This is a genomic window from Dietzia sp. IN118 (genome assembly GCF_032905965.1).
GTDB lineage: Bacteria > Actinomycetota > Actinomycetes > Mycobacteriales > Mycobacteriaceae > Dietzia > Dietzia kunjamensis.
This window is the reverse complement of the sequence record NZ_JAUMSR010000002.1, coordinates 1-114,296: the sequence shown is the minus strand read 5'-3', so window position 1 is coordinate 114,296 and position 114,296 is coordinate 1. Positions and strand designations below refer to the sequence as shown.

Below are 114,296 nucleotides of genomic sequence, written 5' to 3'. Positions count from 1 at the left end.
GTGAGAGCTCGGCCCAGTCGCGGCCGGCGTGCTCGCCCGGCAGGGGGCGGGCACCGGAGACGAACTGCTCGACCAGCTCCGCGATGGGCCGGGCGCGGCCGGTGCGGGTGGGGTGCTCGCCGCCGTCGATCGCGCGGGCGGGGGCCTCGGGGTCGTACCAGGAGCCGTGGATCTGCAGGAAGATCCACTGGGTCCAGCGGTAGAAGTCGGTGTCGGTGGTGGCGAACACGCGGCGGCGGTCGTGGCCCAGGCCGAGGCGGCCGAGCTGGCGCTCCATGTTGGCGATGTTGGCCTCGGTGGTCACGCGCGGGTGCTGACCGGTCTGGACTGCGTACTGCTCGGCGGGCAGGCCGAACGCGTCGTAGCCCAGGGTGTGCAGGACGTTGGTGCCGAGCATGCGGTTGTAGCGGGCGAAGACGTCCGTGGCGATGTAGCCGAGCGGGTGGCCGACGTGCAGGCCGGCGCCCGACGGGTAGGGGAACATGTCCTGGACGAAGAGCTTGTCCTCGGGCGGGGCGGCGCCGTCCGGGTCGGCGAGGGGGCCGACGGGGTTCGGGGCCTCGAACGTGCCGCGCTCGGCCCATTCGGTCTGCCAGCGCGACTCGATCTCCCCGGCCAACCCGGCTCCGTAGCGGTGGGCCGGTCCGGTGTCGGACTGCGGTCCGGTCTCGGACTGCACGCCGGTGACGGTCTGGTCGCTGCTGCTCACGGTTGTCTGCTCTCCCTGGTATCGCCGGTGCCCACACGCAGGCGGTGTCCAGCCTAAACCCTGGGGCGGGTCGGGCCGCGTCAGCGTGTGGGCACCGCCCCGTCGGCCGAGGGCGGGGCTGATCAGCCCCTGGCGGCGCGACGCCCGGCGATGAGGGCGTCGAGGCTGTAGCGTCCGGTGCCGACCAGACCGAACACGGCGACGGTCAGGCCGATCACGGCGACGAGCTCCCAGCCACCGTCGGCGGCGTAGATGCCGGCGGCCTTGTGGACGTAGGCGTAGGCACCGACCATGACGACGACGACGAGGACGGCCACCGCCTGGGTGAGTGGTGGCGGTCGTGGTCGGCATGCGACTCCCTCAGTAGATGATGTGACACACATTCCTTGCGGGGCCCTATGTGTTGTGTCAACCAACCGGGTACGCTGGGTGCATGGCTGAACAGGTTCCGGGTCAGGACGTGCGATGGTTGGACGACGAGGAGAAGGCGCTGTGGCGTGACTACCTCGCCATCCAGGGGCGCCTGCACCTGGAGATCCAGCGCGACCTCAAGACCTCGTCGAGCCTCACGGAGCCCGAGTTCGAGGTGTTGGTCTACCTCAGCGAGGCCGACGGCCCGCTGCGGATGACCGCGCTCGCCGACGCGTTGCAGTGGGAACGCAGCCGCCTGTCCCACCAGGTCACCCGGATGGTCAAGCGCGGACTCGTGGAGCGCACCAGCTGCCCCGACGACGGTCGCGGGGCGTTCGTGTCCACCACCGACGAGGGCATGGCCGAGATCGAGAAGGCCGCGCCCGATCACGTCGCCACGGTGCGGCGGGAGTTCCTCGACCGCCTCAGCGCAGAGGACAAGCGCGAACTCGCCCGGCTGCTCGCCCTGGTCCGGGGTCCCGGCGGGGCTGAGTCGAATCGGAGATCCGACGTCGCGGGCGTACCCTCGGTGGCGTGAACGCAGTGCTCGTGGTGGTCATGGTGCTCCTAGTGGGGCTCGGCCTCGTGCTCGCGGGCACGGGTGTCGCGGCGCTCGTCGGCAGACTGCCCGGCAACGGCGTCCTGGGCGTACGCACCCCGGAGACCCGCCGCTCCCCCGAGGCCTGGGAGCTCGCCAACCGCGCCGCCGCACCCTCGTTCCTCGGCTCCGGTCTCGTCCTGCTGCTCGGTGCGCTCGCCCTGGGACTGATCGGCGGATGGGTCGGCGGCCTCGTCGTCGTCGTCTCCCTCGTCGCCTCCCTCGCCCTGCTCAGCGTCGCCGGCCTCGCCGGAGCACGCGCGGCGGCCAGATGGGACGCCACATCCGGCGACCAGGGCGGCTGTGGCTGCGGCCCCGACGGCTGCGGCGGCCACTCCGCCGGCGCACCCGACCCCGCCGCCTCCGATGCCTCCACCTGCGGTGACGCGGGCTCCTCCACCGACGGCGCCGCCTCCTGCTCCCCCGCCGGCTCCACTCCCGGCGACCCCGCCGCGGACTGCGGCGTGACCGGCGGCTGCGGCACCTGCGTCCTGCAGGGCATGTGCGAGACGGAGAGCACGCGCCCCTGAACCGGCCACCGAGCAGGTCCCCGGCTCCTCCGGTGGCCGTCGGTCCGGTGGCCGTCGCGCACGGCCGCCTCTACGGTCGAGAGGTCCATCCGTCTCACACCGCGAAGGAGAGCCTCATGGCCGACACCGCAGCCGCCGGGGACGTCGTCGACATCCTCACCGCCGACCACCGCGAGATGGTCGGCCTGCTCGAGATGATCGAGAACACCGCCGACGCCGAGGAACGCCGCTCGCTGGCCGACTCCGCCATCGCCGAGGTCGTGCGCCACTCCGTGGCCGAGGAACTGTTCGTCTACCCCGTCTACGAGCGCGAGGTCCCGGGCGGCACCGACGAGGTCGAGCACGACAAGGAAGAGCACCAGGAACTCGAAGAGGTGATGAAGGAGCTCGAGGGCCTGGACGCCGGGAGCGCCGAGTTCATCGCCACCGTGAAGCGGTTCAAGGAACTCCTCGACCACCACGCCGACGACGAGGAGGCGGACCAGTTCCCCAAGATGCGGAAGCACATCTCCGCCGAGGACCTGGTCGACCTGGGCCGCAAGGTCGAGGCCGCCAAGAAGATCGCCCCCACCCGGCCGCACCCCGGCTCACCGCACTCCGAGCTGTTCCACATGACCCTGGGACCCGGCGTCGGCATGGTCGACCGCCTCCGCGACGCCCTCAGCGGGCGGGCCAAGAACACCTGACACCTCCGCTCCCGGCCCCGGCGACCACCCGCGCGGGGCCGGGCCGCGCGCTCTCAGCTGCTAGGTCGACAGGCTGACCAGCACGGCGACCAGGCCGCAGGTGGCCATCACGACGACCAACACCACCAGACCGACGTTGTGGGCCGCCCGGGTCTGCGGCACCTCGGCCCCGCGGACGAACCGCCCGACCCGCCGCTCGTGGTGGCGCTGCACCCGGAGCAGCGCCAGCAGCGGGACCACGGTGAGCAACGAGAACACCGACGCCCAGAACACCGACGTCTCCGCCACCAGCTTGGCGATGAGGATGATGTTCACGCCCACCACGGCCCACGTCCGGGCCCACGACAGGCTGGTGCGCTCGGCGGCCAATCCCGCGTCGGGCGGAACCGCCCGCGGTTCCACCCCGATCCGCCGCTGCCGGGGCGTGCTCATGCGAAGGTGCCGCCCAGGATCGCCACGATGAGCAGGACCGCGCCGATCGAGATCCCCAGCACCAGCAGGATGGATGCCTGCGGCATGGGCAGCGGCCGCTGGTGACGCATCGAGGCCTCGATCCGGATCCACCGCCGGAACGCCACGATCGCGAGGACCGCCGCCAGCACCAGCAGGATGCAGGCCAGCGGCGTGCGGACGATCTCGGGGATCTCGTCCCCCGCGAAGGCCTCCATCGCCACCGCGCCCGCCGTCAACCCGAGGCTGGTGCGGATCCAGGCCAGGAAGGTGCGCTCGTTGGCGAGCGTGAACCGGGGGTCCGGTTCCTCGCCGTCCCGCAACGCCCTGGGCCGCCACCCCTCCGGGGCCTGCCCGGTCTGTCCGGCCTGTCCGGTCATTGCCCGCGCTCCGTCATGGTGCCGAGCCTATCGGTCGCCCCCCGCCGCCCTGGTGGTGGAATAGGCGGATGGGCATCTTGCGCCGTCTCCGGATCGAGCCGTTCATCCTGGCGATCCTGGCCGCGGTGGTGGTCGCCGCGTTCCTGCCCGCCACCGGTGGCGCGGCCGACGCGCTCGACTGGGTGACGACGATCGGCATCGCCGTGCTGTTCTTCCTCTACGGCTCGCGCCTCGAGCCCCGGGAACTGGTGGTCGGCCTCACGCACTGGCGGCTCCACTCGGTCGTGCTCGCCTCGACGTATCTCCTGTTCCCGCTCCTCGGCCTGCTCGGCCAGTGGCTCCTCACGCCCGTGCTCGGCGCCTCCCTGGCCGCCGGGTTCCTGTTCCTCACGCTGGTCCCGTCGACCGTCCAGTCGTCCATCACCTTCGTGGCGATCGCCCGCGGGCACGTCAGCGCGGCGGTGGTGTCGGCGTCGGTGTCCAACCTGCTGGGTGTGGTGATCACTCCCCTGCTGGTCTTCGCCCTGATGACCACCGACGGGTCCGTGGTCATCACGTGGGGCTCGGTCGGCACGATCGCCCTGCAGCTGCTCCTGCCGTTCGTGGTGGGCCAGCTCCTGCGGACCTGGGTCCTGCCGGTCATCCGCAGGATCAAGCGGATCGCCCTGTTCGACAAGACCGTCATCGTGCTGGTGGTCTACGCGGCGTTCTCCGACGGGGTCGCCGACGGGATCTGGTCGACGATCGGCGTCGGCGAGTTGGCCTGGCTGATCGTCGCGTGCTGCGTGCTGCTCGCGGTGGTGCTGGGTCTGACCGAACTCGCCTCCCGGGCCCTGGGTTTCGAGGACCGGGACAAGCGCGTCGTGCAGTTCTGCGGGTCCAAGAAGTCGCTGGCCACGGGGTTGCCGATGGCGGCCGTGCTGTTCGTCGGCCAGCCGATCGGGCTCCTGGTCCTGCCGCTGATGCTGTTCCACCAGATCCAGTTGATCGTGTGCGCGTGGCTGGCCGGCCGGTACGGGCGGGCCGCAGACACTGGCACCGACGCCGACACCGACCGCGGCGCGGGAGCGTAGGAGGCTCCGGGGGCGTGACGAGCCCGCCGCGGGTCACCGCGCCGGCGGCCTGTCCGTCCCCAGCTCCACCACTGCGGCGGGGTCGCCCAGGCGCGGACCGAGGACGACAAGGACGGCGAACACCGCAGCGGTGGTGAGCGCGAGACCGATCCACAGTGGGTGGAGGCGCGGGCCGCAGGCGCGCGCTATGAGGGCGCCGACCAGCGCCCCGGCTGTGTTGAACAGCAGGTCCGTGACGTCGGAGTGTCCCAGGGCGAGGACGTACTGGAGGACCTCGACCGTCGCGCTGATCGCCGCTCCGGTGACGACGACGACGAGGACCGCCCTGGCCCGGCCCTCCAGCAGGATGTACAGAAGCACCCCGAGCGGCACGAAGAAGGCCAGGTTGCCGAGTGCGTCGAACAGTGGGCCGAACCAGGTCTGGGCGCCCCTGAACTGAGCGAACGGTACCCATTCGACCGAGCGACCGCGCTGGGATTCCGGTCGCCACAGCAGACCGATCACGAAGTAGGCCTTGAGCATGGTCAGCGCCACCACCACGGCGCCGTAGGTGACCACGGCGAGCGCGGCCCAGCCTCGGACCTTCGACTCTGTCGGTTGCGTCACGGGCACAATCCTCACACGGGCCCCGGCAACGGAGGCGGTCCCGGGTCCGGCCGGGACCTCGGACCCGGAGCGCCGTGGGCCCCGTCAGCCGCGGTGGGCGTCGAGGAATGCCCGGAGTGCCGCGGCGACCTCGGCCGGGCGTTCCTCCGGGGCGAAGTGGCCACAGTTCTCGATGAGATGCAGTTCGCTGCCGGGGATCGCGGCGTGGAGGCGGTGCGCCCAGTCGGTGACCTGCCAGGTGTCGTCGGCGCCCCAGACCAGCTGCACCGGGATCCGACCGAGCCTGTCCAGCTGGTCGGAGATCTCCAGCGTGTGGCGCGGGTCGTAGTGCGCGACCTGGTGCCGGAAGAAGCTCGGTTGGCCGATCGGCCCGCTGATGAGGTCGACATACACGTCGAGCGCGGCGGGGTCGAAGTTCGCCGGGTCGCTGTGCGTCGACAGCAGCCAGTCCCGGAAGTGGGCCCGGTGCTCGGCGTCCGGCGTGCGGGCCAGCTCGTCAAGCCCGTCGGCCATCTGTTCCCGGGTCCGCTCGGAGGGGTAGCTGTCGAAACTCACCACGTCGATGAGGGTCAGGGACCGCAGGCGCCCGGTCGACTGCACGCCGAAGCGTTGCGCGATCCCGCCGCCGATGTCGTGGGCCACCAGGTGGAACGTGTCGAGTCCCCACTCCCCCAACAGCCCCTCGAGGACGGCGACCTGACCGGTGATCGACGTGTCGACGTCGGGGTTCCGCGGCCGCTCCGACAGCCCGTATCCGAGGAGGTCGAAGACGTGGACGCGGTACCCGGCCTCGGTGAGGACGGGCACCACGTCGCGCCAGATGTATGACGACGAGGGCGTTCCGTGGAGAAGGACGACGGGTTCGCCCTCGCCGTGCACGCCGAACGAGATCCGGTGGCCGTCGACGACGGCGTGCCGGTCGACGATGTGGCTCACCGGCACGGAGTCAGCCGAGGTCGGAGACGATCCGCTTGGCGAGCTCCTCCGAGGACTGGGGGTTCTGACCCGTGTACAGGTTGCGGTCCACCACCACGTGCGAGGCCCACGGCTCGGCGGCCGAGGAGTAGTCGGCGCCCAGCTCGACGAGCTTGTCCTCGAGCAGCCAGGGCGCCCCCTCGGCCAACCCGACCTGCTCCTCCTCGACGTTGGAGAACCCGGTCATCTTGTACCCGGCGAACGGCGAGGACGACGCGTCCTCCGAGGCCGCGAGCACGGCCGCGGGGGCGTGGCACAGCATGGCCAGCGGCTTCTCCGCGGTCACCCGCTCGGCGAGAATCGCACCGGAGGTCTTGTCCACGGCGAGGTCCTGCAGGGGACCGTGACCGCCCGGGTAGAACACGACGTCGAACTCGTTGTGATCGACGGAGGCCAGGTCGGCCGGGGAGTTCAGGACGGGCGCGAGCCGGTCGAGCGAGGCCTTCACCTTGTCCAGGGTCTCGGGGTCGCCGGCGCCTTCGCCGAGGCTGGCCTGGTCGACGGTGGGAGCACGCCCACCCGGGGTCGCGACGGTGACGGACCAGCCGGCGTCGGTGAACACCTCGTACGGGGCCACGAACTCCTCGGCCCAGAAACCGGTGGGATGCTCCGACCCGTCCTTGAGGGTCCAGTGGTCGGCTGCGGACATGATCATCAGTACGTTAGCCATGCCGCGACAGTACGGATCTCGGGGCGACTCGCAACTGGTCACGCGATATCCGTGCGGGTTACCTTCCGCTGTTATCTCGATCACTTATCAGAGTCTTCTCACACAATCGTGATGTCACCGCGATTCACTTACCGATCGCTGTTACCTGCGGGTTCACCTGAGGCCCCGAGTTAGGCGACATATCAGCAGACCACAGGATTATTCGCCAGTCGATCTCGTTAGTGAGGAAAACGTTGAGGCACCGCCGACACAGTCTTAATGTTCACGCCGCATGAGCTGAGGGGTTCAGCATCCGCCCGGACGACTGGCGCACGGGCACAAACTCGAGGAGGGGTGCCCATGCCTTCAACGCGCCCGCCATTCGCCCGATCCATGTCGCTCATGGTTCTCGCCGGACTGGCCCTGCTCGGGTTTTCGGCGGGAGCGGGAGCAGCTTGGCTCTCCGGGGGAACGGCGACAGCCACAGCGGCTGGGCCGGTGGCGTCCTCGGTGCAGCAGTCCGGTCTCACATCAGCCGCACCCTCCCCTACCTCGACGCAACCTTCGTCCTCCACCTCCGCGACCTCGACCGCGCCGGTGAGCAGCGAGCGCCTGCCTTCGTCGAGACGCGAGCCGTCGCCGGCCCGCCCGGCCGCCGCGCACGCGCCGGTCGTGCCAGCTCCGCCGCCGGTCGTCCGGGCGCCGGTGTTCCCCGCGCAGCCGGCCGCTCCGGCCCCGTACCGGCCCGCACCGGCGCCCGCTCCGGCTCCCGCGCCAGCGCCTGCACCAGCGCCACCGGCCCCCGAAACCATCACCATCGACCTCGGCGGACGCGGGGAGATCATCCCCCAGGCGCCAATCGCCCCCAGACAGCTCAACATCCCCTGACGCCGAACACGTCAGGTCCACCCACCAAGAGAAAGAAGATTACTCATGCTCGCAGCAGCCACCGCCATCTCCGGAATGATCATCTCCGCCCTGATGGCTCTCGGCCCCATCGCAGCACCTGTCGTCGGCGCCGCGATGGCGGCCGGCCCAGTCGCCACCGCTGGCACCGCGATCGCTGGCATGGTCGGCACTGGCGCTGCAGCGGGCGGTTCAGCCGCCCTGGGTGCAGGTGCAGGTGCCATCGGAGCCAATCCCCACGCCGCAGTCGGAGTGCAGAACGGAATCACCGATGCGCTCAACCAGGCGAAGGACGCCGCTGCCGGGTCCGTCAACAACCTGAACATCCCGGGTGTTCCGCACATCTCGTTCAACTGAATCGGTACGACAAGCGGTCAGCCGAACAGCGCAGGTTCCGCCCCTCGCGTGGCTGATCTCCTCGCCGCCCTCCCCCCGCGAATGTTGGGTCTGGGAGGGCGGCGGTGCTTCAATAACCCGATGACCAGCGTGACCTACTTCCAGCAGACCGACGCCGACCACCTGCGTCCCGCTGGCCGTGCGGAGCTGACCATCTCCCGCGTCTTCCCCGCCGAGCCGTCGTTCAACTCGCGGATGTACCGCGAGATCGGCGGCGACTGGAACTGGATCGATCGGTTGGAGTGGGCAGAGGGCGACTGGGCTTCGTACTGCTCCGACCCGTGCGTCAGCACGTTGCGAGCGACCCGGGGCGGCGAGGTCGTCGGGTTCGCCGAACTCCGCATGAACCCCTGCGACGAGACCACCGGCCCAGCCTTCAACAACTCCGGCGGCGTCGGGGACGACGGCGTCGACGTGGAGATCGTCTACTTCGGCCTGCTCCCCCAATTCGCCAGCCGCGGCCTGGGCGGATGGTTCCTCTCCGAGGTCTGCCGCATCGCCTGGAACGTGCCCGGGTGCCGCCGGGTGTGGCTGCACACCTGCGACGACGACTCCCCCGCCGCCGTCCCCAACTACCTCTCCCGCGGGTTCGTCGAATACGCCCGCGCGGACACCGGCTGCGCTACCTGCTCGGCCTGATTCAACGACCGATCTGATTCAACGGCCGGCGTGACCCAACGGCCGAGCTCGACTCACTGCTCGGGAAGGCGGCTCAGCGCCCGCCCGCTCATCCGGGAGACCAGCTTCTCGGACACCGCGCCGAACGCCTGCAGCTCGTCGTCGTCGAATCCTTCGAACAACCACTCGGCGAGTCCGACGCGCGCGGTCACCACCTCATCCACGATCCTGCGTGACTTCTCCGTCAGGTTGACCAGCCGCACCCGCCGGTCGTCCGGTGGCATCGTGCGCTCCACGTGCCCGCTGGCCACGAGGCCGTCCACCAGCGCGGTCACCTGGCGCGGCGAGCAGTCGAGATACGTGGCGAGTTCCACCTGCTTGCACTCGCCCTGCAGACCCAGGACGAACAACAGCTCGAGCCGCGGCACCGTCAGGTCGTAGTTCGCCGCCGCGCGCGCGATCGATCCCGACATCTGCTCCGCCAACATCAGAGCGCGGTCGAGAATCTCACTCGAGGATAATGCCACGTGTATATAGTTACCACTATTCACGGTTTCATCCCCGCCGGACCCGGCGGGCGACCAGCCCCAGGAGACACCATGGACGTCACCATCCCGGCAGGCTTCGACTTCACCGACCCCGACCTGTTCTCCAAGCGGCTCCCCCACGACGAGTGGCGCAAGCTCCGGCAAACCGAACCGATCCACCGCGTCGAGAAGCGCGCGGGCTCCGACGGGTTCGACGACGACCACTACTGGCTGGTCACCAAGCATGCCGACGTCAAGGAGATCTCGCGCCTGACCGGGGAGGTGTTCTCCGCCGGCGAGAACACGATGATCCCGCGGTTCGCCGAGGGAACCGACCGATCGATCATCGAGGCCCAGCGGTCGATGCTCGTCAACGAGGACGGCGAGATCCACAAGAAGCACCGGCGCATCATCTCCCGCGGGTTCACCCCCCGGGGCGTGGCCGGCATGCGCGACGAGCTCGCCGACCGGGCACGCAAGATCGTCACCGCCGCCGCCGAGTCGAACGCCGACGACTTCGTCACCGCCATCGCCTCCGAGCTGCCGCTCCAGGCGATCGCCGACCTACTGGGCGTGCCGCAAGAGGACCGCCACAAGATCTTCGAGTGGTCCAACATCATGACCAGCTACGACGCCGGCGGCGACCCTGACGCTCCCGCCATCGCGTCCATGGAGCTCATCGGGTACGCGAACGCCATGGCCGAGGACCGCGCCGCCAACCCGCGCGACGACATCGTGACCAAGCTCGTCCAGGCCGACGTCGACGGCGAACATCTCTCCGCCGAGGAGTTCGGTTGGTTCGTCACCCTCCTGGCCGTGGCCGGCAACGAGACCACCCGCAACGCCACCACCCACGGCATGGTCGCCATGCTCGAGCACCCCGAGCAGTGGGAACTGTTCAAGCGCGAGCGGCCCGAGACCGCCTACGACGAGATCCTGCGGTGGGCCTCGCCGATCACCCAGTTCCAGCGCACCGCCATGGAGGACACCGAGATCGGAGGCGTGTCGATCGCGAAGAGCGACCGCGTCCTGATCTGCTACGGCTCCGCGAACTTCGACGAGGAGGTCTTCGACGACCCCTTCAGCTTCAACATCCTGCGCGATCCGAACCCCCACGTCACCTTCGGCGGCCAGGGCCCGCACTACTGCCTCGGCGCCAACCTCGCGAAGATGCAGCTCGAGCTGATCTTCAACGCCGTCGCCGACTACTTCCCGGATCTGACCGCGCTCGGCGACCCCACGCGGCTCCGGTCGGGGTGGCTCAACGGCCTGACCGAGTGGAAGGTCGACCTGGGCACGTGCCCGGTGGTCCACTGAGCGGCAGGCGGGGCCGGCAGGCTCACACCAGCAGGGTCTGCAGCAGCATGTAGGTCGCGGTCCCCAGCACGATGCTCGCCGCGGCCCGTCGAAACGCCAGGTGCACAGCCAGAGTGAGCCCCAACGCGACGGCCGCCGGCACCCACGAGCCGAGCTCGGTGGTCGTGTCCCGCAGGGTGTAGACCACCAGCACGACCATCACGCCGGCGGGCATCGTGCGGCCCAGATAGCGGACGACGCCGGAATCGCGCAGCCGGGTCAGCGCCAGGAACGGGGCGGCCCGCAGCGCGAGCGTCACGAGGAACATCACGCCCAGCCCGGCGAGCAGGTAGGCGGTCCCGGGCACCGCGGCGGTCACGTCGCGGCCCGCTCGGTGCGCGCGGCCCAGACGTAGCGCAGCAACAGCACTACGACGAACGCGCACAGGCCCACGATGAGCATCTGACCGGGCGCGACCACCGCCGCGACCAGGCCGCAGACCAGGCCGATCACCGGCGCCGGCAGGTCTCCCGAGGACCGCCACGCGTCCACCGCAAGCACGGCGAACAGGGCGGTCAGCGCGAACTGCAGCCCGTCCAGTCCTTCCGGCAGCGCGGATCCCACGAGCGCACCGACGATGCCCGGCACCACCCACAGCGACTGGCAGGTGATCGCGATGGTCAGCGTCCGGGCGCCGGTCATCTCCACGCGCCGCTTGGTGGCGGTGATCGCGTACACCTCGTCGGTGAGGGCGTAGACGGCATAGAGTCGGCCGAGCCGGGAGCGGATGGATTCGATCGGGAAGCTCAGCCCGTAGAAGACGTGCCGGAAGTTCACCAGGAACGCCGCGGCGGCCAGCGAGTACAGGGGAGTGACCGCGGTGAGCAGGCCGATCGCGAGGAACTCCATGGAGCCGGCGTAGATGACGATGGAGAACACCGGTGCCCACCACCAGTCGAACCCGGCCTGCGTCATCAGCACCCCGAACGCCAGACCGAGCGGGACGAGTCCCAGCCCGACGGTCGAGCAGTCGGCAAGACCCTTGCGGATCTCTGCGCTGGTGGAGGGGGCGTGCGGCACGCCGGGCAGTCTAGCCAGCCACGATTTGGCATCACCCCCGTCGGAGCCCTTCCGCGCTCGCGCCGGTCGGCGCAGACTCGGGGCATGAGCGCACACCAGCCCGGGACCCAGCCCGCTCCCACCGTGTGGCACTGCTTCCGGTGCTCGGACGCCCGCGCCGTCATCGACTGGTTGGTCGAGGCCCTGGGTTTCGTCGAGACCGTCTCCCATGCCGAGGACGGCCGCATCGTGCACGCCGAACTGCTGTGGCCCGAGGGTGGCGGCGTCATGCTCGGTGACCAACGGCCGGGGCCGGATGATCCCCATGCGATGCCGCCGGGAACCGGGTTGGCCTACGTGGTCACCGCCGACGCGGATGTCGTCTACGAGCGCGCCCGGGCGGCGGGCGCCGAGATCGTCATGGAGCTCCACGACACCGACTACGGGGATCACACCTTCTCCGCCCGCGACCCGGAGGGCAACGTGTGGTCGGTGGGGCAGTACCGAGGCGAACCCCTGCCGGCCGGGACGTCCTGACTCAGCGGCCGTCGGGGCAGGCCCGGCCCGCGGCCAGCCCCTCGTCAGACCCGCACGACGTCTGCGCGCGGCACCAGCGGGATCGCCACCGCGGCGACCACCGCCGCGCCCGCGAACACCGGCCAGTAGCCGACCGCCTCGATCACGGCAGCGACCAGGGGAGTGGACGCCGCGATCGCCACGAACTGCGCGGTGTTCTGCACGCCCAGCGCGCGCCCGCTCCACCGCGGGCCGGCGTATTCGGCGACGGCGGTGAACGCCAGGCCGTTGTCGGATACCGAGAGCACGGTCGCGACCACGCCGAGCGTCACGGCCACCACCCCGGGGGCTCCCAGCGCCTCGGCCACAGCGAGGGCTGCCAGGCCGCCGGTGACCGAGATCGCCACAGCGCGAAGGGGTCTCATCCGCGATCCGACGCGGTCCGACACCGCGCCGGCCACGATCCTGGCGACCGCCCCGAGCACCTGACTCGCCGTCACCACGATTCCCGCGGAGACCGCCGACCAGCCGTGCCCCAGCACGAGCCACGCCAGCAGGAACGCCTGCAGCATGCCCTGCGGCAGGACGAGGAGCACCGACGCGCCGTGCACCCGGGCCAGGTAGTCCGAGCCGCGGTACGGCGACCCGTCCGCCGGGGGACGGGTCGCTGACGCCGTGCCGGTCACCGTGGGAACCGCGGCGCTCGGCGCCGACGGGGGAGCAGCCAGGTGGCCAGGCGGGTCGGTGACGACGACGAGGGCCGCGACCGCCGAGACCACGGCCATGACCAGGGGTACCGCGAAGGCCGCGGCCAATCCGTACGACTGCGCGAGGAGCGGCAAGGTCATGGCCGCGACCGCGGATCCGGCAGGCTGCGACATCTGCCGGACTCCCATGGCGAGCCCGCGGCGGTGGGCCGGGAACCAGCTGACGACCAGCCGCCCGCTCGCGGAGTTCCCCGAGGCGGTGAAGGCGCCGGTGACCAGCAACAGGATCGCCAGCAGCGTGAACGACTCGACGAACAGTGCGGCTGCCAGGGCCAGCGCGGCACCGACCGAGCCGGAGACCAGGACCAGCTTCTCGCTCGTCCGGTCGACGAGCCAACCCCACGCGATCAGCGCCGTGGCCATCCCCACCAGCGGCATCGCGACCAGCACCCCGGCCCGCGAGAGTGACAGCCCTTCGACGGTCGTGAGGTGGGGGAGCAGGAAGCCCACGCCGACGACGAACGCCGAGCCCGACGCCGCGACGAACGTGGCGACCGCCAGCACCAGCCAGTGCCGCGGGGTCACCGCGGTCGACTCATGCTTCATCGTCTCCACCTGCACGAGCCTAGACTCGATCCCACAAACTAGAAACTGTATCCCATATAATGAGACTCATCCGGGGCGCCGGCCGTCAGTTGACGTCCCCGTCCTGCAGGAAGGTGGCGTACAGCGGCAGCGGCATCTCCTGACGCCGCAGTACCGCACCCCACACGTCGACGCGGGCGGGGGCGAGCAGGTCGCTGGGCAGGCTGGGGGCGACGTACCAGTCGCCGCGGTCGAGTTCGTCCTGCAGCTGTCCGGGGGCCCAGCCGGTGTATCCGACGAACACCCGCATCCCTTCGACGTGGTCGCGCAGGAGATCGGGGTCGCTGTCCAGGTCCACCACGTGCACCCGACCCTCGATCTGCTGGAGCCCGACGAACCGGTCGCCGTCCACGCCGGAACCGAGCACCACCAGCGCGATCCCGGTGTCGGGTTTGACCGGACCCCCGATGTGGAAGACGGACGGGGGAGCGCAGATCTCGGCCCAGGCGGGCAGGATCGACTCCACCTCGGTCTCGCTCGGGCGGGTGATGACGACGCCCAGGGAGCCCGAGTGGTCGTGCTCGATCATGTAGATGATCGCGCGCTGGAAGTTGGGATCGGGCATGTCGGGCGCCGCGATGAGCAGCGAACCGGCGACGGGGTCACGCTTGTCCATCGCGGAGTAGAGGCGGTCGCCGAACAGGCCGCCACCGCCCAGATCGTCCGGTCCCGTGTCCATGTCCCCATGATGCCCCCGTCGCCGACGACCCACACGCGCGTCCCCTCGATCGGGTCCCGCCGCGGTGGCCGCCGCTCGTGCGGCGAGCGCTACGGTGATTCGCGTGACCTCACTGTCCGCCGATCCGGTCGGCCCCCCGCGCGGACGACTGGCGGCCGCACTGCGGGAGTCGGACGGCCTCGGCCGGTTGTCCACGGCGCGCCTGGCCGCCCTGCTCAGTGAGGGGATCCATCAGGCCGCGCTGGGCGGAATCGTGCTGTTCAGCCCCGAGTCCGCGACGACGCCCGCCGCCATCGTCGGCGGGTTCGCCGTTATGCTGCTGCCGTACTCGGTCGTCGGACCCTTCGTCGCCGCCGCGCTCGACCGGTGGGATCGTCGGGTCGTCGTCGCGGTCGCGGCGCTGGTCAGGACGGTGGCCATCGTCGCGACCATCGCGCTGGTCGCCGCCGGCGCCGTGCACACGGGGGCGGGCCTGGCGATGTTGTTCGCGCTCTCGCTCGTGGCCATCGGTCTCGGCCGCCTCATCAACACCGGAATGACCGCGGCCATGCCCAAGGTGGTGCCCGACCGGATCCTCGCCGGCGCCAACTCGGTTCTGGTCACCGTGGGGTCGATCATCACGGCCGTCGGCGCGGTCGCGGCGTTCGCCGTCCTGGCCGTCCTCGGCGCCGGGGACGCCGCGGTGTCGTGGACCCTCGTGCCGTCCGTGGTCGCCGCGCTGGTGGGGGTGTGGGCGATCCTGGCGCTGCCGCGCCGGCACCTGGGACCCGACGACGACGAGCTCAGCGCTGATCCCGGCCGGGGCGTGGCACTAGATGCGCTGTCCCTGTTCGCCGGTGGATTGGCCGAGGGCGTCCGGGCCGCCCGGTCCACGGCCCTCGTGTGGGTGTCGCTGACCGGCGTGACGCTCGGCCGGGCGGCGTTCGGGATCACCACGATGCTGGCGATCCTGCTACTGCGCGACGCCGAGTCCGGCGGCGTGGGCGGCCCGGTGGTCGCCGGGATGGGCGGATTCGGACTGATGTCGGCGGCGGTGGCCGCAGGAATGGGCCTGGCCGCCGTCGTCACCCCCTGGGCCATCGCCCGTCGGCGGCGGATCGTCGTCGTGGCATCGGGCGCGGTGCTCTCGGGGGTCGCCCAGCTCGCGGTCGGCCCGACCCTCGATCCGACGGCGCTGGTCGTGGGCGCGGTGTTGATCGGTCTGGGTGCCCAGGTGGTCAAGCTCGTCGCGGACAACGCCATGCAGACCGACGTCCCCGACGCCCGCCGCGGCGGGGTCTTCGCGCTGCAGGACGCCCTGTTCAACTCGGCGTTCGTGGTGGGGATGGTCGCGGTCCTGCCGCTGGTGCCCGCCGACGGACGGTCGGTGTCGTTGATGCTGGTCCCGGCCGCGCTGTACGCCGTCGCCGCGGTGATCGCGGCATTCGTGGCCACGCGCACGAGGTCAGGAGCCGAGCCCGAGCGAACCCGCGGCGATCGAACCGCCACCGATCGAGCCACCACCGACTGAGCCCCCGCCCACAGAGCCCGCGGCGACCGAACCGCCACCCACCGAGCCTGCGCCCACCGAGCCGCCACCCACGGAACCGCCACCGACCGAACCTGCGCCGACGCTCCCTGCGCCGACCGAACCCGCGCCCATCGACCCGGCGGCAGCGGAACCCGTCGCAGCCGAGCCCGCCGCGGCGGAACCGACAGCTCCGGCGTCCCCACCGGCCGAGCCACCACCAACCGAGTCGTCGCCAATCGAGCCACCGCCGAGCGCGCCGGCGTCGATGACCCCCACGTCGAGCGATCCGGCAACCGAACCCGCGTCGATGTGCGGGAGCTCGAGATGAGGCGGTTCGAACGGCAACGCGGCGTCGAGCCGCCCGTCGCCGTTCATGTCCGCCACGGACAGCATCCCGCTGCCCGTGTCGACGGTGATGGAGCCGTCATCCTCGACGACCGGTTCCGCGGGTTCGGGAACGGTCCCGCCCTGCACCGGCGCGGGTTCCGGGGCCGGGGTGTGCACGACCGGCGGGGGCGGCGGCACCGGATCGGGTTCCGTGACCGGGGGAGTGGACCACCTGGCCGAATCCGCTGCAGCGGCCGACCCGTGGTGGATCGCGCCGATGGCATCCGACAGCAGGGCGCCCCAGTCCGGCAGCCCGCCCATCGCCTCCGAGCCGGCGGCCAGCCCGTCCGCCCCCGCGGCCAGCGAACCGCCCATCAGCGCGCCCGCACCCTCGGCTCCTGCCAGCACCGATCCGGCCGCCAGGGAGCCGGCCCCGACGGACCCCATGCCGAGCGAGCCGCCCCCCACCGACCCCGCCCCGACGGACCCCGCGCCGACAGACCCACCGCCCACCGAGCCGGCGGCAACTGATCCACCGCCCACCGAGCCGCCCCCGACAGACCCGCCGCCCACGGACCCCGCGGCGAGCGCGCCGGCTCCCCCGGCGTAGACGTTCCACACGCCGCGTCCGCCGTCATCGGCGTAGGCGGCCTGGGCGCCGGTGCCCACGTCGGTCACCACGCGGTCGGCGGCGCCGTCGAGGTCCGAGTCCCACAGGGCGTCGTCGGCGTATCCGTCGCCGTCGAAGTCCAGCCACAGCGCGTCCGCGGCACCGGTTCCGAGGGTGAGGTCGGGCTCGCCCTGCCACTGCGTCGGGTCCCCGACGCCGTCTCCGAAGAAGTAGTCCATGGCCAGAATCGTGTCCCGGGAGCCCCTGATCGGACCAGCCCCGATCCGCGATCTGTGGAGCGATGAACCGCATTCCACAGATCCCCATTCCGCCTTGACGGCGGGCGCTCAGCTGCTCGCGGTGGCCCTGACGAGCAGCGCGGGCTGTTCGGGATCGCCGCCCAGGTCGGGGCGGCCGAGGCGGGAAGCCCGGAGTCCGACGACGACGAGGAAGACCGCCGCCCAGATCAGGTAGGCGTTGCCGACGAGGTGCTCCAGCGGGCCCCAGCCGAGCTCGCGGCCCTCGCTGTGCGGCACCCACCACTGCGGCGTGCCCAGGAAGATCACCACGCCGCTGCCGGCCAGGGCGAGCCAGCCGCGCTCGTCGTCGTCGCCGTCTCGTCCCGCGCGGTCGGCCCACACCAGGGTGAGCACGACCGCGGGCACCGCCCACACCCAGTGGTGTCCCCATGACACGGGCGAGCAGAACAGGGCCACGTGACCCACGGCGACCGCGGCGGCCACCTCGTGGCCGGACCGCAGCAACCGCCACGCCACCCACGCGATCCCCAGGCCGATCGCCGCGGACACCACGAACCACGCGACCGACGCGGCGGTGTCCTCGAAGCCGAGTCGGTGCACGAACCCGTTCACCGACTGGTTGGACGTGAACGCCAGACCGCCGATCCGGGCCGGGTCGCGGATGGCGAAGGTCCAGTAGCGGGCGGAGTCGTCCGGGGTGAGCAGGTGCCCGATCCCGGTGAACGCCAGCGCCGAGACGACCGCCGTGGCCAGCCCACGCCAGTCGCGCCGCAGCACGAAGTACAGCAGGAACACCGCCGGGGTGAGCTTGATGGCCATCGCCAACCCGGTGAGGGTGCCGCCCCACCAGCGGCCGCGGCCGCGGATCACGTCGACCAGCACCAGCGCCATGAGGAAGACGTTGACCTGCCCGAACCCGATCGTCTCGCGCACCGGGCCGAACCACAGTGCCACCGCCACGATGGCTGCCGTGAGCCACCACAACTCCCGCTGCGGGCGTTCGCACGTGCGCGTGAGCACCAGGTGCACGACATAGGCCAGCACCGCGATGGTCGCCAGCGTGATCAGCGCGGACGCGACCGCCAACGGCACCAGCGTGAGCAGTGAGAAGAGCTGCGCCGACAGCGGGGGATAGGTGAACGGCAGGTGGGCGCCCTGGGCGAGCTGCGGCAGCTCGCCGTAGAGGTCGCCACCGTCGCGGAACACCTGCCCGCCGACGCGGTAGACGTCGAGGTCGATGCGGTACGGCGGGGTCTGCTGCAGCCCCGGGATTCCGACGGTGTGCAGCAGCGTGCCGACGACGGCGAGGACGGCGACGACGACCCGCGCAGCGGCCGAACCGAGGTAGCGGTCGACCGCTCCGCCAATCATGCCGGGTCGCCGTTCTGCTCGGCGGAGCCCCCGGACCCGCCGTTCTGCTGCGGTTCGTTCTGTCCCGCCCACCAGCTCAGGAGCGCGGCCTCGGCCTCATCCCGGTCGAGCGGGCCGCGGTCGAGGCGCAACTCCTTGAGATACGCCCACGCGCGACCGACATCGGGCCCCGGCTTGAGGTCGAGCAGCGTCATGATCTCGTTGCCGTCGAGGTCGGGGCGGACCCGCGCGAGGTCCTCCTTCTCCTCGATCTCGGCGATCCGCCGTTCCAGCGAGTCGTAGTTGGCCTGCAGCTTGGCCGCCCGCCGCTTGTTGCGGGTCGTGCAGTCCGCCCGGACCAGCCGGTGCAGGCGCGGGAGCAGGTGTCCGGCGTCGGAGACGTAGCGGCGCACCGCGGAGTCCGTCCACTGACCCTCGCCGTACCCGTGGAAGCGCAGGTGGAGGAACACCAGGCCGGAGACGTCCTCGATCATCTGTTTGGAGTACTTGAGCGCACGCATGCGCTTGCGCACCATCTTCGCGCCGACCACCTCGTGGTGGTGGAAGGTCACGCCGCCGCCGGGCTTGGGCGCCCGTGTGGCGGGCTTGCCCACGTCGTGCAGCAACGCCGCCCAGCGGAGCACCAGGTCGGGCCCCTCGGGTTCGAGGTCGATGGCCTGCTTGAGCACCGTGAGCGAGTGCCAGTACACGTCCTTGTGCTGCATGTGCTCGTCGCGCTCGAGCTTCATGCCGGGCACCTCGGGCAACACCCGGTCGGCCAACCCGGCCTCGCACAGCATGTTGATGCCGTCGATCGGGTAGTCGCCGAGGATGGTCTTGTCGAGTTCGGTCCGCACCCGTTCGACGGTGATGCGGTCGATCTCCCCGGTCATCTCCGCCATCGCACGGAACACCCGCGGCGCGAGGGTGAACCCCAGCTGGGAGACGAACCGGCAGGCCCTCAGCATGCGCAGCGGGTCGTCGGAGAACGACTGCTCCGGTGCGGCCGGGGTGTCCAGGACGCCGGCGAGCAGGGCGTCCATCCCGTTCAGGGGGTCGACGAACTCCTGGCGCCCGTCCGGGTGCAGACGCACCGCCATGGCGTTGACCGTGAAGTCGCGCCGGATCAGGTCACCGTCGAGGGTGTCACCGAAGACGACCTCGGGGTTCCGGGTCACCCCGTCATAGGAGTCGGCACGGAACGTGGTGATCTCGATCTGCTGCTCGATCCCGCCACCGTCCCGCTTGACGGCCGACAGCGTGCCGAACTCGATCCCGGTGTCCCACACCGCGTCCGCGTAGTCGTCGAGGATGGCCCGCACCGTCTCGGGCCGGGCGTCCGTGGTGAAGTCCAGGTCGGTGCCCAGTCGGCCGAGCACGGCGTCGCGGACACTGCCACCCACCAAGTAGAGCTCGTGCCCGGCGCCACCGAACGCCGTCGCGAGTGGGGCCAGCACGTCGGCCAGGTCGTTCATCGTGGTCTGGGCGCCCGCGAGCAACCGGACCCGGCGCGCCTCGACCTCCGCCGGGTCGGGCCGGGAACCCGGTCCGTCCTGCAACGCCGAGAACACCGCGGCGTCGTGTCGATCGGAGGCGGATCGTTCGGCGGCGGCGCTGCTGTCGGCGGCACTGCGGTCGGGGGTCGGTCTGCGGGCTGTCACGGGCCCGACTTTACCGAGTGGGCCCGACAATCCCTGACCCGCGCGCTCGGGGCCGGGCGGGATCAGCCCCGTGGGCCGGATGGGCCCGGTGTGAGCCGGGTCCACGAGTGGGCAGGGCCGCGCCGGCGGCCGGGCGGGGGCACCGCCGGCACACGCAGTCCCGGGTACACCGCCTCGCCGACCTCTGCTGCCGGAATGTACGCCGATCACCGGGTCATGCTGCGGGAATGGACCATTCGGGGCGCGCAAGTCGACAAGGCAGCGCATCCGGGCCGGATGCGCTGCCGGAATGCCCGGCGCGCCGCCTCACCCACCCGCCGCGACGACCTTCGACCACAGCGGGTCCACGGCCTCCACCTCGGGCGGGCCGCTCAGCAGCGGGCTCGACTCCTCCAGGTATCGCAGGTAGGCGGGGTTACCGAGGAACTCCTGGGCGGCCGCGGCGTCCCGGTAGTGCTGGAACACCACCATCACGTCCGGATCCACGTGGGACGCGCACAGCACATAGGCCCGGTGCCCGTCGTTGGCCTGGACGGCCTCGGGCATGTGCCGGCGCCACACCTCGATCAACTGGTCGCGACGGCCCGGCTTGGCCCGGTGTCGCAGGACCAGGGCGTGGGTGGACGGGCCAGAGCTCATACCGCGGACTCTAGCCGCGCCCGCCGCCGCGGGACCGTCCCCGGCCGCCACGAGACCGACATTCTGTCCCGTGATACAGAAGCGATCTAGAGTGACGGGTGTGTCTCGTCGTCGTCGTATATACCCACGCCCGTCACCCACCCGTCGGCGCATCGCACCGACGGCCGTCGCGCTCACGGCCGCGGTGGCGCTGACCGGCGCGGTCCACCCGCTCGCAGGCGCGCAGTCCGCCGGCGGCGTCGACACCTCCACGGCCCTCGGATTCACCACCTCGCCCCGCCCCACCGCGCCGCCCCCGGCCGACACCTCGCGGCCACAGATCCTGCGCGTCCAACCGGTCGAGGGCCGCAAGGTGCTCGCCGACGTGTGGTCCCCGTCCATGGCCAAGGCCGTCCCCACGTTCCTCCTCCTCCCCGCGAGCCCGTCGCCGGCACCGCTGTTGCTCCTGCTCAACGGCGTGGGCGGGGGAGAAGACCACGTCGGCTGGGCCTATCACACCGACTACGAGGACTTCTTCGCCGACAAACACGTCCTGGTCGCCAGCCCGGAGGGCGGCCGGTTCAGCCTCTACACCGACTGGCAGCGCGAGGACCCCGTCCTCGGCGTCAACCGCTGGCACACCTTCCTCGACTCCGAACTACCCGCCGCGCTCGCCGGCGCCCACGCCCTGAACGGCACCCGCGGCGTGATCGGCGTGTCCATGTCCGGCGGCCCGGCGCTGACCCTCGCCGCGCGGAGCCGACACCACTACGCCGCCGCCGCGTCCCTGTCCGGATTCCCCGAGGTCTCCACTCCGTTCGGTCGCGCCGCCATGACCGCCATGGTCGCGCGCGGCGGCGGCAACGTCCACAACGCGTTCGGCCCGCCGGACGACCCGGCCTGGCTCGCACACGACCCCTCCCACCATGTCGAGCGCCTCCGCGGCACCGCCCTTTACCTCGCGTCCGCCCCCGGCAACCCCGGCCCGCACGACTCGCCGGAGATCGGGTCGGCGACCTTCGCCATCGGGGCGCCGACGGAGCTCGCCGCCGACCTGGGCACCCGCCACATGGCCCGCGCGCTGCGGGACGGCGGCGTGCCCTTCACCTATGACCGCTACCCGAGCGGCGCCCACACCTTCGCCCTGTTCACCCGCGAGTTGCGGGATTCCTGGCGGGTCGTCGGTCCGGCGCTCGGGGCCTGACCCGCACGCGGCCGGGCCGCGGCGCGCCGTGGATTCCGGTCCACTCACCCCCGGCCGGTAGCATCGATGGGTGTCCGAAGCCGATCGTCCCGCCGAACCGCGCGCCAACGCGCCGCGGCGTCGTCGTGCGCGTCGGCCCGCCGGACCCGGCGCCGCGGGACGCGACGCCGCAGGTCAGAAGCGGGACAGCGCTGCCGCGAAGGGGTCCGACGGCCAGCGCAGCGCGCAGGGCGACAAGCAGAAACCGGCGCCCCGGGACGCCGGGGGCGGCGGTCAGAAGCCGGGTCAGAAGTCCGGCCAGGGGGGCCAGTCCGGGCCCACCGGCTCCACCGGCCCCTCCGGCGACGGTCAGTCCCGGCAGGGACGGCGTCGCCGCCGCGGCGGACGCGGTCGGCGCGGCGGTCGGGGACAGGGCCGCGCACCCGAGAACCAGAATCAGCCGTCGAGCCCCGACGCCACCCACACGGTGAAGACCGGCGACGGCACCGCCGGCGCCACCTCCCGCCAGGCCCCCCGTCACCCGCGTCAGCCCGGCCGGTCCAAGTCGGGCGGCGGTGGCCAGGCGAGCTCCACCAACACCACCCGCACGTCCGGGCCCGCGAAGGCCGGCGGCGGCACCGGGTCCAAGACCGGCTCCAAGGCCGGTGGCAAGGGCGGGTCCAAGGCCGCGGCCAAGACCACCAAGCCCGGCACCCACCAGGGCGGCAAGGCCGGCGCCAAGAACGCCCGCGGCGGTCGCGGGGGCGCGCGGCATCCCCGCGGTGGCCAGCGACTCAAGACGGTGCTGGAGACCTCGGCCGGCGGCCTGGTGGTCCGGAACCTCGCGGAGGCGGGGAAGGGACCTGAGCCCGACCTGTCCCGGCTGGAGGTCGCCCTCATCGGTCGGCTGGACCGCCGAGGCCGCATGCTGTGGTCCATGCCGAAGGGGCACATCGAGCCGGGGGAGACCGTCGCGGAGACGGCCCGGCGCGAGGTACTCGAGGAGACCGGTGTCGACGGCACCGTCCTGGCCCCGCTGGGCACCATCGACTACTGGTTCGTCGCCGAGGGCCGGCGCATCCACAAGACCGTCCACCACCACCTCGTCCGCTACGACCACGGCGAGTTGTGCGACGAGGACCCGGAGATCACCGAGGTCGCCTGGTTCGCGTTCGACGACCTGCCCCGGCGCCTCGCGTACCCGGACGAGCGGCGACTGGTCGAGTCCGCCCGCACCCTGCTCCCGGACTTCGCGCGCGCCGAACTGGCCGGCGACAATCCCCCGCCCGCCGACGCGCAGATGGTGGACCCGTCCCGCCGGGCGGACGGCCCCGAGCCGGTCCGCCGCACCGGGGCGCACGGCGTCACCCCTCGCGACCACGCGCCGGAGGAGTCCGGGCCGTGACCGGGCGGCCGGTTGGGCGCGCAGTCCGGGCGGTCGTCCCGACGGCACTGTGTGCGGCGCTGGCGTTCGTCCCGCTGTGGGGTGTCCAGCCGGCCGGCGCGATCACCCCCGCGGAGGCCGCGGCGGCCGGGTACATCCCCAACCCGGCGCCGACACTGGCCCGGATCACCATCGACGAGATCTCCCCGACCGTCCTCGACGGGGCGGGGGGCCCGGGCGGGGCGGGTGGCGGGGGCCGGGTCGCGGTCGGCACCGAGTCCGGGGTCCCCGTTGTCACGGTGTCCGGCACCATCACCAACGTCGGCGACATCCCCCTCGAGTCGGTCGACGTCCGGCTCCAGCGCGGGCCCCGCGCCGCCGACGCGGAGGCGGTGCGCGAACCGCTGGTGTGGTCCGAGCCGTCGTTCGCGGTCCGCGGCGAGTTCCTGCGGGTGGCCGAGACCGTGGCGCCGGGGCAGTCCGTGCCGTACCGCGTGTCCATGCCGGCCCGGGAGATCCCCGGCGACCCGGCCCCTGACCTGCAGCTGACCGAACCCGGCATCTATCCGCTCCTCGTCAACGTCAACGGCACCCCGGAGGGCGGGTCGCCCGCGCGACTCGACGACGCCCGCACCCAGTTGCCCGTGCTCGAGGCGCCGCAGCCGGCGGCCCTACCGGGGATCGACGACGACGACGAGGTGGTCGCACCCGGGCCGGCGGACGGGCGGGGCCCGACTCCGGTCCCGCTGACCATGATGTGGCCGCTGGCGGCGGCACCCACGCGGATCGCGACGGTGCCCGGAGCGGAAGGCCCGGACCCGGTGGTCGCGTTGACCGACGACTCGCTCCTGCGCGAGCTGTCCGAGGGCGGTCGGCTCACCGGGCTGGTCCGGGCGGCCGACGACGCGTTCGACGGGCCCGGCGGGCAGGACCTGCGACAGGCGGTGTGCCTGGGCGTGGACCCGGAGCTGCTGGGGACCGTGTCCGAGATCGCCGACGGCCGCGCCGTGCTCATCGGGAACGGCACCGGCGGCGACGACGGGGGTTCCTCCGGGCGGAACCGCGGCGGCCGGGAGGACCCGGAGCGGTCCGCCCCCGCCGATCCCGGGGCGGTGGAAGCCGACGCCGAACGCTGGCTGGACGAGCTGCGGGCGCTGGCCGAGGGCACCTGCGTGGTGACGCTGCCGGCCGCCCAGGCCGGCCTCGAGGCGGTCGGCGCGGTGGGGTCCACCGAGCTCACCCGGGCCGCGCTGGACAGCGACGATTCCGTGGAGCGGATCCTCGGGGTGTCCCCGATCCCCGACGTGTTGGTCCCCGCGTCCGGGACCCTGCTGCCCGGCACCGCCGAGGCACTGGGGGAGCCCGGCGCCACCGCCGTGGTGGCGACCCCGTCGACGCGGACCGACACCGGTATCGTCCCGCCCCCCGGGATGGTGGGGTTGGCCGGGACCGACGGCGGACGCGCGCTGACATACTCGGCGCCGATCGGGGCGGCCCTCGCCGCGACCGGGTCCGCGCCGGAGAACCCGCGCTATTCCGACCCCGACACCCGGTACTGGCTGACCGCCGACTCCGCGGCGGCCCGACTCCAGAACGCGAGGGCCGCGCTCCTCGCGCCGGTCGTGGACGCCATCGACGCCGGGCCCGCCCCCATCGCCCCGCTCGAGGCCGCCGGCGCGGCCGGCGCCGGGCCTTCCGCGGGCACCGGTCCCGCTGCCGACACCGACCCCTCGGGCCCGTCCGACGGTCAGGGGGTCCTGGCCGTGCCGCCGCAGGTGTGGAGCGTCGACGGCGAGGCCGCCGGCTCGCTGCTGGAGACCCTCGGCGCCCAACTGGCGGCGGGGAGGATGCGCGCGGTGCCGCTCACCGAGCGCCTGGCCGGACCGGTCACCGTCCCGGACGGATCCCTGGCGGACGACCCCACGGGCGCCGTCGACCCGGGGGCCGTGGACCTGGCCGGGGTGGACCGTCGCGTCTCCGACGCCCTGCGGGGGATCGGCACGCTGCGGTCACTGGTCGACGCCGCCGATCCCACCTCGGCGGACGCCGAGGGCCACCTCGACCCGATGATGACCGAAGCCCTCCGGGCCCTGTCGGAGACCGGCCGGCGGGCGGGGGGAGACGGCACGTCACCCGGGTCCGGTTCCGGGGCGGACGCCCGCGCCGCCACCGCCGAGCGCCTCGACCGCCTCGAGCAGACGGTCTCCCGCTCGCTCGGCAGGGTGGACCTGCTGCCGCCCGGCAGCGTGTTCACCATGGCCAGCCCCAACAGCCCACTGCTGCTGGTGACCCGGAACGCGTTGCCGTTCCCGGTGCGCGTCGGCGTCACCGTCACCGCGCCGGACGACATCACGGTGGAGCCGGTGGGGGTCGTCCAGATCCCGGCCTCGGGGTCGCGGACCCTGCAGGTGCCCACCCAGTCCGATGCCGAGGGCGGCGTACGCCACACCGTGGCGTTCGTCCTCGAGGGTCCCGACGGGCGCCCGCTGTCGGAGCCGGTGGAGCTGTCCGTCCAGACCGGTGGCTACCCGGTCGCCCAGGCGTTCGCGTTGGCCGCGGCCGCCCTCGCCCTCGTCCTCGGGGGCCGGCGGTACCTGCGCTACCGTCGGGGCATCCTCGACCCCGCGGACGAAGGGCACCGACCGTGAACGACGAGCAGGGGTCCCCCGGACCCGAACTGCGCAGACCGGATCCCGGCCTCCGCGGCCGACGCCGTGAGGCGGGCAGTTGCGTGCTGCCGGGCCCGGCCTCCCCGCCGCCGGTCGCCGACTCGTTCATCCCGGACGCCGCGCCCGCGCCGTCGATCGAGCGGCCGATCGCGCGGCCGATCGCCCCGACCCCGGAGCGGTCCGCAGCGGGCCCGGCGACGCCCGGCGGGGGGACCGGGGCACGGAACCGCGACTCCTCCGACGCGTCGGTGATGCGCTCGACGGGATCGATGGCCGTGGCCAACCTCGCGAGCCGCATCACCGGGTTCGTCCGGATGATCCTCATCCTCACCGTGCTCGGCCCCGCCGTGGCGTCGGCCTTCAACACCGCCAACACGCTGCCCAACATGATCACCGAGCTCGTCCTGGGTTCGGTGCTCACCGCGATGTTCATGCCGCTGCTGGCCAAGGCCGCGCAGGAGGACGAGGACGGGGGCGTGTCCTTCATCCGTCGCCTGCTCACCGTGACCTCGGTCCTGGCACTGGGGGCGACCGTCGTGGCGGTGGCGTGCGCGCCGCTGCTCACCGAGCTCAACCTGGGCGACGGCGAGGTCAACACGAACCTGGCCACCGCGTTCGCGTTCCTGCTGCTGCCGCAGATCTTCTTCTACGGCGTGTTCTCGGTGATGCTCGCGATCCTCAACTACAACGGTGTCTTCCGTCCCGGGGCGTGGGCGCCGGTGTGGAACAACCTGGTGGCCATCGCGACACTGGTGCTGTTCGCGGTGGTCGGCAGCGGCATCGACCCGGCCGCGCCGGTCAACCTGCTCAGCGCGCCCATCCTGCTGTTGGGCCTGGGCACCACCCTGGGCGTGGTGCTGCAGGCGGCGGTATTGGTGCCGGCCCTGCGTCGCGCGGGCGTGGACCTGCGCCCCCAGTGGGGTCTGGACCCCCGCATCAAGCAGTTCGGCGGGCACGCCGTCGCCGGTGTGACCTATGTCCTCATCTCGCAGGTCGGTCTGGTCATGACCAACCGCATCGGGTCGGCTGCGGACGAGGCCGCCATCGCCATCTACCAGACCTACTGGCTGCTGTTGCAGGTCCCGTACGGGATCATCGGCGTCACCCTGCTCACCGCCATCAACCCCCGCCTGGCGGACAACGGGGTGGCCGGCCGCAACGACGCGGTGGTGCGGGACATCTCGCTGGGGACGCGGCTGTCCCTGTTCGGGCTGCTGCCGATCATCGCGTTCATGACCGCGTTCGGCCCGACGATCGCCACCGGCCTGTTCCGCTACGGGAACTTCGACGCCGAGAGCGCCCAGGTGCTCGGCCTGACCCTGACCTTCGGCGCGTTCACGCTGGTGCCCTACGCCGTGGTCCTGCTGCAGCAGCGGGTGTTCTACGCCCGCGAGGACTACTGGACGCCGACGGCGATGATCCTCGCGATCACGGTCGTCCGCGTGGTCCTGTCGCTCCTCGTCCCCGTGGTCGCCGACCAGCGGTCCCACGTGGTGATCGGCCTGGCCCTGGCCAACGGCATCGGCTGGGTCGTCGGCGCCGTCGCCGGGTTCGTCCTGCTGCGGTCGAAACTGGGGTCCCTGCGTGGTCGCGAGACCCTCCGGTCGGCCTCGTGGACCCTCGGCGCGTCGATCGTCGGCGCCCTGGTCGCACTCGCGGTGGACACGATCCTGCCGATGGACGCCCTCACCGACGCCGTCGGAAGCATCGGGTTCGTCCTGCGTGCCGGTGTCGCCGCCGTCATCACCCTCGCGGTGACCGGTCTGATCCTGTCGCGGTCCCGGTTGCCGGAACTCGACTCGATCACCCCCGTTCTCCGCGGACTCGTGGGGCGTCTGAGGAGATAGTCGAATCCACGCGGGGCCGGTACGTACACTCAGGGATCACGAGCGGCGCCTCCTGACGGGCTGCCGCACCAGGCGAGGAGGGTCAACGGGTGGGTGAACAGACTGGAGCCCCGGCACCGGACACCGCCTCGTCGCCACCGCGTCTGACCGTCGGAGGCCTGGTCTCCGGCGGCAGGTACGAGCTCCTCGAACCGTGCGGTGGTGTCGCCGGCCAGTCCTTCTGGAAGGCCCGCGACCGGCGCCTGGGGAGGTTCGTCGCCCTGACCTTCGTCGACCCGCTCCCCGGCGAGCAGCCCCCGGGTTCGGCGACGGGGGTGCTCGACCGTACCGTCGCGCTCACCACGGTCTACGCGGACGGGTCGGCGCGCGTGCTCGACGTCATCCGCGGCCGCGCGGGCGGCATCGTGGTCTCGGAGTGGATCCCCGGACGCAGTCTCGCCGCGGCCGTGGCCGAGCCGGACCCCGACTCCGCCGTGGGTGCGGTGTGGGGTCTGGCGGACGCCGCGACCCGTGCCGAGGAGGTGGGCCTGACCCTGGGCCTCGACTCGCCGGACCGAATCCGTCTCACCGAGGACGGGCGCGCCGTCCTGGCCTTCCCCGGGGTCCGCGAGGGGGACGACGCCCGGTCCGACGTGCGGGGCCTGGGCGCTACCCTCTATGCGCTGCTCACCGGTGCGTGGCCGCTCCCGCTGCCCGAGGGTTCCGATCTGTACGAACCGACCGACGGTCGGCCCGGTCCCGCCCGGAGGGACGACGACGACGAGGTCCTCGACCCCACGGTGGCCGGTACCGGGGTGGCGCCGGAATCCGCGGTGCTGGCCATGCGGTCTCTCGACGGGTCGTCGGTCAGCTCGGCGGCCACCGTGAGGGCGATGGTGACCGATCGCGTCGGCGGGCCGCGGCGCGCCGCCCCCGGGGCCTCCTCCCGGGTCGCCTACCCGGCGGGCGCCGCGACGACGGGATGGACGTCGGGGGAGTGGTCGTCGGGGGAGTGGTCCTCGGCGGAGTGGTCCTCGGCGGAGGCGGGTTTCGAACCCGCGCCGTACAGCGAGCCGGACCCGGAGGTCCAGAAGCGCCGCTGGCAGATCATGGCCGGGACCGGCGCAGCCGCGGTCGTGGTGATCGCCTTGCTGTTCACGTGGATGCTCGGGGGGTTCGGCGGCACCCGCAACGACACCCCGCTCTCACAGCAGCTCGACGCGATCGAACGGGCCGCCCAGGCCAGTCGCGCCGCCCAGACCGCCGAGCCCGCGGCCGATGACTCCGCCGCAGGTGACACCGGGGACGAGGCGGACGAGGCGGAGGAGGCCACCCCGACCACCCCGGTCTCCGTGTCGACCGTCACCACCTGGCAGCCCTCGTCCTCGAACGGCGTCGCGGAGAACTCGGCGGATGCCCCCAACGTGGTCGACGGTGACCGGTCCACCTCGTGGTCCAGCGACGCCTACCGATCCCAGATCGGCGACGGCCCGTCGGCCTACAAGCCGGGTATCGGGTTGATGCTCACACTGGACGGTGAGCAGGAGGTCCGACGGGTGGTGCTCCGATCGGGGGATGACGGCGTGCGCTTCGAGGTGCGGTCCGCGCCCGGTGCCTCTCCGGAGTCACTCGACGAGACCACCCGTCTCGGAGCGGGCACCGTCCGCGACGGGTCGGCGACCGTGACGATCGATGACCCGCGGGAGTCCGGGTACGTCCTGGTGTGGATCACCCGCCTGGGTACCTCCGGTGCCCAGTCCTACGAGGCCACGATCAGCGAGGTCGAACTGACCCGCTGACCGGCCGGGAGACGTCCCCACGGGGGGCCCGGCCGGGTTACGGTGACGGCCGTGAACACCGGTACCGCCGTCCCGACAGCGGCGGGTTGCCCTGCCCCGCCCGCAGGCGCGGAATCCCCGCTCGGCGCCCCGTCCGCTCCCAAGGCAGAGTCCGTTCTCAGGGCAGAGTCCGCTCCCAGGGCCCAGTCCGTACTGACAGCCGAGTCACCGCTGTCCGACGCCGAACTGTTGGACGCGCACGTCGCCGGCGACCCCGACGCCTTCTCCGCCCTCGTCCGGCGGCACTACGACTACCTCTGGCGGTTGGCCATCCGCACGTCGTTCAACCGCGACGACGCCGCCGAGGCCCTGCAGGAGGCTCTCGTCTCGGCGTACCGGAAGGCGGATACCTTCCGCCACGCCTGCCCGGTCCAGGGGTGGCTCTACCGCATCGTGGTCAACGCCTGCCTGGACAAGATGCGGGCCCAGCGCCTGCGCACCCACACCCAGCTCACCCCGTCCCTGCACGAACAGGTCACCCTGCGTGACCACTTCCACCAGGACCCGGCGTACGCGATCATCGTGGCCGAGGCGTTGGCGGAACTGCCCGACGATCAGCGGGACGCCGTCGTCGTCGTCGACATGCTGCGGTGCACCGTCGCCGAGGCGAGCCACCTGCTCAACATCCCCCCGGGCACCGTGAAGAGCCGGTGCTCCCGTGGCCGCGCGAAACTCGCGGCCCTGCTCGAGGGGGTCACCCTCACCGTGTGAGGGTGTTCCTCCCGTCACCCGGTGGGCGGGCGCGGGAACAAGGCAGCCCCCCGGGGTGTTGTGGCCTCTAGAAGACCCGGCACCTGATGCCGGTTCCGACTCACGAGCCACCAACCGCCCGAGGAGCCCCGAGAACTCATGAGCGACACCGTCCACGACGTCATCATCGTCGGATCCGGTCCGGCCGGGTACACCGCCGCCATCTACTCCGCGCGGGCCGAGCTGAAGCCCGTCGTCTTCGAGGGCTCCCAGTTCGGTGGCGCGCTCATGACCACGACCGAGGTCGAGAACTTCCCCGGCTTCGCCGAGGGCATGATGGGCCCCGATCTCATGATGCAGATGCGCGAGCAGGCCGAGCGGTTCGGCGCCGACCTCCGGATGGAGGACGTGACGTCCATGGACCTCGCCGGGGACATCAAGACCGTCCGGGTCGGGGAAGAGGAACACCGCGCCCGCGCCGTGATCCTCGCGATGGGTGCCGCGGCACGCTACCTCGGGGTCCCGGGGGAGCAGGAGTTCCTCGGCCGGGGCGTGAGCTCGTGCGCCACGTGCGACGGATTCTTCTTCCGCGACAAGCCGATCGTCGTGGTCGGCGGCGGCGACTCCGCCATGGAGGAGGCCACCTTCCTCACCAAGTTCGGTTCCTCAGTGACGATCGTGCACCGCCGTGAGGAGTTCCGCGCCTCCAAGATCATGCTCGAGCGGGCACGGGAGAACGAGAAGATCTCGTTTGTCCTCAACACGGCCGTGGACGAGGTGCTGGCCGGCGCGACCGGTTCGGTCGAGAAGCTCCGTCTGCGCGACACCGTCACCGGTGAGACCAGTGAGCTCGAGACCGCCGCCATGTTCGTCGCGATCGGCCACGATCCCCGTTCCGAGCTGGCCCGCGACCAGGTCGAGGTCGACGAGGACGGCTACGTCCTCACCGGTCAGACCACCGCCACCTCCCTTCCCGGGGTGTTCGCCTGTGGCGACCTCGTCGACAAGCGCTACCGCCAGGCCATCACCGCCGCCGGTTCGGGGTGCGCCGCCTCGATCGACGCCGAGCGCTGGCTCGCAGAGCAGGCCTGAGCCCGCACCGGGCCCGGAACAACCGGGCCCCGTCCACCCACCCGAAAGGACCACCTCATGGCCGACACCCCCAACATCATCGACGTCACCGAGGCCGACTTCGCCGACGCCGTGCTCACCGCCAGCGGCTCCAAGCCCGTTCTCGTGGACTTCTGGGCCACATGGTGCCGCCCGTGCACCATGATGGCGCCGGTCCTCGACGAGCTGGCGGGCTCGGAGGCGGACAAGCTGACCGTGGCCAAGGTCGACGTCGAAGCCAACCAGGAACTCGCCGCCGAGTACCAGATCACCGCGATCCCCGCGATGCTGTTGTTCTCGGAGGGACAGCCGGTCAAGCGCATCACGGGCGCCAAGTCCAAGTCGGCGCTCCGAGCCGAGCTGGGCGACGTCCTCGGCGCCTGACGCACACGCCGGCGGCCCCGGGTCGCTACCCTGTGTCGCCACCCTGTGGCGCTCCCCCGTGGCGTTCCCCCACCGCCCGGCGCGGACGGGGCACGTCCGCGTGTGAGGCGGTAAGTTCATCCGGGTACCCAACACTAGGAGAGCGGGAGGAGACCCATGGCGTGGAGGCGTGGTGACCGTGGGCCCGAGGTGGCCACCATCCGGGCCACCCTCGCGGGCATGGGTCTGTTGCACAACATCGAGTCGGTCGGGGTCACCGAACCCGAGACCGGGTCTGTGCTCGCGCGTACCGACGCCGTCTTCGACGCCGACCTGGAGAAGGCTGTTCTCGCCTTCCAGCAGGCGCGTGCGCTGATCTCCGACGGGATCGTGGGTCCGGCCACCCAGGCCGCGCTCCACGACGCCAGCCACGTGCTGGGGACCCGGGACCTGAGCTATATCGTCTCCAGGCCGATGGCGGGGGACGATATCGCCCAACTGCAGCGCAGACTCGGCGAGCTCGGGTTCTACGCCGGCCTGGTGGACGGGACCTTCGGCCCCCTCACGCACGCGGCCGTCACCGATTTCCAGCGCGACTGCGCGCTCCCCGCAGACGGTGTGGTCGGTGCCGAGACCCTCGACACCCTGAGCCGGTTCTCGACCCTGTTCAAGGGCGGGGACGTCGCCTCTCTCGTCGAGAAGGAGCGGGCCCGCACCTCCGGTCCCATGCTCGCCGGTAAACGGATCGTCCTCGATCCCGGCCCCAGTGGGTCCGAGAACCCGATCCGGATCGACACCCCCTACGGGACCATCACCGACGCGGAACTGCTCTGGGACATCACCCGGCGGCTCTCCGAGCGGATGAACCAGGCCGGCGTGGAGGTCTTCCTCTCCCGGCCCGAGGCGATGATCCCGACCGATCCCGAGCGCGCCGAGATAGCCAACGCGTTCAACGCCGATCTCATCATCTCGCTCCGCCTGGACCGCCACCCGAATCCGGTGGGCAACGGGGTCGCGACGTTCTACTTCGGAAACTCGCTCGGCGCGGAGTCCATGCTCGGTGAGGCCCTCTCCGGCTTCATCCAGCGGGAGATCGTCAGCCGCACCACTCTTCGCGACTGCCGGACCCATGGCCGGAGCTGGCCGTTGCTGCGAATGACCCGCATGCCGTCCGTGCAGATCTACCTGGGCTACGCGTACAACCCGCAGGATCTCGAGATCCTCGGCGATCGTGCCGCCCAGGACACCATCATCGACTCGATCCTCGTGGGCGTGAAACGTCTGTACCTCCTCGACGAGGACGATCATCCCACCGGGTCGATGTCCGTCGACGCCCTCATCGACTACGAGCAGCGCCAGCGCGACTGATCGCGGCTCCGGCCACCCCGGGGGAGTCGGGGCCGGGGTGTCGTGAGTCCCGGGCGTCAGAGTCCCCGGGGTGTCAGAGTCCCCGGGCGACTGCGCTCGCCGACGCGCCCGACAGCACCCCGAGCCGCCGGGTGGCGAATCCGTGTTCGGCGAAGAGCTGATCGAGGGCGCGCTCCACGTCCGCCTTCCACAAGTGCTCGCTCTCGATATCGAGCCGGAGGCGGGGATGGGTCTCGTGGGGTGCCACCACCGTGAAACCGTGCTCGACGAGAAAGCTCATCCCCGGCACACACGAGTCCGCGCCGCACCCGTCACGTGACGTAACATGCCCGGGGTCCTCGGACGTGACCCCGAAGGCCTCGATGGCCTTGATTCCGCGGCTTCGGACATTGACGACGACGGCGTCGAGCAACGCGGTCAGTACCCCTGCCGGTGCGCCCTGCTCGACACTCATGCCGGCGAGCAGCACAGCGTCAGCGCCGACAGGCGAGGTCGGGAAGCACGTCGCCCGAGGCACCATCCCCGGGGGGGCGTAGAAGGCGGCAGCCGTCGATCGGTCCCCGTAGGTGGCGAGCTGGCCGCAGACACCCCATTCCAGGGATACGTGTGAGATCCACGCTTCCTTCTCGAACTCCGGATCTCCCGGGGACTGCTCACCGTCGGTTTGCCAATAGACGCAACGCCGGGCGCGAGGACCCAACTGGTCCACCGCCGACAGGTCCAGCGGGCGGAGGGAGATCATCGCGGCGCTGCGGTCGACCCGCCCTCGAGAAGTGCGAGTACCCGGGCCAGATCATCGGTGTCGCCGACGTCGATGGTGATACGTCCCTTGCGGCGCCCCATCGTCACCGACACCGACGTCTCGAAACGGTCGGACAGCCGACCCGCCACCGCCTCCAGCTCGGGGTTACGCTGGCGTCCGCGGGGCGCGGGCTTGGGCTTGTCCGTGGTGTCCCCGGGATCGCGGTTGGCGAGGGTGACGAGCTCTTCGGTCGCCCGCACCGACAGGCCCTCGGCGACGATCCGGGCGGCGAGTTCGTCCTGTGCCGGCGCCCCCGCCTCGAGGCCCAAAAGTGCGCGCGCATGTCCCGCTGACAACACACCTGCTGCGACCCGCCGCTGTACGGCTGTCGGCAGCTGGAGCAGGCGGATGCTGTTGGTGATCGCGGGGCGGGACCGGCCGATGCGCGTCGCGAGTTCTGACTGGGTCACGTCGAACTCTTCCAGCAGCTGCTGGTAGGCGGCGGCTTCTTCGAGCGGGTTGAGCTGTACCCGGTGGATGTTCTCGAGGAGAGCGTCCCGCAGCAGATCCTCGTCGTCGGTCTGCCGGACGATCGCCGGGATCGTCTCGAGCTTCGCGCGCTGACTCGCCCGCCAGCGTCGCTCACCCATGATGAGCTGATAGCGCCCACCGGACATCTCACGGACGACGATGGGCTGGAGGAGTCCGAATTCCTTGACGGAATGAGCGAGCTCAGCCAACGCCTCCTCGTCGAAATGGGTACGGGGCTGCTTCGGGTTGGGGTCGATCTCGGCCGGGGAGATCTCCCGGTAGACGGCGCCGGGGTCCACCAACTCGGTTGTTTCACGTGAAACCGGCGCGCCATCGTCGGCATGCGAGCCAGCGTCGGCCCCGCGAGCCGTCGATGACGCGGTACCGGTGAGCTCCATATCCGCCGTACCCCGATTCCCGGCCCCGGACGAGCGCGGACGTGGGGGAGTGGTGCGCGGACCGCCACCACGCGGCCCCAGGATCAGGTCGGCGGCGTCGTTACCGAGCCGAGGCCCTTCGTCGGGGCCGGTGGGGATGAGGGCCGCGAGACCCCGCCCGAGACCGCCCTTACGCTGCTGGCTCATCAGTTCTCCTCCGGGCGGTCGACGCCCTCAGCTTCACCCGCGGTGGGCGTGGATACGAGGTCTCCCGGACCAGACGGCCCGCCCCGTGCGTTGATCTCGCGGGCGGCGTCCAGGTAGGCCAGCGCGCCGCGTGACCCGGCGTCGTACTGGAGGATGGTCATCCCGTACCCGGGCGCCTCGGACACCTTGACGCTTCGCGGGATCACCGTCCGCAACACTGTGTCGCCGAAGTGCTTCCGGACCTCACCGGCGACCTGCTCGGCGAGCTTGGTGCGTCCGTCGTACATCGTCAGCATGATGGTCGAGATCTCCAGATCCGTATTCAGATGCTGTTGGATGAGTTCGACGTTGCGGAGAAGCTGACCCACTCCCTCGAGGGCGTAGTACTCACACTGGATCGGGATGAGGACCTCGCGAGCAGCGACCATCGCATTGACGGTGAGCAGACCGAGCGAAGGCGGACAGTCGAGAAAGACGTAGTCGATACCGAGCGACTGCAGGTCCTCCGGCAGGAGGACTTCGGCGAGACGTCGTTCCCGCTGGGGGAGCCCGACCAACTCGATCTCCGATCCTGCGAGATCGATGGTCGCCGGTACGCAGAACAAGCGCTCGGCATGAGGACTCTTCTGCATCAACTCATCGACGGACGCCTCCCACATCAGAAGGTCATAGCTCGACGGTGTGCCCTCGCGGTGATCGACACCGAGCGCCGTACTCGCATTCCCCTGCGGATCCATATCGATCACGAGCACCCCGAGCCCACCCAGAGCGAGAGCGGCGGCGAGATTGACGGTGGACGTGGTCTTGCCCACCCCGCCCTTCTGGTTGGCGATCGTCACGATCCGCGGCGACTCGGGACGGGGGAGTGCCGGCGCATCCCCGTGGAGGACCTCGTTCGCCTGGCGCGCGGCCGCGAAGATCGGGGTCTCGTCGTAGGACATCCGTCACCTTTCGAGTTGCATCGTGAGCGCGGCGAGCCTGCCGCCGTGTCGGTGCCATTGTTTCACGTGAAACCGACACTGGACACGTCCCCGTCAGCCCTCAATGAGACCGACGCCCGCGTCCGCGAGATCGGGAGCCACGGCCCCCCATCCTAGTCACCAGGGTGCCGATCACCAGCCTCGTCGGTTCGGCATCCGGGGCAGCGACGGTCTCGACGCGAACGTCCTCGAACCCGAGTTTGCGGAGCGCCACACGATCACGCTCGACCTCGTCGACTGCCGACTCGCCCTTGAGGGCAACCATACGGCCACCCACCTTCAGCAGCGGAGCAGACCATCCGGCGAGCTTCGCCAGCGGTGCCACTGCCCGGGAGGTCACGACGTCCGCCTCGCCCGCCTCGATGATGATGGGTTTCTCCTCGGCGCGACCCCGAATGACACGGACATCGATGCCGAGCTCGCCTATGATCTCCTCGAGAAACGTGACCCGACGGAGAAGTGGCTCGACTAGAGTGATCGTCAGATCTGGGCGCGCGAGCGCCAAGGGGATACCAGGGAGGCCTGCGCCGCTCCCGATATCGACGACGGACTCGCCCTGCGCCAACTGCGATTCAGCAGCCGCACTGTTGAGGACGTGCCGATCCCACAGTCGAGGACGCTCACGCGGACCCATCAGCCCACGCTCGAGTCCGGCTGTCGCGAGGAAATCAACGTACCGCGTCGCAAGACCCAACCGGTCACCGAACACCTCAGCCGCAGCGGGCGGGGGCGAGGGCAGATCACCGGAGCCGGACCTCGAGCCGGAGTCGGGCGGCGCCTCACCCGCAGCCCTATCGTCCCCTTCCGTGTCACGTGACGCTTCGTGGCCCGTGTATCCGTTCATGGTCTCGCGCTCCTTTTTCGCGGCCGCAAAGCCACTGTTTCACGTGAAACACCGCCGGTGAATCACATCATTGTCATTAGACCCTCGGACACAGATCAGGGGTGCGAGCCGTCCGGCTCGCACCCCTGCCCCGAGCCTCCCGTCACCCGGGCAGGACGACCACCCGGCGATTGGGCTCGACGCCGGTCGAGTCCGACGTGACACCCTCAATCTCCGCGATCGCATCGTGGATGATCTTGCGTTCGAACGGCGTCATGGGCTCGAGCTCCTCCGACTCACCTGACTCGAGAACCCGCTGCGCTGCCACGCGTCCGGACTCGCTCAACGCCTCACGCTTCGCCTCACGCCAGCCGGCGATGTCGAGCATCAACCGGCTCCGATCGCCGAGTTCCTGTTGCACCGCGAGACGCGTCAACTCCTGGATAGCGTCCAGGACCGAGCCATCCGAGCCGACCAAGGTATCCAAGTCGTCGCCGCCCACGATGCTCACCACAGCCCGATCACCCTCGACGTCCAGATCGATGTCCCCGTCGAAATCGAGGATGTCGAGGAACTGCTCGAGATAGTCGCCAGCGACCTCGCCCTCCTCGACCAATCGTTCCTCGGACACCTCGATGTTCCTCTTGGACATGGACCTGCCTCCGTCGTGACCGCCGATCGCCGAACCCCGGGGGTGCGACGACTATCTACCCCAAGTATGGGACAAGGTCCCCGACGCCGGAGCATCGGGGACCTTGTCCACTCACGTTTCCCTAGCGGGTCAACGCTTCTTTTTCTTCTTCTTGTTCTTGGGACGCGAACCCGATCCCTTCTGGGCCGGCCTACTGCGCTGCCCGCCGGGAGCCTGAGGCCGTTGACCCGGGCGTGGAGCGGATGCCGGAGCGACCGCAGGCCCCGGGTCGGAGTCGATCACCTCGTCGTCGTCCGCCGTCGCGGTACCCACTTCCACGGCCGGATCCGACACCACGCCGGTTCCCGTCGCGGCGGCGCGGTTCTTCTTGGGCTTGGTGGGCTTCACACCCACCCGCGGAGCGAGCGCCTTCTGCTCCTCGCGCCGCAGGAGAGCCGCGGCGTCGTCCTCCTTGGCCATCTTCTCGTACAGGAAGTACTGCTGGCCGAGGGTCCAGAGGTTATTCGTGACCATGTACACGAGGATCGCCATCGGCCAGAACGCACCGGTCACCAGGATGCCGATGGGGAAGGCCCACAGCATGAGCTGGTTCATGATCTTGGCCTGCGGGTTGGCCGCGGCCTCAGGCGACTGGCGGGACAGGGAGATCCGCGCGTTGAAGTGGGTCGTGACCGCCGAGACGATCATCAGCGGAAGGGCGACGAGAATGATGTTCCACCGGGCGAAGTCGAGCATCGCGCCCGGCTCCACGAAGGCCTGGAACTGTTCGACCGGCTGGGAGATGAAGGACGAGAGCGGAGCACCGAACAGGCGGGCGTCGAGGAAGCTCTGCACCTCGTCCGCGTTGAACACGTAGTTGCCCGTGTTGCGCGTCTCCTCGGCGCTCATCCCGAGCGCGCCGAACTGCGAGCCCATCCGGTTGAACGACCGCAGCACGTGGAACAGACCCAGGAAGACCGGGATCTGGATCAGCATCGGTAGGCAACCCAGGAGGGGGTTGAACCCCTCCTGCTTCTGCAGCTTCCGGGTCTCGACCGCCAACTTCTCGCGGTCGTTCTTGTACCGCTTCTGCAGCTCCTTCATCTTGGGCTGCATCTCCTGCATCTTGCGGGAGAAGCGGATCTGTTTTGCCGCCGGCCAGAACAGCATCGCGCGGAGGGTGAAGACGAGGAAGATCACCGAGAGGGCCCAGATGACCCCGTTGGAATCCGGCGCCTCCACCCAGGGGAGCAGACCGCCGAGGAACGCGAAGATCTTGTGCCAGAACCAGAGGATGCCGGAGATCGGGTAGTAGACCAACGGGTTGGTGATGAACGACATGGGTGGTGGAGTCCTAGCTACGTTCGAGAATTGTCGGTGTGCTCGTGGGGCTCGTGGCCCGGTGGATCAGGTGCACGGGGCCGGGGGACCGGATCCCACCCGCCCGGTGTCCACGGCCCACAGCGCAGGAGACGCCACACCGAGAGCCAGGTGCCGTACCAGGCTCCGTGGACGCGTACCGCCTCGACGGCGTAACTACTGCACGTGGGTTCGAATCGGCAGCTCGGTGGGGTCCAGGGGGAGATGCCCTTCTGGTAGAAGTCGAGCATCCACAACAGGATCCGCGCGATGGGACCCGGGCGCCCCGTGCTCACGACGAGCCCCTGGCGCGAGCGGCGGCAGCGGCGAGCCCCGCGCGCATATCCCGCACGAGGTCGTCGTGCGACGCACCCGCGGAGGCCGGGTTGGCCCGGATCACCACCAGGAGATCGTCGCCGGCCTCGTCCAGCAGGCCGCCCGCGATATGACGAAGCCGTCGGCTGACGCGGTGACGAGTCACCGAGTCCCCGACGGCTTTGCTGACAACCAGCCCGAAACGCGGACCGCCCACGCGGACATCCGAGGAGTCCACGTGGGCGTGTACGACCATGGTGCGGCGGCCCTTCCTGGCACCCTTGCGCACCACCGTCGCGAAGTCAGCGGAACGGTGGAGCCGGTGCGACCTGGGGAGCACCCGCCACCCCGGCCGGAATCAGGCCGTCAGCGACGCGCGGCCCTTACGCCGGCGGGCGCCGACGATGCCGCGACCGGCGCGGGTGCGCATGCGCAGACGGAAGCCGTGCACCTTGGCACGACGACGGTTGTTCGGCTGGAAGGTCCGCTTGCCCTTGGCCATGGTTGGCTCCTCACGTGAAGTCGGCGCCGTGTCCAGCGCCCGATCGAGTTCGAGACGTCGTCGAATCACCGAAGGACGGCGGCACCACGACGCGCCGGGCGCCCACGGGCGCACGACAGACTGCTCAAGATTACGCGCCCGAGGCGTCGGCCGCCAAACCGTGTAATCCCATTCGTCTCACTGATACCAGTTTCCTGGCCACAACGACACGCCCACGGCCGCGATGCTTGACATCCGCCCTCCAGTCTATCTTGAGGGTTGCCCCCCGGATCACCATGTTGTTACCGTCATTCCTCAGGCGAGCCCCACCAGGGCTGCAAGACGCGACGTGAATCCGAACAAGCACCTCCGACCCCTCCCCACCGATGACCTACCCGCGAACCGACGGGAGGGGTCTGTCTTCCCACAGCTGTGGACAACCATGTGGATACCTCGGTGGACCTGGGTCGGAGCCTGTGGATAGAGTGTGGTTCCCGGTCCCGCCGGCAACCCGGACCACCAGCAACGCCCGACACCCGACGAGAGGAGACCGCCCACCGTGTCTCCTGAACTCGAACACGTGTGGAGTGCCGTCCTCGACAAGCTGACCGATCCGGAACTGGCCAGTGACGACAATCCGGCCCTGTCGCGCCAGCAGCAGGCGTGGCTCCGGCTCGTCCAGCCGATCGCCGTGGTCAACGGTTTCGCGATGCTCGCCGCCCCGTCGGCCTTCGCCCGCGACAACATCGAGTCCATCCTCCGCGGTCCCATCACGCGCGCACTGAGCTCGCAGCTCGGGGAGCCGATCGATCTGGCCGTCAAGGTGGACACGTCACTCGCCGGGGCTCAACTACCGACGGACGACGCCGACCACCCGGCCATCGACGCGGAGGACATCCACGGCCCCGGTGCGGAGGACGAGCACCCGCCCGCCACGACCCGCCCCCGGCGGATGACCGAGGAGCAGATCGCCGCCGAGCGACTCCTCCACGGCAGCGACCGCGACGAGGCGTTGTCTGCCGCGACCGCGCCCGGGTTGAACGAGCGCTACACGTTCAGCGCCTTCGTCCAGGGCAATTCGAACCGTTTCGCCCGGGCCGCCGCACTGGCGGTCGCCGAGGCACCGGCCCGTGCGTACAACCCGCTGTTCATCTGGGGCGAGTCCGGTCTGGGCAAGACCCACCTGCTCCACGCGATCGGGCACTACTCCCTGCGGATGTACTCCGAGCAGAAGGTCAAGTACGTCTCGACCGAGGAGTTCACCAACGACTTCATCAACTCCGTCCGCGACGGCCGCCAGAACATGTTCAAGAAGCGGTACCGCGAGGCGGACATTCTCCTGGTGGACGACATCCAGTTCCTCATCGGCAAGGAACAGGTCCAGGAGGAGTTCTTCCACACCTTCAACACGATCCACAACGCGCAGAAGCAGATCGTGATCTCGTCCGACCGGCCGCCCAAGCAACTGCAGCCGCTGGAGGACCGCCTGCGCACCCGGTTCGAGTGGGGTCTGATCACCGATATCCAGCCACCCGAGCTGGAGACGCGTATCGCGATCATCGACAAGAAGGCCAAGTCCGAGAACTACGTGGTCCCGAGGGACGTCCTCGAGCTCATCGCGACGCGGGTCCAGCGCAACATCCGTGAGCTCGAAGGAGCTCTCATCCGGGTGGTGGCGTTCGCCTCCCTCAACGGCCACGAGATCGATGTGCCGCTCGCGGAGGTAGTGCTCCGTGATGTCGTCTCGGACGACGACTCCCTACAGATCTCGGCCGCGACCATCATGGCGGTGACCGCGGAGTTCTTCTCCACGAGCATCGACGAACTGTGCGGCACCTCCAAGACCCGGTCGTTGTCGCGGGCCCGCCAGATCGCCATGTACCTGTGTCGCGAGCTGACCGACCTGTCGCTTCCCAAGATCGGCGTCACCTTCGGTGGCAAGGACCACACGACGGTCATGTACGCCCAGCGCAAGATCCTCAAGGAGATCAAGGACGACCGGCGCACGTACGACCAGATCCAGGAGCTGACGGCCCGGATCAAGGAGCGTTCGCGGTCCCTCTGAGCTCCACACCGGAACTCACCCACGCTGTGCGCTCGCGCCGCCGCTTGTGCCCGCCGCCGCTTGTGCCCGGCCCCGCTTGTTCTCGCCCCCGCGTCTCCGGCCGGCCCTCTGCCGACACCGAACGCGACGCAGATGACGGTCGGCGACGGCGGCAGCAACAGATCGACGCCCGATGGCGTCCGCACGCCCGGGTGCGCGGACCCAGGACCGCTGCGAGAGGCTGTAACAGGCCCTGTGCGGCCCCCTGCCGAGTCCGGCGTTCCGCCCCGAACGGATACCCGCCCCGATTCGCGAGAAAGACCCCGCCCGACGGAAGACGAACCGTGTGACTCCCGGGTCTCGCTGTCGAGACGCGCACACTTCGTCCGATTCAAGGGCCTCATCACGGGTCATTCCACACGCACCAGAAGGCGTCGCGAGACGCATCCGGGACCCCCACACACCCTTTGTCACACCCTTCACAGCTGTGGACAACCCTGTGGAGTCTTGTGGACCGACGGTGGACAGACGGTGGACGGACTCTTGTGATTCCACCGGGGTCGGGAGGCAAATCACAAGATCGCACGACTGCGTCCACACCACGAAATCGGCACAGACCTGTGATTACAGGCCTCGGCTCACAATTTCACAGGACCTACTACTACCTCTTATCTCTCTAGATAGTTCTTGTTAGAAGTAGGGATGTGGAACGGCGAGCCTGCTTGACCGGGTTACGCCGAGTCCGTGTGTCCGCTGTCGGTCCGAGCGGTTACTCTCATGGAGACGCTCCGCCCCCGGCGGCGGAAACGTGCAATACGAGCTTGAACCGACCAATCGTCCAGATACCGGATCCCGGTATCCACCCCCGCCTGAAAGAGGTCATCGATGGAGATCACGGATCCGACGTTCCGCGTCACCCGCGAGGACTTCGCGGATTCCGTGGCCTGGGTGGCACGCACGCTGCCCTCGCGTCCCTCGGTCCCGATCCTCGGCGGGGTGCTGCTCGAGGCCGATTCGGGACTGACGATCTCCGGGTTCGACTACGAGACCTCGGCGCAGGTATCCGTGCCGGCCGAGGTGTCCGAGCCCGGCAGCACGCTGGTGTCCGGCCGACTCCTGGCGGACATCGCCCGTGCCCTGCCGGACCGTCCGGTCGAGGTCGTCGTCACCGCGCAGAAGATGTACATCTCCTGCGGTACCGCGAAGTTCACGCTCCCGACCATGCCGGTCGAGGATTACCCGCAGCTGCCGGCGATGCCGGAGGTCACCGGATCCGCCGAGGTCGACGCGTTCTCCGAGGCCGTGTCCCAGGTCGTCGTCGCGGCGGGCAAGGACGACACCCTGCCGATGCTCACCGGCATCCGGATGGAGATCGAGGGCACCCGCGTCACGCTCATCGCGACCGACCGGTTCCGTCTCGCCATCCGGGAGTTCGACTGGGAGCCGGCCCGCGAGGATGTCGCGGTCGAGGTGCTCATCCCGGCCAAGGCACTGTCCGAGGTCACCCGTTCCGCCGGCCACGGCGGTCGCGTGGATCTGAGCCTGGGAGCCGGCTCCGATGTGGGCGCTGAGGGCATCCTGGGTGTGCTGGTGTCCGGTCAGCGGACCACCACCCGCCTTCTCGACGCGGAATTCCCCAAGGTCCGCCAGCTGCTGCCGCCGCAGCACACCTCACTCGCGATCGTCGAGGTGGACTCGCTCGTCCAGGCGATCAAGCGGGTCGCGCTCGTCGCCGACCGCGGCGTGCAGGTGCGCATGGCGTTCTCGGATGGTGAGCTCGCACTGTCGGCCGGAGGCGATGACGCCGCCCAGGCCAACGAGACCCTTCCGGTGGACTTCGTCGGCGAGCCGCTGACCATCGCGTTCAACCCGGGTTACCTGCTCGACGGTCTCGGCAGTGTCCACGCAGGCCGCGTCGCCTTCGGGTTCACCCAGGCAAGCCGACCGGCCGTGCTGCGTCCGGCACCCGAGACCCTCCCGGAGCCCGGCGCGGACGGCGCGATCCAGCCGGTGGATTCCGACCACACCTACCTGCTCATGCCCGTGCGCCTGCCGGGCTGAGGCCCCGCCCCGGAACCGATCCGGTATGCACCTGCGTCATCTCAGGCTCCTCGATTTCCGCTCCTGGCCCCTGCTCGAACTCGAGCTCGAGCCCGGGGTCACCACCCTGGTCGGACGCAACGGGCACGGTAAGACCAACGTTCTCGAGGCGGTCGGGGTCCTCGCCAGCCTGCGGTCCCACCGCGTGGCGACCGACGCGCCGATGATCAGGACCGGTGCCGGAACCGCACTGGTGGGCGCACTCGCACACAACGCGGGACGTGAGTTGACCGTCGAACTGGCGCTCAATGCCGGAAAAGCCAACCGGGCGCGACTCAACACCTCCCCGTGCCGACGACTGTCCGACGTCCTCGGGGTGGTCCAGTCCGTGCTGTTCGCGCCGGAGGACCTGGCGCTCGTCCGTGGCGAGCCGGCCGAACGTCGCCGGCTTCTCGATGAACTCATGATCCAGCGGCGCCCCGCACTGGGTGGTGACCTCAGCGAGTACTCCTCGGTGCTCCGCCAACGGACCGCCCTGCTCAAATCGGCCTCCGGTGCACTGCGGCGTGGGGGCCCCGAGGACTCCGCGGCCGTGCTGGACACCCTCGACGTGTGGGACGGGCGGTTGGCCGAACTCGGAGCACGCGTGGTGGCCGGTCGGATCGCCCTCCTCCGTCAGTTGCGGCCCCTCGTCGTCGACGCCTATCGGGGTCTGGCCCCCGAGTCCCGTCCCGCCGATCTCGCCTATCGTTTCCGCGTGGCGGACGCGCCCGACGAGTCGGAGCTGACGGATCCGGAACTCGTCGAGGCCGTGTTGCTCGCCGAGCTCGGGCGGCGGCGTCGCGACGAGATCGACCGCGGGATGTCACTCGTCGGACCGCACCGCGACGACTTGATCCTGAGTCTCGGCGACGAGCCGGCGAAGGGGTTCGCGAGTCACGGCGAGACGTGGTCGTTCGCCCTGGCGCTGCGACTGGGATCGCTCGAGCTGTTCCGTGCCGACGGGGCGGAACCGGTCCTTCTCCTGGACGACGTCTTCGCCGAACTCGACCGGCACCGCCGGGCCGCGCTGGCCGACGTCGCGGCCGGTGTCGAACAGGTCCTCATCACGGCCGCAGTGGGCGAGGACGTGCCGGGCTCGCTGCGCGGGGTCCGTTATGACGTCGTGATGACGGGCGAGGGAGCGGATCGTCACTCGGCGATGACGGTGTCACGACGCCAGCATGACGGTGCGGACGCGCGCGAGCACGCCGGCGGGGAGGATGGGGTCAGCGACGCGGACAGTGGCGGGGACGACGACGACAACACCGATACCGGAAGCAGGGCAACACCGTGACGGACCGAACCGGCAAGGACTCCGTAACACCGTCTGACCCGCCACAACGCGGTTATGACGTCGCCAAGCAGGCCCTCGAGGAGGCCCGCGCCCGGGCCCGGGCGGAGGGCAAGCAGGTCGGCCGGGGTCGGACCGGCCCGGTGGGGGCGGGCAAGCGGCTGCGCAAGCGCGGGTGGACCGGATCCGGTGCCGACCCGTGGGACCCACAGCCCCTCGGCAAACTCGTGGGCCAGGTCGCCAAGAAACGGGGTTGGGACGACAAGGTCACCACCGGGCGTCTGTTCGCGGAGTGGGACCGGATCGTCGGGGAGGACGTCTCGGCGCACGCCACCCCGGAGCGCCTCGAGGAGGGAATCCTGTACGTCCGTGCGGCGAGTACCGCATGGGCCACGCAGCTGCGGCTCATGTCCGCCGACATCCTCCGCAAGATCGCGGCCGCCATGGGGCCGGGTCATGTCCGTCGTCTCAAGGTGGAGGGGCCGGAGAAACCGAGCTGGCGCAAGGGGCCCCTTCACGTGTCCGGTCGCGGCCCCCGTGACACATACGGGTGAGGGCCGGGCGTGCCCGTGGCCCCCGTGACGGTTATCGCAGGTAGACTGGGCCGGTCCCAGACCCCCGAGACGCGAGGAGTTCGCACGTGGCGGACGCCAAGAGCAAGGCCAACAACAGCGGGCCCAAGGAATACGGTGCATCATCGATCACCGTTCTCGAAGGGCTCGAGGCCGTCCGGATGCGGCCGGGTATGTACATCGGCTCCACCGGACCGCGGGGACTGCACCACCTGATCTGGGAGGTCGTCGACAACTCCATCGACGAGGCGATGGCGGGTCACGCGACCGGCGTCAAGGTCACGTTGCTGGAGGACGGCGGCGTCGAGGTCATCGACGACGGCCGGGGCATCCCCGTGGAGATGCACGAGCAGGGCATGCCCACCGTCCAGGTCGTCATGACCCAGCTGCACGCGGGCGGCAAGTTCGACTCGGACTCCTACGCGGTGTCCGGTGGTCTGCACGGTGTGGGCATCTCCGTGGTCAACGCCCTGTCCACCCGGGTCGAGGTCCAGATCAAGCGCGACGGGCGCCTGTGGAAGCAGGACTTCGACATGGCGGTCCCGGCCGAGCTGGTCGACGCCGGCCCCGCCGAGGGCACCGGGACCAGGGTCCGGTTCTGGGCGGATCCGACGATCTTCGAGAGCACGGAGTACGACTTCGACGTGGTGGCACGCCGCCTCCAGGAGATGGCGTTCCTCAACAAGGGACTCACCATCACGCTCACGGACCGGCGGCCGCGTGCCGAGAAGGCCGCCGAGCTGGACGCGATCGCGGACAGCGAGGGCAGTGGCGCGGAGGCGGCGCCCGGTTCCGACGAGGGGTCGGATCTCGCCCACGCGGTGGATGCCGAGCAGGCGTTCGCCGAGGGCGCGCAGGCTTCCGACGCCGTCGAGGTGACGCCCGTCGAGCCGGTCAAGGTCCGCGAGCGTAAGCGCACCTTCCACTACCCGGACGGTCTCAAGGACTACGTCACGGCGATCAACAAGTCCAAGACCTCGATCCACCCCACGATCCTCTACTTCGAGGGCAAGGGGCCCGGCCACGAGGTCGAGGTCGCGATGCAGTGGAACTCCGGTTACTCCGAGTCCGTCCACACCTTCGCCAACACCATCAACACCCATGAGGGCGGCACCCACGAGGAGGGCTTCCGCGCCGCGCTGACCTCCCTGGTCAACAAGTACGCGCGCGAGAAGAAGCTCATCAAGGAGAAGGACCCCAACCTCACGGGAGATGACATCCGCGAGGGCCTGGCCGCCGTGCTCTCCGCGAAGATCTCGGATCCGCAGTTCGAGGGTCAGACCAAGACCAAGCTCGGCAACACCGAGGTCAAGGGTTTCGTTCAGCGACAGGTGTCGGAGCACGTCGGACACTGGTTCGAGGCCAATCCCGCCGAGGCCAAGGTCATCATCAACAAGGCGATCGCCTCGAGCCAGGCCCGCGTCGCAGCACGCAAGGCCCGCGAGATGGTGCGGCGCAAGTCGGCCACCGACATCGGCGGCCTGCCCGGCAAGCTCGCCGATTGCCGCTCCAAGGATCCGGCGAAGTCCGAGCTGTACATCGTGGAGGGCGACTCCGCCGGTGGCTCGGCCAAGTCGGGTCGGGACTCGATGTTCCAGGCGATCCTGCCGCTGCGCGGGAAGATCATCAACGTCGAGAAGTCGCGGATCGACAAGGTTCTCAAGAACGCCGAGGTCCAGGCCATCATCACGGCGCTGGGAACCGGCATCCACGAGGAATTCGACATCGACAAGCTGCGGTATCACAAGATCGTGCTGATGGCGGATGCCGACGTCGATGGTCAGCACATCTCCACGCTGCTGCTGACACTCATCTTCCGGTTCATGAAGCCGCTGGTGGAGAACGGGTACGTCTACCTGGCGCAGCCGCCGCTCTACAAGCTCAAGTGGGGCAAGGGTGAGCCGGACTTCGCGTACACGGACCGCGAGCGGGACGAACTGCTCAAGATCGGCCTCGAGAACAAGCGCAAGATCAACGTCGACGACGGCATCCAGCGCTACAAGGGCCTCGGCGAGATGAACCCCAAGGAGCTGTGGGAGACCACGATGGATCCCGCGGTCCGCACGCTCCGCCAGGTCACCCTCGACGACGCCGCCGCGGCGGACGAGCTGTTCTCGATCCTCATGGGAGAGGACGTGGACGCGCGCCGCAACTTCATCACCCGCAATGCACGCGATGTGAGGTTCCTCGACGTCTGATGGCGTGCCGGGGAGGCACGAGAAACGAACGGGCACAGAGAAGCGGGAATGCTGGCCGTGACCACGGGGATCCGGCCGGATCCCGGGTGTCCCGGGCCCTCGGGGGTGGCATGATCATCTGGTGACACACGCCGCTCTCATCGTCCTCCGCCGTTCCGCGGTGATCCTCTCGTGCACGGCGGCGATGGTACTGACCGGCTGCGGCGACGACGTCTCGGGACAGGGGTCCCTGGACACCGAGCCGGACGCGACCGCGGGTATGCCGTACGTGGGGGCCGAGCCGGGTGGAGGGACACCGGTCGAGGGAGTCGCGCCGCCGCCGGCCGGCGCGGTCGTCGACTACCAGATCGGCGGCTCCTACCCGCCCGCGTCGGACGTCGACGTGGTGATCCGCGACCGTTCGGACCAGCCGGCCGAGGGCGTCTATTCGATCTGTTACGTCAACGCCTTCCAGGCCCAGCCCCACGAGGCGTCGGTCTGGGAGGAGCGCCATCCGGATCTGATCCTCAGATCCGGGGTCGGGGACGCTGTCGAGGACGAGGACTGGGGCGAACCCTTGCTGGACATCTCCACGGACGCGAAGAGGGCACGGCTGGTCGAGATCGTGGACGGGTGGCTGGCGGGCTGCGCCGAGCGCGGTTTCCGGGCCGTGGAGCCCGACAACCTCGACTCGTGGACGCGGTCCTCCGGGCTCCTGAAGAGGGATGATGCGGTCGAGTACGCGCGCCTCGTGGTGGAGCGGGCCCACGCCCGTGGTCTGGCCGTGGCGCAGAAGAACGCGGCCGAACTGACCGATGACGAGATCCGCCGGATCGGCTTCGACTTCGCGATCGCCGAGGACTGCCAGAGGTACTCCTGGGGACGATTGTGGGAATGCGACCGCTACCTGTCCGTCTACGGCGACCGCGTGATCGAGATCGAGTACACCGACGGCTCAGGGGAGTTCGACGCCGCGTGCCGGGCCCGGGGTGACAGGATCTCGATCCTCCTGCGCGACCGGGACGTCGTACCGCGGGGCGAGCCCGGGTACGTCAGCCGGCACTGCTGATCGTGGGCCGGTCGGCGTTGAGGTACTCGACCGACCCCCACGGGTGGGGCAACCCGTCCGCAGCGAGACCCACGAAGCCGGCGCCGAGTTCGGCAGACCTCTCCACGGCATCCCGGACCCGCTCCGGAGGGCAGTCATAGATGAGATGCCAGAGTCTCGCGGGATCGACGTCGGGCACCGGGGGCGCGGGTGCCGTCAGATGGGTCTCGAGGTCGGTCTCCCGCACGCAGGTCACATCGAGCAACCGGAGGACCCTCGGATGCGGGACCGTCCCCGGGTTGCCGGCGAGCATCGCCACACCGTCACGGCGCAGCGCGTTCGCCAGGTCGGTGACGAAGAGGAGCGCGTCGACGTCGACGCGCCCGTCGGGCCCGGTGCCGGAGATCACCTGGTCGAGGAAGACGGAGGTGACGCCGTAACGGTCACGCCACAGTCGCGCCTCCGCCCGGACGTCGTGCACGTCACGACGTCCGTAATCGGTGTCGACGTAGCCGAGGAGGGTAGCGGGTGCGCTGTGGTCCCGAGCGCCGAGGTCCCGGGCGCTGTGGTCCCGGGCGCTGTGGTCCCGGGCGTGGAGGGCCTCGGCGAAGACCGGATCGGGTGTGTGGCCCGGGCCGGAGTCGACGTTGACGACGACGAGGTCGGCGGCGCCTGGACGGAGCACCCGCTCCCAGAGTGCGGAATCCACCACGGGATGGACGTAGAGCGGGACCGCGGCCCGTGGAGCGCTCACCAGCTGTGGGGGTGGAGCGCGGCGGTGACGGCGTGGTACACGGCGAGCAGGCAGGCTCCGCAGAGCATGGCGACGCCGACGGGGACGGGGAACCCGAACCTGAGGGTGGCGAAACCCAGGCACGCTAGCCCCGAGATCCACACTGCCTCGGCGACGCGACCGGCCCTGAGGACGATCGCGGAGCCGAATGCGAACACAGCGAAGACCGGCGCCACCACCACCAGCACGACGACGTCGGGAACGAGCCCGGACGCGGGGTCGTCGGCGACCCCGAGGATCCGGTCGACGATCCAGGTCGCGGCTATCGTCGCTGCCGCGATGGCGGCGAGGTACATCAGTGTTCTGACGAGGACACCGTTGAGGACGGACCGCCAGCGGCCTGAGCGGTAGGACAGCGACTTCAGCCTGATGCCCAGGTCCTCGATCGCCGGATCGCACAGGGCGGCGGCGAGGATGACCGCGATGGACAGCGGGATGCGGTCATCGGAGTCCGCGAGGTTGAGGGCCATGAGGAGGGCACTCGACATGAGGATCGCCTGGCTGGCTCCGTCGAATGCCGCGCGGGCGTCCTCACGGGAGGGCAGTGTCGGTGGGTCGACGGTCGTGGCCCTGTAGGTGCGGGCGGCGAGCAGGGCCCCTCCGATGGAGAGGACGCCGAGTGCGATGACCGGCACCAGGGCGGCACCCAGGAGTGAGGCGGCGACCGCGACGGTGGCACACGCGCCGGCGAGTGCCGTGAGCAATCGGAGTCCGCCGAGCACGGACACGATGGTCAGGGACGCGGCGTACAGGGTCCAGGCGGAGCACAGCGCCGCCGTGGGGATCAGTGGTGCGTTCCCGAAATGGGCCGTCGCGAGGGTCACCCCGGCGACGAGAGGAGTAGCCACGAGCAGGGCGACCCCGACTGATACCCGTGCGGCCCCGGGAAGGTCACCCAGGCCCGATCTTCGCCACGTGACGAATCCGAGTAGCTGTCCGAGGATCCAGCCGGAGAGCCCGGTGGCGACGATCGCGAGCGACAGATCCGGTCCCGTTCCCACTGCCGCGGGAGCACAGAGTGCCATGACGACGGCGCCGGCGAGAAGGAGGATGGCGCGGATCCATCCCTGGCGGTGGGCCCGTGGTCGCAGGCTCACCGTCCCGGATGCCCCGGGAGCGAGGGTGGGCAGCGTGCGCGCGTACTCGTAGACGTCCCGCGCCCCGTGGCGGCGGGCGAGGGCATCGCCGAACCCCGATGCCTCGAGGTGGGCGGCGACGTCGAACCGGTCGACCGCGCGGCCGACCAGATCGTGGTGGGCGTCGAGGGGGACCGGGGCGACCACCAGTGGCCTCGAGGGCAGTGGCGACCGTGCGACGGTGCCGGGTGCGGCGAATGACTCGCTCATGACGCCATGCCGGCCACGTAGGCGACGTCATCGCTGGTCGCGGGGGCGACGCGCAGATTAACGGCGATCTCGTACCACTCCCGGAAGGCGTCGATACAGCTGTCCAGCGCGAACGACTGCAGGGCGTGCTCGCGGGCTCGTCTGCCGGTCTCCTCGCGCAGCTCGTCGTCCCGGAGGAAGCGCAGGCATTCCTGGGCGAACGCGTCCGGGTCCCGTGGTGGCACCAGGCCGCCGAGCCGGCCGTCGCTGCCGACGGCCTCGGAGACCCCGCCGACGTCGGTGTTCACGGTGACCCGGCCACACATCATGGCCTCGATCGTGGTGAACGGGAGACCCTCGGACACGGAGGACAGGGCGACGACGCTCCCCGCCTCGACTGCGGGCCGCGGGCCCGCGGTCGGCCCCTCCCAGGTCACCCCGTCGCCGATTCCCAGTTCGTCGATGGTCGCCTCGATCTCCTGCTTGTAGGCGGCGTTGCCGGCGGGGCAGGGACCGAAGATCCGCAGGCGGGTCTCCGGTAGGTCCGCCCTGACGACGGCGTACGCGCGCACGAGCGTCTCCAGGTCCTTGAGCGGGTCGATGCGTCCGACGAAGCTGATCGTGGGGATTTCGGGTTCGGGACCGACGGGGGTCATGGTCGAGGTGTCGACCCCGTTTCGGACGGTGTGGATCCGGGCGGGGTCCGCACCCAGGCGAACCGCCCATCTCGCGTTGAAGTCGCTGACCGGAAGGAGCAGATCCGCCTCGTCATAGACGAGCACACACAGGGCCCGCAGGGCTGTGCACACGGCATAGCGGGCCGACCATCCCAGCTGGGTTCCGGCGAGCGCAAGATAGCGTTCCCGCAGGTAAACCCCGTGTTCTGTGAGGACCAGGGGCACACCGTCCCGCCACTTCCGGGCGAGTCCGACCAGCGCGGCGCTGCCGTTCGAGGAGGCGTGGACGAGGTCCACCTCTCCGAACTTGACGTCGGTGGCGCACAACGCGCGGTCGACGAGTGTTGCGGCCTCCACCGCGTCCCCCACGCTGAGCCGGGCGGACCGGTCCAGCGCGGGGGAGTGGGCCCACCACGCGTCGAGCAGGGCCTCGGCCGAGCTCTCCGTTCCCAGGAGACGGAAGAGATCGCCCCGGCCGGCGTCGATGAGCTCGCGGAGAGCCGCCGACAGCCGGCCGGGATCGTGGTGGACGGTTCCGTCGGTGACGGCGATCGTCCCCGCGGGCGGCAGGATGGCCGCCCACATCTCCCGGAGGGCGGACCGCACCCGGGCCCGTCGCCGCCTGGCCAGCAGCTGGCCCTCCGGGAGACCCGCCCGGACCGGAGCCCACACGGGATACAGCGTCGTGGCTCGCACCTGGGCCGGGACCTCCCAGGTGATCGGGGTGCGGCTGCCTCCGGTGAGGGTGACGACCTCCCAGGTGTGGTCCGGCATCCCCTTGATCATCTGGTCGCACCAGGTGCTGACGCCCCCCGTGTTGACCGGGTAGGTGCCTTCGTTGAGCAGAGCGATTCGCATGTCCTCAGCCGATCGTGGACGGGCCCTCGCCCATGGCGCCGACCCTGGTGGCGTCGTTGACAGGCGGGATCACGACGGAGACGTCAGCGGGAGCGGAAGCGGCACCGACCCGTTGCGCCTGCGGGAGCATGCGCGCCGCGACGCCCGGTTCGGACTCCTCGCCGGTGGGGGTGCGGAACCCGGCATCGGTTCCGAGATCGATGGTCACCGATCCACCGGGAGCGACCGTGATCCAGCCGGACGTGGCTCCGGCGTAGGCCGTTCCCGCGAGGTTCGAGCCGTCAGGTGCCGTCACCGGGACGTCAACGGCGGCGCCGCCGCCGTTCGTGACGACCAGCGTGCTGCCGCTCACCGTGGCGGTGACCTGGTCGACGGCCGCTGCCCATGCAGCGCGTCGCTGCATCTCGAGCCCGAGCTCGGCGTGCGTGAGGTTTACCAGTGGCGCGGAGTCGGCGAACAGGTCGCGGTAGTCGTCGACGAGGGTGTTCAGCACCGGGTAGAGGATCCGGTCGCCGGTGATGTTGGACTGGTGCACGTAGTGCGGGCGCGGGTCGATGTCGAGGGCGTGGCCCAGGGCGTGGCGGGCCTCCTGCGGAACGATGTAGCTGTCGAACCCGGTCGCCGGGACCAGCGGCTCGATGCAGGTGGCGGCATCGTTGTCCTCGCAGATCCCGGACCCGCCGTCGGCGCGCGTGGTGTAGATCCAGTTGTACTCGTCGGCCGCGTTGTACTTGGTCGAGGTGTTGTAAAAGATGTTCATCGGGTGACGGGGGACCGTGAGTGCGGTCCCGACCCGGCGCTGGGCGGGCTGGACGGAGGCGTCGGCGCCGACCCAGGTCACGCCGGTGGTCTCCATCGCCGCCGCGAGCGCGGGGTTGTCGACTCTGGCCGGGCCGGATGCGAGCCCTGAGTGCTCGCCGGTGACCAGTTCGGACGGGTCCACCTGCACGTCGTTGTCCCGAGCCCAGTCGAGGTTCTTCTGGATCTGCTCGGTGATCTGGGCCTCGTTCAGGTTGTCGAGGTTGGTGTGGTCCCAGGTGTGGTTGATCCAGCGGAACTCGTCCCTGGCCGCGAGCAGCGCGTCCGTGAGCGCGTCGCCGTCCCGGGCGCCGAAGGCGTTGAACGTCATGTCGAGTTCGATACCGTTGGCGTCCTCCCAGGTCCGGGCGGTCTGCACGTCGTCCTCGGTCATGCGGGAGCTCGCCAGGTCGCCGGGTCCGGGCTCGACGTTGCAGCCCGCCCCGAACGTGCAGTCGCCCTCGGGGTTCCACTCGTCGTCGGCGAGGAAGACGTCGTCGATCTGGACGTTGAAGGTGTTGCGGTACATCGAGGTCGACACTCCGCGGGTCAGCCACGAGATCATCCCGTGCGAGAGCACCTTGAACTGCTCCTGGTACCTGTTCATCGCGACGGTGATGATGAGGCGCTCGCGGGGGCCCTGGGTGTGGACGCCCATGATGGTGCCCTCGGTACCGCCGCCGGCAATGGTGAGCAGGGGTCGGAAGGTCGATTCCGGGCCGTCTGCCGCCGGCGAGCTGGGCACGGCCCACGACTCGGGAATCTCCGCGTCGAGGTCGTCGAACTCGACCGGTCCGTCGAGGTAGGACCACTCATCGCCGAGGGCCGCGGAGGTCAGGGTGGGGCTCGTGCCGTCCAGCGCCAGGCCGTTCGTCGCCGAGATCATACCGACGGCTTCGTTCGGGGAGGTGAATGCCACCATCTCGCGGATCCCGTAGTCGGCGGTGAAGGCGTCGATCACGGCGTTCTCGTCGGGAGTGAGCCCGGGGCGATCGGCCGACACGGACACGATCCCCATGTAGTTCGCGGTCGTCGTCGCGTCGTCCGCCAGCATCTCCCTGCTGATCTGCGGACGCCCCGGCTGCGTCACCGGGAACCGTTCGACCTCGACGCCCTCCGCGGCGAGCCGCTCGGCCATCGCCTCCGCCGAATAGGAACCGTTGTCCAGCACGAGGACGCGGAGCTCGACTGTCGATTCCTGCGCGGTGGGCGGTGGCGTCGTCGTCGGAGCCGTGCTCGACGTCGGCGGAACGGAGCCGCCCGAGCCGGACGATCCGAGTGAGCCCGTCTGGGCGGCGGCGATACCGACCAGCGGAGCGGTGATCGCGCCGGTGAAGGCGAGGGCGGCGACGGTGCGGAAGCTCGCGCGCTGAAGGGGCGAGAGCCCCCGGCCCGAGCCACCGCCATGGGTGGTGATGGACATGTAATTCCCCGTTGTAAGTGCCGCCACTCCCGATCCCCCTCGGGAGTGGCGGCGTCCCCCGAAGATCGGGCTCATCACCCGATCTCCTCGCACGGTGATCCGTGCGACAAGGGAAGTGTGCGCGTGAGCAGGGGCTCATACAACACCTGAGATAGAAAAGTTTTCCTAGAAAATCCGTTCACTATAAGACAAATATTATTTGGCTGGCGGCGGTCGTCTGGGCGGGGACCACGTGGCAATGGTGGACGTGTCAATGGCCAATGATGGGCGGTCAACCAGTGTGAGCACGATGTTCACGGCGTTCCGGGCAACGCCCGGCGTCGTACGTTCTCATGAGCAAAAATGAGGAAATCGTTACGAAATGACATCCTGGACGCTCGACCATTAAGAACACGTCGCGGGCGGCCGACGGGCCGGGGGCGAACGCGCCGGGCATGGCTTCCCCCCGATCGGGTCACTCGTCCGGCAGCCGGCCGGCCGGGTGGAGCCGACGGAGTCGACCGCGGCGCCGGGTCCTCCGGGGCCCGCGAGGCGGGTGCGCGGGCCTCGGGAGGCCCCCGAGTCGCCGACCCCCCGCGCGCCCGTGCCGGTGTTTTCGCTGGACCTATAGACTGGCCGGGTCGGAGCGTGCCCTCGTGGTGCCGCTTCGAGCGCGAGACGAAGAGGAGCCCATGACGGACACGACGTTGCCGCCCGAAGCCGGGGGTCACGACCGGATCGAGCCGGTCGACATCCAGGCGGAGATGCAGAGAAGCTACATCGACTATTCGATGAGCGTCATCGTCGGACGAGCGCTACCTGACGTCCGGGACGGGCTCAAGCCCGTCCACCGCCGGATCCTCTACGCGATGTGGGACAACGGGTACCGGCCGGAGCGCAGCTACGTGAAGTCGGCCAAGCCCGTGGCCGACACCATGGGTAACTACCACCCCCACGGTGACTCGGCGATCTACGACACCCTGGTGCGCCTCGCCCAGCCGTGGGCGATGCGCTACCCGATGGTCGACGGCCAGGGGAACTTCGGCTCGCGCGGCAACGACGGCGCCGCCGCCATGCGCTACACCGAGTGCAAGATGACCCCGCTGGCCATGGAGATGGTCCGGGACATCGACAAGAACACGGTCGATTTCCAGCCCAACTACGACGGCAAGACGTCCGAACCGGTCGTCCTCCCGTCGCGCATCCCCAATCTGTTGGTCAACGGCTCCAGCGGCATCGCGGTCGGTATGGCCACCAAGATGCCGCCGCACAACCTGCGCGAGGTCGCCGAGGCGATCTACTGGTGTCTGGACAACCCTGACGCCGACGAGGAGGAGACCCTCGCGGCGTGCATGGATCGGATCAAGGGTCCCGACTTCCCCACCCACGGCTTCATCGTGGGCGAGCAGGGGATCAGGGACGCCTACACGACCGGCCGCGGTTCGATCCGCATGCGGGGCAAGACCTCCATCGAGGAGGAGGGCAACCGGACGGTCATCGTCATCACGGAGCTGCCCTACGAGGTCAACCCGGACAACATGATCCTGTCGATCGCCGAACAGCTGCGTGACGGCAAGATCGCCGGCATCTCGAAGATCGACGACGAGTCCTCGGACCGGGTCGGCCTGCGCATCGTGGTCACACTCAAGCGTGACGCAGTGGCCAAGGTCGTGCTCAACAACCTCTACAAGCACTCGCAGCTGCAGACGTCCTTCGGCGCGAACATGTTGTCGATCGTGGACGGTGTTCCCCGGACCCTGGCCATCAACCACCTCGTGCGGTTGTACGTCACGCACCAGATCGAGGTCATCGTCCGGCGGACCCAGTACCTGCTGGACGAGGCGGAGAAGCGCGCCCACATCCTGCGCGGCCTGGTCAAGGCGCTGGACGCCCTCGACGAGGTCATCGCCCTCATCCGCCGTTCGGAGACCGTCGAGGTCGCGCGCGAGGGTCTCAAGGACCTGCTCGACATCGACGACGACCAGGCGCAGGCCATCCTGGACATGCAGCTACGCCGCCTCGCGGCCCTCGAGCGGCAGAAGATCGTCGACCAGCTCGCTTCGATCGAGCTCGAGATCGCCGACTACAAGGACATCCTCGCCAAGCCCGATCGGCAGCGCGCGATCGTCGCCGACGAACTCCGCGAGATCGTCGAGAAGTACGGGGACGACCGCCGGACCAGGATCATCCCGGCGGACGGGGACGTCACGGACGAGGATCTGATCGCCCGCGAGGACGTCGTCGTCACCATCACCGAGACCGGTTACGCCAAGCGGACCCGCACCGACCTGTACCGCGCCCAGAAGCGCGGGGGCAAGGGTGTGCGCGGCGCGGAGCTCAAGCAGGACGACATCGTCCGGCACTTCTTCGTCTCCTCCACCCACGACTGGCTGCTGTTCTTCACCACCAAGGGCCGCGTCTACCGGATCAAGGCCTATGAGCTGCCCGAGGCGAACCGCACCGCCCGCGGTCAGCACGTGGCCAACCTCCTGGCGTTCCAGCCGGAGGAGCGCATCGCCGGCGTCATCCGGATCAAGGGCTACCAGGACGCGCCGTACCTGGTGCTGGCCACCCGCAACGGGCTGGTCAAGAAGTCCCGGCTCGAGGACTACGACTCGCCGCGCTCCGGCGGTCTGATCGCCGTGAACCTGCGCGACGGCGACGAGCTGGTCGGGGCGGCGCTGGCCGGACCCGACGACGACCTGCTGCTGGTCTCGGAGAAGGGCCAGTCGATCCGGTTCCACGCCAACGACGACACGCTCCGCCCGATGGGCCGAGCGACCTCCGGCGTGATGGGCATGCGGTTCAACGACGGCGACGCCCTGCTGAGCATGTCCGTCGTGCGAGCCGAGTCGTCCGACCAGGAGAAGTACTTCCTCCTGGTGGCCACCGAACGCGGCTACTCCAAGCGCACCGCCCTGAGCGAGTACACGGCCCAGGGCCGGGGCGGCAAGGGCGTGCTCACGCTCATGTTCGACCCCAAGCGCGGGAAGCTCGTCGGTGCGACGATCGTGGAGCTGCAGGACGAGCTCTACGCCATCACCTCCAGCGGCGGTGTCATCCGCACGTTCGCCAAGCAGGTCCGCAAGGCGGGCCGACAGACCAAGGGCGTGCGGCTGATGAACCTCGCCGAGGGCGACTCGCTACTGGCCATCGCCCGCAACGCCGACGAGCCCGACGACGAGGACCGGTCCGCGGCCGAGTCCGCCAAGGAGGAGTAGGCGATGACCGAGCCGACCGATCCAGCCGACCGGACCGACCCGACCGAGACGTCCGACGCGGTCACAGACGGCCCAGCGCACGGGGGGTCGTCCCCGGCGCCCGGTTACGGCGGGTCGGGGGCCGGCACCGGCGACGCCGGCACGTCGGCCACCACCGCCTTCCCGGTGGCCACCCAGCATCGCGCCGAGGGCGCGAACGGGGGCGTCTCCAAGGCGCACTCGGGGGGCGCGGCCGGGCGAGCCGCACCGATCGTCCCGCCCACCGAGCGCCGGGGCCCCATGGAGTCGGTCCTGGTGCTGCGCCGGATCGACCCGTGGTCGGCCTTCACCACCGTGCTGGGGCTGATGTTCGCCCTCTACCTGGTGTGGATGGTGGCCATCGGGGTCACGTACCTGCTGCTGTCCGGGATGGGCGTGTGGGACCGGCTCGGGGGCCTGTTGTCCGGCGTGGCGGGCGACGAGTCGGCAGCCGTGATCGGGCCGTCGACGATCTTCCTCTACAGCGGCGGAGTGGGACTGCTGAACGTGCTCCTGCTGTCGATCCTGGCCACGCTCGCGGTGTTCATCTACAACCTCGCGGCCGGCCTGACCAGCGGCGGCGTGCAGGTCACGCTCGCCGATCCCCGGTACTGACGGTGCCCCCGGCGCCCGGCCGAGGGTGCCGATTTGGGCGGTGGCGCGGACGTCGGGTAGATTGACCTCTCGGTACGAGGGCCTATAGCTCAGGTGGTTAGAGCGCCAAACTGATAATTTGGAGGTCGGAGGTTCAAGTCCTCCTAGGCCCACTCCGCCAGGCAGACGCCGGATCCGCTCGATGCGGTCCGGCGTTTATGCTTGGAGGTACGGGGCCTTAGCTCAGTTGGTAGAGCGCTGCCTTTGCAAGGCAGATGTCAGGGGTTCGAATCCCCTAGGCTCCACTCACCCGCCGCCCGGCGCGCCCGCCCGGCAGGCGCCCTCCCCGGCGGATAGGGAGACCGTGCACCCCACCCCTCGCGCGTCGTGGCCCCCGTTCGTGCTCATGGCCCTCGTAGTGACCGTGGCCCTCGCGTCCAGCGCCACCCCGTCACCGCTGTACGTCGACTACCAGCAGGACTGGGGCGTCGGTGGCACCGCCATCACCGTGGTCTACGCCGTGTACGCCCTCGCGGTCCTCGTCCCCCTGCTGTTCCTCGGGAGGGTCTCCGACGCGATCGGGCGTCGCCCGGTCATCCTGGCGGGCCTGACGCTGCTCGCGGTGAGCATGGGCATGCTCGCCGCCGCCGGATCCGTGGCCTGGCTGATCGCGGCCCGCGTCATCCAGGGTCTGGCGGTGGGTCTCATCACCGGGTCGGCGACCGCCGCACTGATCGAGCTCCATCCGACCCGGGATTCGCGGGTGGGCGCCCTGACCAGCAGCTCCACCACCAACTTCGGCATCGCGGCCGGAGTGCTCCTCGCCGGGGTGGTGGCCACCTCGTCGTCGTCACCCCTCGTCCACCCCTACCTCGTGATCGGGGCCGCCACGGTCGCGTTGCTCATCGGTGTGGCCACGATCGTTCCCGAGACCGCCGGTGGATCGGGGACCCTGCGCGACGCGCTGCGGGTGCGTCCGCCGTCGGTGCCGCCCCAGGTCCGGTCCGTCTTCGCGCTGGCCGCGGTGTGCGTGATCGTCTCGTGGTCCGTCGGCGGGGTGTTCCTCGGTCTCGGCGGCGCGATCGCCCGTGACCTCATGGGTGCGTCCGATTACCTCGTGACCGGCCTGGTGGTGGCGGCCCTGCAGGCGGCGGCCGGGGTCGCGCAGTTGGTGTGGAACCTGCGGTCCGGGCCGTCGCGGTGGCGGCGAGGGGTGGTCCTGGGCGTGCTCGCGCTCGTCGCGGGGCTCGTCTTCGCCTCGGTCTCCCTGGAGGCCCGCACGGTCGTCGGCTTCATCGCCGCCGCGGGGCTCACCGGCCTCGGGATGGGCCTGCTGTTCCTCATGGGCAACACCCTGGTCGCGCAGAGCGCGCCGCAGGCGGTGCGGGGACAGGTGTTCTCGGCCCTGTTCGTGGTGGCCTACATCTCGCTCGGCGTGCCGGCGGTGATCGCGGCGGTCATCGCCGAGGGCATCGGACTGATCCCGGCGTACCACGTGCTGGCGCTCGCGGTCGGCGTGATCGCGGTGGGTGCACTTGTCGCGGTGGCGCGGCCGGGAGCGGGCGGACGGGCCCGGCGGTCGGGGTCCCGCGACTAGTCGCGACTGCTCAGCGCCTGCGCGGCCGCCGCCAGCCCCAGTGCCGCCAGTCCCGTGCGGAGCCGGTCCGTGGCCATCAGCGCCCTGATGCGCGGCCCGGTGACCTGCTCCCGGGCGATCCCCACGTGCAGCGGGACCACTCCGGCGGTGATGGCCGGGACGGCGACGCCCGTGGCGCACGCGAGGAGGGTGGCCCCCAGACCGCTGCGCTCGGCCGAGCGGACCGACCCGTAGGCCGCCCAGGCCGCCGCCCCGAGGCCCGTCGCGTACAGCGTGAGGGCGACGGGGGCGATGCGGCGGGCGTGATCGGCCTGGCGCTCGGCGATGCCGTGGGTGGAACCGTCGAACAGCTGGGGATAGACCACCGAGGTGACCATCGACTGGAACCCCAGGTGGACCGCGGACGTGGTCAGCAGCGCGAGGCGGCCCGCGCGCAGGATCGGGTCCGGTGTGGGGCCCGCGGCCGCGGGGCGTCGGCGGTACATGGCTGCCACGCTACCTCTCGCGGGACCGTCCCAGGAGGGCCCGACCCTCGCCGTCGTCGGTCACGGCGCGCGCGGTGCGCAGCACGACCCGCCACCCGCGGTCCGGCGCGTCCACCCGACCGCGCCGCTCCAGCTCCCACCGACTCGCCGTCACCCTCATCACCGTGTAGCGCCCGGGGCGCGACGAGCGCACCACGAGCTGGGTGTAGCCGGTCGCCACCGCGCGGTCCCCGTCCAGCAGCACGACCGGCAGGCCGGGGACGTGCCCGCACCCGTGCGCGATGAGTCCCTGGTGCGCGTCCCCGTGCACCATCTCCCGCAGCCCCTCGTGCCCCTCGAGTACGCCGGTGTCCACGTCGTAGACGCCGTCGTCGGTCCACAGTTCGGCCACGCCGTCGGCGTCGCCGGAGTCGACGCGGGGGGAGTAGGAGGCCAGTAGGCGCAGTACGGCCAGCTCGTCGGCCGCGCGGGCCAGCTCGGCCCGCGCGGTGGCGAGACCGTTCTCGGTCGAGGTGAGCCTCGCCTCGAGGGCGTCCAGACGGGCGGTGTCGGAACCATCAATCATGAACCCGACATTAATGCACTAACTGAAACACGTTACAAGTAGTGTGCACACCATGACGGACAAGAGTGCAGACAACCGTCCCGCCGTGATGACGGCGGACGTCATCGTGGTGGGGATGGGAATCGCCGGCGCCTGCGCGGCGATCGAGGCCGCCGAGGCCGGGTCGACGGTCATCGCTCTGGAGGGCGCCTCCGGACCGGGCGGCTCCTCGGCGCAGTCGGGCGGCGAGGTCTACCTGGGGGGCGGCACGGCCACCCAGCAGGCCCTGGGCATCGCCGACACCGAGGAGGACATGCGCGCGTTCCTCCTGGCCGCGCTCGGGCCCAACGCCGACGAGGCGAAGATCGCCGACTACTGCGCGGGGGCCGTCGAGCACCACGACTGGCTGGTCTCGCACGGAGCGGTGTTCAACCGGAAGTTGTGGGACACCCCCACCTGGATGCCGGGCGACGACTCGGGCCTGATGTGGATGGGGGAGCGGGCGGAGCCCTACGCGTCCCTGGCCACCCCGGCAGCGCGCGGTCACCGGCCGCCCGCCCCGAACTTCGCCGGGAACGTGCTCATGGACTCCCTCGTGGCCACGGCGCAGAAGGCCGGCGTCGACCTGCAGTGCGACGTCAAGGCGCGTTCGCTCATCGTCGAGGACGGACGCGTGGTGGGCGTCCGGGCCACGCAGTTCTCCGAGGAACGCGAGTACCGCGCCACCGGCGGCGTCGTGCTGGCGACGGGCGGGTTCGTGGACAACGACCGGATGCTCGAACAGTGGGCGCCGCAGCAGCTGGGCAAGGACAAGGTCTCCGACGGCCGCGACGACGGCTCCGGCATCGAGATGGGCATCGAGGCCGGCGCGGCCGTGCGCCGCATGCACCAGACCGAGACCGCGATGCTCGTCATCCCCCGCCTGGTGGTGGGCGCGATGCTCGTCGACGGCGACGGGCAGCGCTTCATCAACGAGGAGGTCTACCCGGGCCTGTACTGCCACGCGGCCGTGTATCACCGCCGCCCGCCGGTGTGGGTGATCATCGACGAGAAGGGCATCGAGGACGTCCCGGAGTCCGAGCTGTGGGGTATGCAGCCCATGCACGCCGCCGAGACCATCGAGGAGCTCGCGGCCGACTGCGGGTTGCCCGCCGATGCGCTGGCCGACCAGTTGCGCCGCTACAACGCCGGCGCCGAGCGTGGCGAGGACCCGCAGTTCGGCAAGAACGCCCGGTGGGTGCGCCCGCTCGAGCCGCCGTTCGGTGCCTACCCGACGGGTGCCGGGGGGCCGGACACCTTCAACGGCCTGCCCCTCAAGGCGCAGGGGTTCACGCTCGGGGGACTCCACACGGACCTGCAGTCGCGCGTGCTGGACCGCGCGGGCGAGCCCATCGCGGGCCTGTTTGCGGCCGGGCGGTGCACGCACGGTCTGCACGGCGACGGCTACATCTCGGGGACCTCTCTGGGCGACGGCTCGTTCTTCGGCCGGCGCGCGGGCCGCGGTGCGGCCGGGGTCACCGACACGGTGGCGGCCGGCGATGTGACCGGGTCGGCGCCGGCATGAACGACCCGGTGACCGTCGAGCCGGGGACTGTCGAGCCGGTGACCGTCGTGCGGCGCGACCGGCCGACGGTGGATCTGGGGCCGTTGGACCCGGCGCGCGGTACTGGCCGTCCGGTCGACAGGGACGACGACGACGAGGCCGGCCTCTACGCCCTGGTGGAGCAGGTGCGCCGGATCCGCGCGCTCACCACCGGCGGCATGTTCGACACCGACCTGGGCCCGCTGACCGATCGGATCCGCAGGGTGGCCGACGAGCTGGAGGCCGCGTCGGCGAGCCCCGAGCAGCGGCAGGAGGTCAACTGGCGGGAGCGTCGGTACGCCTCCAACTGCCCGATCATCGGCCGGTCCAACGTCCTCGCCCCGCCGGCCGAGTTCGAGTTGCTGGACGACGGGACGCTCAGGGCCGAGATGACGCTCGGGCTGGAGTACCAGGGCCCCCCGGGGTGTGTTCACGGCGGTGTCGTGGCCCTGCTGTTCGACGCGGCGCTGGGCCGGGTCAACCACCACGCGGGGACCACCGGGATGACGATGTACCTGGACCTGGACTACCGCAGCCCCACGCCCATCCTCGAGCCGATCGTGGTGACCGCCCGTCAGGTCCGGGTGGACGGCCGGAAGGTGTGGTCGCAGGGCGCGGTCCACGCGGGAGATCGCCTCTGCGCCACCGCCGAGGGGCTGTTCGTCATGCCCGCGGAGTGGGTGGCGGCGTACCGGCAGCACCGGGATGAGGGCGCGGGCGAGGGCTGACGCCGGGGCGCAGAGTAGATTCTGTTGCCGTGACGACCGACTCCGGCCCTTCCGACCCCACCGCCCCGGGCGACCGCCCCCTCGGCACCGCGGACCCCGCCGGTGCGAGCGATGAGGGCACTCCCTTCCTGCGCCAGGACCCCGATGCGTCCGGCGCGACCGAGCTGGCCCGCGAGCTGCGCCGACTCCGCGGCCTGGTCGCCGGGTCCGTCTACGAGGACGTCCACGACGCCGTGGCCACCGTGCGCGGGTTGGTCGAGCACCTCGAGACCGTGGGCACCGTGGTGCGGCCGTCGGAGTACGCCACCTGGGGTGTGCCGGAGCACCTGGCGGCCAACCCGGCGACCGGCAGCCGGAACCCGGTGTCCCCGCCGCTGGAGCCGGTGGTGTTCCCCGATGCGACCGTGCGGGCCGACCTCACCCTGGGTATCGAGTACCAGGGGCCTCCCGGCTGCGTCCACGGCGGGATCGTCGCGCTGATCTTCGACGAGATGCTGGGGCTGGCGAACGCCGCGTCGGAGAGTGTCGGCATGACCGCGGACCTGCGCATCTCGTATAAGTCGCCGACGCCACTGTTCGCCCCGCTGCGGTTCGAGGCGCGGCAGGAACGGGTGGAGGGCCGCAAGATCTGGGCGACCGCGACCCTCCACACCGGCGAGACCCTCTGCGCGACGGCTGAGGCGTTGTTCATCGAGCCGAGGGGTATCCGGGACGCCGACCGCGGCCGGCCCATCGAGGGCTGACAGTGATGATGTGTGTAGTGGTTCTTCGGGCGGGTCTGACTCACGGGCTGACCGTCGCGGTGGCTGACTAGAAGCGGATTTGTCGGCCCGCTCGGGGGATCGCTACGCACGCGACCGGACGGGCGTTTGTGACCTCATAGGAGCTTGGTTCAGAAGCCCCGCCACTGTCTTGTCCGCCCGCCTGGCCGGCGCGTGCTGCCCCACCGGGATCAACGAGAAAGGCAGCAGTGACCATGATGTCCGATCAGCACGTGCATGTCATCGCCGGAGTGGATACGCATGGCCAGACCCATCACGCGGCGGTGATCGACTCCCTCGGGCGGCATCTGGCCGACCGAGAGTTCCCGGCCACGGGTTCCGGGTACCGGCAGCTACTTTCATGGCTCGGCGGCCACGGCACCGTGCAGGCCGTTGGGGTCGAGGGCACCGGAGCCTACGGCGCCGAGCTGTCTCGGGTGCTGGCCCGGGCCGGACTACCGGTGGTCGAAGTCGACCGACCCGACCGCAAGACCCGGCGGATGAAGGGCAAGTCCGACCCGATAGACGCCTATGCCGCTGCTACCGCGGTCGCCTCCGGGCGTGCCACTGGCGTGCCGAAGACCCGCGACGGGATCGTGGAGGCCGTCCGGGCCTTGCGTGTGCCTCGGCGCTCCGCGGTCAAGGCCCGCACCCAAGCGATCAACCAGGCCAGGCAGCTGGTGATCACCGCTCCGGAGGAATTGCGAGCCCAGTTGCGTGGCCTGCCCGCCCGCGAGCTGGCCGTAGTCTGCGCCCGGTTCCGTCCCAGCGACCTCGCTAGTCCCCTCGGCGCGACCAAGGCGGCACTACGCATTCTGAGCCGCCGGATCCTGGCACTGAGTGAGGAGATCGCCGACCTCGACGTCGAGCTAAAAGCCCTGACCGCGCAGACGGCTCCGACCCTGATGAACCGCATGGGCGTGGGACCTGACGTCGCCGGGCAGCTTCTGGCCACCGCGGGCGACAACCCAGACAGGCTGCGCTCCGAAGCGGCGTTCGCGCACCTGTGCGGCGTGGCCCCGATCCCTGCCTCTTCAGGACGACGAGACCGACACCGACTCAACCGCGGTGGCGACCGGGCCGCGAACCACGCCCTGCATACCATCGCACTGAGCCGCATGCGATGGGACGAACGCACCCGCTCATACGTTGACCGACGAACCGCGCAAGGCCTGTCCAAGAAAGACATCATGCGCTGCCTCAAACGCCACATCGCGCGCGAGATCTACCATGCCCTGATCAACGACCTACAGGCTCGCGACCCCGCCACCAAAGCACCGACCACCGCCGACCTCGCCAAAGCCGCTTGACATCCGTAGGAGCATCCGCGGCCGGGCACCGACGCGTGCGTCGCGTCGGACTTCAGTTCCCGCGCAGCGCCGTCATCCGCTTGTGGGATCCGGCCACGATCCGTCCCCGGTCGACGCCGGAGGAGAACTCGACGCCCTTGCGGTTGTTCTCGCCGCCGCAGACGTGGATCGGGCCGTTGCCGATGGACGCCAGGACCTCCTCGGCGACCTCGGTGGGCTCGCTGACGGTGAAGCCGGGCAGGTCCATGTCCAGGCCGGCGCGGATCATCGCGGGGGTGCGGACGACGCCGAGGATGACCTCGACGACGTCGACGCCGTGCTCCCGCATCTCGAGCCACAGGCCCTCGACGAAGACCCGGCTGAACGCCTTGGCCGCGGAGTACACGCTCATGTCGGCGTGGCCGAGGTAGCCGGCCATCGAGCCCATCACCACGATGCCGCCGCGGCCGCGGGCCTTGAGGGCGGGGCCGAACTGCCGGATGATCTGCATCGGCGAGGTGATGTTGAGGTCGATGACCTTCTGAACCTGGGTCATGTCGGACTCGACGAACTCGGAGCCGTACGTGTTGGCGCCGGCGTTGAGGACGAGCAGCCCCAGGTCGAGGCCCTCGCAGGCCGCGGCGATGCCCTCGGTGGCGCCGGGCTCGGTGAGGTCGACGGACACGACCCGGCACTCGACGCCCTTGGCGCGGACGGCCTCGGCGGTCTCCTCGAGGGGCCCGGCCTTGCGGGCGACGAGCACGGAGGACACGCCCTGATCGGCGAGGCGGAACGCGATCTCGGCGCCCACGCCCTCACTTCCGCCCACGACGAGGGCCCACGGGCCATAGGTAACGGGATCGAACGGCTTCGGATTGACAGGTGTCGACATACTCTAAGAGTATGACCAAACAGAGCGATCGTCCCGGATTCGGTGGAGTACCCCTCCCGGGGTTGGATCCGGACCAGTTCTCCCTCGACGCCGCGCGGAGCCGGTTCGGGGACTCCTTCGACCCGATCCCCGTCCCCGAGCTGCCGCCGGCGGACCCGGAGTTGGACCGCGCGGTGGCCGAACTGCGCAGGTTGCGGGAGGCGACGGCGGCGTTGGCGCACTCCGAGGTCGAGCTCGGGGACATCGCCGACCGCCTGGCCGAAGTCGCTGATCTGCTGGAGCCGCGAGTCCCATCGCCCTCACGTCGGCTGGAGAACATGTGGACGGGTGCCGGGACCCGTCGCTCGAACCCGGTCGGCGGGCAAGAGAACCCGATCGCCCCGCCGGTGCAGTTCCACGGCTGTGACGACGGGTCGGTGATGGCGGAGGTGACCCTCGGTCCCGTCTACCAGGGCCCGCCGGCGTGTGTCCACGGGGGGATCAGCGCGCTCGTCATCGACCACATGATGGGCTTCGCCAACCACTGGGGTGGCCGCTTCGGGATGACGGCGCACTACGAGATCGACTATCGCTCGCCCACGCCGCTGCTCCAGCCGCTGACGTTCCGGGCCTGGGTGCACGAGGTCGACGGCCGCAAGACGTGGACGCACGCCACCATCCACGCCGGCGACCGGCTGTGCGTGGAGGCGCGGGGACTGTTCCTCGAGGCGAGCGTCCCGGTGCCGGGACAGCCGGGTGCGCGGTCGACCATCGCCGACGGCGCGTAGAGCGCCCCGGCCCCGCGGGGCCGGGGGCTCACCCCTGGACGTCGACCTGAATGACCTTCTGGAGGTACGGGGCGATGACCTCGGTGAGGCCCGACGCCAGCTGGTCGGGGTCGTTGGGCGGCAGTGAGATGAAGCTGATGCCGATCCGGGCGATGATCGACGCCGCGAGCCGTGCCTGGGCTTCCTCGATGCGCATCCAGCTGTCGGACAGGGCGGGGGTGAGCACCTCGGTGGCCCGTTCGATGAGCGGCCCGGCCTCGGTCGTGATGAGGCGCAGGAGGTCCGGTTTGATGTCGCCGGTGAGCAGGGCGCGGACCAGCGGGTCGTTCCGGCTCGACAGGAGGAACCCGTTGATCCCCTCGTTCAGCGCGGTGTCGATCTGCCCCGGGTGGCGGATGATCGAGTCGCGGATCTCCCCGGCGAAGGTCTCCGACAGCTGGAGTGCGTACGCCTGGGCCAGTCCCTGACGGTTGCCGAAGGTGCTGTACAGGGTCTGCCGGCTGAGACCGGCGGCCTGGGCCACGTCGGACATGGTCACCGAGGACCAGTCGTGCGAGCCCAGCAGCTCGTGCATGGCCTCGAACACGGTGGAGCGCAGTGACCGACGCTCCCCGCGGGGGTCGCCGGGGGAGCGTCGGTCACTTGTGGGGCGGTGACGGGGCATGGTGTCCATTGTTCCTGATCCCGTGGGCCGGGCGGCGGAGGGCCGATCGGAGCCCCGCACGCGGGGGTCACTTCACGGGCAGGAAGTCCACCTTGTCGCGGACGCCGCAGTCCGAGCACCGCCAGCTGTCGGGGATGGCCGACCACGGGGTCCCGGCGGGGAAACCCTCGCGCGGCAGCCCGGCGGCCTCCGAGTAGTGGTTCCCGCAGTTGGGGCACACGTACTCACCGGTCGGTGAGGTCTGATCGGTCGCGATGTCGGTGTCCGCGACGATCTGCTCGGCGACCGCCGTCGACCCGGCGCCGTGCCGGGCGAGGATCCTCTCGCGCTTGGACGGCTGGATGTTGGCGCGGGTGATGTCGCCGTCGTAGTGGGCCAGGACGCGCTTGTCCATGACCTTGCGCCACAGCGGCGGCACGTAGGCCAGGACCATCATCGTGGCGTAGCCCGAGGGCAGCTGCGGGGCCTGCTCGAAGCTGCGCAGTACCTGGTAGCGACGCATGGGGTTGGCGTGGTGGTCGGAGTGACGCTGCAGGTGGTAGAGGAAGATGTTGGTCACCAGGTGGTCGGAGTTCCACGAGTGCTCCGGGCGGCAGCGCTGATAGCGGCCGGCGGAGGTCTTCTGGCGGAGCAGGCCGTAGTGCTCGAGGTAGTTGACGACCTCCAGCAGCGAGAAGCCGAAGACGGCCTGCACGATGAGCCACGGCGCGATCTCCCAGCCGAACACGGCGATGAGTCCGCCGAAGAGCACGACCGTCATGAGCCAGGCGTTGAGGTTGTCGTTGCGCAGGGTCCACGGGCTCTTGCCCAGCCGCCGGAGCCGCTCGGACTCCAGGTGCCAGGCCGACGTCAGCGACCCGAACACGCTGCGCGGGAGGAAGGCCCAGAACGACTCACCGAAGCGCGAGCTGGCCGGATCCTCCGGAGTGGCGACACGCGCGTGGTGTCCGCGGTTGTGCTCGATGAAGAAGTGTCCGTAGCCGGTGGTGGCCAGGGCGACCTTGGACAGCCACTTCTCGCTGCCGGCGATCTTGTGCCCGAGCTCGTGGGCGGTGTTGATCCCGATCCCGCCGGTGATCGCGACGGTCCAGGCGACGCCGATCGAGGCGGCGATCCCGAGTCCCCCGTCGTAGCCCAGCCACGACAGGTCGTCGGCGGACCAGAGGTAGGCGGCCGCGATGAGGGACGCGTACTGGAAGGGGATGTACAGGTACGTGCACCACCGGTAGAACGGGTCGGCCTCGAGCTTGTCCATGACCTCGTCGGGCGGGTTCTCACCGTCGGCGCCGACGGCGAGGTCCCCGAGGGGGATCGCGACGTAGACGAGGAAGGGGAGGAGGAACCAGGCGACGGTGGCCGCCACGCCCCAGCCGAGGGCGTTGAAGCCGGCGACGATCGGCATCGACACGAACAGACCCATCGCGGGGATGAGTCCGAGCAGCCACAGGTACCGCTTGGCGTCGGTCCACGCGTAGGGCTCGACGGCGGCGTCCGCCTCGTGGTGGGTGTGCGGTGCCCCGTCGGTGGGGCTGATGTACTCGGTGCTGGACATCGCAGACGACCTCCGGGTCAACAGGGTGTGGCGTATGCCACTGTGTTGCCCCTGACATTAGACAAATTCCCCCGCCGTGTCTAGACATCACCCCAGATTTTGTCCAAAGACCGGATCGGGGCGACGACGACGAGGAACGCCACCGCGGTCGCGGGCCGGAATACGTGGGCCCCGTGCCGGGTTGTACCGAACGGTCGTCGGGGCCCCTCTCCGGCGCGGGAGGAGTACCGCTACGTGACGATGCAGCAGGCCGCCATGCGCACGCTGATGCGGGCCGAGAACAACAACATCGCGCTGGACCGCAGTGTGTTCACCCGCGAGAACTTCCGCAGGATCGGACAGTTCGCCCGCCCGCACACCCGGCGCATCGTCTTCTTCCTGGTGCTCTCCGTCTTCGGGGCCACCCTCGCCGTGGCGACACCGCTGCTCGCCGGCCGCGTGGTCACCGCGATCGTCGAGGCCTCGCCGGTCCGGGTCGTGATCGGCCTCGCGCTCGCCATCGCCGCGATCGGGATCATCGAGGCGATCGTCGCCGTCGTCACCCGGTTGTGGTCCGCACGGATCGGGGAGGGGCTCATCCTCGACCTGCGCCGCGCGGTGTTCGACCACGTCCAGACGATGCCGGTCGCCTTTTTCATGCGCACCCGCACCGGCGCGCTGGTCAGTCGCCTCAACAACGACGTGATGGGTGCCCAGCGGGCGTTCTCGGACACGCTGTCCGGGGTCGTGTCGAACCTGGTGCAGCTCGTACTCACGTTGGCCGTGATGGCCGGTATCAACTGGCAGCTCACCGTCCTGTCCGTCCTGCTGCTGCCGATCTTCCTGTTCCCGGCCCGCTACGTGGGCAAGCGGCTCGCGCGGCTCCGCCGCGAGGCCTCGGATCTCAACGCGTCGATGAACGACCAGATGACCGAGCGGTTCAACGCCGGCGGCGCGACCCTGGTCAAGCTCTTCGGACGTCCTGAGACGGAGTCGGCGGAGTTCTCCGCCCGCGCGGGCCGGGTCCGCGGCATCGGCGTGCGAACCGCGCTGCTCATGAGTGTGTTCATGAACTCGCTGACCCTGGTGTCCACGCTGGCGCTGGCGCTCGTCTACGGGCTCGGCGGGTGGTTCGCACTCAACGGCGCTCTCGACGCGGGGTCCGTCGTGGCCCTCGCGCTGCTCCTCACCCGCCTGTACGGCCCGTTGACCTCCCTGGCCAACGCGCCGATGGACATCGTCACGGCCATCGTCAGCTTCGAGCGGGTCTTCGAGGTCCTCGACCTGGAACCGCTCATCTCCGACGCCCCTGACGCCGTCGCCATCCCGGAGGGCCCGGCGACCATCGAGTTCGACGACGTCACGTTCTCCTATCCCTCGGCGGACAAAGTCTCCCTCGCCTCGCTCGAGGAGGTCGCGGTCCTCGACACCCGCGGCGGCCAGGAGGTCCTGCACGGGATCTCCTTCCGCGCCGAACCGGGACAGATGATCGCCCTGGTCGGGTCGTCCGGCGCGGGCAAGTCCACCATCGCCTCCCTGCTGCCGCGTCTGTACGACGTCGATTCGGGTGCGGTGCGGGTGTCGGGACTCGACGTGCGTGGGGTCACCTCGTCGTCGCTGCGGCGCACGGTGGGCATGGTCACGCAGGACGGCCACCTCTTCCACGACACGATCCGCTCCAACCTCACCTTCGCGCGGCCGGAGGTCTCCGATGACCTCGTCTGGGACGCGCTGCGCCGGGCCCGGCTCGAGGATCTCGTGCGGTCGCTGCCGGACGGTCTCGACACCGTCATCGGTGATCGCGGCTACCGGCTGTCGGGAGGTGAGCGTCAGCGACTGACGATCGCACGGCTGCTGATCGCCGCCCCGTCGGTGGTGGTGCTGGACGAGGCCACCAGCGCGCTGGACTCCACCAACGAGTCCGCCGTCCAGGAGGCGCTGAGCGAGGCGATGGCCGACCGCACCTCGTTGGTGATCGCCCACCGGTTGTCGACGGTGCGCGCCGCCGACACGATCCTCGTCCTCGAGGCCGGCCGGGTGGTGGAGTCGGGCACGCACGCCGAGCTCCTGGCCACCGGTGGTCGCTACGCGGAGCTCTACGAAACCCAGTTCGCCGACCAGGAGTGAGACGGCGCCGCCGCCCGCCCCAGCGCCACCAGTGCCGCCCGCTCCGGCCCCGCCCTTCTCGACGGCGGGGCTCCGGCCGGGGCTCCGGCGGGGGCTCCGGCGGGTGCCGGGGTGGCGGGGCGGCGGCCCTTCCTCAGCTCTCCAGGTGCAGGCCCAGCTCGCGGGCGGCGAGCGCGGCGTACTTGGAGGTCTGCTCGAAAGCCGACTCCAGGGGGTTGGCGTCGGTGACGTCCGCGATCTCGTTCCAGCGCTCCGCGACGACCTCGGGGGTGCGCGCGTCGTCGGGGAGGTAGACGCCCCGCGACTCGACCATCTGGGACACGGCGAACACGCCGGCGCCGGCACCGAGGATGGTCTTGGTGGGGGCGTCCTCGCTGACCATGAACAGGGCGCCGGGGGCGATGGTCTCCGGGCCCATGATGTCGAGCACCCGCTGCGGCAGCAGATCCTCGGTCATCCGCGTGGCCGCGGTGGGGGCGATCGCGTTGACCTTGATGTTCTTCTTGGCGCCCTCGATCGCCAGGACGTTCATCAGACCGACGAGCCCCGACTTGGCGGCCCCGTAGTTGGCCTGGCCGAAGTTGCCGTAGATCCCGGAGGTGGAGGCGGTCATGAGGATGCGCCCGTAGCCCGCCTCGGCCATGTGCGGCCACACGGCCTTGGTGCAGTTGACCGAGCCCATGAGATGCACCTCGACGACCTTGCGGAAGTCGTCCATCTCCATCTTGGCGAACGACTTGTCACGCAGGATGCCGGCGTTGTTGATGAGCACGTCGATGCGGCCCCACTTGTCGATCACCGTCGACACGAGGGACGCGACGGCGGCCTCGTCGGTGATGTCGTTGCCGTCGACGATGGCCTCGCCACCGGCGGCCGTGATCTCGTCGACGACCTGCTGCGCCAGGGAGGGGGTGCCACCTTCGCCGTGGACGTCGCCGCCCAGGTCATTGACGACGACCTTGGCGCCACGCTCGGCCAGCGCGAGCGCGTAGGCGCGGCCGAGGCCGCCGCCGGCGCCGGTGATGATCGCGACGCGGTCGGTGAAGTCGATGGTCTTGGTCATAGGGGGGCTCCTGTGATCGAGGGTGTGGAACGGTCGGGGGGTCTGCGGAGGCGTCAGCCCATCTCACCGCGGATGAAGGACTCGTACGCGGGGAGGTCGAGGAAGCCGTGACCGGAGAGGCCGATCACGATCGACGGTCCGGTGCCTGCCTCACCGGTGTGCTCGCGGGCCTTGGCCATCGCACCTGCGAGGGCGTGCGTCGACTCGGGTGCGGGGACGATGCCCTCCGCCTTGGCGAACTCCACGCCCGCGGCGAACGCGACGTTCTGCTCCACCGCCATGGAATCGAGCAGGCCCAGGTGCTTGACGTGGCTGACCAGCGGCGCCATGCCGTGGTAGCGCAGGCCACCGGAATGGATGGGGTCCGGGACGAAGTCCTGACCGAGGGTGTACATCTTCATCAGAGGGGTCAGGCCGGCGACGTCACCGTGGTCGTACCGGAACTCGCCCTCGGTCAGCGACGGGCACGCCGTGGGCTCGACGGCGATGATCTGCGTCCGGGCACCGGCGAGGTTCTCGCGGATGAACGGGAAGGCCAACCCGGCGAGGTTGGAGCCGCCACCGGCGCAGCCGTACACGTAGTCGGGCGCGTCCTCGCCGAACATGCCCAGCTGCTTGAGGGCCTCCTCGCCGATCACGGTCTGGTGCAGACACACGTGGTTGAGCACCGACCCCAGTGAGTAGCGGGCCTCGGGGTCTCCGGCGGCCACCTCGACGGCCTCGGAGACCGCCATGCCGAGCGAACCGGGGGTGTCGGGGTCCTTGGCCAGGAACGAGCGTCCCGCCTCGGTCAGGTCCGACGGGCTCGGGTGGACCGAGGCGCCGAAGGTCTCCATGAGCATCCGGCGGTACGGCTTGGACTCGAACGAGGCCTTGACCTGCCACACCTCCACCTCGATGCCGAAGGCCTGACCGGCGAACGCCAGAGAGGCGCCCCACTGGCCGGCGCCGGTCTCGGTGGTGAGCTTGGTGATGCCCTCGGCGGCGTTGTAGTAGGCCTGTGCGACCGCGGTGTTGGGCTTGTGCGAGCCGACCGGGCTGGTGCCCTCGTACTTGTAGTAGATCCGCGCCGACGTGCCGAGCGCTTTCTCCAGGCGGCGGGCCCGGATCAGGGGCGACGGCCGCCACAATCGGTAGATCTCCTGCACCGCCTCGGGGATCTCGATGTAGCGCTCCGGCGTGACCTCCTGCTCGATGAGGGACATCGGGAACAGCGGGGCGAGGTCCTCGGGACCGAGCGGCTCCTTGGTCCCCGGGTGCAGGTGCGGTGCCATGGGCTCGGGGAGATCGGCCTGGATGTTGTACCAGTGCGTCGGCATCTCGCTCTCCGGGAGGAGAGCCTTGACCAGCGAGCCGGAGGGAGCGTCAGACGTCATGTGTGTCCTCGGGAGGGATCGAAGGGGGTGAGCCGGGTCTCATTCTAGGAGGTCGCGCCGCATGGGGAGATGGGGGATCCGCCCATCGAGATAGTCCGGCCCGCACCGCGCGAATCCGAACTGCTCGTACCACCTCTCCAGATAGGCCTGGGCCCCGATCTCCACGGGCCGGTCCCGGCACAGCACGAGCCCACGGCGGATCAGCCGCGCCGCGATGCCCCGACCCCGCCAGGCGGGCGTCGTGCAGACACGTCCGATGTGCATGACCCCGCCGCCCGCGTCCGATCCGAACACCCGCAGTGTCGCGACGACCGCGCCGTCCGGTGCACGGGCCAGCAGGTGAATCGTGCCGGGATCGGCGTCGACGTCGTCGATCTCGGCGTACGGGCAGTCCTGTTCCGCGACGAAGACGTCCACGCGCAGTTTGTACAGCGCATGGACGTCCAGGGGACCCAGTTCGGGCAGGCTCGACGCGATGACCTCGAGTGCGGTGTCGTCGAGGGCGGTGTCGTCGGCTGTGGAGTCGTCGGGGATCGGGTCCCGGTCGATCACTTGTCGGTCGCGGTCCCGTCCGTGGACGCCTCGCCGACCGGCTGGTCGTCCGAGGGCTGCGGTGCGGACCCGGCTGCCGGACCGGGTACCGCGCTGCCCGCGGCGGGGGAGGTGTCGGCGGACTGATCCGAGGGCCCCTCGGGATCGGCGGACTCGATCGTCAGGTCCTCACCGGTCTCCGAACCCACGGGGTCACCCGTCACGCCGGGGCCGGTCGTGGCCGCGGGCGCCGAGCCGGTCGCCTGGTCGCGCCCCTCGGCGGCCGCCTCGGCCGGGGTGGGGGTCCGCGGCGGGGCGGGGGTCGGGGTGGGCGCGGACGGCGAGGTGGGCGAGCCCTGGCCACGAAGGAAATAGGCCGTGGCACCCGCGACGGCGGCGCCGCCGGCGAGGCCCACGATCCACAGCGGCGCGAAGCGGCGCAGCGGATTGCGCTTCTGGGGCGGCGTGGCCAGAGCCGACGTCTGCTCGCGCAGCGCGGAGGCGTGCTGCCGCGCGTCCGCGGCGAGATCGCCCAGGAGCTCGGCCTGCTCGGCGCGACGATCCCGGATCACCTGGATACCGCGGCTGGCACCGAAGAGGGCCAGGCCGACCGGTCCACGGGTGGCGGCGACTGCTGCCTCGCCCAGGAAGCGGGGGTCCTTGAGGTCGAACGCCTTCCGGGCGGTGGTGCCGGCCTTGTCCAGGTCCTTTTGCGCCTGCTTGACGGCCCTACGCTCGTCGGCGCGATCGCTTCGTTTGCTCATGGGTAGATGGTGGCACAGCGGCCCGATACCGACCACCACCTCGCCGACATCGGTCCCTGCGGCGTGGCAGGATGTGTGGCGTGAGCATCGCAACGCAGAAGGCAACCATCCACACCAACCGTGGTGACATCGTCATCGAGCTGTACGGCAACCACGCCCCGGAGACGGTCTCGAACTTCGTCGGTCTCGCCGACGGCTCCAAGGACTACTCCCAGGCCAACGCCAAGGGTGAGAAGAGCGGACCGTTCTACGACGGCTCGATCTTCCACCGCGTCATCTCCGGGTTCATGATCCAAGGCGGCGACCCCACCGGCACCGGCCGGGGCGGACCGGGCTACCAGTTCAAGGACGAGTTCCACCCGGAGCTGCAGTTCTCCGAGCCCTACCTGCTGGCCATGGCCAACGCCGGCCCGGGCACCAACGGTTCGCAGTTCTTCATCACCGTCGGCGCCACGCCGCACCTGAACAACCGCCACACGATCTTCGGCAAGGTCGCCGACGAGGAGTCGCGCAAGGTCGTGGACGCCATCGCGACCACCAAGACCGGTGCGATGGACCGGCCGACCGACGACGTCGTCATCGAGTCGATCGAGATCTCCTGACCGAGCGGTCCCGGTCGACCGGCGGCGCGGGTTCCGGACTCCCGGACCCGCGCCGCCGGTCTATCCGCAGCGCGGCAGGGCCGGCACGCGGCAGGGACAGGGCGGGGACGGGACACCGCACGAACGAGACGCAGCACGGATAACCGGGAGACATGAGCACCCAGACCCGACGCGGTGGCGCGGTCGCGAGATTCTTCCGCCTCCAGCCGGTCACGGCGTGGATCATCACCGCCAACCTGGCCGTCTACGCCGCCACCGTCGTGCAGGCGCGCAGCTTCCTGACCAACAACGCGTCGCCGTTGTTCGAGGCCACGGCGCTCTTCCCGCCGCTGGTGGCGGCCCGGGACGAGTGGTGGCGTCTGCTCACCTCGGCGTTCCAGCACTTCGGCCCGATGCACCTGCTGCTCAACATGTACATGTTGTGGATCCTCGGACTGGGGATCGAGCGCAGCATCGGGCACGTCCGCTTCCTCGCCCTCTACCTGGGCTCGGCGCTGGGCGGGTCGGTGGCCGTGATGTTCTACGGCCAGGGCGCCCTCACGGCCGGCGCCTCCGGGGCGATCTTCGGCCTGATGGGCGCGTACGCGATCGTGGCGATGTCGATGCGCCTCGACGTCAGGGGGATCGGGGTGTTGCTCGTCCTCAACGTCGGCGTGAGCTTCCTCGTGCCCGGCATCTCGCTCGCGGCCCATCTGGGCGGGCTCGCGGCCGGCGCCGTCGCCGCGTTCGCCCTGGTGGTGGTGCCACGCCGGATGCCGCGGCGTGTGGGCCGCACGGGCCGCGAGGTCGTCTCGTGGGCCGGCTTCCTCGTCGTGGTCGGGTCGGTCGGCGCCGCCGGGTGGTTCGCGGCCGACACCATGACGTACGGGTTCCTCGTCACCCGCTGATTCCCACCGGCGTCTGACCCCGCGTCGGTCGACCCCCACATCGTCCGACCCCCGCGTCGTCCGCCGGGAGCGGTCTGACCCTCACCGGCCGTCGCCGACCGCCCCGAATCCCAGACGGTGCAGCGCGTCGACCACGTCCCGTGGATCCGCCCCCAGATCGAGCCGGGTGAACACGTCCAGTCGTTCGCGACCCCGCTCGTCCGTGTACTCGAGTCGCAGCAGGTGCTGCCGCGCCCCCCATCGGGAGACCCCCAGCGGGCGGACCTCCACCACCTCGGACCGCGGGACGAAGTCCACGCGGCGGAGCCTCTTGATCGCCAACTGCCCGTCCACCACCTCGAGTCGGGGCCGCCGGACCAGGTGGGACACACCCGACAGGGTGAGGAACAGCGCCGCCGGGCCGGTGAGCAGCAGTGCGAGCGGATCCTGCCGCTGCAGGCCGATCACCACCAGGGCCACCCCGAGCAGGATCTGCACGCCCGGCCACAGGGCCCCGGGTGACCACGACGCCGCCCGCGGACCGGCTCCCGACACGGCGTCACCACTCATGCCGCACATCCTCCCCTATCCACAGGCGCTATCCACACTGTGGATGAATAACACGGGTGGAGTTCGACTGCCGTTCGAGTCGACGCGGTCCCGACCTGCGGTGTCGTCGGCATCGTCTACACACAGGCGTTATCCCCAGTGTGAAGGAAGTTCTCCACAGCGTGTGAGGGGTGTGGAAAAGGCGGGTCGAGACCCCTCTTTACCTCACCAGAGCCCCGTGACCTGCATAGATGCAGCGTTCTCAGAGAAAATGCAGGTCACCCCCCGCGTCGGGCGGGGGGTGACCTGTGGATAAACCTGTGGAACAGGCGGAACGTGCCCGGGGAGAGCGGCCGGGCGGGCCGGCTAGCGCCAGTTCATGGTCATGAGGAGTCCCACGACCGCGAGGCCGAAACCGATCGCGAAGTTCTGCCACGTCTCGAGCGAGGCCATGAACGGGATCCGCTCACCGGCGATGTAATACGTCACCAGCCAGAGCAGGCCCAGGATCATCAGCGCGAGCATGAGCACCAGGTACCACCGCGCGGTCGGGGTCCCCTTGACCTTGACGGGGGTGCGGCTGACGGCCGCGTCGGTGTACTCGGTCTTGGACCGGACCTTTGACTTGGGCATGGAGTCCTCGAACTGGTGGGGGATGTCGGGGCCACTCTACCAAGCCCGCCCCCGACGCTCACCCGTGCGACGGCAGTACGCTGCGTCTATGCGCATCCTCGTCGTCGACAACTACGACAGCTTCGTCTACAACCTCGTCCAGTACCTGGGCCAGTTGGGCGCGGAGTGCGACGTGTGGCGGAACGACGACCCCAGGCTCGCCGGCCCGGACGGCCGCTATGACGTGGCCGGGCTGGAGAGCGTGGTCAGCGGGTACGACGGAGTCCTGCTCAGCCCGGGTCCCGGAACGCCGGACAGGGCGGGGGCCACGATCCCGCTGATCGGGGTCTGTGGACACGCGGGCGTCCCGGTGCTGGGAGTGTGCCTGGGCCACCAGGCGATCGGGGAGGCCTTCGGCGCGACGGTCGACCGGGCCGCCGAGCTCATGCACGGCAAGACCAGTCAGGTCACGCACGACGACTCGGGAGTCCTCGCCGGTATCCCCAGCCCGTTCACGGCCACGCGCTACCACTCGTTGACGGTCCTGCCGGAGACGATCCCGCACGAACTGGTTCCCACCGCGTGGACCGGTTCGGGTCTGGTCATGGCGATGCGTCACCGCGAGATGCCCATCCACGGGGTGCAGTTCCACCCCGAATCGGTGATGAGCGACGGGGGGCACCGGATGCTCGCCAACTGGCTGGGCATGTGCGGCGAGCGGCCCTCGGAGACGCTGGTCGTGCGGTTGGAATCCGAGCTCGACCGGACCCGTGGCGCCGCCCTGGCCTGACCGGCTGGTCAGCTCGCCCGGTCAGCCCGGGCCGGGCACCAGCCCGAACCGGATCACCCGGACGACGACCTGGTCGTTGACGCCGGCCTCGCCCACGGGCGGCTGCTGCGACCAGATCTGGCCCACGCGGCTGAGGTCGGGGTCGTTCTGCGGGAGCTCCACCAGCTGCCCGCGGTCGCCCCGCCAGCCGGCCCGTTCGAGCTTGCCGAGGGCCTCCTCCACGGTGTCGCCGACGATGTTGGGCATGACGAACCGGTTCCCGGCGGAGACCTGGAGGGTGATGGTCGCGCCCTTGAGCTGGGTCTGACCCGCGGCCGTGGACTGGCCCACGACCTGGCCCTCGGGCGCGGTGCCGTCGACCCGCTGGGTGTCCACGCGGAAGCCGGCGGCCTCGAGGGTCGCGCGGGCCGGGTCGGCGGACTGGCCCACGACATCGGGCACCGCGAGCTGTTCGGGGCCGGAGCCCACCGTCAGCCGGACCGGCCGGTCGGAGGGCACCTGTGCACCCGGTCCGGGCTCGGTGTCGACGACCTTGTCCTGGTCCTCGGGTGTCGACGGCCGGGCCTCGTTCTCCGGGACCACCTGGAACCCGGCCTCCTCGAGGGCCAGTCGGGCATCGGCGGGGGACATCCCCATCACGTTGGGCACCGAGAGGATGGGCTTGCCGGTCGAGACCACGAGGCTGATCTCGGAGCCCACCGCGAGACGCTTGCCGGCGATGGGGTCGGACGAGATGACGTGCCCCTCGGGGATCTGGGGGTGCGGCGCCGGGGTCTGCACGGGTTCGAGCCCGATCGAGGTGAGTTCCTCGACCACCTCGGCGACCGGCCGCTGGGCGACCTCGGGGACGGTGACCTCCTGCTGCTGCGCGACACCGCCGCGGTCGCCCGAGGTCGCCAGGATCGACACCGTCGCGATCCCTCCCAGCACCAGCAGGGCGGCGAGCGCGATGGCCACCCCGCGTGGCCCGCGACGAGCGTCGACGGGTCGGGCGTCGCGGCGTCGGGCGTCCCCGCGATGGGAGGCGGGACGCGCGGCACCGGCACCGGCACCGGCTGCGCCAGCAGGAGCACCCGCGCCGGCGGCACGACCGGCCAGTTCCGGCAGGGCGTGTGCCTCGGTGGGCGCATCACCGGGTGACCAGCGGGACGCGCCGGTTCCGTATCCCGCGCCGGTGAACCCGTGGGGGGCGTCGGGGCGCTGGTCGTCGTCGAGCTCGTCGTCGGTCAGCACCAGGGGCGCCGCCGGGCGGCCACCGGTGAGCACCGTGAGCAGGTCGGTGCGCATCTCCCCGGCGGAGGTGTATCTGTTCTCGGGATTCTTGGCCATCGCCTGCATGACCACCGCGTCGACGTAGCGGCTCACCTCCGGGTTGACCGCCGACGGCGGCGCGGGGGATTCGCGGACGTGCTGATAGGCCACCGCCACGGGGGACTCGCCGGTGAACGGAGGTGCACCGGTGACCATCTCGTAGAGCACGCACCCCGCGGAGTACAGATCGGAATGGGCGTCCACGGTCTCGCCGCGCGCCTGCTCGGGGCTGAGGTACTGGGCGGTGCCGAGGACCGACGAGGTGTTGGTGAGGGTCGATCCGGCGTCGCTGAGGGCGCGGGCGATGCCGAAGTCCATGACCTTGACCGCGCCGTCGCGCGAGATCATGATGTTCGCCGGCTTGACGTCCCGGTGGACGATGCCCTTCTTGTGGGAGAAGTCCAGCGCACCGCAGACATCGGCCATCACGCCGAGGGCACGCTCGACCTCCATGGGGCCGTCCATTCTGACGATGTCGCGGAGGGTGTCGCCCTCGACCACCTCCATCACGATGTAGGGCAGCGAGCCGTCGGCGGTGTGCTCCTCCCCCTGGTCGTAGATCGCCACGATCGACGGATGGTTGAGCGACGCCGAGTTCTGGGCCTCCCGACGGAAGCGCTGGTAGAAGGTCTCGTCCCGGGCCAGTTCCGGGCGCATGATCTTGACGGCCACGTCCCGGCCGAGGACCGTGTCGCGCCCGCGACGGACCTCGGACATGCCGCCGTATCCGAGGGGCTCACCGATCTCGTAGCGCCCGGCCAGGACGGATGGTGTGGTCATCCGTCGACCCCTGCCCACCGGGCGGGAACGGGCACGGCACGGTCCTCGGCCGCGCCCCGGGCCTGGCCCTGCGCTTGGTCTCGACCCTGCCCCTGCGCCTGTCCCTGGCCCTGCGCCTCGTCCTGGCCTTGCCCCTGGCCCCCACCGGGCTGCCCCTCGGGCGGAATCAGCGAACTGAACTCCGAGGTGAGGGAGTCCAGCATGTCCTGCAGGTCGGGGGCCGGGGGGACCCCGGTCGGTGACGGTGCGGGCTCGGGGGTCGGCGTCGGGGTCGGCGGCGGCTCGGGTGCCGGGGCTGGTGCCTGCGTGGTGGTGGTCGTCACCGGGGCGGTGGACGGCGGCGTCGTGGGGGTGGTCCGGCCGAAGATCCCGCCCGGGCCGAAGACCCCGACGTTGGACAGGGCGATGACGGCCGCGACCGCCAGCGCCGCCACCAGGACGAACACCACGAGGAACCAGCCCACGCAGCCGGAGCCGCCGCGGCCGCGGCGGGGGGGCCGTGAGGTGACCGGTGGGGCGGGCTGACGCCGGGTCGCGGCGGGCGCCGGCTGGGGCCGGGACGGGTGCGCCGGTCGTGCCGGCCGCGGCCTGTCGGTGCGCGGCTGTCCGGCGGTGCCCGGGTGGGTGCGGGTGTACGCGCGCGTCGGGTCGGGCGAACCCCCGGCCCGGTACACGCCGCCCGGGTCCTCATCGGGCAGGACCGTGGTCGCGGCGGTGGCGCCGGCGGCCGCTGCGGCAGCCCCCGCCGCGGCGCTGGCGGCGAGGAACGCGCCCGGGAGACGGGGATCGCGACCGGCCCGGAGGTCGGCGATCGCCTCGGCGAAGGCCTCGCCGTCCGGGTAGCGCCGGCCGGGGTCCTTGGCCATGGCCTCGGCGAGGACGCGTCGGACCGGTCCGGGCACCGAGTCCGGGAGCGGCGGCGGGGTGTCGCGGACGTGCATCATCGCCACGGAGACCGGCGAGTCGGCGACGAACGGCCGTCGACCGGCCAGGCACTCGTAACCCACCACGCCGAGCGAGTACACGTCCCCGGCCGGGGACGTGTCGTTCCCCATGGCCTGCTCGGGCGCGATGTACTGGGCGGTGCCCACGACCATCCCGGTCTGTGTGACGGCGGACGCGCCCATGGACTTGGCGATCCCGAAGTCGGTGAGCTTCACCTGCCCGGCGGGCGTGATGAGGATGTTGCCCGGCTTGACGTCGCGGTGGACCAGGCCGATGGCGTGGGCGGCGTTGAGGGCGCGGCCGGTCTGCTCGAGCATGTCGAGGGTGTGCCGCATCGGCAGCGTGCCCTCGCGGGCCAGGACGTCCGATAGCGGCTCGCCCACCACGAGTTCCATGACCAGGTAGGACAGCGGGTTCCCGGAGGCGGGGTCGTCGATCTGCCCGTAGTCGTAGACGGTGGCGATCCCGGGGTGGGAGATCCTCGCGGTGACCTTGGCCTCGGACCGGAAGCGCTCGACGAACTCGGGGTCGGAGGAGTACTCGGCTTTGAGCACCTTCACGGCGACGTGGCGGTCGAGGACGCCGTCGTCGGCCTCCCACACCTGCCCCATACCGCCGGTGGCGATGAGGCGCAGTAGGCGATAGCGGCCGGACAGGACCGCGCCGGAGTTCAGACTCACGGCGTCCCTCCCAGCAGCGCGCCCAGGACCTCGCGACCGATGGGTGCGGCGTAGGTGGACCCGACGGTGCTGCGATCGACCCCGGGCCCGGACTCGATCGCCACGGCCACCGCCACGTCACGGCCGGGGACGAACGCGATGTACCAGGTGTAGGGGATGGACTCGGAGGAGTCCACGCCGTGCTCGGCGGTGCCGGTCTTGGAGGCCACGGTGACCCCGGGCAAGCCGCCCCCGGCGCCCTGTTCGGCGGCGACCATCATCTCGGTGAGGGTGCCGGCCTGCTCGTCGGTGAGGGCGCGGGCGGCGTCGCGGGGCGTGAAGCCCTGGACGACGGAGAGATCGGGCGCCGTCAGGGTCTTGATGAGTTGCGGTTCCATGCGGACCCCGCCGTTGGAGACGGTCGCGGCCACCATGGCGTTCTGCAGGGTCGTCATCCGGACGTCGCTCTGCCCGATGGAACTCATCGCCAGCTGGGCGTCGTCCTCCATCTGCCCCAGGCCCGACGGTGCGACCGGGATGCCGAAGTCGTCCGGGGCGGTGCCGTCGACGCCGAACTTCTCCGCCATCTCGGTGAAGGCCTCCGCGCCGATCTCCTGGCTCAGCTCGACGAAGGGCACGTTGCAGGACCTCTCGAGGGCCGTGCGCAGGGTGACGGTGCTGCCGCCACAGGTCTGGCCGGCGTAGTTCTCCAGGTAGGTGGACGTCCCCGGCAGCAGGGTGCGGTCGGCGCCGGAGACGGGGGTCTCGGGCCCCATGCCCTGCTCGAGCGCGGCGGCGGTGGTGATGACCTTCATCGTGGAGCCGGGCGGGAGGGACTGCTGGGTGGCGTGGTTGAGCAGCGGCCGGTCAGGGCTCTGCTCGATGCGCGCCATCTCCTGCGCGCGGACCTCCGGGTCCAGGCTGGACAGGGCGCCCGGGTCGAAGGACGGGCTGGAGGCCAGTGCGAGCACCTCACCGGTGGAGGGGCGGACGGCGGCGACGGAGCCCACGAACGGCCCCTGGCCCGCGCCGCGCCGCAGGGCCTCGTAGGCGACCTCCTGGCCCGTGGGGTCCAGGGTGAGCTCCACCGAGCCGCCCTGCGGGGTGCGGCCCGAGATCAGACCGGTGATCCGTTGGGACAGCAGTCTCGGGTCGGAGCCGTTGAGGAAGGCGTCCTGGGTCTGCTCGACCCCGGCGGTGGCGAACTGCAGCGAGTAGTAGCCGACGGTGGGGCCGAAGACGACCGGGTCGGTGGGGTAGGTGCGCTGGAACTCGAAGCGTCCCTCCGACGGCAGGGACATGGCCAGCACCCGTCCGCCGGCGGTGATCTGGCCGCGCTGGCGGGAGTACTCGTCGAGGAGCATCCGCGTGTTGCGGGGGTCGGCACGGAGCTCGTCGGCGCGGAAGACCTGGACCCAGGTCAGTTGCAGCAGCAGCGCCACCACCATGACCATGGCGGCGATCGCGACCCGTCGGATGGCGATGTTCACGCGGCGCTCACCCGTTCCTCCGGCCCGGCGAGCGCAGCTTGGGCGCCCGCATCATGCCGGTGGCGGCCTCGGCCAGCGCCGGTGCCTGACGTGGGGTGGGCAGCGGCCGGCGCGCGTCGTGGGACAGGCGCAGCAGGATGGCGACCAGTGCGTAGTTGGCCAACAGGCTGGAGCCCCCGTAGGCCATGAACGGCAGGGTCAGGCCGGTGAGGGGGATGAGGGTGGAGACGCCGCCGACCACGACGAACATCTGGATGGCCATGGTGGACGCCAAGCCCACGGCGACGAGCTTGCCGAAGCTGTCGCGGATGGTCAGGCCGACCCGGATGCCGCGGAGGATGAGGATCGCGTAGACCATCAGCACCGCGGCGAGGCCGATCAGGCCCAGTTCCTCGCCGATGGTGGCGGTGATGAAGTCGGTGTTCGCGAACGGCACCTGGTCGGGTCGCCCGTTGCCGAGCCCGGTGCCGCCCATGCCGCCGGAGGCGAGGCCGAACAGGGCCTGCGAACTCTGGTAGCCGCCGGTGTCGAAGAACGCGAAGGGGTCCTGCCAGATCTGGAACCGCACACGAACGTGCCCGAACAGGGCGTAGGCCAGCACGCCGCCCACGGCGACGAGGACCACGCCGATGAGCAGCCAGCTCACCCGCTCGGTGGCCACGTACAGCAGCGTGAGCACGGTGGCGAACAGCAGGAGCGCCATGCCGAGGTCGGTGTTGAACACCAGCACGCCCAGGGACAGGAACCAGGCCACGATGATCGGCCCGAGGTCGCGGGCGCGCGGCAGGTCCACGCCCAGCACGCGCTTGCCGGCGGTGGTGAACAGCTCGCGCTTCTCCACCAGGATCGAGGCGAAGAAGATGATGAGCAGGATCTTGGCGAACTCGCCGGGCTGGATGGTGAACCCGGGCAGGATGATCCAGTTCTTGGCGCCGTTGATCTCGGAGAACCGGGAGGGGAGCACCGCCGGGATCGCCAGCAGTGCGAGGCCGGCGAACCCCATCGTGTAGCCGTACCGGGCCAGGACGCGGTGGTCGCGCAGGAAGTACAGCACGACCGCCATCACGGCCAGGCCGAGGAACGTCCACAGCAGCTGCCGGGTGACGTCCATCCCCGGCGGGTCGTTGCCGCTCGCCGCGGCGTTGGCCGCGTACGACAGGTCGAGCCGGTAGATGAGCACCAGCCCCAGCCCGTTGAGCAGCGCGACGCCCGGTAGCAACACCGGATCGGCGTAGGGCGCGAGCCAGCGGATGAGCAGGTGGGCGCCGCCGGCGAGGCCGAGGAACGCCAGGGTGATCCACAGCAGCGCCAGGGACAGTTCCTGCTCCTGGGCGAGTTGGACCAGCAGCAGCGAGAACCCGACGATCACCGCGGCGGCGACGAGCAGGACCAGTTCCTTGCCCCGGCGCGGGCTGTCGGGCACCGCCCGGCCGCGGGGATCGGATGCGGGTGAGGCCGACGATGGTGAGGCAGATGCGGGAGAGGACATGGGTCAGCTCACCGCCCGGCAGGTCTCCCCGGGCACAGGTGCGGGGGTCGTGGGGGAGGGGGGAGTCGCCGGTTCGTCCGTGGGGGCGGGCTCGCCGGGCGACGGCGACCCGGTGGGTGCGGGGGAACCCGTGGGAGAGGGCGACTCGGTGGGAGAGGACGACGACGAGGTCTGCTCGCGCGGGCGCTCCTGCTGCTCACGGGGGTCGCACGGCGGCAGGAGGTTGTCCTCCGTGAGCCGGGAGACCTGGGCGCCCGCCTCGGCGAGGCTCCCCGACGGCATCCCGGCCCGGACGGTCTCCCGGGCGGGTTCGCGGAGGTCCCCCAGGGTGAACACGTCGCATCCGGCGGGGATGGCATCGGGGGAGTGCATGGTCAGGTCGCCCTCGCGGGTCAGGCATCCCACCTGGATGACCGAGGCCAACGAGATGCCGAAGACCTCCCCGGAGATGCCCCTCTTCACCACGACCTGGCTGTCCGACTCGGTGACGAAGTAGTTGCTGCGGACGAGCAGCGCGGACACGCCCACGATCCCGGCCAGCAGTACGAGCACCCCGACGACGCTCAGGGCGAAACGCCATCTGCTGCCGCGCGGTGGGGCGGCGTCGACCTCGTCGTCGTCGTATCCGTTCCCACGCCCGGCACCCGACTCCCCGGCGGCACCGGACGTTCCGGTGGCTCCCCCGCGTGAGGCGACCTGGGCGCGCGAGAACGCGGCGGCCTTACCGGCAGCGGTGTCGGAGTAGGGGTCGGCGGCGGGGTCGATCTGGCCCGGCTCGTCGCCCGACGCCGCGCCCACCACCACCGGGATGACCGGCGCGTCGCGCGGGGAGTCCAGGACGTCGGCCAGGACGACCGTGATGTTGTCCGGCCCGCCCGAGCGCAACGCCAGCTGGACCAGCCGGTCCGCGGCCTCCTCGACGGTGCCGGTGGCCAGCGTCTCGGCGATCGTCTCGGTGCTCACCGGGTCGGACAGGCCGTCGGAGCAGAGCAGGTAGCGGTCGCCGACCCGCGCCTCGCGGATGACGGCGGTCGGCTCCACCGGCTCCCCGGTCAGCGCCTTGAGGATGAGCGAGCGCCGCGGATGGGTGTGGGCCTCGTCGGCGGAGAGTTCCCCGCGGTCGACGAGGGACTGGACGAAGGTGTCGTCCTTGGTGATCTGGGTCAGCGTCCCGTCACGCAGCAGATAGGCCCGGGAATCACCCACGTGGAGCAGGCCCATGCGGCGGCCGTCGAACAGCAGCGCGGTGGCCGTGCACCCCATGCCGTCGGTCTCCGGGTACGCCTCGACGTGGGAGGCGATCGCCTCGTTGCCGACCGTCAGCGCGCGGGTCAGGGCCCCGGTGAGATCCTGGCCCGGTTCGTCCTCGTCGAGCCTCGCCAGCGCCGCCACGACGAACTGGCTGGCGATCTCACCCGCGGCGTGGCCGCCCATGCCGTCGGCGAGGGCCAACAGACGGGGTCCGGCGTAGGCCGAGTCCTCGTTGTTCTCCCGCACCATGCCCAGATGTGAGCGCGCGGTGTAGACGAGCGCCGGGGTCACGTGCGCAGCTCGATCACGGTCTTGCCGATCCGGATCGGCGTGCCGGCGTCCACCTTGACCGGGGTCGTCACCCGCGATCTGTCCAGATAGGTGCCGTTGGTCGAGCCGAGGTCCTCGAGGAACCAGTCGGGGCCGTGCGGGGACAGCCGCGCGTGCTGGTTGGACGCGTAGTCGTCGTCGATCACCAGGGTGCACGAGTCGGCCCGGCCCACCAGGACCGGCTGCTCGGACAGGGTGATCCGGGTACCTGCGAGGGCGCCCTGGGTGACCACGAGATGCCGGATCGCCCGGGAGCCGCGGCCGAACACGCCGCCCCGGCGCTCGCCGCGGCCGGACGACCTCATCCCCACGTTGCCGAAGACGTCGGTCTTCAGCGCCCGCAGGGTGAGGTAGATGAACAGCCACAACAGCGCCAACAACAGGCCGCGCGAGAGCTGCAGAACGAGTCCCTGCACTGGTGCCGTCCTCCCCTCGCCCGCCGATTCACCTCGGACAACGTGTGGCCGCCCCCGGTGGTTCCGGGGGTCATCCGTGTCGAGGCTAGTCGAACCGGACGGTGATCTCCGAGTGTCCGACCCTGATGACGTCGCCGTCGGCGAGTTGCCAGTCCTGGATCGGCCCGTCGTTCACCGTGGTGCCGTTGGTCGAGCCGAGGTCGGTGAGAACCGCTTCCCGACCATCGAAATGGATGTCCGCATGCTGGCGTGACACCCCGGTGTCGGGCAGGCGGAACGCTGCGTCCTGCCCGCGTCCCAGCAGGTTGGAGCCCCGCTGGAGGCGGAACGTCCGCCCCGAGCCGTCCTCAAGGTGCAGCGTGACCGTCAGCGAGGCCCGGCCCTGGGTGATCTGGGTCGGGGCGTCCGACGGGCCACCCCAGCCCGCGCTCCGGGCTCCGGGGCCGGTCGAGACCGGGTAGTTGGAAGCGGGTGCCTGCATGTCGCTGTTCTCCTTGCTCGCACTCGGCCCGTCCACGCCCCGTCGGTCCGCACCCGGCGACGACGGCGCCGGATGATCCGGCGCCGGCGCCGGTGCGGCGGCCGAGATGTGGAACGGGACGGCGTCGGGGTCCACGACCCCGTCGATACGCATCTGTCCGGTGTGGAGGTCATCGCGCTCCACGAAGGTCACGGTGACCGGGCCGTAGGTCTCCCAACCCTGCTCGGAGATGTGATCCGACAGATGGCGGGAGAAGGTCTTGACGGCCAGGGCCTCGTCCTCGGTGAAAGAGGCGTAGTCCGACCGGGCCAGGGTGATGGAGTAGCTGTTGGACACCAACAGGTGCCCGTCGACCACCTTGAGGGAGGCCTCCGCCTGCTTGCGGAGCTGTGACTCCACTTCGGCCGCCACGACTCTCCCGCCGAAGAGGCGGGCGAACGCGTCGCCGACCGCGCCCTGCAGGGTGCGCTCGAACTTCCCGACGATCCCCACGCCTCGCCTCCTTCCTCGTGGTGGGCCCGGCCATCTGGCCGGGCCGGCTGTCCTCGCGCCGCCCGCGGCGGCATCCGGTCGATCATAGAGGCGGTGGCGGTGGGAAGCACGCTTCCAGCCGCAGGGAAGCCCTCACCAGCCGATTAGTGCGGTCGGAACGCCGCGTGTTAACGTATTCGGGCGTTACTCGGGCGAGTGGCGGAATGGCAGACGCGCTGGCTTCAGGTGCCAGTGTCCTTCGGGACGTGGGGGTTCAAGTCCCCCTTCGCCCACACCTAGGGAGCATCCCGGATCGTCACCGACGATCCGGGGTGCTTTTTATTGCGCACCAACTTCACGCCACTAAGCATCCGGGGCCTATGGCATGTGTCACAAGGTCCCCGAAAACGATCCCACCGGCTCGTTCGCGGTCCACAGTGTCCCGTAGGCTCTGCCGGAAGTTCTTCCGGTGGACGTGGCGCCACCCTGCCCGCGCCGGAGGACGACGCCGTAACGGTGGACGAAGCAGGGGTAACCATCCCACCCCGAGCCGCTTCGTGAGCTCTGATCTCGGATCGGTGACTGGAGCGCACCCCGGGCACACACGTGCCGGGCCTGTGGAGAATACGTAGAACACGCCAAAACTCGAGACGTCAGAGCCGGCGCACACGCGTCGGCTCGCTCACAACGCAGTAAAAGGATGCCCTATGGCTTCGAGCCTTGAAGAGATCCCTGATATGAAGCCGGACTCCGATGTCCGGGATGCCGGTGTCGCGCCGTCGGTGATCGGTGTGGTCGCCGAGTCCAACCCGGCGGAGAACCGGGTGGCGGCGACGCCCGAGACGGTGGCGAAGCTGATCGGCCTGGGCTACCGGGTCGTGGTGGAGCACGACGCCGGTACGCGCGCGGAGTTCGCGGATGCCGCGTACGCGGAGGCCGGTGCCGAGCTGGCCGATGGTGACGCCGCGTGGTCGGCGGACGTGGTGATGAAGGTCGCCGTGCCCACCGAGGCCGAGGTGGCGCGGGTCCGGTCGGGCGCGACGCTGGTGGGGCTGTTGGCGCCGGCGCAGAACGAACATCTCCTCGGTCTGCTCGCCGAGCGCGGCGTGACCGCGCTGGCGATGGATGCGGTCCCGCGTATCTCGCGGGCGCAGTCGATGGACGTGCTGTCGTCGATGGCCAACATCGCCGGCTACCGCGCGGTGATCGAGGCCGCTCATCACTTCGGACGGTTCTTCACCGGCCAGGTCACCGCGGCGGGCAAGGTCCCGCCGGCCAAGGTCCTGGTCGCGGGTGCCGGCGTGGCGGGTCTCGCCGCGATCGGGGCCGCCTCGAGCCTGGGCGCGATCGTCCGCGCGACCGATCCGCGTCCCGAGGTGGCCGACCAGGTGGGGTCCATCGGTGGCGAGTATCTGCCCGTGGAGGTGCCCGAGGAGGAGAAGGTCGTCTCCACTGACGGGTATGCCAAGGCCACCAGTGAGGCCTACGATCGGGCCGCGGCGAACCTCTACTCGGAGCAGGCAGCCGACGTGGACATCATCATCACCACCGCGCTGATCCCGGGTCGGCAGGCACCGCGCCTGATCACGGCCGCCGACATCGCGACGATGAAGCGCGGCTCGGTCATCGTCGACATGGCGGCCGCGCAGGGCGGCAACGTCGAGGGCAGTGTGGCCGACGAGGTCGTCGTCACCGAGGGCGGTGTCACGATCATCGGTTACACCGACCTGGCCGGGCGGCTGCCCGCGCAGGCTTCGCAGCTGTACGGCACCAACCTGGTCAACCTGACCAAGCTGGTCACGCCGGGCAAGGACGGCGCGTGGGCGCTGGACATGGACGACGTGGTCCAGCGCGGAGTGACGGTGACACGGGGCGGCGAGATCATGTGGCCGCCCCCGCCGGTGCAGGTCAGTGCCGCCCCCGCGGCGGCCGCTGCCCCCGAACCGGTCGAGCCCAAGCCTGAGAAGAAGAAGATGTCGGCCGGCGCGAAGCTCGGCCTGATCGCCGCCGGCATGGCGTTGCTGCTGCTGCTCACCGCGGTCGCGCCGGGGGACATCCCGCGCCACATCACGGTGTTCGTGCTGGCGATCGTGATCGGCTACTACGTCATCGGCAACGTGCACCACGCGCTGCACACCCCGTTGATGTCCGTGACCAACGCGATATCCGGAGTGATCGTCGTGGGTGCGTTGCTGCAGGTCGGGATCGACAACACCCTCGGCCTGGCGCTCGCCGCCATCGCGATCCTCGTCGCGTCCATCAACGTCTTCGGCGGTTTCGCCGTGACGCGTCGCATGCTCGGCATGTTCTCGAAGGGAGCCTGAGCAGATGTCTGTTGAGACCGCCGCCAATGCGGCCTACCTGGTCGCCGCACTGCTGTTCATCCTGTCGCTCGCCGGGCTGTCCAAGCACGAGACCGCCCGCCGGGGCCTGACCTTCGGCATCGCCGGCATGGCGCTGGCCCTGGTCGCCACCGTCGCGCTGGTCATCGACCACCAGCCCGCCACCATCGGCATCGTGTTGATGGTCGTGGCCGTCGCCATCGGCGCCGTCATCGGCCTGATGCGCGCGCGCAGCGTGCAGATGACCGAGATGCCCGAACTCATCGCCCTGCTGCACTCGTTCGTCGGCCTGGCCGCCGTGCTGGTCGGGTGGAACGGCTACCTGGAGCCCGAGCTGCACGGTGAGCTCACCGGTTCGCTGCTCGGCATCCACCACGCCGAGGTGTTCATCGGCGTGTTCATCGGCGCCGTCACCTTCACCGGTTCGATCGTCGCCTACCTCAAGCTGTCGGGGAAGATGAAGTCCGCACCGCTGGTGCTGCCGGGCAAGAACCTCATCAACCTCGGCATCCTCGTGGCGTTCGTCGCGCTGACCGTGTGGTTCGTCATCTCCCCCGCGCTGTGGATGCTCATCGTGGTCACCGCCCTGGCGCTGGCCCTGGGCTGGCACCTGGTCGCCAGCATCGGTGGCGGCGACATGCCGGTCGTGGTGTCGATGCTCAACTCGTACTCCGGCTGGGCCGCCGCGGCCACCGGCTTCCTGTTGGGCAACGATCTGCTCATCGTGACCGGCGCGCTGGTCGGCTCCTCGGGCGCGTACCTGTCCTACATCATGTGCAAGGCGATGAACCGCTCGTTCTTCTCCGTCATCATGGGCGGCTTCGGTATCGAGGCCTCATCGGGCGAGGGCAAGGACCACGGCGAGCACACCGAGATCGATGTCGCCGGTGCGGCCGAGATGCTGGCGGATGCCTCGAGTGTGATCATCGCCCCCGGTTACGGCATGGCCGTGGCGCAGGCGCAGTACCCGGTCGCCGACCTCACCCGCACCCTGCGTGAGCGTGGCGTCGACGTGCGCTTCGCCGTCCACCCGGTCGCCGGTCGCCTGCCCGGCCACATGAACGTCCTGTTGGCCGAGGCCAAGGTCCCCTACGACATCGTGCTCGAGCTCGACGAGATCAACGACGACTTCGCGGACACCGACGTGGTGCTGGTCATCGGTGCCAACGACACCGTGAACCCGGATGCCGCCGAGGACCCGGGTAGCCCGATCGCGGGTATGCCCGTGCTCCACGTCTGGGAGGCCGAGAACGTCATCGTGTTCAAGCGGTCGATGGCCGCCGGTTACGCCGGCGTCCAGAACCCGCTGTTCTTCCGCGACAACACCCAGATGCTGTTCGGCGACGCCAAGGACCGCGTCGACGACATCCTGGCCGCGGTCAAGGATCAGCAGGGCGCCAGGGCCTGACGCGCCGAACCGCCCGTTCGACCGTTCGACCACATCCGCTACCCGCCCTACGGATCCGCTATTCCGATTGGAGTAGCGGATCCCGAGGGGGAGTAGCGGATGTGGTCGTCTGTCGTCCGCGTGGCGGCCGTCGGGCGGCGGGGCCCCGGTGGTGGATACGACGGCGCCCCTGCGGGCGGGGCGGGTAGAAGTGAGGCATGAGCCACGCACCCACCAGCGCCTATCCGGACACCCGCCTGTTCATCGACGACCAGTGGACCGACTCCGCCGACGGCCGCACCATCGACGTGCGCAACCCGGCCGACGGGCAAGTGATCGGCACGGTCGCCCACGCCTCCACCGCGGACCTGGACCGCGCCCTCGACGCCGCCGACCGGGGCTTCGCCGTGTGGCGGGACACGACCCCGGCCAAGCGCGGCTCGATCATGCGCGCGGCGGCGCAGCTGTTGCGGGAACGGGCCGATTCCGTCGCCCGCATGATGACGCTGGAGCAGGGCAAACCGCTGCGGGAGGCGAAGGGCGAGATCCTCGCGGCGGCCACCATCGTCGACTGGTTCGCCGATGAGGGACTCCGCGTCTATGGCAGGCTCGTACCCCACCGCAGCGACCTCACGATCCGCCAGATGGTGGTGAAGGACCCGGTCGGCCCGGTGGCGGCGTTCACGCCCTGGAACTTCCCCGTCAACCAGGTGGTCCGCAAGATCGCGGCCGGGCTGGCGGCGGGGTGTTCCCTGATCGTCAAGGCGCCGGAGGAGACCCCGGCCAGTCCCGCCGAGCTCATCCGGGCCTTCGCCGATGCGGGCCTGCCGGCCGGGGTGTTGGGTCTGGTCTACGGGGACCCTGCCGAGATCTCCGGGTATCTCATCCCGCACCCCGTGATCCGGAAGATCACGTTCACCGGCTCGACGGCCGTCGGCAAGCAGTTGGCCGCGATGGCGGGACAGCACATGAAGCGCAGCTCGATGGAGCTCGGCGGCCACGCGCCGGTCATCGTCTGCGACGACGCCGACCTCCGGCTGGTCCTCGACGCCATGGGCCCCATGACGTTCCGCAACGCCGGTCAGGTGTGCATCTCCCCGACGCGGTTCCTGGTGCAGAACGGCATCCGCGACGAGTTCGCCCGCGAACTGGCCCGGCACGCCGGGCAGATCCGGGTCGGCAGCGGACTCGAGGACGGCACCACCATGGGTCCCCTCGCCAACGATCGTCGACTCGCGGCGATGAGTGAGTTCCACTCCGACGCCGTCGACCGGGGTGCGGAGGTCCTCACCGGCGGTCACCGGATCGGCGACGCGGGCAACTACTGGGCTCCCACCGTGTTCAACGAGGTGCCGACCGAGGCGCGGTTGTTCAACGACGAGCCGTTCGGGCCCGTCGCCGCCATCCGGGGGTTCGATCACCTCGACGAGGCGATCGCCGAGGCCAACCGCCTGCCCTACGGGTTGGCCGGTTACGCGTTCACCGGGTCGCTCGCGAACGCGGACCTCCTCACCCGCAGGGTCGAGGTGGGGATGCTGTGGGTCAACATGCCGTCGATGCCGTCCGCCGAGCTGCCGTTCGGCGGGGTGAAGGACTCGGGCTACGGCTCCGAGGGCGGTCCCGAGGCCATGGAGTGCTACCTCAACACCCGGTCGATCGCGATCCGGAACGTCTGACCCGCCGTCGGGCACGACGAACCCGGGGCACGACGAACCGGGACACGACGAACCGGGACACGCCGAACCCCGGGGCCCGCAGCCGAGTCGGATCGAACCGGCGGCAGACCCCGGGGTCATGCAGTCGCGTGAGGCGTCAGTTCTTCGTCGTGTTCGCCACCTCCTCCGGTGAGTCCTCCACGGCCGCGGCCGTCCCGAGACCGTCCTGGAAGTACGCCATCTCGCGGTGGTAGGCCTTGTCGAGGCCCTCGAGCTCTGCCTCCTCGGTGACGCGCAGCCCTATCGTCTTGTCGAGGACGACCGCGATGAGCAGCGTGACCAGGAACGAGTAGGCGACCACGGCCACCGTGGCGAGGGTCTGCGCCCCGAGCTGCCCGAACCCGCCGCCGTACAGCAACCCGGCCTCACCGACGGGCGAGGCGGGATCGGCGATGACGCCGATGAGCATCGTGCCGATGACGCCGGCGACGAGGTGCAGCCCGGCCACGTCGAGGGAGTCGTCGTATCCCAGGCGGAACTTCAGGCCCACCGCGTAGTGGCACACCACGCCGCAGATCAGGCCGATCGCGATGGCGCCGAGCGGGCTCACCGACGAGGCGGCCGGGGTGATGCCGACCATGCCGGCGACCAGCCCGGACGCGACACCCAGGGTGGTGGGGTGCTTGGCCCGGACCTGTTCGGTGATCATCCACGCCAGGGCCCCGCACAGGGCGGCGACGACGGTGTTCAGGGCGGCGACGCCGGCCGTGTTGCCCGCGGCGACCGCCGAGCCGGCGTTGAAGCCGATCCAGCCCGCGAACAGCATCCCGGCGCCGAGGAAGGTCAGGGGGACACTGTGCGGCCGGCTCACCGTGGGGAACCCGGCGCGGCGCCCCAGTACGAGGACCAGGGCGAGTGTGGCGATGCCGGCGTTGATGTGGATGGCGGTACCGCCGGCGAGATCGATCGCGCCCAGGCCGTTGGCGATCCACCCGCCCACGACCGAGCCGTCCTCGGAATCGAACGCGAACACCCAGTGGGCGACGGGGAAGAAGACGAGCAGAGGCCACACCAGGGCGAAGACCAGCCAGGTGGAGAACTTCATCCGGTCGGCGACGCCGCCGGCCACCAGTGCGACCGTGATGCCCGCGAACAGCAGGAGGAATCCGGCGAACAGGGCGGGCGGAAGTCCCGGTGTCTCAGGCTCGGCCATGATCCCCCTCAGCCCCAGGTACTCCAGGGGGTCCCCGAGGAGCCCGAGCCCGCCGAGCGAGTTGCCGAAGGTGAGGGAGTACCCGACGACGACCCACAGCACGGCCATCACCGCGACCGCACCGATCGTCATCATCATCATGTTGAGCGTGCTGCGGATGCTGACCATGCCGCCGTAGAACAGGGCGAGACCGGGCACCATCAGCGCCACTGCGACCATGGCCGCGAGCACCCAGGCGGTGTCCGCCGCCGCGATGGCTACGTCCATCTGTCTCTCTTTTCTCTGCAGGCCACCGGTGGCGGCTGTCGGGATAAACGAACGTTTCACAGTGTGATCCCGTGGTGCTCACCGCCGCGTATCGCGATGGTTTCCATCTGGTTACCGGATTCGGCGGAGGAACACCCCGCTACAGCGGTTCGTCCCTTCGCCGCAGGTGAGCGCCGGACGCGATGCTCCGCGAAGCCGTAACACGGCGGTAACCACCACGGGGTTTCCGCTCAGTAGGTTATGAACACCACGCAGAAACAAGCCCAGGAGGGCCCATGACAGTGACCGCAGATCCCACCGTCGGGGTCGCCGCTTCCCGGAACGGCTCGGCCGTCCACCCTCCGGTCGCGCCGATCAGGACGGGGGCCGACCAGGGGCCGGGCCCCCTCGCCAGGGTCGTTGCCGAGACCGGGACGCGATTCGTCCTCGCCGTCTTCACCAACCTCCGTGGCAAACCCTGCGCCAAGCTCGTGCCGGCCTCGGCCGTCGACCAACTCGAAGCCGGAGAGCTCGGCTTCGCCGGTTACGCGGCCGACGCGATGGGCCAACAACCGGAAGACCCCGACCTCGTCGTCGTCCCCGACGCGCGGTCCTTCACCTCGTTGGACTTCATCAAACCCGGGTTGGCCCTCGTGCACTGTGACCCCTGGGTGGGCGGGCGACCGTGGCGCTTCGCGCCACGCGTCATCCTCGGCCGGGTGCTCGCCGACGCCGCCACCAACGGCCTCGAGCTCAAGGTGGGCGCCGAGGTCGAGTACTTCCTGGTCCGCCGGAACGCCGACGGCACGCTGCGCACCGCCGACCCGAAGGACGACGAGTCCCACCCCTGCTACGACGCACGCGGCGTCACCCGCATGTACGAGCACCTCGCCGGGGTCTCGGAGGCGATGAACACCCTCGGGTGGTCCAACTACGCCAACGACCACGAGGACGGCAACGGGCAGTTCGAGCAGAATTTCGCCTACGACGAGGCCATGGTCACCGCCGACCGGGTCATGACACTGCGCTACATCATCTCGATGCTGGCCGAACAACGGGACATGATCGCCACCTTCATGCCCAAGCCGTTCTCCGACCGGACCGGCTCGGGGATGCACCTGCACATGTCACTCTGGCGCGGGGGCGACGCGGTGTTCCCCTCCGAGGGCCCGGACCGGTACGGGCTGGGGCTCTCGCCCACCGCCTACGCCTTCATCGGCGGCATCCTCACCCACGCCTCCGGTATGCACGCGGTCCTGTGTCCGACGATCAACTCCTACAAGCGCATCGGTGCACGCACCACGACCTCCGGTGCGACCTGGTCGCCGACCGATGCGACCTACGGCGGCAACGACCGGACCCACTACCTCCGCGTCCCCGACGCGAACCGGGTCGAACTGCGCGGCGGTGACGGATCCGCGAACCCCTACCTCGCGATGGCGGTCCAGCTCGCGGCCGGACTCGACGGCATCCGACGCGACCTCGACCCGGGACCGCCCGCCGCCGTCACCGACGCCACCCACACCCTGCCACCGACGCTCCTGCACGCCGTGGAGGCGATGGTCGCCGACGACGTCGTGCGCGCGGCCCTCGACACCTGTGGAGACGGCGTCGCGGACTACTACGCCGGCCTCAAGCGCGACGAGTTCACCGCCTGGCACAACACCGTCACCCAGTGGGAGATCGACGAGTACCTCACGGCGTTGTGAGCCGCCGACGACCCTGCGTCACCCACCCACCCGCTCTCACTACACCTCAGGAGAATCCATGTGCGGCATCGTCGGACTCCACCTCCGCGACCCCGGCCTCGAGCCCCGGCTCGGCGAACTGCTCACCACCATGCTCGGCGAGATGACCGACCGGGGCCCCGACTCCGCAGGGGTCGCCGTGTACGGCAACCGGGACTGGACCCCGGCCGGATCCGCGACGGTCACCGTGCTTGCCGACGGCGTCGGCGTCGACGCTCTCACCCAGCGCGTGGGCGCCGAACTCGGCCGCCCGGTCGACGGACAGGAACTCGGCGCCACCACATTGCTCAGTGCCGTCACCGACGTCGACTCGCTGGCGGCCGCCGTCCGCACCGCCGCCCCCGAGGTGGTCCTGGTGGGAATGGGTCGCGAGCTGGCCGTGCTCAAGGGGACCGGCCTGCCGCTCGACCTGGCCGCCGGTTTCGGCCTGGCCGGAGCCAGCGGCTGGCAGGGGGTCGGCCACACCCGGATGGCCACCGAGTCGGCGGTGACGCCCGCCGGGTCGCACCCCTTCTCCGTCGGACCGGACCAGTGCATCGTCCACAACGGGTCCTTCTCCAACCACGCCTCGGTCCGACGGCAGCTCGCCCGACGCGACATCCGCTGCGACACGCTCAACGACACCGAGGTCGCCGCCCGGTTCGTCGCCGCCCAGATCGCGCAGGGCGCCGGCATCGACCAGGCGCTCGAGGAGATGGCCGGAGTGCTGGACGGCTTCTACACGCTGCTGGTCTCCACCGCGGACGACTTCGCCGTGGTGCGCGACCCCATCGCCTGCAAACCCGCGGTGATCGCCGAGACCGACCAGTACGTGGCGATGGCGTCGGAATACCGGGCGATGGCGCACCTGCCGGGTATCGAGAGCGCCCGCCTCTACGAGCCCGAACCCGGCCGCATCTACCACTGGCACCGCTGAGCGCGCACCGCCGACAGTCGGACCCCGTCACCGCCCCAGCCCCGCACCCGAAGGACCCACCATGACCGTCATCGCCGATCAGGACCTCACCCCCGACCAGACCTCCGCGGCCGAGCCCACGACCGCATCCCGCGTGATCAACCTGCACGATGCCTCCCTGCGCGAGGTCAACCGGATGCTGCAGGAGTCCGACGGGACCGGCCGGTTCCTCGTCACGGACCCGAGGGGGGCGCACGCCCTGGCCGTCGGCCTCGACAGACCCGACGAGGTGATCATCGACGGTCCGACCGGGTATTACACGGCCGGGATGAACGACGGCGCCCACGTGACCGTCAACGGCAACGTGGGCGTCGGCGTCGCGGAGAACATGATGTCCGGGACGGTCCGCGTCCACGGTTCGGCCTCCCAGTCGGCCGGCGCCACCGCGCACGGCGGCCTGCTCGTGATCACCGGTGATGCCGGCGCCCGGTGCGGCATCTCGATGAAGGGCGTCGACATCGTCGTGGGCGGGTCGATCGGGCACATGAGCTGCTTCATGGGTCAGGCCGGTCGGCTGGTCGTGCTCGGTGACGCCGGGGACGCCCTGGGGGACTCGCTCTACGAGGTCCACATCTACGTCCGGGGGTCGGTCACCTCTCTCGGCGCCGACTGCGTGGAGAAACCGATGCGGTCAGAGCACCACGACGAGCTCACCGACCTACTCGACCGTGCGGGGTACGCCGACGCTCCGACAGCCGGGTTCCGCCGGTACGGGTCCGCCCGCACGCTCTACAACTTCGACGTCGACAACGCCTCGGCGTACTGAACCACCCCATCCGCTCGCCCCCGGCGACCCGCACCAGAGGAGTCCACCATGCCCTTCGACGGACCGACCCGATACGCCACCACCGCCATGCGGCCGCCGGGCGCCGACGACCCGACCCTGCGCGAATCCGCGACCTTCCCGCGGGCGGTCATCCACGAGATCCAGCGAGCCGCCGACACCGGGATCTACGACATCCGCGGCTGGGGCGCCAAGCGTCGACTGCCCCACTTCGACGACCTGCTCTTCCTCGGCGCATCGATGTCCCGGTACCCGCTCGAGGGCTACCGCGAGCGCTGCGACACCGACATCACCCTGGGTGCCCGGCACGCCTCGAAGCCCATCCATCTGGACATCCCGGTGACGATCGCGGGCATGAGCTTCGGCGCCCTGTCCGCGCAGGCGAAGGAGGCGCTCGGCCGGGGCGCCAGCGCCGCCGGGACCTCCACGACCACCGGCGACGGGGGGATGACGGCCGAGGAGCGCGGGCAGAGCTCGAAGCTCGTCTACCAGTACCTGCCGTCGCGATACGGCATGAACCCGGTCGACCTGCGCAAGGCGGATGCGATCGAGGTGGTGTTGGGACAGGGGGCCAAACCTGGTGGGGGAGGGATGCTGCTCGGGCAGAAGATCTCCGACCGGGTCGCGCGGATGCGCACCCTGCCCAGGGGCATCGACCAGCGCTCGGCATGCCGGCACCCGGACTGGACGGGGCCGGACGATCTGGCCATCAAGATCCTCGAGCTGCGGGAGATCACCGGGTGGGAGAAGCCGATCTACGTCAAGGTGGGCGCCACCCGCACCTACTACGACGTGAAGCTGGCGGTGAAGGCCGGCGCCGACGTCGTGGTGGTGGACGGCATGCAGGGGGGCACGGCCGCCACCCAGGACGTGTTCATCGAGCACGTCGGCATCCCCACCCTCGCGGCGATCCCGCAGGCCGTGCAGGCGTTGCAGGAGATGGACCTGCATCGCGAGGTCCAGCTCATCGTCTCCGGCGGGATCCGGTCGGGTGCGGACGTGGCCAAGGCGATGGCGCTCGGGGCGGACGCGGTCGCGATAGGGACCGCCGCGCTCATCGCCCTGGGCGACAACGACCCCCGCTACGAGCAGGAGTACCGCGAGCTGGGCTCGGCGGCCGGCTTCTACGACGACTTCCAGGAGGGGCGGGACCCGGCAGGCATCTCCACCCAGGACCCGGAGCTGGCCGCCAGGCTGGACCCGGTCGCCGCGGGGAGGCGCCTGGCCAACTACCTGCACGTGCTCACGATGGAGGCGCAGACCATCGCCCGGGCCTGCGGTAAGTCCCACCTCACGCACCTGGAGCCGGATGACCTGGTCGCGCTGACGATGGAGGCCGCCGCGATGGCCCGGGTGCCGCTCGCCGGGACCGACTGGATCCCCGGCCGGGCCGGGCGGGGCATGTGAGATGACCGTCGCCCCGGAGGTCGCCGCCGCGCCGGAGACTATCGTCGACGCCATGGGGACCGAGCCGGAGGCCGCGCGCAGGATCGTCCACCAGGCCGCCCCCCGCGAGCTGCCGGTGGACGTCCCCACCGGCGGCGATCTCGAGCGGATCATCGGGTTCCACGTCCGCCGACTCCGCCTCTCCGAGGGGCTTGGGGTGGCGGAGATGGCGCAGCGGATCGGCATCTCCAAGGCGATGCTGTCCAAGATCGAGAACGCCCAGACCTCGTGCTCGTTGAGCATGCTGGCGAAGCTCGCCTCGGGGCTCGACGTCCCTGTCACCTCGCTGCTGCGTGGCGCGGACACCCGGCGGGACGCGGTGTTCACCGCCGACGGTCAGGGCGCCACGATCGTGGGCCGCGGCACGGCGGCCGGTCACGTCTACGAGCTGCTCGGCGCGCTGCGGGGCCCGAACAAGCGCATCGAGCCGGTCCTGGTCACCCTGACCGCCGAGTCGGAGGCGCATCCCCGTTTCCAGCACCCGGGCACCGAGCTGCTGTACATGCTGGCCGGCGACATGATCTATCACCACGCCGAGTCGGAGTACCGGCTCCGGCCCGGGGACTCGTTGCTTCTCGACGGCGAGGGGGTCCACGGCCCGGTGGCGATGCTCGAGCTGCCCATCCGATTCCTCTCGGTGACCGCCTACCCGGACGGTGTCGAGGGCTGATCCGGACCCCCGGACCGCCCGCCTGTCGCGTCCACCGCTGACTGCTCGGGCGCTCGCGCGCCGATGCGCCTTCTCCCACCCCACCCGGGCCGCTGCATTCCCGCACCCACCTGCCCGCACCTACCGCCCGCACCCACCTGCCCGCACCCACCGCCCGTTACCGGGACGCCCCGTCGTCCCCGAATCCCGAGGATCTCGCCATGACGGCCCCGTCCGCTCCCACCGTCACCTCGCTGATGTCCGCGATCCGCGACGTCGGCACCGACCCCACCCGCGGCGGGTACAGCCGGCCCGTGTTCTCCACGCCCGAGCTGGACCTGCGCGAGTGGTTCCTCGCCGAGGCCGCCGCCCGGGGGCTGGACTGCGAGACGGACCGCAACGGCATCATCTGGGCCTGGTGGAACCCGGCCGGGCATCCGCTCACCGACGCGGTGGTGACCGGCAGTCACCTGGATTCCGTGCCCGGGGGAGGGGCGTTCGACGGGCCGCTCGGGGTGGCCTCCGCGCTCGTGGCCGTCGACCACCTGGCCGCCCGCGGCATCCATCCGCGCCGGGCGCTGGCACTGACCGTCTTCCCGGAGGAGGAGGGTTCGCGTTTCGGCCGCGCCTGTCTGGGCTCGTTGCTGCTCAACGGGGCCATGGACCCGGCGGTGGCCGCCGCCCTGACCGACGACGACGGCACGACGTTCGGGGAGTTGTGCGCCCTGCACGGACTCGATCCTGCCCGCATGGGTCGCGACGAGGAGGCACTGGGGAGGATCGGTCGGTTCGTGGAACTGCACGTCGAGCAGGGGCGGGGCCTGATCGACCTGGGCAGCCCGGTCGCCGTCGCCTCGTCGATCATCGGTCACGGTCGCTGGCGGGTGACCTTCACCGGTCAGGGCAACCACGCGGGCACCACCGTGCTCGCCGACCGCCGCGACCCCATGATCCCGGCCTCGCGGACCGTCCTCGACGTCCGCCGGATCGCGGGCCTGCACCGGGGGGCACGGGCCACGGTCGGGCGTCTGGTGCCCACGCCCGGCGGGACCAACGTGATCGCCTCCCGGGTGGACCTGTGGCTCGACGTCCGCCATCCCGATGACGCGGTCACCGCGCGGATCGTCCACGAGATCTCCGAGGCGGCGTCGGCGGCGGCGCTGCTCGAGGGTTGCGAGGTCGCCGTCGTGCAGGAGTCGCTGAGCGGGTCGGTCGACTTCGATCCCGTCCTGCGTGACCGACTGTGCGCCGACCTGCCCGGGGTGCCGATCCTGCCGACCGGTGCCGGTCACGACGCCGGTGTCCTGGCCGCGCACGTGCCCACCGCGATGCTCTTCGTCCGCAATCCCTCGGGGGTCTCGCACTCGCCGGCCGAGCACGTCGAGGACGCCGACGCCGAGCGCGGCGCCGAGGCGCTGGCCGACGTCCTGGCCGACCTGCTCGCCGCAGACTGATCCCGACCGACCCCGGCCGACCGACCACCCTCACGACAGAAGGAGAACCCCCGTGACCGAGACGGCGCAGTACCTCATCATCGGCGGCGGCCTGGAGGGCCTGTCGATCGCCTGGAACCTCACCGAGCGCGGTGAGACGGACGTGCTCGTGGTCGAGAAGGACACGCTGTGCTCCGGCATGACCGGCAAGTCCAGCGGTATCGTGCGCTGCCACTACGGGTCGCCGACCATGGCGGCGCTGAGCTGGCACAGCATCCCGGTGTTCGAGAACGCCGGCGAGTTGCTCGGCGACGACATGGGCTTCCGTCAGTGCGGGTACGCCGTGATCGTCGGCGACGAGAACGTGGCCCCGCTGCGGGCGAACGTGGCGATGCAGCAGAGTCTGGGGATCGAGACGGAACTCATCACCCCGGACCGGATGGCGGAGCTGTGGCCGGGGCTCAACGTCGAGGACGTCGCGGCCGCAGCGTGGGAACCGCGGGGCGGCAGGGGCGAGGCGTACATGACGGGGATGGCGTTCGCGGCCGCCGCGCGTGCCCGCGGCGTGCGCGTCCGTCAGAGCACCCGCGTGGTCTCGCTCCTCCGCGGTTGCGGGGACCGGGTCGTGGGCGCGGAGTTCGCCGACGGCACGGAGGTCTACGCCGAGCACGTGATCCTCGCGACCGGCGTGTGGGCCCCGCAGCTCGGCGCCACGGTCGGGATCGACATCCCGGTCCGTGCGCAGCGCGCCCAGCTCGTGATGGTGGACCAGGGCGAACCGCTCGGGCAGGTCCCCACGCTGTCCGACCTGGTGGGCCTGCAGTACCTGTGCCGCGAACCGAACGGGGAGATCCTGGCCGGCAACTCGGACCACGCCGCGCCGCAGTACATCGACCCCGACGCCTACGCCAACAGGGCCGATTCCTCGACCGTGGAGAAGGTCGTCGAGCGGCTCATGCACCGCCTGCCGGACATGCCCGATCCGTCGATCACCGGCAGCTATGTGGGGGCGTATGACACGACGCCGGACTACAACCCGATCATCGGCCCGTCGCCGATCGAGGGGCTGTTCCTCGCGGTGGGGTTCTCCGGTCACGGGTTCAAGATGGCGCCCGCGGTCGGTCGGCTGGTCGCCGAGTTGCTCACGGAGGGGACGACGACGATGTCGGGCGTCGACCCGGCCGACTGTCGGTACGCCCGGTTCGCGGAAGGGCGTCCCACGACGAGCCTCCACCCGTACGCGGGCGCCGGCGAGATGCGCTGACGCGGCGGGCCGGGCACGCCCCCGCCCCCGCGGGTGGCCGTCGTACCCGGTGGCCCGGCTCGGGGCGTCCCGGCACCGGACTGCCCGGTACGGGACTACCCGGCGGCGTGGAGCGCACGGTTGGTCAGCGAGCGTCGAGCTTTGTCCTCGACCTCGGCGAGCGAGGATCCGACGTGGCCGCGCAGCAGGTCGATCGCGGTGGTGACGTCACCGTCGAGGACGCGGTCGAGTACTTCCAGATGCTCGGAGACCGTCGCGTGCACCCGCTCCTCCGTCGAGTAGTCGTACATCCTCATGGGGCGGATACGGGCGTTGACGGCGCGGAGCTGGTCGGTCACGGCCGCGTTCCCGCAGGCCGAGGAGAGTTTCACGTGGAACGCCTCGTCCCGCTCCACCAGATCCGGTCCCGGGGTGGGGGGTGTGGAGAGGAGCGGCGACCAGGCCCGGCGCAACTCGCTCAGCGATCGGAGGTCCGGGCGTAGGTCGGGGTTCTCCGCGATTCGCCGTAGCCCGCTGAGTTCCAACAGGACCCGCAGCTCGTAGAGGTCCCGCAGAGCGGGGAGGTCGTAACGGGCCAGAAAGTAACCGTCATCCCGGCGCTCGAGCAGGCCGTCGGCGTCCAACCTGATGAGCGCCTCGCGAAGCGGCGTGCGGGACACCTCCAGTTGGTCGCACAGGCGGCCCTCGACCAGTCTCTCCCCGGGCGCGAAGCGGCCCGTCGTCACGAGCTCGCGGAGACCGTGCAGCGCACGGGCGGACTGCGAGAGGCCCGCCTCACCCCGCGAGGTCACGACTCGTCCCCGTGGATGAGGCCGGAGATGGCCCGTTCGTACCTGTTGAACTCGGTGGCGTTGATGTCTCGGGGGCGCGGGAGTTCGATGTCGATGTCGGCGATCACGTGGCCGCACAGGCCCGATCCGGCGCCCCCCGCCATCACGATGACCCTGTCGGAGAGGTTCACCGCCTCCTCGACGCTGTGCGTGATGAACACGGTCGTCGTCCCGGTCTCCCGGTGGATGCGGGTGAGTTCCTCCTGCAGCGAGCTGCGTGTCATGGCGTCCAATGCGCCGAACGGCTCGTCCATGAGGAGCACGCTCGGCCGGTTGGCGAGGGCCCGGGCGATCGCGACGCGCTGCTGCATACCACCGGACAACTGACCCGGGAAGCGGCCGGCCGCGGTCTCCAACCCGACGAGCGCGAGCGCGTCACCGGCCACCGCCCTGGCCTCCTTTCGCGACATGCCGTTGCGGCGGGGGCCGTACGCCACGTTCTCCATCGATGTCCTCCACGGGAACAGCCCGTAGTCCTGGAAGACGACCCCACGGTCGGGACCGGGGCCACGGACGGGGACGCCACCGAGTTCGATGACGCCGTCGGTGGCCGTCTCGAAGCCGGCGAGGAGCCGAAGCAGGGTCGACTTCCCGCAGCCGCTGGCACCGACGATGCTGACGAACTGACCCGCCTCGATGTGGAGGTCGAGGCCCGAGAGCGCGAGGACGTCGGAGTCCTTGCCGGGGAATCGCATCTCCACCCCTCGCACGGAGATCGCGGCGCCGGGGGCCGAGGTGGTCGATGACGAGGCGGGGACGGGACGGGACTCGAGTGTGGTGGTCATGGGAGTTCCTTTCGGGAGACGGGGAGCGGGTGGCACGGGGGGTGCGTCGCAGCGGCGGGCGGGTCGCCGCCCGACCGGGTGGCGTGGCCGGGGAGGTCAGGTGAGCCCGGGGCGGCCCCGGGTGACCGTGGACAGCGCGCGGCGCAGCAGCGCGTCCGAGAGGAGGCCGGCCACGCCGATGGTGAGCATCCCGGCGATGATCACGTCGGTGCGGCTCATGTCGCGGGCCTGGGTGATCAGGGCCCCGAGGCCGGTGGTGATGCCGACGGTCTCGCCCACCACCAGGACCACCCAGGACAGGCCGAGCGCGACCCGCAGGCCCGAGGTGATCGAGGGCATCGCCGACGGGAGAACCACGTCCACCAGCACCCGGAGGCGGTCGACGCCCAGCATCTGGGCGGCCTCGAGGAGGCGCGGCGGCACGGCGTGGGCGCCGGCGATGGTGTTGAGGAGGATGGGGAAGAACGCGGCGAGGAAGACCAGGAAGATGGTGGATCGGTCCCCGTACCCGATCAGCAGCAGACTCAGCGGGGCCCATGCGGTGACGGGGATCGGGCGCAGGATGCCGATGGTGGAATCGAGGAGTTCGCGGATCACACGGAGGCGGCCCATGAGGATGCCGAGGGGGATCGCCACGGCCGCGGCGAGCAGGAACCCGTTGAGTACCCGGAGCGCGCTCGCCGCCGTGTGCCGCCACAGCGAACCGGACAGAGCATCGGACCCGGTTCCCACCGCCAACCCGATCCAGGTCTGCGCCACCGTCAGGGGATCACTGAGGAACCGCATGTCGATGCCGAACGGCAGCTGCCACTGCTGACGGACCGCGATCCACCACAGGGCGAGGATGGCGAGCGGGATCGGCAGGGCGAGCAGGATGCGGCGGGTCCGGCCCCGGCCGCGCCTGACGGCGGTGGCGGGCACGACGTGGGGTGTCGAGGTGGTCCGGCGCTCGATCGCCGGGGGAGCGAGAGTGGTCATGTCCTGGTCTCCTTGTCGAAATGCCTGGCTGGGAATCGGGGTGCGTCAGTCGGAGTGGACGAACGTATCGACGTCCGGTGCCGAGGGGATGTGGCCGACGCGGACCATCTGCTCGATGAGGGCGGCGAGCTGGGCGCGGAACTCGTCGTCGATCTCTGATCTGGGCCATGTGTTGGCCACGGCGAGGGCGGTGACCTCCGGGTCGAGGGAGAACTGCTCGACCACCCTGTCCTGCCACTCGGTGCGGTGGGCGTCCATGTACTCGACCACCTGACGGTGGACGTCGGCGATCCTTCCGACCTTGTCCGGGTCGGCGTCGATGGTCCGTTGGGTGACCCCGAGGCCGATGTTGACCTTGCCGACCGGCGTGTCGTACGGGGAGGCGATCTCCACCGCCCCGGAGTTCTGCCGGGCCGTCGACGGACCGAGCTCCGCGGAGAGGAAGGCGTCGATCCGACCACCGCCGAACGAGGTCGCCATGTCGGAGAAGGGCAGATTGACCAGGGTGACGTCGCGGTCGGCATCGAGTCCGTGTCGGGCGAGCGTCAGGCGCAGGAGGATCTCCTGTGACGATCCCCGCGGGTACCCGACGGTCCGGCCCCGGAGGTCCTCGACCCTGCGGATGTCGGGTGTGCCGACCAACCCGGACCCGCCGTCCGCGGCGACGGACAGCAGTCTCAGGTCCTCGCCCGCCGCCGCGCCGGCGAGCAGAGCGGGAATGCCCACCACACCGAAGTCGATCTGCCCGCTGACGAGAGCGTTCTTGATGTCGGGGGAGGAGTCGAACGTGGCGACCTCGATGGCCAGGTCGGGAGCGAACTGCTGATAGAAGTACGGCGCGAACAGGTGTGGTTGGCCCCGCAGGGTGCCGACGGTGACCCGCTCGAGGTCGCTCTCGCTACCGAGCGTGGTGAACGTGGAATCGATGGTGGAGCAGGCGGTCGTGGACAGCGAGAACACGGCGACCAGCGCCAGGAGCACTCGGCGAAACGGGGTCAGCATCGGGCGTCGTCCTTACTGGTGTCGAGGGTGGTGGAGGTGGTGGCGAGGTAGAGACGCCAGTCGGTGTGGTCGGTGATGTCCTCGGCGCCGCCCAGGGCGTCGGCCGTGCAGCCGAACCCGACGACCGACTCACCGCCGTCGAGCGAAACGCGGGTCAGGCTCATCGGGGCCGGGAGCTCGGCGAGCAGGCGCCCGAGAGCGGAGTGCGGGAGGCGGTACAGCTCACCGTTGATCGACCGGCCCGTCTCCTCCGGGCGGGCCGGGACGAGGCCGGGCTTCGGGGGCACCGTCGGCAGGGAGAACAGTCTGTAGTCGGCGGAGGTGCGGATGTCGCCCACGAACCGTGCCCCGAGTGACTCGAGTTGGTGGTGCAGCGGCTGGCCACGGAGGTGGGCGCCGAAGACCGCGAGCCTCGTGTCCGATCCGGGCCAGATCTCGGGAACCGGCCCCCGGTCCTCCGCAGCGCTGGTGCCGAGCAGGGTGGAGTGGACGCGGGCGGCGAGGTCCGCGGCCACCTGGTCGTGGTCCCGGGGGGCCAGCACCATCACGCCGAAACGTCCCGGGCCGATCGACCGTCCCGGGACGGCGACACCGCACATGTCCAGGAGGTTGCAGAAGTTGGTGAACGTGCCCAGACGTCTGCTCACCTCGAACGGGGCCGCGGCGACCTCCGCGAGGGTGGGGTGGTCGGTGGTCGTCGGCAGGAGCAGACCGTCGATGCCCGTCATGAGGCGGCGAGCGTGGGCTCCGGCGTGGGCGAGACATTCCAGGTCCCCGACGAACTCCACGGCGCCGGCGTCACGGCCACCGAGGATGATGGCGGCGACGGTCGGGTCCAGGTCCTCCGAGCCCCGGGACACGGCGTCCCCGACGGCCGCATAGCGCTCGGCGACAAGGGCGCTGTCGTAGAGCAGCCGCGCGGCGTCCAGGAGCGGGGAGATGTCCACTGTGACGATCTCGACGCCCGACCGCTTCAGGTCGCGTACCGCGTGGTCGAAGGCCTCGCGGTACTCCGCACCCAGGGCGGACAGGTCCCGTTCCCGCGGGACGGCGAGTACTGCTCGCGACGGGGCCGCCAGCGGGACATCGTCCCGTCTGGGGCCGCAGCGCGGATCCGCGCCGTCCGGCCCGGCGATGACGGCCATCACCCGGGTGGCCTCGGGCACCGTTCGCGCGAACACGCTCACGCAGTCGAAATCGGCGCACGCGGGCACGACGCCGGTGGCGGGAACGAGCCCGGGGCTGGGTTTGAGGCCGACGATCCCGTTGAAGGCCGCGGGAACGCGGCCGGAACCGGCGGTGTCGGTGCCGAGTGCGAAGTCGACCTCGCCGTCGGCCACGACCACGGCCGAGCCCGAACTCGACCCGCCCGCGATGCGTTCCGGCATCCCCGAGGCGTGCACCGCGCCGTACGGGCTACGGGTGCCGACCAGGCCGGTGGCGAACTGGTCCATGTTCGTCTTGCCGACGAACGTCGCACCGGCGTCGACCAACCGCTGCACCACCGTCGCGTTCCGGGGTGGAGTGGTGGCGAAGGAGGGGCAGCCGGCGGTCGTGGGAACGCCGGCGACGTCGATGTTGTCCTTGACCGCGAACGTCAGGCCCGCGAGCGGAAGGTCCTCGCCGTTCGCGGCACGCGCCAGGGAATCGTCCACTGATCGGGCGATCTCGTCAGCGGCGCGGCGGTGGATCCACGTGGGGTTGCTCCGGGGCGGGGTGGTCAGCATCGGAAATCCTCTTCTGAACTGGGGGAATACGATGCTGTATACGGTGCTGTGTACGAGTTACCGCTCTGGCAGCGGCGTGTGACGGCGGTGTTTCGGCGGGGGCTTGCGCGTTAACAACCGGTGGCAGCCCCGGCCTCGTGCAGCGCGGGGAGCAGGTCGCGCTCGGCCAGCTCGAGGAACGGCGACTGGTCCCGCGCGACGTGGTGCAGGTAGATCCGCTCGAACCCGAGCTCCTCGAACTCGCGCAGTCGGACGACGAGTTCGTCGACGGAGTCGGTGACGATCACCGTTTCGGCGAGCTTCTCATCGGGGATGTGCCGCCCGGCGACGTCGAGCTCCTCCGGGGTGGCCAGGTTCGCGTCGAGGGGCGCGCCGACGGAGTTGTTCTGCCACTGGCCCGTGCGAGGTCGCGGGCCCGGCCGAGGGTGTCGGCGATCGAGATGTGCACCTGGAGTGCGAGTGGACCCCGCCCGCCGGCGCCGCGGTAGGCGCTGACGATCTCCGTCATCGACCCGAGGTCGGCGTTGACGGTGATGAGCCCGTCCGCCCAGGTCATCGCGGGGGACGGCGCGGTGGGGGCGGGGCGGCACGGAGTCCCGGGCCGCCCCGCCTGGTCACTGCTTCTTCAGCGCGTCCGTGCAACGCAGACGGAGCTTCTCCAGTTCGCGTCCGTGCTGCTCCGCACGCTCGACCAGCTTCTCCAGCGTGGGCCGGGGAAGCCGGGGGTCGTCGATGTCTAGCAGAGCCTTGAAGCCGAGCGTCTTGCCCGTCACGGCGAGGGTCAGCGCCTCGAGCTCGACCAGATCGCTCAGCGGGGAGCGCTCGGCGGCCCGCCGGTTGGGCTTGAGCTGGCCGAACTTCTCGGCGGCCTTGGCGGGCAGGTCCTTGAGGATCGAGGGTGACGTCCCCGCCAGCGTCATGAGCTCCTCGAGGCTCTTGAGGTCGTCCACGGTCTCGTCGCCGATGCGGGAGACGACCTTCCTGGTCTCCGGGTCGTCGTGGTCCTCGGCCACGCGGCGGAACAGGTCGATCCCGGCGGCGGCACCGGCGTGGTGGTCCTGCATGTACGTGTGCAACATCTCGGTGGCCATGTACTGACGGTACGAGAGCGGGACGCAGGAGCAACCGGACCACGGTTCACCGGGCGAGGAGCCCCTTCGCGATGTGGGTCACCTGGATCTCGTTGCTGCCCGCGTAGATCATGAGCGACTTGGCGTCGCGGGCGAGCTGTTCGACCCGGTACTCGGCCATGTACCCGTTGCCGCCGAACAACTGCACGGCCTCCAGCGCCACCTCGGTGGCCGCCTCGGACGAGTACAGCTTCATCGCCGACGCCTCCGCGAGCGAGAGCGGCTTGCCGGCACGGGCGCGCTCGATGGAGTTGAAGACCATGTTGCGCACGTTCATCCGCGCGACCTCCATCTTCGCCAGCTTGAGCTGGATCAGCTGGAAGCGCCCGATCTCCTGGCCCCACAGGGTGCGCTCGCGGGAGTAGTCGACGCACAGCCGGTGGCACTCTTCGATGATGCCCAGCGCCATGGTGGCCACCCCGATCCGCTCGGCGGTGAAGCTCGACCGCGCCGACTCGCGGCCGTCGCCCCCGCGACCGGACTCGGACTCGCCGAGCAGCCGGTCCCTGCCGAGGCGGACGTTGTCGAAGAACAGCTCCCCGGTCGGGGAACTGTGCAGGCCCATCTTCCTGAAGGGAGCACCCTGCGTGAGGCCCTCCATGCCCTTGTCCAGTACGAACGTCAGCACCTTGCGGTCGCGCTTGTCGGCGTCCGTGGCCGGACCCGTGCTGCCCGCTCCACCCGACCCCTCGTCGAGCTTGGCGTAGACGATCATCACGTCCGCGTACGGCCCGTTGGTGATGAAGGTCTTCTGGCCGTTGAGGATGTAGTCCTCGCCGTCGCGCCGCACGTAGGTGCGCATGCCGCCGAAGGCGTCGGAACCGGAGTCCGGCTCGGTGATCGCCCATGACGCGACCTTCTCCATGGTCACGATGCCGGGCAACCAGCGTTCCTTCTGCGCGAGCGTCCCGCGGGACATGATCGTGGTCGCGCCCAGCCCGAGGCTCACGCCGAGCGCGGAGACCAGCCCCATGCACGCGCCGGCCAGTTCACTGGTCACCACGGCCATCATGGAGTCCCGGTTCTCGGGGGCTCCGCCGGAATCGCCGTCCTCGTCGTCGTCCCCCCTCCCGCCGTCGCCGCGCGGCGCGTCACCGGATGCAACCCCGCCGCCCGCTGCCTCGCCGCCCGCGGTCCCAGTCCCGGCCGCCGCGCCGACCGTCTCGCGCGCCCGCTCCTTCGCCAGCATCTTCTCGACCCCGTCGCGGGCCATGGCATCGATGCCGAACTCGGCGAACAGCTTCCGGATGATCGGGTAGGGCGGGATCTCACCGCTCTCCAGGGCGTCGAGCTGGGGGCGGATCTCCTTGGCGATGAAGCCGCGCACGGCGTCGCGGATCATCAGGTCGGTCTCGGACCACTCGTACATCGGCGTCTCGTCTCCTCGGTGCCCGGGGGTGTGCCGCGTGTCGCTGCAACACGTGTCAGCTCAGTGTGTCGCGACCGGGTCGACGGCCGCGGCCGTTTGCGGCGAATGGCCGGCCCGGCGACGACGGGGTCGGGCACACTCGGGAACATGAGTGCCCTCCAGGACAGTGCATCCCACCGAACCCGCCACCGCCCCGCAGGTCGCGAGCAGCTCGGCCGGATCGGCCTGTGGACCGGCTCGCTGGAGGGACTGACGCCGGCGGCGATTCCCGACGTCCTCGGTGAGCTCGACGACCAGGGCTGGGGCTCGCTGTGGTTCGGCGAGGCCGTCGGCCGGGAAGCGTTCACCGCCGCGCAGCTGTACCTGGGCGCCACGCGCCGGATGGCGATCGGCACCGGCATCGCCAACATCTACGGCCGCGACGCCTCGGCGGCGGGGGCGGCCGCCCGGACGATCAAGGCCATGCACCCGGGCCGGTTCGTCCTGGGCCTCGGCGTCTCGCACGCGCCGCTGGTCGAGCGCCACCGTGGTCACCACTACGGGCGGCCGCTGTCGGCGATGCGTGAGTACCTCGACGCGCTCGACCGGACTCAACCCATGGCGGCGGGCGAGGACACGATGCCGCCGGTCGTGCTCGCCGCGCTCGGCCCCAGGATGCTCGAGTTGTCGCGCGATCGCACCGCCGGCGCCCACCCGTACCTGACGCTGCCCGAGCACACCGCGCGGGCGCGCGAGATCCTCGGCGGGACCGCCGACGACGGGCCGGCCCTGGTCGTGGAGCACGCCGCGGTGGTGGCCGAGGGGGTCGACGACGACGACGAGGTGTGGCGGTCGCGGGCCCACGATCACCTCAACGTCTATACGGGCCTGCCGAACTATCGGAACTCGTGGACCCGGCAGGGGTTCGACGAGTCGGACTACGTGCGCGGGGGCAGCGATCGGCTCAAGCACGCGATGGTCACCCGCGGGGTCGAGGCGACGCGGGCGCGGGTGCAGGAGCACCTGGACGCAGGGGCCTCGACCGTGCTGGTGCAGGTGCTCGGCGAGAACGTGCTGACGCCGCCGGTCGAGGACTGGCGGATCGCGGCCGAGGGGCTGCTCGGCTGACGCCTGGTCGCCAGACTGCGCGGACCGGAGACGCGTCGGTTGCCAGAGGGGCTTGTCAGTCTCTGTTTTTTCGGAGAGCCGGTTGATCCTCGCCACTGACCGCTGGCGACGCTCGTAGATCTCCCCAGTACTCCTTAGCAGCAATGTGGTTTGTCGAGTACACCCGTGCGGGACGGAACGCCGCCAACGATCGCTGCTGTGACTCTTACCTTCGTTTGGCGGGATTTCGCAGGTTCGTTTGGCGGTGTCAGGTGATGCCGATGACGAGGGTGGATCGGGCGGCTTCGACGACGTCGTCGGTGATGGTGTTGAGCTCGTTGATCTGCATGATGCGCTCCATCTGCGTGAACAGTCTGTCGACGAGGCGGAAGTTGCCGCGGGTGATCCGTGTGATCGCGGCGAGGGCTTGAGCGTCGGTGAAGTCGTCGGGGTCGAGGGGGTGGCCGTATTTGGGCCAGCGACGTTCGAGTACGAATCGCAGTTCGTCTTTGCTCAGTGGCCGGTACTCGTGTGCGAATCCGACGCGGCTGTAAAGCTGCGGGTAGCGGCTGAATCTCTTCTCGATCCCGGGCATGCCGATGAGGATGACGGCGACGTTGTCGCGGTCGTAGTGGTCTCGCACCATTTCCAGGGCGGTGGCATTGAGTCGGTCGGACTCGTCGATGATGATCAGCTCGACGTACTTTCGCAGGTGTCTGGGTCGTGTCTGCAGTTCGCCGGTGTTGATCAGATGCTCGTCGATGCACGCAGATACCTGGACCGTCAGTCCGGTGAGATCGTCTCTGACCTGACGCGGGGTGCTCAGGACCGCGTGGGTGTAGAAGACTGTCCGTTTCCTGGCCAGTGCGGCATAGATCGGGAAATCGGAGTCATCGCGTGGTCCCCATTCTTCGAGGAGTCGCTCGGCTTTGTGCCAGTTCGCATACCGTCTGGCAGACAGTGTTTTACCGATCCCGGCTTGGCCGTAGCAGATGCCGATGGTGTGTTGCCGGCGTACGGCGTCGGCGAACTCGACGAATCTGCGGTGCTGTTTGGTGGCGATGAACCGTTGCGGAGACATCAGTCATCCTCCAGGTAGGTGCGAAGTTTCGTCTTCCTCTGGGCGGGTGGGGTCGGTGCCGCCGGGGCCGGAAATGAGGGGTCTTGGTGGCCGGTGACGACGGCAATGCGCTCGGTGATCTGGCCGCGTAGCTCGCGTCGGCGGGCTGCGCGTGCGTGTTGAATGTCTTTGAGGCTGACTGTGGTCGATGCGTGATCGGGGTCCACGGCCTTACAGATGTACTGGTTCTTGTGGAAGACGTGAATTTCGGAGATGTCGCGGGGGTCGTAACGGATCACGACCTGTTCTTTGACGTAGGCGGCCAGCAGTGGTGAGACGTACCGCAGGCCCTGGAAGCGCACTCCGTCGCGGTGGACGATGCGCGTTTTGGCCACGGTCAGCAGCAGCAGGTTGAGATCATCGACGGTCTCGGGCAGGCGGGGAAGCCACCCGTCGCCGATCCAGGTCCGGTAGGGGCTGTCGCCAGTCTCCGGATGGGTGCGGTGGTGATACTTGGCACCGATGAACTCGCCGATCGCGGTGTCGAGTTCGGGCAGCGTCAGTACCGGCTCGGGGTGCCGCTGACCGCGGGTGAGATAGCCCGGCAGCTCGGCAAGGAGTTCGGTGTTGATCGTGCCGAAGATTCGCTCGATCTTGCCGCGGCCCTGTGGCCTGGCGATGGTCGAGTAGATGATCTGAAAGTGCAGGTACTTGGCGGTCTGGGCGAGATGGTGGCTGGTGAAGTCGGTCCCGTGATCGACGTAGAGCACATCGGGCAAGCCGCACATCGGCCAGTTCGGATCGCTCTTTGACCTGCCGCGTCGATTTCGGACAGCGGAGTTGATGGTTTCTCTACGCTGCCGTTGCCGGCTGGAGGTCAGCGTAGTGCACCTCGTTCGGGCGCTTGTAGCCGAGCGCTGAATGGCGCCGTCGGG

General features: G+C 70.4%; 105 protein-coding genes and 3 tRNA genes (1 of these 108 running past the window's edge). 50 read left to right on the top strand and 58 right to left on the bottom strand.

The window, feature by feature from the left end; all coding sequences use genetic code 11:
- Positions 1-709, bottom strand: partial view of a leucine--tRNA ligase gene (locus Q2K20_RS16055; RefSeq protein WP_269503335.1) — the start only. Its footprint begins 2,354 nt before the window's first position; the window shows 709 of its 3,063 coding nt (coding positions 1-709); its start codon is at positions 707-709; its stop codon lies off the left edge, out of view.
- A gap of 122 nt (positions 710-831) precedes the next feature.
- The gene (locus Q2K20_RS16050; RefSeq protein WP_259820792.1) at positions 832-1,026 is read right to left on the bottom strand and encodes a hypothetical protein; all 195 of its coding nucleotides are present in this window, start codon (positions 1,024-1,026) and stop codon (positions 832-834) included.
- 116 nt (positions 1,027-1,142) lie between these two features.
- On the opposite strand from Q2K20_RS16050, the gene Q2K20_RS16045 reads away from it, so the two are divergent.
- The 3 genes from Q2K20_RS16045 to Q2K20_RS16035 all read left to right on the top strand — a co-directional run bounded on the left by Q2K20_RS16045 (position 1,143) and on the right by Q2K20_RS16035 (position 2,934).
- The gene (locus Q2K20_RS16045) at positions 1,143-1,658 is read left to right on the top strand and encodes a MarR family winged helix-turn-helix transcriptional regulator (RefSeq protein ID WP_154831004.1); all 516 of its coding nucleotides are present in this window, start codon (positions 1,143-1,145) and stop codon (positions 1,656-1,658) included.
- Entirely contained in the window at positions 1,655-2,248 is a 594-nt protein-coding gene (locus Q2K20_RS16040) for an SdpI family protein (RefSeq protein WP_269503329.1), read from the top strand. The genes Q2K20_RS16045 and Q2K20_RS16040 overlap by 4 nt, the downstream gene beginning before the upstream one ends.
- A gap of 116 nt (positions 2,249-2,364) precedes the next feature.
- Positions 2,365-2,934 carry a hemerythrin domain-containing protein gene (locus tag Q2K20_RS16035; protein WP_159147710.1) on the top strand — a complete coding sequence of 190 codons (570 nt, stop codon included), beginning with the start codon at positions 2,365-2,367 and terminating at the stop codon, positions 2,932-2,934.
- A gap of 60 nt (positions 2,935-2,994) precedes the next feature.
- On the opposite strand, the gene Q2K20_RS16030 is transcribed toward Q2K20_RS16035, so the two are convergent.
- Entirely contained in the window at positions 2,995-3,366 is a 372-nt protein-coding gene (locus Q2K20_RS16030) for a DUF202 domain-containing protein (protein WP_069390149.1), read from the bottom strand.
- Positions 3,363-3,764 (bottom strand): YidH family protein, encoded by a 402-nt coding sequence (locus tag Q2K20_RS16025; protein ID WP_069390148.1) that lies wholly within the window; start codon positions 3,762-3,764, stop codon positions 3,363-3,365. The genes Q2K20_RS16030 and Q2K20_RS16025 overlap by 4 nt, the downstream gene beginning before the upstream one ends.
- A 68-nt stretch (positions 3,765-3,832) precedes the next feature.
- Here Q2K20_RS16025 and Q2K20_RS16020 point away from each other — a divergent pair, with 68 nt between their 5' ends.
- A complete protein-coding gene (locus tag Q2K20_RS16020; protein ID WP_269503324.1) occupies positions 3,833-4,837 on the top strand; it encodes a bile acid:sodium symporter family protein in 1,005 nt (334 codons plus the stop codon).
- 33 nt (positions 4,838-4,870) lie between these two features.
- Here Q2K20_RS16020 and Q2K20_RS16015 read toward each other — a convergent pair whose 3' ends face one another.
- The 3 genes from Q2K20_RS16015 to Q2K20_RS16005 form a co-directional block, all read right to left on the bottom strand.
- Positions 4,871-5,443, bottom strand: a complete 573-nt coding sequence (locus Q2K20_RS16015) for a VanZ family protein (protein WP_269503321.1) — start codon at positions 5,441-5,443, stop codon at positions 4,871-4,873.
- 84 nt (positions 5,444-5,527) lie between these two features.
- Positions 5,528-6,379, bottom strand: a complete 852-nt coding sequence (locus Q2K20_RS16010) for an alpha/beta fold hydrolase (RefSeq protein ID WP_119193126.1) — start codon at positions 6,377-6,379, stop codon at positions 5,528-5,530.
- A gap of 10 nt (positions 6,380-6,389) precedes the next feature.
- Positions 6,390-7,088 carry a type 1 glutamine amidotransferase domain-containing protein gene (locus Q2K20_RS16005; RefSeq protein WP_096906399.1) on the bottom strand — a complete coding sequence of 233 codons (699 nt, stop codon included), beginning with the start codon at positions 7,086-7,088 and terminating at the stop codon, positions 6,390-6,392.
- A gap of 912 nt (positions 7,089-8,000) precedes the next feature.
- Between Q2K20_RS16005 and Q2K20_RS16000 the strand changes: the two genes are divergently transcribed.
- Both Q2K20_RS16000 and Q2K20_RS15995 read left to right on the top strand, forming a co-directional pair.
- Positions 8,001-8,330, top strand: a complete 330-nt coding sequence (locus Q2K20_RS16000) for a hypothetical protein (RefSeq protein WP_119193125.1) — start codon at positions 8,001-8,003, stop codon at positions 8,328-8,330.
- 120 nt (positions 8,331-8,450) lie between these two features.
- The gene (locus Q2K20_RS15995) at positions 8,451-9,008 is read left to right on the top strand and encodes a GNAT family N-acetyltransferase (protein WP_119193279.1); all 558 of its coding nucleotides are present in this window, start codon (positions 8,451-8,453) and stop codon (positions 9,006-9,008) included.
- 53 nt (positions 9,009-9,061) lie between these two features.
- Here the strand turns inward: Q2K20_RS15995 and Q2K20_RS15990 are convergent, their stop codons facing one another.
- A complete protein-coding gene (locus Q2K20_RS15990; RefSeq protein ID WP_235027764.1) occupies positions 9,062-9,514 on the bottom strand; it encodes a MarR family winged helix-turn-helix transcriptional regulator in 453 nt (150 codons plus the stop codon).
- A gap of 72 nt (positions 9,515-9,586) precedes the next feature.
- Here Q2K20_RS15990 and Q2K20_RS15985 point away from each other — a divergent pair, with 72 nt between their 5' ends.
- Positions 9,587-10,831: a cytochrome P450 gene (locus Q2K20_RS15985; RefSeq protein WP_067720154.1), complete on the top strand. Its 1,245-nt coding sequence runs from the start codon at positions 9,587-9,589 to the stop codon at positions 10,829-10,831.
- 22 nt (positions 10,832-10,853) lie between these two features.
- On the opposite strand, the gene Q2K20_RS15980 is transcribed toward Q2K20_RS15985, so the two are convergent.
- Both Q2K20_RS15980 and Q2K20_RS15975 read right to left on the bottom strand, forming a co-directional pair.
- Positions 10,854-11,189, bottom strand: a complete 336-nt coding sequence (locus Q2K20_RS15980) for a branched-chain amino acid transporter permease (RefSeq protein WP_119193280.1) — start codon at positions 11,187-11,189, stop codon at positions 10,854-10,856.
- Positions 11,186-11,890 (bottom strand): AzlC family ABC transporter permease, encoded by a 705-nt coding sequence (locus tag Q2K20_RS15975; RefSeq protein WP_069388494.1) that lies wholly within the window; start codon positions 11,888-11,890, stop codon positions 11,186-11,188. Before Q2K20_RS15975 ends, Q2K20_RS15980 begins: the two co-directional genes overlap by 4 nt.
- A gap of 84 nt (positions 11,891-11,974) precedes the next feature.
- Here Q2K20_RS15975 and Q2K20_RS15970 point away from each other — a divergent pair, with 84 nt between their 5' ends.
- Positions 11,975-12,406, top strand: coding sequence for a VOC family protein (locus Q2K20_RS15970; protein ID WP_269503319.1), 432 nt, complete (start codon positions 11,975-11,977; stop codon positions 12,404-12,406).
- A gap of 44 nt (positions 12,407-12,450) precedes the next feature.
- Here Q2K20_RS15970 and Q2K20_RS15965 read toward each other — a convergent pair whose 3' ends face one another.
- Together Q2K20_RS15965 and Q2K20_RS15960 are read right to left on the bottom strand one after the other, a co-directional pair.
- On the bottom strand, positions 12,451-13,698 hold the full coding sequence (locus tag Q2K20_RS15965; protein ID WP_269503318.1) for an MFS transporter: 1,248 nt from the start codon (positions 13,696-13,698) through the stop codon (positions 12,451-12,453).
- A gap of 85 nt (positions 13,699-13,783) precedes the next feature.
- Complete coding sequence (locus Q2K20_RS15960) at positions 13,784-14,416, bottom strand: YqgE/AlgH family protein (protein WP_067720162.1); 633 nt, start codon at positions 14,414-14,416, stop codon at positions 13,784-13,786.
- 103 nt (positions 14,417-14,519) lie between these two features.
- Here Q2K20_RS15960 and Q2K20_RS15955 point away from each other — a divergent pair, with 103 nt between their 5' ends.
- Positions 14,520-15,926: an MFS transporter gene (locus Q2K20_RS15955; RefSeq protein WP_269503316.1), complete on the top strand. Its 1,407-nt coding sequence runs from the start codon at positions 14,520-14,522 to the stop codon at positions 15,924-15,926.
- Here the strand turns inward: Q2K20_RS15955 and Q2K20_RS15950 are convergent.
- The 4 genes from Q2K20_RS15950 to Q2K20_RS15935 form a co-directional block, all read right to left on the bottom strand.
- Positions 15,861-17,102 carry a hypothetical protein gene (locus Q2K20_RS15950; protein ID WP_269503314.1) on the bottom strand — a complete coding sequence of 414 codons (1,242 nt, stop codon included), beginning with the start codon at positions 17,100-17,102 and terminating at the stop codon, positions 15,861-15,863. The genes Q2K20_RS15955 and Q2K20_RS15950 overlap by 66 nt on opposite strands.
- 108 nt (positions 17,103-17,210) lie before the next feature.
- Positions 17,211-18,494 (bottom strand): glycosyltransferase 87 family protein, encoded by a 1,284-nt coding sequence (locus tag Q2K20_RS15945; RefSeq protein WP_269503312.1) that lies wholly within the window; start codon positions 18,492-18,494, stop codon positions 17,211-17,213.
- Positions 18,491-20,044 (bottom strand): CCA tRNA nucleotidyltransferase, encoded by a 1,554-nt coding sequence (locus Q2K20_RS15940; RefSeq protein ID WP_269503399.1) that lies wholly within the window; start codon positions 20,042-20,044, stop codon positions 18,491-18,493. Before Q2K20_RS15940 ends, Q2K20_RS15945 begins: the two co-directional genes overlap by 4 nt.
- Positions 20,045-20,440: 396 nt before the next feature.
- A complete protein-coding gene (locus Q2K20_RS15935) occupies positions 20,441-20,773 on the bottom strand; it encodes a putative quinol monooxygenase (protein WP_067720170.1) in 333 nt (110 codons plus the stop codon).
- A 100-nt stretch (positions 20,774-20,873) separates the two neighbouring features.
- Here Q2K20_RS15935 and Q2K20_RS15930 point away from each other — a divergent pair, with 100 nt between their 5' ends.
- The 9 genes from Q2K20_RS15930 (at position 20,874) to Q2K20_RS15890 (ending at position 33,183) form a co-directional block, all read left to right on the top strand.
- Positions 20,874-21,956: an alpha/beta hydrolase gene (locus Q2K20_RS15930; protein WP_269503308.1), complete on the top strand. Its 1,083-nt coding sequence runs from the start codon at positions 20,874-20,876 to the stop codon at positions 21,954-21,956.
- A 70-nt stretch (positions 21,957-22,026) separates the two neighbouring features.
- Positions 22,027-23,340 (top strand): NUDIX hydrolase, encoded by a 1,314-nt coding sequence (locus Q2K20_RS15925; protein ID WP_269503306.1) that lies wholly within the window; start codon positions 22,027-22,029, stop codon positions 23,338-23,340.
- Positions 23,337-25,967 (top strand): hypothetical protein, encoded by a 2,631-nt coding sequence (locus Q2K20_RS15920; RefSeq protein ID WP_269503304.1) that lies wholly within the window; start codon positions 23,337-23,339, stop codon positions 25,965-25,967. The genes Q2K20_RS15925 and Q2K20_RS15920 overlap by 4 nt, the downstream gene beginning before the upstream one ends.
- Positions 25,964-27,835 carry a lipid II flippase MurJ gene (locus Q2K20_RS15915; protein WP_067720174.1) on the top strand — a complete coding sequence of 624 codons (1,872 nt, stop codon included), beginning with the start codon at positions 25,964-25,966 and terminating at the stop codon, positions 27,833-27,835. Before Q2K20_RS15920 ends, Q2K20_RS15915 begins: the two co-directional genes overlap by 4 nt.
- Positions 27,836-27,924: 89 nt before the next feature.
- A complete protein-coding gene (locus Q2K20_RS15910; protein ID WP_269503301.1) occupies positions 27,925-29,613 on the top strand; it encodes a protein kinase family protein in 1,689 nt (562 codons plus the stop codon).
- Between the two features lie 192 nt (positions 29,614-29,805).
- A complete protein-coding gene (sigM, locus tag Q2K20_RS15905; RefSeq protein ID WP_067720252.1) occupies positions 29,806-30,363 on the top strand; it encodes an RNA polymerase sigma factor SigM in 558 nt (185 codons plus the stop codon).
- Between the two features lie 138 nt (positions 30,364-30,501).
- On the top strand, positions 30,502-31,434 hold the full coding sequence (gene trxB / locus Q2K20_RS15900) for a thioredoxin-disulfide reductase (RefSeq protein WP_069389400.1): 933 nt from the start codon (positions 30,502-30,504) through the stop codon (positions 31,432-31,434).
- 57 nt (positions 31,435-31,491) lie between these two features.
- Positions 31,492-31,836, top strand: coding sequence for a thioredoxin (gene trxA / locus Q2K20_RS15895; RefSeq protein ID WP_067720180.1), 345 nt, complete (start codon positions 31,492-31,494; stop codon positions 31,834-31,836).
- A gap of 156 nt (positions 31,837-31,992) precedes the next feature.
- On the top strand, positions 31,993-33,183 hold the full coding sequence (locus Q2K20_RS15890) for an N-acetylmuramoyl-L-alanine amidase (RefSeq protein ID WP_269503298.1): 1,191 nt from the start codon (positions 31,993-31,995) through the stop codon (positions 33,181-33,183).
- Between the two features lie 73 nt (positions 33,184-33,256).
- On the opposite strand, the gene Q2K20_RS15885 is transcribed toward Q2K20_RS15890, so the two are convergent.
- The 9 genes from Q2K20_RS15885 to rpmH all read right to left on the bottom strand — a co-directional run bounded on the left by Q2K20_RS15885 (position 33,257) and on the right by rpmH (position 39,650).
- Positions 33,257-33,925, bottom strand: a complete 669-nt coding sequence (locus Q2K20_RS15885; protein ID WP_269503295.1) for a hypothetical protein — start codon at positions 33,923-33,925, stop codon at positions 33,257-33,259.
- Positions 33,922-35,040 carry a ParB/RepB/Spo0J family partition protein gene (locus Q2K20_RS15880; protein ID WP_268098981.1) on the bottom strand — a complete coding sequence of 373 codons (1,119 nt, stop codon included), beginning with the start codon at positions 35,038-35,040 and terminating at the stop codon, positions 33,922-33,924. The genes Q2K20_RS15885 and Q2K20_RS15880 overlap by 4 nt, the downstream gene beginning before the upstream one ends.
- Positions 35,040-35,981, bottom strand: a complete 942-nt coding sequence (locus tag Q2K20_RS15875; RefSeq protein ID WP_259820816.1) for a ParA family protein — start codon at positions 35,979-35,981, stop codon at positions 35,040-35,042. The genes Q2K20_RS15880 and Q2K20_RS15875 overlap by 1 nt, the downstream gene beginning before the upstream one ends.
- A 100-nt stretch (positions 35,982-36,081) precedes the next feature.
- Positions 36,082-36,864, bottom strand: a complete 783-nt coding sequence (gene rsmG, locus Q2K20_RS15870; protein ID WP_317176958.1) for a 16S rRNA (guanine(527)-N(7))-methyltransferase RsmG — start codon at positions 36,862-36,864, stop codon at positions 36,082-36,084.
- Between the two features lie 142 nt (positions 36,865-37,006).
- A complete protein-coding gene (locus tag Q2K20_RS15865; RefSeq protein WP_119193007.1) occupies positions 37,007-37,495 on the bottom strand; it encodes a protein jag in 489 nt (162 codons plus the stop codon).
- A gap of 129 nt (positions 37,496-37,624) precedes the next feature.
- Positions 37,625-38,815 (bottom strand): membrane protein insertase YidC, encoded by a 1,191-nt coding sequence (yidC, locus tag Q2K20_RS15860; protein WP_269503286.1) that lies wholly within the window; start codon positions 38,813-38,815, stop codon positions 37,625-37,627.
- Between the two features lie 17 nt (positions 38,816-38,832).
- On the bottom strand, positions 38,833-39,129 hold the full coding sequence (gene yidD / locus Q2K20_RS15855; protein ID WP_082924143.1) for a membrane protein insertion efficiency factor YidD: 297 nt from the start codon (positions 39,127-39,129) through the stop codon (positions 38,833-38,835).
- Positions 39,126-39,488, bottom strand: coding sequence for a ribonuclease P protein component (rnpA, locus tag Q2K20_RS15850; protein WP_159148843.1), 363 nt, complete (start codon positions 39,486-39,488; stop codon positions 39,126-39,128). Before rnpA ends, yidD begins: the two co-directional genes overlap by 4 nt.
- Before the next feature lie 18 nt (positions 39,489-39,506).
- The gene (rpmH, locus tag Q2K20_RS15845) at positions 39,507-39,650 is read right to left on the bottom strand and encodes a 50S ribosomal protein L34 (protein WP_007629603.1); all 144 of its coding nucleotides are present in this window, start codon (positions 39,648-39,650) and stop codon (positions 39,507-39,509) included.
- A gap of 538 nt (positions 39,651-40,188) precedes the next feature.
- Here rpmH and dnaA point away from each other — a divergent pair.
- The 6 genes from dnaA to Q2K20_RS15815 all read left to right on the top strand — a co-directional run bounded on the left by dnaA (position 40,189) and on the right by Q2K20_RS15815 (position 48,864).
- Complete coding sequence (gene dnaA / locus Q2K20_RS15840) at positions 40,189-41,694, top strand: chromosomal replication initiator protein DnaA (protein ID WP_159148842.1); 1,506 nt, start codon at positions 40,189-40,191, stop codon at positions 41,692-41,694.
- An 864-nt stretch (positions 41,695-42,558) separates the two neighbouring features.
- Entirely contained in the window at positions 42,559-43,734 is a 1,176-nt protein-coding gene (dnaN, locus tag Q2K20_RS15835) for a DNA polymerase III subunit beta (protein WP_159148841.1), read from the top strand.
- 25 nt (positions 43,735-43,759) lie between these two features.
- Positions 43,760-45,049: a DNA replication/repair protein RecF gene (gene recF, locus Q2K20_RS15830; protein WP_269503275.1), complete on the top strand. Its 1,290-nt coding sequence runs from the start codon at positions 43,760-43,762 to the stop codon at positions 45,047-45,049.
- Positions 45,046-45,600: a DciA family protein gene (locus Q2K20_RS15825; RefSeq protein WP_067720203.1), complete on the top strand. Its 555-nt coding sequence runs from the start codon at positions 45,046-45,048 to the stop codon at positions 45,598-45,600. The genes recF and Q2K20_RS15825 overlap by 4 nt, the downstream gene beginning before the upstream one ends.
- An 86-nt stretch (positions 45,601-45,686) precedes the next feature.
- Complete coding sequence (gene gyrB / locus Q2K20_RS15820; RefSeq protein WP_317176957.1) at positions 45,687-47,816, top strand: DNA topoisomerase (ATP-hydrolyzing) subunit B; 2,130 nt, start codon at positions 45,687-45,689, stop codon at positions 47,814-47,816.
- Between the two features lie 121 nt (positions 47,817-47,937).
- Positions 47,938-48,864: an endo alpha-1,4 polygalactosaminidase gene (locus Q2K20_RS15815; RefSeq protein WP_317176956.1), complete on the top strand. Its 927-nt coding sequence runs from the start codon at positions 47,938-47,940 to the stop codon at positions 48,862-48,864.
- Here Q2K20_RS15815 and Q2K20_RS15810 read toward each other — a convergent pair.
- The 4 genes from Q2K20_RS15810 to Q2K20_RS15795 are packed head-to-tail and all read right to left on the bottom strand — an operon-like array spanning position 48,848 to position 54,717.
- A complete protein-coding gene (locus tag Q2K20_RS15810; protein ID WP_269503268.1) occupies positions 48,848-49,597 on the bottom strand; it encodes a spherulation-specific family 4 protein in 750 nt (249 codons plus the stop codon). The two genes, Q2K20_RS15815 and Q2K20_RS15810, sit on opposite strands and share 17 nt — an antisense overlap.
- Complete coding sequence (locus tag Q2K20_RS15805; protein ID WP_269503265.1) at positions 49,594-50,982, bottom strand: hypothetical protein; 1,389 nt, start codon at positions 50,980-50,982, stop codon at positions 49,594-49,596. Before Q2K20_RS15805 ends, Q2K20_RS15810 begins: the two co-directional genes overlap by 4 nt.
- On the bottom strand, positions 50,979-52,496 hold the full coding sequence (pelF, locus tag Q2K20_RS15800; RefSeq protein ID WP_269503262.1) for a GT4 family glycosyltransferase PelF: 1,518 nt from the start codon (positions 52,494-52,496) through the stop codon (positions 50,979-50,981). Before pelF ends, Q2K20_RS15805 begins: the two co-directional genes overlap by 4 nt.
- Positions 52,497-52,500: 4 nt before the next feature.
- Positions 52,501-54,717 (bottom strand): hypothetical protein, encoded by a 2,217-nt coding sequence (locus Q2K20_RS15795; RefSeq protein WP_269529293.1) that lies wholly within the window; start codon positions 54,715-54,717, stop codon positions 52,501-52,503.
- A 671-nt stretch (positions 54,718-55,388) separates the two neighbouring features.
- Between Q2K20_RS15795 and gyrA the strand changes: the two genes are divergently transcribed.
- The 5 genes from gyrA to Q2K20_RS15770 all read left to right on the top strand — a co-directional run bounded on the left by gyrA (position 55,389) and on the right by Q2K20_RS15770 (position 60,126).
- The gene (gene gyrA, locus Q2K20_RS15790; protein ID WP_256820639.1) at positions 55,389-57,917 is read left to right on the top strand and encodes a DNA gyrase subunit A; all 2,529 of its coding nucleotides are present in this window, start codon (positions 55,389-55,391) and stop codon (positions 57,915-57,917) included.
- Between the two features lie 3 nt (positions 57,918-57,920).
- Entirely contained in the window at positions 57,921-58,550 is a 630-nt protein-coding gene (locus Q2K20_RS15785) for a DUF3566 domain-containing protein (protein ID WP_119193000.1), read from the top strand.
- Between the two features lie 78 nt (positions 58,551-58,628).
- Positions 58,629-58,702: transfer RNA gene (locus Q2K20_RS15780), tRNA-Ile, on the top strand.
- A 59-nt stretch (positions 58,703-58,761) separates the two neighbouring features.
- A tRNA-Ala gene (locus Q2K20_RS15775) sits at positions 58,762-58,834 on the top strand.
- Positions 58,835-58,893: 59 nt separating this feature from the next.
- Positions 58,894-60,126: an MFS transporter gene (locus Q2K20_RS15770; RefSeq protein ID WP_119192999.1), complete on the top strand. Its 1,233-nt coding sequence runs from the start codon at positions 58,894-58,896 to the stop codon at positions 60,124-60,126.
- Here Q2K20_RS15770 and Q2K20_RS15765 read toward each other — a convergent pair.
- The gene (locus Q2K20_RS15765) at positions 60,123-60,611 is read right to left on the bottom strand and encodes a hypothetical protein (RefSeq protein WP_119192998.1); all 489 of its coding nucleotides are present in this window, start codon (positions 60,609-60,611) and stop codon (positions 60,123-60,125) included. The genes Q2K20_RS15770 and Q2K20_RS15765 overlap by 4 nt on opposite strands.
- A gap of 10 nt (positions 60,612-60,621) precedes the next feature.
- Positions 60,622-61,176, bottom strand: a complete 555-nt coding sequence (locus Q2K20_RS15760; RefSeq protein ID WP_119192997.1) for a nuclear transport factor 2 family protein — start codon at positions 61,174-61,176, stop codon at positions 60,622-60,624.
- A 52-nt stretch (positions 61,177-61,228) separates the two neighbouring features.
- On the opposite strand from Q2K20_RS15760, the gene Q2K20_RS15755 reads away from it, so the two are divergent.
- From Q2K20_RS15755 to Q2K20_RS15740, 4 genes are all read left to right on the top strand, one after another.
- Entirely contained in the window at positions 61,229-62,719 is a 1,491-nt protein-coding gene (locus tag Q2K20_RS15755) for an FAD-dependent oxidoreductase (RefSeq protein ID WP_119193010.1), read from the top strand.
- On the top strand, positions 62,716-63,465 hold the full coding sequence (locus Q2K20_RS15750) for a PaaI family thioesterase (RefSeq protein ID WP_119192996.1): 750 nt from the start codon (positions 62,716-62,718) through the stop codon (positions 63,463-63,465). Before Q2K20_RS15755 ends, Q2K20_RS15750 begins: the two co-directional genes overlap by 4 nt.
- A gap of 29 nt (positions 63,466-63,494) precedes the next feature.
- Positions 63,495-64,208, top strand: coding sequence for a PaaI family thioesterase (locus Q2K20_RS15745; protein ID WP_067720214.1), 714 nt, complete (start codon positions 63,495-63,497; stop codon positions 64,206-64,208).
- Between the two features lie 236 nt (positions 64,209-64,444).
- Positions 64,445-65,536 (top strand): IS110 family transposase, encoded by a 1,092-nt coding sequence (locus Q2K20_RS15740; protein WP_216824158.1) that lies wholly within the window; start codon positions 64,445-64,447, stop codon positions 65,534-65,536.
- A gap of 52 nt (positions 65,537-65,588) precedes the next feature.
- Here Q2K20_RS15740 and Q2K20_RS15735 read toward each other — a convergent pair whose 3' ends face one another.
- Entirely contained in the window at positions 65,589-66,407 is an 819-nt protein-coding gene (locus Q2K20_RS15735; protein WP_067719997.1) for an SDR family NAD(P)-dependent oxidoreductase, read from the bottom strand.
- A gap of 11 nt (positions 66,408-66,418) precedes the next feature.
- Between Q2K20_RS15735 and Q2K20_RS15730 the strand changes: the two genes are divergently transcribed.
- Positions 66,419-67,174, top strand: a complete 756-nt coding sequence (locus Q2K20_RS15730) for a PaaI family thioesterase (protein WP_067716530.1) — start codon at positions 66,419-66,421, stop codon at positions 67,172-67,174.
- Between the two features lie 28 nt (positions 67,175-67,202).
- Here Q2K20_RS15730 and Q2K20_RS15725 read toward each other — a convergent pair whose 3' ends face one another.
- Together Q2K20_RS15725 and Q2K20_RS15720 are read right to left on the bottom strand one after the other, a co-directional pair.
- A complete protein-coding gene (locus Q2K20_RS15725) occupies positions 67,203-67,847 on the bottom strand; it encodes a TetR/AcrR family transcriptional regulator (protein ID WP_067716528.1) in 645 nt (214 codons plus the stop codon).
- A 58-nt stretch (positions 67,848-67,905) separates the two neighbouring features.
- Entirely contained in the window at positions 67,906-69,390 is a 1,485-nt protein-coding gene (locus Q2K20_RS15720; protein WP_067716525.1) for a fatty acid desaturase, read from the bottom strand.
- 240 nt (positions 69,391-69,630) lie between these two features.
- On the opposite strand from Q2K20_RS15720, the gene Q2K20_RS15715 reads away from it, so the two are divergent.
- Positions 69,631-71,496, top strand: coding sequence for an ABC transporter ATP-binding protein (locus tag Q2K20_RS15715; protein ID WP_119193457.1), 1,866 nt, complete (start codon positions 69,631-69,633; stop codon positions 71,494-71,496).
- Positions 71,497-71,629: 133 nt separating this feature from the next.
- Here the strand turns inward: Q2K20_RS15715 and Q2K20_RS15710 are convergent, their stop codons facing one another.
- From Q2K20_RS15710 to Q2K20_RS15695, 4 genes are read right to left on the bottom strand one after another with little or no spacing between them, the layout of a single operon-like run.
- Complete coding sequence (locus tag Q2K20_RS15710) at positions 71,630-72,559, bottom strand: SDR family oxidoreductase (protein WP_067716521.1); 930 nt, start codon at positions 72,557-72,559, stop codon at positions 71,630-71,632.
- Positions 72,560-72,612: 53 nt separating this feature from the next.
- The gene (locus Q2K20_RS15705) at positions 72,613-73,935 is read right to left on the bottom strand and encodes a TrpB-like pyridoxal phosphate-dependent enzyme (protein WP_119193455.1); all 1,323 of its coding nucleotides are present in this window, start codon (positions 73,933-73,935) and stop codon (positions 72,613-72,615) included.
- 39 nt (positions 73,936-73,974) lie between these two features.
- Positions 73,975-74,487: a GNAT family N-acetyltransferase gene (locus Q2K20_RS15700; RefSeq protein WP_253696049.1), complete on the bottom strand. Its 513-nt coding sequence runs from the start codon at positions 74,485-74,487 to the stop codon at positions 73,975-73,977.
- A complete protein-coding gene (locus Q2K20_RS15695) occupies positions 74,484-75,230 on the bottom strand; it encodes a hypothetical protein (protein ID WP_269505443.1) in 747 nt (248 codons plus the stop codon). The genes Q2K20_RS15700 and Q2K20_RS15695 overlap by 4 nt, the downstream gene beginning before the upstream one ends.
- A 71-nt stretch (positions 75,231-75,301) precedes the next feature.
- Here Q2K20_RS15695 and Q2K20_RS15690 point away from each other — a divergent pair, with 71 nt between their 5' ends.
- Together Q2K20_RS15690 and Q2K20_RS15685 are read left to right on the top strand one after the other, a co-directional pair.
- Complete coding sequence (locus Q2K20_RS15690) at positions 75,302-75,832, top strand: peptidylprolyl isomerase (RefSeq protein ID WP_172815723.1); 531 nt, start codon at positions 75,302-75,304, stop codon at positions 75,830-75,832.
- A 152-nt stretch (positions 75,833-75,984) separates the two neighbouring features.
- The gene (locus Q2K20_RS15685; RefSeq protein WP_269505447.1) at positions 75,985-76,719 is read left to right on the top strand and encodes a rhomboid family intramembrane serine protease; all 735 of its coding nucleotides are present in this window, start codon (positions 75,985-75,987) and stop codon (positions 76,717-76,719) included.
- 81 nt (positions 76,720-76,800) lie between these two features.
- On the opposite strand, the gene Q2K20_RS15680 is transcribed toward Q2K20_RS15685, so the two are convergent.
- On the bottom strand, positions 76,801-77,268 hold the full coding sequence (locus Q2K20_RS15680; protein WP_067716538.1) for a PH domain-containing protein: 468 nt from the start codon (positions 77,266-77,268) through the stop codon (positions 76,801-76,803).
- Between the two features lie 345 nt (positions 77,269-77,613).
- A complete protein-coding gene (gene crgA / locus Q2K20_RS15675) occupies positions 77,614-77,880 on the bottom strand; it encodes a cell division protein CrgA (protein WP_067716511.1) in 267 nt (88 codons plus the stop codon).
- Positions 77,881-77,968: 88 nt separating this feature from the next.
- Between crgA and Q2K20_RS15670 the strand changes: the two genes are divergently transcribed.
- Positions 77,969-78,649, top strand: a complete 681-nt coding sequence (locus Q2K20_RS15670; RefSeq protein WP_096906447.1) for an aminodeoxychorismate/anthranilate synthase component II — start codon at positions 77,969-77,971, stop codon at positions 78,647-78,649.
- A gap of 21 nt (positions 78,650-78,670) precedes the next feature.
- Here Q2K20_RS15670 and pknB read toward each other — a convergent pair whose 3' ends face one another.
- The 7 genes from pknB to Q2K20_RS15635 form a co-directional block, all read right to left on the bottom strand.
- Positions 78,671-80,740: a Stk1 family PASTA domain-containing Ser/Thr kinase gene (pknB, locus tag Q2K20_RS15665; protein WP_317176955.1), complete on the bottom strand. Its 2,070-nt coding sequence runs from the start codon at positions 80,738-80,740 to the stop codon at positions 78,671-78,673.
- Positions 80,737-82,365, bottom strand: a complete 1,629-nt coding sequence (locus Q2K20_RS15660) for a serine/threonine-protein kinase (RefSeq protein ID WP_096906449.1) — start codon at positions 82,363-82,365, stop codon at positions 80,737-80,739. The genes pknB and Q2K20_RS15660 overlap by 4 nt, the downstream gene beginning before the upstream one ends.
- The gene (locus tag Q2K20_RS15655) at positions 82,362-83,834 is read right to left on the bottom strand and encodes a penicillin-binding transpeptidase domain-containing protein (protein WP_067716500.1); all 1,473 of its coding nucleotides are present in this window, start codon (positions 83,832-83,834) and stop codon (positions 82,362-82,364) included. The genes Q2K20_RS15660 and Q2K20_RS15655 overlap by 4 nt, the downstream gene beginning before the upstream one ends.
- Positions 83,835-83,841: 7 nt before the next feature.
- Positions 83,842-85,323 carry an FtsW/RodA/SpoVE family cell cycle protein gene (locus Q2K20_RS15650; protein ID WP_067716497.1) on the bottom strand — a complete coding sequence of 494 codons (1,482 nt, stop codon included), beginning with the start codon at positions 85,321-85,323 and terminating at the stop codon, positions 83,842-83,844.
- Between the two features lie 3 nt (positions 85,324-85,326).
- On the bottom strand, positions 85,327-86,865 hold the full coding sequence (locus tag Q2K20_RS15645; protein ID WP_317176954.1) for a PP2C family serine/threonine-protein phosphatase: 1,539 nt from the start codon (positions 86,863-86,865) through the stop codon (positions 85,327-85,329).
- On the bottom strand, positions 86,862-87,320 hold the full coding sequence (locus tag Q2K20_RS15640) for an FHA domain-containing protein (RefSeq protein WP_067716492.1): 459 nt from the start codon (positions 87,318-87,320) through the stop codon (positions 86,862-86,864). The genes Q2K20_RS15645 and Q2K20_RS15640 overlap by 4 nt, the downstream gene beginning before the upstream one ends.
- 85 nt (positions 87,321-87,405) lie before the next feature.
- Positions 87,406-88,293: a DUF3662 and FHA domain-containing protein gene (locus tag Q2K20_RS15635; RefSeq protein WP_067716489.1), complete on the bottom strand. Its 888-nt coding sequence runs from the start codon at positions 88,291-88,293 to the stop codon at positions 87,406-87,408.
- A 189-nt stretch (positions 88,294-88,482) separates the two neighbouring features.
- On the opposite strand from Q2K20_RS15635, the gene Q2K20_RS15630 reads away from it, so the two are divergent.
- From Q2K20_RS15630 to Q2K20_RS15615, 4 genes are all read left to right on the top strand, one after another.
- Positions 88,483-88,565, top strand: a tRNA-Leu gene (locus Q2K20_RS15630).
- Between the two features lie 444 nt (positions 88,566-89,009).
- A complete protein-coding gene (locus tag Q2K20_RS15625) occupies positions 89,010-90,596 on the top strand; it encodes a Re/Si-specific NAD(P)(+) transhydrogenase subunit alpha (RefSeq protein WP_067716486.1) in 1,587 nt (528 codons plus the stop codon).
- A gap of 4 nt (positions 90,597-90,600) precedes the next feature.
- Positions 90,601-92,022: a Re/Si-specific NAD(P)(+) transhydrogenase subunit beta gene (gene pntB / locus Q2K20_RS15620; protein WP_096906455.1), complete on the top strand. Its 1,422-nt coding sequence runs from the start codon at positions 90,601-90,603 to the stop codon at positions 92,020-92,022.
- 197 nt (positions 92,023-92,219) lie between these two features.
- Complete coding sequence (locus tag Q2K20_RS15615) at positions 92,220-93,677, top strand: NAD-dependent succinate-semialdehyde dehydrogenase (protein WP_069389454.1); 1,458 nt, start codon at positions 92,220-92,222, stop codon at positions 93,675-93,677.
- A 136-nt stretch (positions 93,678-93,813) separates the two neighbouring features.
- Here the strand turns inward: Q2K20_RS15615 and Q2K20_RS15610 are convergent, their stop codons facing one another.
- Entirely contained in the window at positions 93,814-95,136 is a 1,323-nt protein-coding gene (locus Q2K20_RS15610; RefSeq protein WP_132064058.1) for an ammonium transporter, read from the bottom strand.
- Positions 95,137-95,411: 275 nt separating this feature from the next.
- On the opposite strand from Q2K20_RS15610, the gene glnT reads away from it, so the two are divergent.
- From glnT to Q2K20_RS15575, 7 genes are all read left to right on the top strand, one after another.
- Positions 95,412-96,824: a type III glutamate--ammonia ligase gene (glnT, locus tag Q2K20_RS15605; RefSeq protein WP_083249698.1), complete on the top strand. Its 1,413-nt coding sequence runs from the start codon at positions 95,412-95,414 to the stop codon at positions 96,822-96,824.
- Between the two features lie 58 nt (positions 96,825-96,882).
- On the top strand, positions 96,883-97,779 hold the full coding sequence (locus Q2K20_RS15600; protein WP_069389456.1) for a glutamine amidotransferase: 897 nt from the start codon (positions 96,883-96,885) through the stop codon (positions 97,777-97,779).
- A 61-nt stretch (positions 97,780-97,840) separates the two neighbouring features.
- A complete protein-coding gene (locus Q2K20_RS15595) occupies positions 97,841-98,584 on the top strand; it encodes a protein glxC (protein ID WP_083249699.1) in 744 nt (247 codons plus the stop codon).
- Positions 98,585-98,671: 87 nt separating this feature from the next.
- A complete protein-coding gene (locus Q2K20_RS15590; RefSeq protein ID WP_069389465.1) occupies positions 98,672-100,009 on the top strand; it encodes an FMN-binding glutamate synthase family protein in 1,338 nt (445 codons plus the stop codon).
- A 52-nt stretch (positions 100,010-100,061) separates the two neighbouring features.
- Positions 100,062-100,718 carry a helix-turn-helix domain-containing protein gene (locus tag Q2K20_RS15585; RefSeq protein WP_069389466.1) on the top strand — a complete coding sequence of 219 codons (657 nt, stop codon included), beginning with the start codon at positions 100,062-100,064 and terminating at the stop codon, positions 100,716-100,718.
- Positions 100,719-100,918: 200 nt separating this feature from the next.
- Positions 100,919-102,151 (top strand): allantoate amidohydrolase, encoded by a 1,233-nt coding sequence (locus Q2K20_RS15580; RefSeq protein ID WP_069389457.1) that lies wholly within the window; start codon positions 100,919-100,921, stop codon positions 102,149-102,151.
- A 52-nt stretch (positions 102,152-102,203) separates the two neighbouring features.
- Positions 102,204-103,394 (top strand): NAD(P)/FAD-dependent oxidoreductase, encoded by a 1,191-nt coding sequence (locus Q2K20_RS15575; RefSeq protein ID WP_182634078.1) that lies wholly within the window; start codon positions 102,204-102,206, stop codon positions 103,392-103,394.
- A gap of 95 nt (positions 103,395-103,489) precedes the next feature.
- Here the strand turns inward: Q2K20_RS15575 and Q2K20_RS15570 are convergent, their stop codons facing one another.
- From Q2K20_RS15570 to Q2K20_RS15535, 8 genes are all read right to left on the bottom strand, one after another.
- Positions 103,490-104,185, bottom strand: a complete 696-nt coding sequence (locus tag Q2K20_RS15570) for a GntR family transcriptional regulator (RefSeq protein WP_069389458.1) — start codon at positions 104,183-104,185, stop codon at positions 103,490-103,492.
- Entirely contained in the window at positions 104,182-105,009 is an 828-nt protein-coding gene (locus Q2K20_RS15565; protein ID WP_269505457.1) for an ABC transporter ATP-binding protein, read from the bottom strand. Before Q2K20_RS15565 ends, Q2K20_RS15570 begins: the two co-directional genes overlap by 4 nt.
- A gap of 96 nt (positions 105,010-105,105) precedes the next feature.
- On the bottom strand, positions 105,106-105,987 hold the full coding sequence (locus Q2K20_RS15560) for an ABC transporter permease (RefSeq protein ID WP_083249701.1): 882 nt from the start codon (positions 105,985-105,987) through the stop codon (positions 105,106-105,108).
- A gap of 45 nt (positions 105,988-106,032) precedes the next feature.
- On the bottom strand, positions 106,033-106,989 hold the full coding sequence (locus tag Q2K20_RS15555; protein ID WP_069389459.1) for an ABC transporter substrate-binding protein: 957 nt from the start codon (positions 106,987-106,989) through the stop codon (positions 106,033-106,035).
- Positions 106,983-108,716, bottom strand: a complete 1,734-nt coding sequence (gene atzF, locus Q2K20_RS15550; protein ID WP_069389460.1) for an allophanate hydrolase — start codon at positions 108,714-108,716, stop codon at positions 106,983-106,985. Before atzF ends, Q2K20_RS15555 begins: the two co-directional genes overlap by 7 nt.
- A 110-nt stretch (positions 108,717-108,826) precedes the next feature.
- Entirely contained in the window at positions 108,827-109,003 is a 177-nt protein-coding gene (locus Q2K20_RS15545) for a hypothetical protein (protein ID WP_182634077.1), read from the bottom strand.
- Positions 109,004-109,330: 327 nt separating this feature from the next.
- Positions 109,331-109,807, bottom strand: a complete 477-nt coding sequence (locus tag Q2K20_RS15540) for a hypothetical protein (RefSeq protein WP_067716482.1) — start codon at positions 109,805-109,807, stop codon at positions 109,331-109,333.
- 46 nt (positions 109,808-109,853) lie between these two features.
- Positions 109,854-111,215 (bottom strand): acyl-CoA dehydrogenase family protein, encoded by a 1,362-nt coding sequence (locus tag Q2K20_RS15535; RefSeq protein WP_317176953.1) that lies wholly within the window; start codon positions 111,213-111,215, stop codon positions 109,854-109,856.
- A 147-nt stretch (positions 111,216-111,362) separates the two neighbouring features.
- Between Q2K20_RS15535 and Q2K20_RS15530 the strand changes: the two genes are divergently transcribed.
- On the top strand, positions 111,363-112,322 hold the full coding sequence (locus Q2K20_RS15530) for a TIGR03620 family F420-dependent LLM class oxidoreductase (RefSeq protein WP_063972779.1): 960 nt from the start codon (positions 111,363-111,365) through the stop codon (positions 112,320-112,322).
- Between the two features lie 247 nt (positions 112,323-112,569).
- On the opposite strand, the gene Q2K20_RS15525 is transcribed toward Q2K20_RS15530, so the two are convergent.
- Together Q2K20_RS15525 and Q2K20_RS15520 are read right to left on the bottom strand one after the other, a co-directional pair.
- Positions 112,570-113,382, bottom strand: a complete 813-nt coding sequence (locus Q2K20_RS15525) for an AAA family ATPase (protein WP_063972687.1) — start codon at positions 113,380-113,382, stop codon at positions 112,570-112,572.
- A complete protein-coding gene (locus tag Q2K20_RS15520; protein WP_172815739.1) occupies positions 113,382-114,149 on the bottom strand; it encodes a Mu transposase C-terminal domain-containing protein in 768 nt (255 codons plus the stop codon). The genes Q2K20_RS15525 and Q2K20_RS15520 overlap by 1 nt, the downstream gene beginning before the upstream one ends.
- Between the last annotated feature and the right edge of the window lie 147 nt (positions 114,150-114,296).

Coding starts and splice junctions, on each gene's coding strand:
- pntB (WP_096906455.1), top strand. CDS start 90,601: ATGTCTGTTGAGACCGCCGCCAATGCGGCCTACCTGGTCGCCGCACTG.
- Q2K20_RS15615 (WP_069389454.1), top strand. CDS start 92,220: ATGAGCCACGCACCCACCAGCGCCTATCCGGACACCCGCCTGTTCATC.
- Q2K20_RS15785 (WP_119193000.1), top strand. CDS start 57,921: ATGACCGAGCCGACCGATCCAGCCGACCGGACCGACCCGACCGAGACG.
- pknB (WP_317176955.1), bottom strand. CDS start 80,740: ATGACCACACCATCCGTCCTGGCCGGGCGCTACGAGATCGGTGAGCCC.
- Q2K20_RS15735 (WP_067719997.1), bottom strand. CDS start 66,407: ATGTCGACACCTGTCAATCCGAAGCCGTTCGATCCCGTTACCTATGGC.
- Q2K20_RS15725 (WP_067716528.1), bottom strand. CDS start 67,847: ATGGACACCATGCCCCGTCACCGCCCCACAAGTGACCGACGCTCCCCC.
- Q2K20_RS15535 (WP_317176953.1), bottom strand. CDS start 111,215: ATGTACGAGTGGTCCGAGACCGACCTGATGATCCGCGACGCCGTGCGC.
- Q2K20_RS15595 (WP_083249699.1), top strand. CDS start 97,841: ATGACCGTCATCGCCGATCAGGACCTCACCCCCGACCAGACCTCCGCG.
- Q2K20_RS15715 (WP_119193457.1), top strand. CDS start 69,631: ATGCAGCAGGCCGCCATGCGCACGCTGATGCGGGCCGAGAACAACAAC.
- Q2K20_RS15705 (WP_119193455.1), bottom strand. CDS start 73,935: ATGACGTCTGACGCTCCCTCCGGCTCGCTGGTCAAGGCTCTCCTCCCG.
- Q2K20_RS15685 (WP_269505447.1), top strand. CDS start 75,985: ATGAGCACCCAGACCCGACGCGGTGGCGCGGTCGCGAGATTCTTCCGC.
- Q2K20_RS15865 (WP_119193007.1), bottom strand. CDS start 37,495: ATGTCCAAGAGGAACATCGAGGTGTCCGAGGAACGATTGGTCGAGGAG.
- Q2K20_RS15600 (WP_069389456.1), top strand. CDS start 96,883: ATGTGCGGCATCGTCGGACTCCACCTCCGCGACCCCGGCCTCGAGCCC.
- recF (WP_269503275.1), top strand. CDS start 43,760: ATGCACCTGCGTCATCTCAGGCTCCTCGATTTCCGCTCCTGGCCCCTG.
- yidC (WP_269503286.1), bottom strand. CDS start 38,815: ATGTCGTTCATCACCAACCCGTTGGTCTACTACCCGATCTCCGGCATC.
- Q2K20_RS15730 (WP_067716530.1), top strand. CDS start 66,419: ATGACCAAACAGAGCGATCGTCCCGGATTCGGTGGAGTACCCCTCCCG.
- Q2K20_RS16035 (WP_159147710.1), top strand. CDS start 2,365: ATGGCCGACACCGCAGCCGCCGGGGACGTCGTCGACATCCTCACCGCC.
- pelF (WP_269503262.1), bottom strand. CDS start 52,496: ATGCGAATCGCTCTGCTCAACGAAGGCACCTACCCGGTCAACACGGGG.
- Q2K20_RS15580 (WP_069389457.1), top strand. CDS start 100,919: ATGACGGCCCCGTCCGCTCCCACCGTCACCTCGCTGATGTCCGCGATC.
- Q2K20_RS15960 (WP_067720162.1), bottom strand. CDS start 14,416: ATGGACACGGGACCGGACGATCTGGGCGGTGGCGGCCTGTTCGGCGAC.
- Q2K20_RS15690 (WP_172815723.1), top strand. CDS start 75,302: ATGTGTGGCGTGAGCATCGCAACGCAGAAGGCAACCATCCACACCAAC.
- Q2K20_RS15885 (WP_269503295.1), bottom strand. CDS start 33,925: ATGATCTCCCTCCGCCCGCTGGACCTGTCGGCGGTGGACCAGTTGGGT.
- Q2K20_RS15680 (WP_067716538.1), bottom strand. CDS start 77,268: ATGAGTGGTGACGCCGTGTCGGGAGCCGGTCCGCGGGCGGCGTCGTGG.
- Q2K20_RS16005 (WP_096906399.1), bottom strand. CDS start 7,088: ATGGCTAACGTACTGATGATCATGTCCGCAGCCGACCACTGGACCCTC.
- Q2K20_RS15755 (WP_119193010.1), top strand. CDS start 61,229: ATGACGGACAAGAGTGCAGACAACCGTCCCGCCGTGATGACGGCGGAC.
- Q2K20_RS15670 (WP_096906447.1), top strand. CDS start 77,969: ATGCGCATCCTCGTCGTCGACAACTACGACAGCTTCGTCTACAACCTC.
- Q2K20_RS15625 (WP_067716486.1), top strand. CDS start 89,010: ATGAAGCCGGACTCCGATGTCCGGGATGCCGGTGTCGCGCCGTCGGTG.
- Q2K20_RS15530 (WP_063972779.1), top strand. CDS start 111,363: ATGAGTGCCCTCCAGGACAGTGCATCCCACCGAACCCGCCACCGCCCC.
- glnT (WP_083249698.1), top strand. CDS start 95,412: ATGACAGTGACCGCAGATCCCACCGTCGGGGTCGCCGCTTCCCGGAAC.
- Q2K20_RS15795 (WP_269529293.1), bottom strand. CDS start 54,717: ATGTCCATCACCACCCATGGCGGTGGCTCGGGCCGGGGGCTCTCGCCC.
- Q2K20_RS15750 (WP_119192996.1), top strand. CDS start 62,716: ATGAACGACCCGGTGACCGTCGAGCCGGGGACTGTCGAGCCGGTGACC.
- Q2K20_RS16000 (WP_119193125.1), top strand. CDS start 8,001: ATGCTCGCAGCAGCCACCGCCATCTCCGGAATGATCATCTCCGCCCTG.
- Q2K20_RS15540 (WP_067716482.1), bottom strand. CDS start 109,807: ATGGCCACCGAGATGTTGCACACGTACATGCAGGACCACCACGCCGGT.
- Q2K20_RS16045 (WP_154831004.1), top strand. CDS start 1,143: ATGGCTGAACAGGTTCCGGGTCAGGACGTGCGATGGTTGGACGACGAG.
- gyrA (WP_256820639.1), top strand. CDS start 55,389: ATGACGGACACGACGTTGCCGCCCGAAGCCGGGGGTCACGACCGGATC.
- Q2K20_RS15610 (WP_132064058.1), bottom strand. CDS start 95,136: ATGGACGTAGCCATCGCGGCGGCGGACACCGCCTGGGTGCTCGCGGCC.
- Q2K20_RS15875 (WP_259820816.1), bottom strand. CDS start 35,981: ATGTCCTACGACGAGACCCCGATCTTCGCGGCCGCGCGCCAGGCGAAC.
- Q2K20_RS15805 (WP_269503265.1), bottom strand. CDS start 50,982: ATGAGCGAGTCATTCGCCGCACCCGGCACCGTCGCACGGTCGCCACTG.
- Q2K20_RS16030 (WP_069390149.1), bottom strand. CDS start 3,366: ATGAGCACGCCCCGGCAGCGGCGGATCGGGGTGGAACCGCGGGCGGTT.
- Q2K20_RS15995 (WP_119193279.1), top strand. CDS start 8,451: ATGACCAGCGTGACCTACTTCCAGCAGACCGACGCCGACCACCTGCGT.
- trxA (WP_067720180.1), top strand. CDS start 31,492: ATGGCCGACACCCCCAACATCATCGACGTCACCGAGGCCGACTTCGCC.
- Q2K20_RS15520 (WP_172815739.1), bottom strand. CDS start 114,149: ATGTGCGGCTTGCCCGATGTGCTCTACGTCGATCACGGGACCGACTTC.
- Q2K20_RS15710 (WP_067716521.1), bottom strand. CDS start 72,559: ATGACCAAGACCATCGACTTCACCGACCGCGTCGCGATCATCACCGGC.
- Q2K20_RS16020 (WP_269503324.1), top strand. CDS start 3,833: ATGGGCATCTTGCGCCGTCTCCGGATCGAGCCGTTCATCCTGGCGATC.
- Q2K20_RS15945 (WP_269503312.1), bottom strand. CDS start 18,494: ATGATTGGCGGAGCGGTCGACCGCTACCTCGGTTCGGCCGCTGCGCGG.
- Q2K20_RS15935 (WP_067720170.1), bottom strand. CDS start 20,773: ATGAGCTCTGGCCCGTCCACCCACGCCCTGGTCCTGCGACACCGGGCC.
- dnaN (WP_159148841.1), top strand. CDS start 42,559: ATGGAGATCACGGATCCGACGTTCCGCGTCACCCGCGAGGACTTCGCG.
- Q2K20_RS15760 (WP_119192997.1), bottom strand. CDS start 61,176: ATGATTGATGGTTCCGACACCGCCCGTCTGGACGCCCTCGAGGCGAGG.
- rsmG (WP_317176958.1), bottom strand. CDS start 36,864: ATGAACGGATACACGGGCCACGAAGCGTCACGTGACACGGAAGGGGAC.
- Q2K20_RS15585 (WP_069389466.1), top strand. CDS start 100,062: ATGGGGACCGAGCCGGAGGCCGCGCGCAGGATCGTCCACCAGGCCGCC.
- Q2K20_RS15985 (WP_067720154.1), top strand. CDS start 9,587: ATGGACGTCACCATCCCGGCAGGCTTCGACTTCACCGACCCCGACCTG.
- Q2K20_RS15740 (WP_216824158.1), top strand. CDS start 64,445: ATGTCCGATCAGCACGTGCATGTCATCGCCGGAGTGGATACGCATGGC.
- Q2K20_RS15525 (WP_063972687.1), bottom strand. CDS start 113,382: ATGTCTCCGCAACGGTTCATCGCCACCAAACAGCACCGCAGATTCGTC.
- Q2K20_RS15880 (WP_268098981.1), bottom strand. CDS start 35,040: ATGAGCCAGCAGCGTAAGGGCGGTCTCGGGCGGGGTCTCGCGGCCCTC.
- trxB (WP_069389400.1), top strand. CDS start 30,502: ATGAGCGACACCGTCCACGACGTCATCATCGTCGGATCCGGTCCGGCC.
- Q2K20_RS15650 (WP_067716497.1), bottom strand. CDS start 85,323: ATGTCCTCTCCCGCATCTGCCTCACCATCGTCGGCCTCACCCGCATCC.
- Q2K20_RS15965 (WP_269503318.1), bottom strand. CDS start 13,698: ATGAAGCATGAGTCGACCGCGGTGACCCCGCGGCACTGGCTGGTGCTG.
- Q2K20_RS15970 (WP_269503319.1), top strand. CDS start 11,975: ATGAGCGCACACCAGCCCGGGACCCAGCCCGCTCCCACCGTGTGGCAC.
- rpmH (WP_007629603.1), bottom strand. CDS start 39,650: ATGGCCAAGGGCAAGCGGACCTTCCAGCCGAACAACCGTCGTCGTGCC.
- Q2K20_RS15890 (WP_269503298.1), top strand. CDS start 31,993: ATGGCGTGGAGGCGTGGTGACCGTGGGCCCGAGGTGGCCACCATCCGG.
- Q2K20_RS15555 (WP_069389459.1), bottom strand. CDS start 106,989: ATGCTGACCCCGTTTCGCCGAGTGCTCCTGGCGCTGGTCGCCGTGTTC.
- Q2K20_RS15560 (WP_083249701.1), bottom strand. CDS start 105,987: ATGACCACTCTCGCTCCCCCGGCGATCGAGCGCCGGACCACCTCGACA.
- atzF (WP_069389460.1), bottom strand. CDS start 108,716: ATGCTGACCACCCCGCCCCGGAGCAACCCCACGTGGATCCACCGCCGC.
- Q2K20_RS15565 (WP_269505457.1), bottom strand. CDS start 105,009: ATGACCACCACACTCGAGTCCCGTCCCGTCCCCGCCTCGTCATCGACC.
- Q2K20_RS15950 (WP_269503314.1), bottom strand. CDS start 17,102: ATGGACTACTTCTTCGGAGACGGCGTCGGGGACCCGACGCAGTGGCAG.
- Q2K20_RS15590 (WP_069389465.1), top strand. CDS start 98,672: ATGCGGCCGCCGGGCGCCGACGACCCGACCCTGCGCGAATCCGCGACC.
- Q2K20_RS16025 (WP_069390148.1), bottom strand. CDS start 3,764: ATGACCGGACAGGCCGGACAGACCGGGCAGGCCCCGGAGGGGTGGCGG.
- Q2K20_RS15765 (WP_119192998.1), bottom strand. CDS start 60,611: ATGTACCGCCGACGCCCCGCGGCCGCGGGCCCCACACCGGACCCGATC.
- Q2K20_RS15695 (WP_269505443.1), bottom strand. CDS start 75,230: ATGAGCAAACGAAGCGATCGCGCCGACGAGCGTAGGGCCGTCAAGCAG.
- crgA (WP_067716511.1), bottom strand. CDS start 77,880: ATGCCCAAGTCAAAGGTCCGGTCCAAGACCGAGTACACCGACGCGGCC.
- Q2K20_RS15720 (WP_067716525.1), bottom strand. CDS start 69,390: ATGTCCAGCACCGAGTACATCAGCCCCACCGACGGGGCACCGCACACC.